A 115,343-nucleotide genomic window follows, 5' to 3' on the forward strand; every position below is an offset into this window, starting at 1 on the left:
CACCGGAGGAACGGAATATGCTGGTGCTGCGTGTTTTTGAGGAGCTGACCTTTCAGGAGATGGGACAGATTCTCGGCAGCAGTCCCAATGCGCTGCACAAGCGGATGGAGCGGATTAAGCGGAAGGTCAGGAATGCGATGAAGACAGAGGAGGAGATCTCTTGGAACGAGCCGGAATCCATAGCGGGCACCAAGATATAAAAGGAGCTGCAGTCCATGAGGAGCTGCTGCCTGGTATTAATGTGACAGATCAGGTCATGACACGTATCCGGGAAATGGAGCCGGTACGGAGACGCAGCGGAATCCGGTTTGCCGGCAAAACAGCTGCAACCTCAGGAATGCTTGTTGTAACGCTGCTGATTGCAGCATCAGCATATGCAGCATCGGAGTATATTCAGGTCCGCAATAAGGCGGGCGAGGTTAAGATACAGCATTTTGTAAACACAGAAACAGAAGAGGAGCGGTTAGCGAAGGGGGTATCCTCTTACTACAAGTATGAGCAGAAGCTGATGAATTTTGCTAAGCCGGGTGAGCAGGTTGCTTATTTTGTTAGAGGAGAGCCAGTCTCGGAGGGTACAGGAAGCAGGCTGCAGTTGGCATATAAGGAGGAGCGGATCACTGAGTATTCTGCATTCCTTAATCAGATGAAGGCTAAGAGCTCACCTTTGGTTCTGCCGGAGACAGCCGGAGGGTATGATCTTAAATACGGGGTAGTACAGCCGCTATATCCAACCGTGGACGCAAGAAATAACGACCCGGCCTATCAGCAGACATTGAGTGAAATGACCGGAGAAGCCCAGAAGGATAAGACGCGTAATTTATTCATGAAGGTGATACCTTGGACCGAAACCGGAGCGCTGAGTGCACAATATATGAAGGGCGGGGCATTCATCAATCTCTCGGCTTTTATGATGAACGGCGGCAACATGACGGTTCCTCAGAAGCCTGCGGATAAAGCGGAGAAAATCAAAGTAGAGGGCAGGGAAGTCATCTACAATTATATTGATTACCAGCCGAAGTCGTTTTTTTACCTGACATGGTACAATGAGCCGAAGGACGCCTATATTCAGCTGAATTCCTGGGGCGACCGGGTGCTGACGAAGGAAAAGTTGCTTGAGCTGGCCGGGGAACTGATTAAGGGCGGGTTGTAAGCGGGAGAGTTGAACGGCTTGTAGAGCTGTAACATAAATAGGGTGAGGGTAACCCGGTTCCGCTTGCAGCGGGCCGGGTTATTTGAATTCAGCGCCCGCCTGATGGATACAGCGGGTACAAGAGGTGGGGAGGATGCGGCTAATGAAAGGGAAGGCCGGAGGGGACTCCCCGGGATTGGCTGCTGGCGGGTGGAACGGGTGAAATGAGTGGTTAGAATGAGGCGGTTTAAAGGGGAAAATCCCTTTCAGTGGGCACGTGGCAGATGGAATGGGGCAGTTTAAAGGGAAAAATCCCATTAAATAGGCTCGTAACGGTTGGAATGGAGTAGTTTAAAGGGAAAAATCCCTTTAAATAGGCTCGTGTCGGTTGGAATGGAGTAGTTTAAAGGGAAAAATCCCTTTCAATGGGCACGTGTCGGGTGGAATGGGACAGTTTAAAGGGAAAAATCCCTTTCAATGGGCACGTAGCGGTTGGAATAGGGCAGTTTAAAGGGAAAAATCCCTTTCAATGGGCACGTAGCGTTTGGAATGGGGCAGTTTAAAGGGAAAAATCCCTTTCAATGGGCACGTGTCGGATGGGATAGGGTAGTTCAAAGGGAAAAATCCCATTAAATGGGCACGTGTCGGTTGGAATGGAGTAGTTTAAAGGGAAAAATCCCTTTAAATAGGCACGTGTCGGTTGGAATGGAGTAGTTTAAAGGGAAAAATCCCTTTAAATAGGCTCGTAACGGTTGGAATGGGGCAGTTCAAAGGGAAAAATCCCTTTAAATGGGTACGTGTCGGGTGGAATGAGGCAGTTTAAAGGGAAAAATCCCATTGAGTTGGCTGTTGGCGGGAAAGTGACGATGAGTAGAAAGGGAGGCAGGAACATTGGATGTTCCTGCCTCCCCTTGTGGTAGAATGTATAGCTGCCGGTCTGTTCAGAGGACGTTTAGTTGATATGAACAAACACGGTATTCCGGCATCCCGCCCTGAAACCTCCGTTGCTGCTGGAGGCTTATCCTTCCAGCAGCAGCGCCTCGGGATCTTCCAGCAGCTCCTTAACCTTGACGAGAAAGCTTACTGCCTCCGAGCCGTCTACGATCCGGTGATCGTAGGACAGGGCGATGTACATCATCGGCCGGTTGACGGTGGTTTCTTCGTCCAGAGCGATCGGACGCAGCTGGATCTTATGCATGCCGAGAATGCCGACCTGCGGAGTATTCAGGATTGGCGTGGAGAGCAGAGAGCCGAACACGCCGCCGTTGGTAATTGTAAAGGTGCCGCCCTGCAGCTCCTGCAGGCTGAGCGTGTTGGCACGGGCCTTGGAGGCCAGCCCGAGAATCTGGCGCTCAATTTCCGGGAAGCTGAGCCGGTCCGCATCGCGGACAACAGGGACGACCAGGCCTTCCTTGGCGGAAACAGCGATGCCGATGTCATAGTATTTCTTGATCAGCAGCTCTTCGCCGTCAATCTCTGCATTCAGCAGAGGATAGGTCTTGAGTGCGCCGATCACGGCCTTGGTGAAGAAGGACATGAAGCCGAGTCCGACATCATGCTTCTCTTTGAAGGCATCCTTCCGCCGCTTGCGGATGTCGAGGATTGCCGACATGTCCACCTCGTTGAAGGTGGTCAGCATCGCCGCCGTCTGCTGCGCCTCGACCAGGCGGCTGGCAATGGTCAGCCGCCTGCGCGACATGCGCTTGCGCTCTACGGCTTTGCCGTCCTGCGGCGCTGCATTAGCCGCAGCGGGCTTGTTCGCCGCAGCCGGCGCGGTCTGCGGCGCCGGTGCCGCTGGCGCAGCGGCCGCCTGGCCGGCTGCGCCGTGGCCGTTCACATCGGCCTGGGCAATCCGGCCGATGGGGTCGCGGGCAGTGACCTCGCCGAGGTCGATGCCCCGCTCCCGCGCAAGCTTGCGCGCCCCCGGCGTAGCCAGGGCCGCAGTGCTGCCGGCCGCGCCTTCGGGAGCGGCCGGAGCCGGTGCAGCGGCAGCGGGTGCCTCCGCTGCCGGAGATGCAGCAGCAGGCGCAGCGCTGCTGCCCCCTTGTGCGCTGCCGCCAGCGCTGCTATCCGCAGCCGCGCCACCTCCAGCAGCCGCGCCGGCACTGCCGATCACGCCGATCGCTTCGCCGACGGCGACATTCTCGCCCGCCTGGCGGAGGATGGCGGAGATCACGCCATCCTCCTCGGCGCTGATCTCCAGGTTCACCTTGTCGGTCTCAAGCTCAGCCAGCACATCCCCCTGGCCGACAGTGTCCCCTTCTTTTACCAGCCACTTGTAGATCGTTCCTTCGGAAATGGACTCGCCCAGATCGGGTACTTTAATTTCGGACACAGGCCGTTACCTCCCTAAACTTCATAGTTTACGTTATGATGACACCGTCCTCCGGTCAGGAGGACGGTACAGGCGCTTGTACTTGCGAGTTCAATTTCAGGGCTTCTGTAACTATGCGGCGCTGCTCGAAGGTATGGACATCCGCATATCCGCTGGCCGTGCTGGACCGTTCCGGACGGCCGATATACCGTACGCTGACCTGCTGCGGAGAGATATCCCGCAGCCGGGATTCGGCATAGCTCCAGCCGCCCATGTTTTTGGGCTCCTCTTGTACCCATACAATCTCCTGCAGAGCACTCAGGCTGTTCAGATGTGCCGCCAGCTCGGCCTGCGGGAACGGATAAAGCTGCTCCAGCCGGAGAATATGCAGCCAGGACCAGTCGCGGCCGCCTGCTGCTTCGAGCTCGGTCTGCAGGTCGATAGCCACCTTGCCGCTGCAGATAACCAGACGCGTAACCTCAGCCGGCTTGCTGCCCAGCAGCGGCTCAGGAAGCACAGCCTGGAAGCTGCCGGAGGCAAGCTCCGTTCCCGGGGATGTGCTGCGCGTGTTGCGGATCAGGCTCTTCGGAGCCATGATGACCAGCGGACGGGCGTCCGGCTGCCCGCACAGGGCGGCCTGGCGGCGCAGCAGATGGAAATACTGCGCGGCGCTGGTCAGGTTCGCTACCGTCCAGTTCTCTTCAGCAGAGAGCTGCAGGTACCGCTCCAGCCGGGCGCTGGAATGCTCCGGCCCCTGGCCTTCGTAGCCGTGCGGAAGCAGGATCGCGAGATTGCTGCGCTGTGTCCATTTGGCCCGCCCGGCGGAGATGAACTGGTCAATGATAACCTGGGCGGCATTGGCGAAATCGCCGTATTGGGCTTCCCAGATTACAAAGGTATCGGGCGCAAAAACATTATAGCCGTACTCATATCCAAGCACCGAGGCTTCTGATAGGGGACTGTTGTAAACCCCGAAGGAAGCGCGGGAGGAGCTGAGCTGATGCAGCGGTGAATGAAGAGCTCCGGTCTCGCTGTCATGCAGCACCAGATGGCGGTGGGCAAAGGTGCCGCGCTGCGAATCCTGTCCGCTGAGGCGGATCGGAGTACCGTCCTTCAGGATCGTCCCGAAGGCCAGCGTCTCGGCCAGAGCCCAGTCGACCCGTTCCCCGTCCTTCAGCGCATCCTTGCGGCGCTGGAGAATCCGCGCAAGCTTCGGATATACCTTGAAGCCTGCAGGTGCAGTCAGCAGCTCGCTGTTGATCTCCTGCAGGGTGCCGAGCGGAACGGCTGTAGAGCGCGGAGCTTTGGATTCTGCTTCAAGCACCACCGATGTTTTGGAGTCGCCATTCTTATGCTTGCCGGCCTTCATGGCTTCAAAGGCAGCCTGCAGTACGCCTTCCGAGTCGGCACTCATCCGTTTTACATCTTCCGCTGTAAGAATCCGTTCACTCTGCAGCCGTTCGGCATACAGCCTGTAGACCGTCGGATGATTGCGGACTTTACCATAGACAACCGGCTGGGTTGTCTCGGGATCATCCATTTCATTATGTCCGTGGCGGCGGTAGCCGATCAGGTCAATTACAAAATCCTTTTTGAACTGATTGCGGTAGCTGCTGGCCAGACGGACGGCTGAGATGCAGGCTTCCGGATCATCGGCATTAACGTGCACAATCGGGATTTCATAGCCCTTGGCCAGGTCACTGGCATAATGGGTGGAGCGTGAATCCTCACTCTCCGTAGTGAAGCCGATGCGGTTATTGACGATAATATGCACTGTACCGCCGTTCTGATAACCCTTCAGTTTGCCGATATTAAGGGTTTCCGCGACAATGCCCTCACCGGGAAATGCGGCATCGCCGTGCATCAGCACGGCCATAGCCTTGCTGGTATCCAGCTTAGGCAATCCCGGAGTGCTCCGGTCCTCCTGAGCTGCGCGGGTAAAGCCCTCGACTACCGGGTTAACGAATTCCAGATGGCTCGGGTTGTTGGCCAGTGTAATCCGGGTGCGTACCGTTTCCCCATGCCGCACAGCCCGGTCTGCGCCGAGATGGTATTTGACATCCCCGGTCCAGCCGTAATTGATCCCCATGGAGCCTTCGGAAGGGAACAGCTCTTTATTAGGAGAATGATGGAACTCTGAGAAAATAATATCATAAGGCTTACCCAGAATGTGAGCCAGTACATTAAGCCGTCCGCGGTGAGCCATACCCATGAGAATATGCTCGGCACCGTCGTGTGCGGCAGCACGTACAATCTCATCCAGCATCGGCACGAGCGCATCGTTGCCTTCAAGGCTAAAACGCTTCTGGCCGACAAAGGTTTTGTGCAGGAAGGTCTCGAACTGCTCCACCTGAATCAGCCGGTTCAGCAGCTCCTTGCGCTCTTCGTTATTCAGCGGAGCCGGGGAACTCAGTGACTCAGCCTGGCTGTTCAGCCAGCGCAGCTCCTTCTCATCATGCACATGCCCGAATTCGTAAGCGATGGTCTGAGTATAAGCCTGCAGCATCCGCTGTACCGCATCCCAGGCAGTTTTGACGTCTGCGGGCGCATTCTCCCAGATGAGCGAGGCGGGCATAGCTGTGAGATCTTCACGGGTGAGATCATAAGTCCGGAAGTCCAGCCACTGGGCCATCGGGTTCTCTCCGCGGTCAAGCGGGTCGATATTGGCGGCGCGGTGGCCATGTATACGAATATTAGCGATCAGTTTGGAGGCTCTTACAGCCTTCCGCAGCCATTCGGCATCTCCTGTTACAGCGGGCGGCGGAGCCTGCTCGGGTAACGGTGTCATCGGTGGAGGCCCGTTAGTAGTAAAAAGATCGCGGTAATTAGGTTCTACTGAAGAAGGATCCTTGATAAATTGTTCGTACTTGTCTTGAATATAGCCCAGATTCGGTCCGTGATAACTGCTCCAAACGGATTCATTATAGGGTCCTTTGGCTGCCATGAATACATCCTCCTAACGGATGAACCCCACATGCGCCAGAAAAACACCAGCGGCTGGTGGGGCTGATATGTTTGCGGTTACATTGCACCTCTATTGTGCTACTTTAGAGCGTGCTAATCAATTCATACTTTGTGCTGTACCGTTCGCAAAACGGTATGATTCAGGCGGGAATTCATCCAGAACCACTATAAATGCAAACAGCTGATTGGAGTGATGGGAACGGGGTGAAAGAAGTCTATTTCTTTTCTGGGAGAATGGTCCGGAAGCTTCAAAAGATTCAGGGCATAGCGCACAGTTTTCATATAGTTTAATCAAAATACTACAAAATGAATCGTTAATTCCGAAGATATTCCCTTAAAATATTTCCAATAATCGACACACTTTGTTAGATGGATGCTATATAATGTTATTGCAGATAGCGGTTTCATACATCTATAAGCTGGTATTAGCCAGATCCTTTCTTGTAAAGGGTCCAGTAAAGGGTAAACCTGGACGAAAGACAGGGGCACAAAGTCTCGGATCTAATGTAGAAATACTATGATGGCCGGACTGCCTGGGGACGTATAATCTTAGGAGGAGATTTCTTGGATAAGTCCAACCAGGGCAATGACAGAGAATTACAGACGGGTGATCTGGATCTGGAATGGGTGTATTTGATGATGGCGGCCAGACAGGCCGGCCTCAAGGCGGAGGAGATCCGCCGGTTTTTGAGTGAAAGGGCTTTGCAGGCGATGTAATACAGAGGGTCATCCGGATGTTACATACAGAGAAGGGCACAGCGAAAGCGGCTGTGCCCTTTTTTGAATAATCAGAATGCCGGGGTCCCCGCAAAGTAACTGCGTCAGCTTCCATGTTAAGGCCCCACCTGGTGGGGTTATTTTGGCATGTCAGAAAGAATATAGTGGGGTTGCTTTGAATGTCAGGGGATAACATCAGCCTAATCCTTCTGCTCCAGCCGCCATTTCTGATAGTCGAGGAACTCTTTGAATTCCCGCTTGCTTATCCCTGAAGCCATAGCTTCCTGTGCCAGGCGCAACCATTCACCGTCGAGTGAGTGCTCCTGCGCTTCCAGCGGCTCCCCGTACAGCAGGATATGAATAGATACCTGTAGCGCATCGGCCATTTTCTCAATGAATTGAATAGAGGGATTGGACTGAATATTTCGTTCTACATTGCTAAGGTATGATTTCGCTACGTCCGCCTTATCCGCCAGTTCGGATAATGACAGGCCCTTCTCCAGGCGGAGCTGATGAATGCGATTTCCTAAATGTTCCGGCACAGTTAAACGCCCCTCCGCACTTTTTGTTAACAGTATAGCAAATAACCCTACAACGGACAAAGCACTACCTGAATCAATGTATGAATCCCGTTCAGAATGTTTTCATTATTGTTCACCTCACTTTAACTCCCCGAAGCAGCTTCACTATACCCGTTGAAAAAATTCGAAATCCCTAAGACTGTTCTCTAAAAAGTACGAAAACATGAGCGAATCAGCGTATAAAGGAGAAAACGACCGCCAAAAACGTTCTTTATAACGAATTTGCTTAAAAATGAGGGTTTAAATTATGCAGGAACATGACATATACTTATGCCAAGGTTCTTTATAACGAACAGTATATGTTCTTCATAAAGATCAAATGACTGATAGACGAACTAGTCTGCATGCTATGTGCGGCTACTAAAGGAGAGGCTCCTGTGAGGCTTTCACGAACTTCGCGTAAGAAAAATAACCGCCGGTTAATCCTTCCGCAGCTTGCGGGAATTGTAGTGATCTCAGTCTATGGCATCGGTCAGATCACTTCACCGACCTATGCGCTTATAACCGGCAGTGCAGCGGCAGAATCGGGTATTACAAGCGCCTTTGTTTTTCCGGTAACCGTGGACCAATTAGCAAATCAGGCCAGTGAAGCGATGAACCGGGCTGTTCTGAAGCGTGAGGCGGCCAAAGGGGTGTTCGCAGACATCGCGGATACGAATGCGGATTCCGAAGCGGCAGAAGGACAAATGAGCGGCATACAGGAGGCTGCTGAACAAGCACGCGGAGCTGCCGCGTCTGCAGCTGAACTGCTGGCGCAGCTCGAAGCCTACTCCCTGCGTTCACAGCAGGATCTTGCACAGCAGAGAGAGGAGATAAGGCTCCGGCTGGATTCCTTTGCTGTTACCTTTGAACAGCTGGAGGCGGCTCAGCAAACGGATACTTCTGTATTCGAGCAGCTGCTGGCTCAGGCTAATCTCACCATAGTCGAATTTCAGGAGATGGTCCGCAGGCTTGCTTCAACTGTACGGGTAGATACCTATGTTCAGGCAGCCTACCAGCAGGCGATGACAGCGGCCTCACAAGCCGGAACTTATGCTGATGAAACTTCACAGCTGTATACCCAGGCAGCGGACGCACTACAGGAGCTAAAAGCTGCCGAAGAGAAAGCCAAACTCGAAGCAGAGGAGAAAGCCAAACTCGAAGCAGAGGAGAAGGCGAAACTCGAAGCAGAGGAGAAGGCGAAACTCGAAGCAGAGGTGAAGGCGAAACTCGAAGCGGAAGATACAGCTAAGCCCGATACCGGAGAAGAGCAGGCTAAGCCTGAGGCTGAGGAAGCGGCCAATCCCGGGGTGAGCGCACCGGCTGATCCCGACGCACCTGTGACGGAGACGAATGCTGACGGCATAACCGTAAAAATAGGACAAAACAAAACGGATTTCAAATAAGGAGATGCCTGAAGTGATTCTCAAATGGACCCGCAATATACTCATGTATGTTTTGATGGCGCTGTTTCTGGTCGTGCTGATATCAGCGGTAACCAGCAGAATGAACGGCGGAACACCCAAGATTCTGGGCAAGGAAATTCTGACTGTCCTATCCGGTTCGATGGAACCAGGAATTAAGACCGGGGCTATCATTGCAGTTAATCCGGTGAGGGATCAAGCCGGGCAGACCGCCTTTCAGCCGGGGGATGTTATTACCTACCAAGCTTTGGATGGATCAGGCAGCCTGATCACTCACCGGATTGTAAGCATCAGCGGCACCGGGGCTGAGCTTGCCTATATCACCAAAGGCGATAATAACGACGCACAGGACCCTTCGCCGATTCCCGCAGGAAATGTAGTTGCAAGCTATGCCGACTTCACGGTTCCATGGGCCGGGTTTTTGATGAACTGGGTGAAATCGACCGCCGGCATCATTATTGTGATCCTGATTCCCGGTGTTTATCTGGTGATCTCATCGATTGTAACGATGTTTAAAGCGATTATGCGGATGGATGACGATTCTGCAGAGCCGCAGGCGGCAGCCGGTGACTCACCGCCGGTAACGAACGGTTGATGCTTCCTTTCAACGCGCTCATGCGGTTAGGGAAGATTCAATAAATATTCTATTATATTCTCCATGCATGGAGACCAGGAGGAGACAAATTACAATGGCTAACCTTAAAAAGACAATGGCAATGGCAATGGCGACTACTGCACTGGGGGCTACTTTAATTGCCGGAGGGTCCTTCGCGATCTTTACGAGTTCGGTACAAAACACAGGCAATACCTTTGCCGCAGGCACGCTCAAGATCGGACTGGATAAAGAGGATACGGATACTCCATACGCCAAGTATTTTAATCTGACCAACTGGGCTCCGGGCGACTCCAGCATTCAGCCTGTAGTAGTAAGCAATGAAGGTACGCTAGAGCTGCGTTACGACCTGGCACTGGCTGTCGGCGGCGATCTGGGCGGCGGTACCCATCCGGTCACCATTAAGGTGTACTCGGATGCTGCCGGAACTATAGCGCTTACCGCGACGGACCGTGTGCTGGCTGTCGGCGCTTCTGAGACCCTTTATGTCAAAGTGGAGTTCCCGAAAGATGCCGGCAATGAATATCAGGGCAAATCCGGAACAGCCAGCATTAAGGTGGACGCAGAGCAGACTAAGAATAATTAACAGCCGGACCGGTCTGTCATAGCGGCTTTATATTCATACAAAAATTTAAAGGGGGGATGCCCCCCTTTTCCTAAGGAGAGCTTATTATCATGATGAAAAAGAAAAAACTGCTCATTACCGCACTGTCATCCGTAGTCCTGCTCTGTGCCGCAATCGGCGGGGGAACCTATGCCCTGTTTACCAGCTCTGCCCAAAATACAGGCAGCACCTTTGCTTCCGGCACCTTGTCTCTCACTACCCACCGCAATGACGTTCCGGTAGAAGGGCCGATGTTCTATACTAACGACTCTGATGCAGGCCGTATGGGTACCGGGCTGTGGGCACCGAAGGATACACATACCCGTGCGATGCTGATTAAAAACACCGGAACACTGGATGCGAAATTGACTGATCTTGTGGCACTGCCGGAAGGAACATCCGATCAGCAGGCTGCTGCGCTCGCTTTTGGCGAGCAGGCGGTAGTAACCGTAGCTGCACTGGCAACGCCGGGCGGTGTTACGCTTAATGCTGATGCGCTCAATCAAGTGAACGAGGCTGCGGATCAGTTATTCAAAACTCTGATTAACGGCCCAAGCTTCACCAAAGCGATGGCGCGCAGCGGACAGGAGGCATTTGCAATTGCCAGAGAAGCCGTGCTTGACTGGACTTATCGTGTGAATAACAACGGGCAGACGGTGGAGGTCAGTGTATCGGATGCTTATGTGGGCTCGCTTAAGGACCTGTATAACGGAGGCGCAGGGCGTGATGCCAACCTTCCGAATCTGATTCTTCCGGCTAAAAAAACCATGCACCTTGCTTATAATGTAACTTTTGTTGATGATACCGGCCTTGCCTTCGACAACGATGCCATTCAGGGTAAGTCCGTAAACTTCACCTTCAAGAATACGTTTGAGCAGGTCAAAAATAACTGATATAGGCATAACCGCAAAAGAGCGTCACCTCCGGCCTGATCAACCGGAGGTGACGCTCTTCATGCTGCTGCCGGGTGTATTCCATTAGCGCCTAAGGCAGCTTCTCCCCCCGCGAGCTTATATACAGCTCATACCATTCCTTGCGGGACAGCTCCACCTTATCGGCTCCGGCGCAGGCGGCGATCCGCCGGGGATTCACGGTGCCGATTACCGGCTGGATCGCTGCCGGATGGTTCATCAGCCAGGATAATACTATAGCTTCAGGAGTGGTGCTCTTCTGTTCAGCAAGCGAGCTGACTATAGCGGCCGTATTCACTACGCTCTCCGGCTGGCCTTCAAGCGAACGGCCGCTGAAGCTGCCCTGAGCAAGCGGTCCCCAGGCCTGCAGCTGGATATTCTCCATGCGGCAGTATTCAACCGTGCCTTCAGGGAAGGTGATGTCCTTCCAGGGCTCGCGGTTCACGCTGATCATGGCATCAAGCCAGCTGATTTTGGCCAGGCTCATATGCAGCTGGTTCACAATAAACGGCTCGTCGCAATAGTGCTGCAGCAGCCTGATCTGGGCGGCGCTCATGTTGGAGACGCCGAAGTGGCGGACCTTACCCGACTGTTTGAGCTGATGCAGGGCCCCTGCAATCTCCTCCGGGTCCATCAGCGGGTCGGGCCGGTGCAGCAGCAGGATATCAAGATAGTCTGTGCCGAGGCGGGCTAAGGTGCCGTCAACACTCCTCAGGATGTGCTCTCCCGAGATATCAAACGTATTGCTGGTGTCTCCCGGCTCAATCAGCTTAATACCGCATTTGGACTGGATAATCATCTCCTCGCGGAGCCCGGGCCGGTCCTTGAAGATCTGGCCGAACACCTTCTCCGCTTTACCGCGGGTATAGATATCCGCATGGTCAAAAAAGTTGATGCCGATTGCCAGTGCGGCTTCAACCGCCTCGTGTCCCTGCCGGATATTATCCGCAGTCAGCGGCTCATGATCCCAGCCTCCCCCGAGGCCCATACAGCCCAGGGCAATCCGGCTGGCAGGGATTCCCCGTGTGTTAAGTGGCAGCGTTTTCAGCAAAACCTATCCCTCCGTCACAATGGAATAACAGCTCAGGGATATTGTACACCCTCAGAAGCCGGTATGGTACTTTTTGTCACTGGAGGAGCGGTGCTTCGTACCTTCCTTATCCTTCTCCTCCTGTTTCTCCAGCGTCAGGTCCTCTACCGGAATAGGATCAACATGCTGCTCGCTCTCATGCAGATCGAACAGGCTTGGCTTGTCTGTCGGGTACTGCTCAGGGTGATCACGCTCGTCTCCCTGCAGCCTGCGCTGCTTCAGTGACTCTTTTTCCGTGTCCATATGAAATCCCTCGCTCTCTTAAAGAATAGTTTGCACGTTAATACACCGTTTCAGGTGTTACTAAACAGCAAAGAGGCCCCTCTTAGGGCCCCTTTGACCATACTTATCTATAGTGACAACGGTGTGCCGAAATCGTTAAGCTTGCGTGCCGTAACATCCGCGTACAGCCGTTTCAGCCATTTCAGCTCGGTAAGGCTGTGTTCGTACCGGCCGTACATCAGGTGCAGTGCCGAGCGGGGAACAACAGAAATATGCTCCTCGTAGACCTGATAAGCATAATTGACCTGATGCTCAATCTCACGGATACGTTCCTCCAGCACCTTTTCCACCTTATCCTGGTCAATATACCGCGACAGCGCCAGAGCCATGTAGAGAGGGTGGTAGACCAGCTCGACCTTCTTGATCTGCTGCAGGATCAGCTGCTCGAACAGGGCTTTACCTTTACCGTTGATCCGGTAAATGGTTTTGTCCGGGCGGTCATTGCTGCGGATCGTTTCCCCGGCTTCGATATACTCCTCCTGCGCCAGCCTGTCGACAGCATAGTAGAGTGAGCCCATCTGCAGCTTCATCATCTGGTCGTACATGCGCTCCTTCATAATGAGTGTAATCTCATAAGGATGCATGTCTTTTTCCTGCAGCAGGCCGAGAATTACCATTTTCATCGACATTGCGGGTTACCCCCGGTTGCCGGAGGGCTGAGCTGTCTTCGGCTTAAGTGTAAGCCGGTCCTTAGGCATCAGGATGACAAACACTACCCCGAGCACTGCTGGAATCAGCGCCCACATAAAGGTACGGGAGATGGAATCGGACAGTGAGCCGGTAATCTTGCCCAGTACGTCAGCGGGAATATTGGCCCGGGCCTCCGGAGTCAGCGCTGCCTGCGGACTACCGAAGGAGGCAGCCTGTTCACTGTTGCCGAAAGCGCTGCTCAGGCCGTTCGTGAAGCTGTTGCGCTGAATAATCCCGAAGATTGTAATCCCGAGCGTCATGCCGAGTGAACGCATGAAGGTGCTGGTGGAGGTCGCAGAGCCGCGCTGCCGGATGTCAAAATGATGGATCGAAGACATGCTGAGCACCGAGAAGGAGAAGCCGACGCCGAAGCCGGTCAGCAGCATAAAGAGATTCAGCATCAGCCGCGAGGTTTCCGGTGACAACGTGCTCAGGCAGAATACCCCTGCCAGGAAGCACACTGCTGAGAGCAGCATAATGTTGCGGAAGCTGGTCTTGGTAGTGAGCAGCCCGCCGATCTGGCTTCCGAGCACGGTGCCGATCATCATCGGCATCAGGATCAGCCCTGAGTTGGTAGCCGAGCCGCCGTTAACACCCTGCACGAAGATTGGGATGTAGACTGTAGCCACAATAAAGGTGGAGCCGTAGAACAGACCGATCAGGCTGCTGGTTGCAAATAACCGTTTGCCGAACATCGCGAATGAAATTACGGGCTCTGATGCCGATCGTTCGATAAAGATGAAGGCAATCAGCAGCACGGCAAAGCCGGCGAACAAGCCGAGAATGGTAGCGGAATCCCAGGTATACTGGTTGCCGCCAAGCTCAAGGGCGAACATCAGGCAGATGATCGAGCCGACAAGCGTAAAAGCGCCGCCCCAGTCAATCCGCTGCTTGGCATGAGAGATGGATTCTTTATAAGACGTCATGATCAGGATAAAGGCGACGATGCCAATCGGCAGGTTGATGTAGAATACCCACTGCCAGCTGAGATAATCGGTAATGTACGCGCCCAGAAGCGGCCCGATGACGCTGGAGATGCCGAAGACGGCGCCGAAGAGTCCGGTCAGCTTACCTCTTTTTTCAGGCGGATAAATATCGAACACAATGGTGAAGGCGATCGGCATCAGTGCACCGCCGCCAATCCCCTGAATGGCCCGGTAAATACTGAGCTGTGTAATGCTGGCTGCCGTTCCGCACAGGGCAGAACCTGCCAGGAACACGATAAGGCCGAAGATGAAGAACCGTTTGCGGCCGTACATATCCGACAGCTTGCCGAAAATCGGCGTGCCGGCCATGACCATAACCATATATGCGGAGGTGACCCAGACAATTTTGTCGAGACCGCCAAGCTCGGATACGATGGTGCCCATAGCTGAAGCTACAATGGTATTATCCATTGCGGACATCAGAATACCCAGCAGCAGGCCGACAACCACGAGCTTTAAATTACTTTCTTTAGTATGCATGCTTCGCAGACTCCTTTTCACGTTCATTCTAGAAACAGACCTTATTATATTCAAATTTGAATAGGGTAGCAACAATTATTTTTCGGCATTCAGTAGAAAGTATGGGCGTAACTGAGGGGATGTATGCGAACAAGGGGAGAGGGAAAGCCACAGCTGCTCATAAAAAAGAGCCGGCCGGCGGACAGCGGCGATCTACATCACCGCACTTCCGTGCCGGGGCTCTCTGGTCTCTAAATATTGGATGAAAATCTCCGTAAGCTCCGGATCGAACTGGCTTCCGGCACAGGCACGCAGCTCAATGACCGCTTCATCGAAGGATTTGGTCGGCTGGTACGGGCGTTCGGTGGTCATGGCATCGAAGGAGTCAATTATCGTAAGCATCCGGCAGAGGCGGGGGATTTCCTCACCCTTGAAGCCGTACGGATAACCTTTGCCGTCGTAGCGTTCATGATGCAGTTCAATATAAGGAGCGAGCTCCTTGAACTTGTCGTTGGTCAGCGCCATTTTTTTGCCCCAGGTGACATGCCACTTTACCATTTCCCATTCCTCGGGGGCGAGCTTGTCTGTTTTGTTCAGGATGCTCCAGGGTATCTCCAGCTTGCCGATGTCGTGAATCAGCGCCCCCAGAGTGAAATTTCGTTTGGATATGGCATCCATGTCCAGAATTTCGCTCATATCCATTGCATAACGGAAGACGCGTTTGGAATGGCGGAACGTCTCCATATCCTTGTACATGAACAGGTTAAGCTGCTGCTCGATATCCCGCACATCCTGGCTAAAGTCCAGCTCCTGCTCCAGCGGGGAATGCATTCCGTACGTGTGGACGGTATTTTTGCCCTGGCGTTTGGAGTAGTAGAGTGCCTGATCGGCATGGTCGACGAGCTGGGACTTATCATGGATGTCGCTGCTGCTGGCGGCAACCCCGGCCGAGAAGGCAAGGCAGCCGAGCGGGAAGATTTCAACACCTTCAAAGCGGCTGTTGTTGAGCTTTATACGCAGCTGGTCAATATAGGTCCGGGCCTCCTGGCTGTCATAGCCGGGCATCAGCAGGGTGAATTCTTCGCCGCCGTACCTCGCAGCGATCGTGCCTGATTTCCGGGACTCTGTCTTAAGCAGCTCCCCGACAAAGGAGATCAGCTTGTCCCCCTGAAGGTGGCCAAAGTGATCGTTATATTTTTTGAAGTCGTCAAGATCAATCATAGCAAGCGATAAGGGCGTGCCTGAGGACCGTGATTTCTGAATTTCCTGTTCGAGAACTTCCTCAAAGTAGCTATGGTTGAACAGTCCTGTCCGCTGGTCGGTATTGGCTCTTTCCTCAATGCTGCGGTACATGGCAAACAGCTTCTTGAAGGATTGGCAGAGCAGCACCGCCAGGGCCATGAAGAGCAGCAGCCCGAGAATCTGATTGTGATAGACGAGCACCGTCAACACGAGGGAAAGCACTAAAGTACACAGATAAACGAACATCGCATCTTTAATCATGCCTTTGATGGTTTCGTAAAGCGTAGCCCGGTACAAAATGTAATAATATAAAACAACCATCAGGGTATTAGTGGAAAAATAAACGGCCAATACAATAAGATAAGTGAATAGCTGAGTATTTACAAGCGGTCCGGGGTTTCCTCCAAGGTAATGAAAGCAGGCGCCTGATGCAATGATCATAGTGGAGTAGATAAAAAAATTAGTCAGATGCTTCCACCAGCGTGTGCTGCGATCTATGACAGCAAAAAATATACAGTTCAGCAGCAGGACAGTCAGTGTAAATCCCGGCCCGAATATGAAGATGCAAGCCAGATACACCGATGAATCCATCGACTGCTCATTGCCTTCCGGCGGAAGCTGGATCATGAAGAAGTTAAGAATAAGGCAGGCGCTGGTCATCGCATAAACCCAGACCCAGGTGGAGGTGGAGTAGTGGAGGAACTCAAAGCGGTTACTATATGAAAACAGTCCCATGCCGATCAGGCATACGGACAGTGCATACATGTGGCCTGAATCCAGCGTTGCAACAAAAGATTTAAGTTTAGACATGAGGACCCCTCTTTACATTATCAGAATATTCCTTTGTACATAATAATGGTTTTAGGAATAATTGAATAGCCGTAATGTAAAGAAACAGGCGGAAGGTCCCACCTGTTTCGTTGCAGATCATATTATAGTCCGCCAATCTTGAAGCCTGAAGTCAGAGCGACAACAACAGACGCTACGATAATAGCATTGATCGCCAGACGGGAATATTTAATGCCTTCCACTTTCTTTTTCACAGAAGAATCCTCCCTTCATATAATCAGTTAGCGGCTTATCCCTGCATATCAGGCTGCGTATTCCGGGTTGTGGCGGCAGGTGTCATAATGTGAAGGATGAACAGGAAGATTCCGAAATTCATTACTACGTCACCAATACTGATAGCCTGCGTACGCGGATAAGGGCTGGACAGGGGGATAATGTCACCCAGAAAGGCCAGGCGGGTCGAAGCATCAAGCAGGTAGTGCTTGGTAACTGCATCGCCGCTTTTGAGCATCTCCAGATAGATCGGGTCCAGAACGGACGCCGCCTCGTAGGATACCGGCATTCTTCCTCCGTTGACAAGCATAACCAGAAAGTTCAGGAATACGCCTATCATAATCAGCCAGAATCCTTTGTTGTGCCGGTTCAACCATAAAAAAATCAGCCCTACCACATACACAGCGATATAGATATATCCGCTGGCTGCGGCAACAGTGGACGAGCGCTCCTGCATATAAAACATCAAAAATTGGAATACCAGCAGCAGCGGGAAGATCCAGCCTGACTTAAGCCGGATGTTGCTGAACTGGACAAGGCCGTGCTTAAGTCCGCCCCGGAATAAGCCGGCAATGAAACCGATAATAATGCCATCGTAAACCATTAAAGCTTACCTGCCTCTGATTCAGAATAAAAAAATATGTAAATATTGGCTTCTTCATGGGTATTCGCTGTCATTTGAACAAAATCCTTTTTTACTGCATAAATAATTTTCTCGACATACCCACGGGGGGTATGTTAAGCTTGGTTTGCAGCCAGGATACAGGGAGGTATGTTAGATGGCACCAAAGGAAGAGAAGCAGACTCCTGCAGCCTGCGACAGCAGCTGTCATGCTCCGGGTGTGCGCAAGAGCCACCATTCCGAGGAATTTAAGAACGGACTGGCTACCCGGCTTAACCGGATAGAAGGACAGATCCGCGGGATTAAAGGCATGATTGAGCGCGATACGTACTGCGATGACGTGCTTAACCAGCTGGCAGCTGTTCAGGCTGCGCTCGGCGGAGTCGGTAAGCTGCTGCTGGAAGGCCATATGCGCAGCTGTATCGTGGAGCGGATTGAGGCCGGAGAGCATGAGGTTATCGACGAGCTGCTGATTACGGTCAACAAGCTCATGAAATAGGGCATTACAGGTTAATCGCCACAACAACATTTTATAGGAGGGTTTACCATGTCAAACGTAACTTTAACGGTTGAGGGAATGTCCTGCGGACACTGTGTCAGTGCTGTAGAGAAAGCGGTAAGCGGCGTAGGCGCTGCTGCCAAGGTAGATCTGCAGGCCAAGAAAGTGGCTGTGGAGTATGACGAGAGTAAAGTAAGCCTTAATGTTATTAAAGAAGCCATCGAGGATCAGGGATACGACGTGGTGTAAGCCGGATTCCGGCAATAAAGGCCTGGAGCCGGGACCCGTTACGGGGTCCGGTGGCATCCATGCCTTTTATTTTTCTCAGAACGATACCCCAATGGGGTATATGGAGGTGTTTGGCCAATGGAAAAGAGTGCAGAAGCGGGCCGGCAGCAGGCTACGCTGCAGGTTACAGGCATGACCTGCTCCGCCTGTGCAGCCCGGATTGAGAAGGGGCTGTCGCGGATGGAGGGGGTATCGCAGGTTAATGTAAACCTTGCACTGGAGCAGGCGACAGTGGGGTTTGATCCTGCAGTTGCCGGATTGCCGCAGATTGAAGAGAAGATCCGTTCGCTCGGTTACGATACGCTTAAGGAATCGGCGGATTTCGATATTACAGGTATGACCTGCGCCGCCTGCTCGGCACGGATCGAGAAGGTGCTCGGCCGGATGCCGGGCATTGCGTCGGTGAATGTGAATCTGGCGCTGGAGACGGCACATGTTGAATATACACCGGGTAATGTCAGCACGGCCGATATTATGGAGAAGGTCAGCAGCATCGGCTATAAGGCGTCGCTGAAGCAGGACCGCAAGGAAACAGCGGACCAGCGGGGGCAGGAGATTATACGCAAGCGGAATAAATGGATCATTTCGGCGGTTCTTTCCTTTCCGCTGCTGTGGGCAATGGCGGGCCATTTCTCCTTCACTGCCTGGATTCCGGCGCCGGACCTGCTGATGAACCCCTGGTTCCAGCTTGTGCTGGCGACCCCTGTCCAGTTCCTTATCGGCTGGCAGTTTTATGTGAGCGCCTATAAGGCGCTGAAGAACGGCAGTGCCAATATGGACGTCCTGGTTGTGCTTGGTACCTCGGCGGCCTATTTTTACAGTCTGTATCTGACCATAGACTCTCTTGGCATGAGCGGGATGAACCATTCGGTCGACATGTATTATGAAACGAGCGCAGTCCTGATCACCCTTATACTGGTAGGTAAATGGTTTGAGGCGCTTGCCAAGGGCCGTTCCTCGGATGCCATCCGCAGCCTGATGGGGCTGCAGGCCAAGACCGCGCTGGTTATCCGCGGCGGTGAAGAGATCAGCATCTCTATAGAAGAGGTTATTCCCGGGGATATTGTCATGGTGAAGCCGGGTACGAAGATACCGGTTGACGGGCAGGTTCTGGAAGGTTTGTCTTCTGTGGATGAGTCGATGCTGACAGGGGAGAGCATCCCGGTGGAGAAGAAGCCGGGTGACCCTGTAATCGGGGCTACAGTTAACAAAAACGGAATGCTCAAGATAGAAGCCCGTAAGGTAGGACGCGATACCGCCCTGGCGCAGATCATCCGCGTGGTAGAGGAGGCACAGGGCTCGAAAGCGCCGATTCAGCGGATTGCCGATGTAATTTCCGGTATTTTTGTGCCCATCGTGGTCGGTATAGCTGTAGTAACCTTCTTCATCTGGTACCTCTGGGGGGCACCCGGACAATTTGCCGATGCACTGGAAAAAGCCATTGCCGTGCTCGTCATCGCCTGCCCCTGTGCGCTTGGCCTGGCGACGCCGACCTCGATTATGGCCGGCTCGGGCCGGGCTGCCGAATTCGGAATTCTGTTTAAGGGCGGAGAGCATCTTGAAGCGGCCAGGGACATCCGGATTGTTGTGCTGGATAAGACCGGTACGGTGACCAGCGGCAAGCCGGTGCTGACGGATATCCTGACCACTACCGGAATTCCCGCGCACGGCAAGGAGCTGGCGGAGAACCGGCTGCTGGCGGTTACTGCGGCAGCAGAGAAGCTATCGGAGCATCCGCTCGCTGAGGCTATTGTGGCCGGCGCTGCTGTACGCGGGCTTGCACTCCCGGCGGCAGAGCAGTTCCAGGCCGTACCGGGCAGGGGTATCTCAGCGGCAGTTGACGGAGCGGCAGTGCTGGTGGGTACCCGGCGGATGATGGAGGAGAGCGGCGCAGATCCCGGCCCGTGGGCTCCGCTGATGAAGAAGCTGGAGCAGGAAGGCAAGACCGCGATGCTGGTGTCTGTGGACGGAAGCATCGCCGGTATTGTGGCTGTTGCCGATACCATTAAAGAGACCTCGAAGGCAGCGGTAGCCAGACTGCATGAGATGGGCATTGAGGTAGTGATGATAACGGGTGACAATAAGCTGACCGCAGAAGCTATTGCCCAGCAGGCCGGAATCCACACCGTGCTGGCAGAGGTGCTGCCCGAAGGTAAGGCGGATGAAATCCGCAGGCTGCAGAGCGGCGGAGTGAAGGTGGCAATGGTCGGCGACGGAATCAATGACGCGCCGGCGCTGGCTACCGCCGATACCGGAATGGCAATCGGCACCGGTACGGACATTGCCATGGAAGCGGCAGACATTACGCTTATGCGCGGTGATCTGATGAGCATCCCTGATGCTATTCTGATGAGCCGCAAAACCCTGCGTAATATCAAGCAGAATTTGTTCTGGGCGCTCGCTTACAATACAATTGGGATACCGATAGCCGCACTGGGCTTTCTGGCACCGTGGCTCGCAGGAGCCGCGATGGCCTTCAGCTCCGTGTCGGTTGTACTCAATGCGCTGCGGCTGCAGCGGGTGAAGCTGTAGCCGGCGGCAGGAATAAGGAGCGATTTAACCATGAGTGATGAACAAAAGGCTGCGGCAGGCAGTCCGGATAACGAGACCCTATCGCTGTTAATGAAGCATGCCTCGGTACGCCAGTACCTGGACACTCCTGTAACTGATGAGCAGCTTGCCGCCATTATCGGCGCGGCGCAGATGGCCTCCACCTCCAGCAATGTGCAGGCTTACAGCGTCATAGCTGTGACTGATGCTGCGCTTAAGGCCCAGCTCTCCGCCTATTCCGGCAATCAGGCTTATATTGAACAGTGCCCCGTGTTTCTGGTGTGGTGTGCCGATCTCTACCGGCTGAAGGAGACAGTCCGCCCGCATCTGGGCGATGCAGAAACCTATGAGGATACAACAGAGAACCTGATTGTCGCCACCGTTGACGTTGCTTTGGCTGCACAGAACGCAGCGGTTGCTGCAGAGTCCTTGGGGCTTGGGGTCGTCTACATCGGCGGCATCCGCAACAACGGCGCCGCTGTATCCGAGCTGCTCGGCCTGCCAGAACTGGTCTATCCGGTATTCGGCATGTGCCTCGGTACCCCGGCCGGTGAATCCGGTCTGCGTCCGCGCCTGCCGCTGTCCGCGGTACTGCACTACAACGGCTACGACAAAGAAACAACGGCGTCGCAGGTTGAAATCTACGACAAGGTAAGCAGTGACTACATGCATAAACGGACCGGCGGACAGAGCAGCGCCCCGTGGTCAGCTATGATGGCCAAGCGGCTCGCTGAGCCTGCGCGTCTGCACCTGAAGGATTTTCTGCAGGAGAAGGGCTTTATGAAGCGTTAATTGATACCGGATTAAATAAGCATGGTGTACCGGCGGTGCCGGGGGCCATGCTTATTCTTATCTTACTTTTTCAGAAAGAACGGAGGGTTCTTGTTGATCGAAGTGATACAGGACCATCATAAGCATGGGCATGGCAACAATCAGCGTTACTGAACGCATATCCCGCAGTCAGCCGCACAATCCGCGTGTAAGCATGAACACTACTCCTCAAAGGACAGATTAACCGGCTCATCTAACAGATCCTGCGTGTAATTCAGGTTTGTCACCGCGATGCTGCCATCCACTTCCTCGAACCTAAGCTCATCCACCCATACGCGGCCGCATCCGGAAAGAATGACCCCGAAGGATACAACGGCACTGTTGTCCGGCACGTCCAGAACAATGGCATAATGGTTCCATTCGCTATCCCCGGTTACCGGCCGGTTGCTCATATTGTCAAACTGCACAATGTCTCCAAGATTATTATCTATTCTCATCCAAAAGCCGCTAAAGCCGCTGACCCCGGCTGTTTTCAGGAACCCGGACAGCTTGATCCGCTTGCCTAGATGCTTATCTGCCTTGAACTGCTGCATCATGGTGGCGAATTCATCCACCCCTTCAACGGTTACCGATTTCAGAAGCCCGGAGGCTTTTCCCTTATGAAACGTCTTGCGGTCCAGTTCCATTGAATAATTGAACGGATGACTTCCGCTGAGAAACCACCCCTTAATTGCTTCTTCCTGCTTCATTTTTGTTTCCTCCTTTTGCCGGGTTAGGCTGCCGATAATTGCCCGGTATTGTCCGGGCGGCAGGTGATAATACTTTTTAAAAGCGCGTGTGAACGATTCCTGGGTTTCGAACCGGTAATGGACGGCGATGTCGATGATTTTTTTGTCGGTGTACAGCAAGAGGTTGGCGGCGTTGGCAATTCTCCGGTAGCGGATATATTCGGATAAGGTCACGCCTACTTCCTTTTGAAAAATCCGGTGATAATGATATTTGGAAAATCCGATAAACTGCGCGATACGTTCCAGCGGAAGTTCTTCATGCAGGCTGGTCTCGATGTATTCGATTGTCTTTTGGATCATAGCAGTGTAACTCAGTGTCTCACCCCCTCTGTGTAAAAGATTATCAGAATCCGGCCGCGCGTTTTTGATATTTATTGCTTTCTTTCTTTGATAGTGAGAACAGTCTGCTCGGCTGATAGCCCAAAAAAGCCCCGCTGTCCTGCTGGGGCAGGTGGCGGGGCTTGGGGTATACAAGCGTGTATTGTCGCAGCGGTGCAGCCGGATCGCTGTCCTTCTGCTATGTCCTGCTCTTTGCCTGCTCCTCGCGCATCCACTGTGACAGCTGGCGTTTGAGCTGCAGGAACTCCGGTGTGTCGGTGATTTCATCACGGCGCGGCCGGGGAAAAGGCACGTCTACCGTGTGGAGGATGGAGCCGGGACGGCCGGAGAAGACGTAGATCCGGCTCGACAGCAGCAGCGCCTCCTCAATGTTGTGGGTGATGAACAGCACGGAGCGGCGGTTCTCCTCCCACAGCTCCAGCAGCCAGCGCTGCATGTCACTGCGCGTCAGCGCATCCAGCGCGCTGAACGGCTCATCCAGCAGCATCAGCTCCTGCGGCGCCAGCAGGGCGCGCAGGAAGGCGGCCCGCTGCTGCATGCCGCCGGACAGCATGTGCGGATAAGCACGCTCGAAGCCGCCCAGCCCGACCTTGTCCAGCCAGCGGCGGGCGTTCTCCCGTGCGGCGGCCTGCGGCTCGCCCTTCAGCTCGCCGGCGAGCAGGACGTTGTCCAGGGTGCTGCGCCATGGGAACAGCGCAGGCTGCTGCGGCATATAGCTAATCTCGCCGCGCTGCCCGGTCACGGCGCTGCCGTTCATGCGGACTGTTCCGGTATCCGGCGTCTCAAGGCCGCCGATGATATGGAACAGGGTGCTTTTGCCGCAGCCGGACGGGCCGAGGATCGAGACGAACTCCTGCGGCTCGACCGTCAGGGACACTTCGTTCAGTACGCGGGTCTCCTTGCGGCCGCGTCTGAACGTTTTGGAGACGCCGCGGACCTCGAGCGCCGGCGGCAGGCCCTGTGCAGCTGCGCCGGGTGCTGTACCGGCGGTATTTAATGCCGGTGCCGAGGAGGCGGCGGTTGCCGGTGCTAAAGAGCTCGTGGCGATTTCAGTTGCTAGCGCCGACGAGGTAGTGGTTGCCGGTGCTAAAGAGCTCGTGGCGTTTACAGTAGCTGGCGCCGAGGAGGCAGCGGTTTCCCGTACTGTCGGGCCGGCAGCATCCGTCGCCCCCGTGCCCCGGGGGAGCGGTTTCCCGGGAGATGCTCCTTTATGTGATGAGTGAGGCATGTAGAAATCCCTCCTTCCTGGGGTGGAGTCCGCATACAGCGGCGGTGTAGCCTATATTTATGGATAACCAAGGATTAACTTAATAGCTAGTGGGAAAAAGTCCACCTAATCGTACAATATTCGTCTAACATCGGCAATTAGGTGGAAAAAGGCAGCTTGATCTCGCCCGAAATGCTGCTGTTAGGCCGAAAGGGTATAATTAGCCGGCAAAAATCCAACTAAACCCGCCCCAGGCCCTGACCGAAGCAAATTAACAGGCGAAAATCCACCTAATTCTGCCGAAGACCAGCCGCAACTGTCCTCATTCCGATTCCCGCGGCTTCCAGCGCACCAGCCACCGCTCGATTATAGCGATGATTGCGAACAGCACCAGACTCAGTAATACGATAATAGTGATAGCGACAAAGAGATTAGCTGTACGGTAGGCTGACTTTTGGAGCAGCATGTAGTAGCCCAGTCCTTTGTCCGCGCCGATCCATTCCGCGACAATTACGCCCATTACGGCATAGGTGGCGGAGATTTTCAGGCCGGAGAACAGGGCGGGCAGGGAGCCGGGCAGCTCCAGCTTGGTGAAGATCTGCCACTTGCTTGCACCGGCCATCTTCATATAATTCATCATCGTCCGGTCACTCTGCGCAAGGCCGCCCATGGCAGCAACGGCGACAGGGAAGAAGCAGACGAGTATGATCAGCATAATCTTCGGCAGCAGGTCAAAGCCGAACCAGATAACAAGCAGCGGTGCGAGCGCAATGGAGGGCACATTCTGGCTGAGGATCAGCAGCGGATAGATGGCCCGTTTCAGCCAGGGCACCAGATGCAGCAGCAGCGCTACGATCAGTCCGACCCCTGCGCCGATCGGAAAGCCGATCAGGGTCAGGCGCAGCGTCGCGGCCGTGTGCGACCAGAGACTGGCGGCATTATCTGCGGAAGCACGGGCGACCGCGCCCGGACCCGGCAGAAAAAACGGATCGATGGTAAATAACGATACCGCAGCCTGCCAGATCCCCAGAAACAATATGACCGCCACTAAGGGCGGCCATATTTGCCTGAAGGCTGATCTCACCGGTATTTCTCCGTCAGCTTGTCCATGCTGATGCCATTCGGGTTATGGGCGATTTTAATCTGGGAGATGATGCTTGGGCTGCCTGCAGCTACGAGCGCTTCGTGCATCTGACGGACCACCTCGAGCAGCTCGGTAATTTCACCCTCCATCGTTGTTTCCAGCGGATTTACCTGATGCTTCACGCCGGATTTCTGAATGACTTCGATTGCTGTATCTACATAAGGGATGGAGTCCTCGCCGTTCGGTGTTTTAGGGATAACCTGAATGCTAAGCAGTGTGTTTGCCACAATAATCAATCCTCTCAATATAATGTATTGGATATCAGCCAGCTCTCAATATGAACTTACTCCGCCGGCAAAAACGCATTAGTGAACGTAGCCTCTACATCAAGCTGCTGGTCCAGCAGCTTCAGGCCATACATCCAGTCGGCGTAATTCTGCCAGATTTCAGCCTTCTGCTCACCCCAGCGGGCAGCGTCATCCTTGTACTTGGGACTGAGCCATTTCTGGCTGGCCTGGACAAGCTCCGGATCAAGATCCGGCACGGCCTTGATCAGAATATCGGCTGCCGCCTCCGGCTGGTCAATCGCGTACTGGTACCCTTTCGACGTCGCTTTGAGGAAGGCCTTCACCAGCTCAGGGCGCTCGGCAATTTCCTTCTCGCTGGTCGTCAGGATCGGCGTGTAGTAATCAAGCTGCGGCGCGTAATCCTTGAGATAGAGCATATCGAGCGGCTCGCCGCGCAGCTCGGCCTCAATCCCGGTCCAGGCGTAGAAGATCCAGGCGAAATCAATGTCGCGCTTCACAGCCGTGAAATAATCAGCTTCGCCGATATTCACCAGCTTGACCTTCTTCACGTCCCCGCCCTCAGGGTCCATGATGGCTTTCATGGCTGCTTCCTCAGCCGGCGAGCCCCAGCCGCCGTAGGTTTTGCCTTCAAAATCTTTAGGAGATGTTATGTTACGGTCCTTCGGTGCAGCGAATCCGGAAGTATTATGCTGAATGATGGCGGCAACGGATACTAGCGGCACGTTCTGCAGGCGGGCCAGCGTCAGTGCTTCCTGGGCGCTGATCCCGAAGGCCGCCTCGCCCGAAAGCACCATCGTATCGGCTCCGGCTGCGCCCGGCTGGACAATCTCTACATCAAGGCCTTCTTCCTCGTAATACCCCAGCTCCTTGGCCGCATACAGCCCGGTATGATTCGTGTTCGGCGTCCAATCCAGTGCGACCTTAATCTTGGTAAGCTCAGCCGGTACATCCGCAGCTGTTCCGGCAGAAGCTTCCGGAGAAGCGTTTCCCCCGGCTGTTTTCCCCCCGTTATCTCCGTTTGCCCCGTTGCTGCCGCATCCGGCAATGGCCAGAGCCAGCATGCAGGTCAGGCTGAGCATTAAGCTTTTTTTGACTCCCATTTCCCTTTATTCACTCCTTCCAGCAATCCCTAGTCTTCTCTTTTCTAAATCTGATATGCAAAAAAAGCGCCCCGATTCATCGGGACGCCAGTCAGTTGCGCAAGGCTGCAGGCTCCGGCCTCAGGGGGCCGGGAAGCAATTAAAGATTCCTACGCTGGCATTATCCAGATCAGGTATAAGGGTCAGTATCTTATGGGATACAATCTCAGCCGGCCAATTCCAGCACCCCTGGTTCTATGAAGTTATCGGGTATTGCTTATTCTACGCTGTATTATAGACGCACCGCCTGGGGTTGTCCAGTAGCAATCTCCCTATTCCTTGGAGTAATACCGCTTCCTGCGGCGGCTGCGGATGCTGCTCCGCAGCTCTTTCAGTGTCATGAAAATGCTGACTGAAATTCCTGTGAACGTGACGAACAGCGCGAGATATTCAAAAGGCGAGTATTCCAGCAGCTTGCTCCAGTCAATCGGAGCCTTCAAGTCCTCAATGACCTGGTTCATCCCGTAAATCCCGCTGACCACCGTAAATATAGTAAGGATCATGAGCAGCGTATCCCGGCGTTTAGCCTGGAATTTATCCTGATACTGGAACAGGTCGTCCAGGGTCATCTTCACTTCACCGAATAAGGCGTCATTGCCGTAGACCTTCCGCAGCTGGAAAAAAATCTCCCGGCCCTGCGACTGCGAAATCAGCTCGATAAAATAGAATTTGGCCGAAAACTTATTGATCAGAAAGATCAGATTCTCAATTTCATCATAGTCGCGGTCAATGCGCAGGCGGGAATGCAGATTGGACAGCTTCAGCAGCACGATTTTGTGAAAAAGGCTCAGCAGCAGCCCGTAGTAATACTCCCCGTACATCTGGTTAGCCAGCTGGACGGCAATCTCCGGCTTAGCCTTGCTCAGACAGCAAAAGGTCTGCTCATTGGTCATGTAACAGGTATCCGGACCCCAGCGGTTATAGGAATGCTCCCTGCAATAGTCTGCTATATAGTCCGGATTGCTGGCACTCATATAAGGCTGGCCGTTTTCGTCCAGACCATCCAGCTGGGAGGCGCGGAATTTCAGCTCCATTCCGATTTCTTCCTCCTCCCCGCGCTCCAAACCGTAAAATCCCTGTACCATCATCCGCTCATCAACAAAGAAGGGCAGGGTTTCGAAATAAGCGCCGTCCAGCTCTGACTGGTCCAAAAACGGCTTCAGGGTAGGCACCAGGTAATCAAATACAAAATCCTCGACCTCATCATAGGAGCTGTCACCGTAATGAACGGAGGTCCCCTTATCCTGCAGGTTGGCGTCCTCCAGCGTGCGGAACCGGTCTGCGAATTCCAGGGCCACACTGAAAGGCAGCGTATCCTCCTCAATGCGGACCCTTATGGTCACAAAGCCCAGCTGAAACGGGCAGAGGAACATATCGGTCGACAGCACCCGGAAGGCGATGGAGCGGCCGGGCATTTCCAGACTGCAGGGGAGGTCGTGTGCCTTGGAGAAGCGCCGGAAGGAGTCCTTATCCTTTTCCCGCGGAAACAGCACATGGGCTGCGAAGGGGAGGTAGCTGCGCTCCATTTTTTCATGTGACACGCAGTATCCTTCTCCGTAATAAGCATCCTCAAGCTCCTTGTTGTCCAGAAAAAAGCGTGTGAAGCCGTCCTGCTTAAGCTGCCGGATCAGCTTGTCATCCTCACCGTTTTTAATGGAGAAAGGAAAAATAAACTGCAGCAGTACAGTATGTAACATCGGTTCGGAAGCTTCAGCCTCAAGCCTATTCATAAGCAGGTTCCACCTTATTTATCAGAATATCGCCATGTGTAGTATTACCCTAACTTGCAGACAGCCACGCTAAGCGGAACCGGTACAGCGGTGTCCGTTCATCGCTTTGTCCCGGATTCAATGTCATTGAAGGGGGTACACTATAATAAGCACGATTAATTGTATGATAAATCCAAACTGTGAATGCGGATATATAAATGTATATCTGCGTGATTTCTGAAAGGAGCTATTTCGTCCATGAATAACAATGAGCTGGAGCAGACTATCATCAAGGCGCTGGATGACAACAAGTTCGGGTCCTTCGGCACGATCGAGGCCGGCAACAAACCTAAGGTGCGTTATATGGCGGTATTTCATGACGGACTGAATATTTATCTGGCTACCAATCGCACAACACATAAGGTGGAGGAGCTAAAGGATAATCCGAATGCTTTTCTGCTGCTTGGATATGAGCAGGGCGGCGGCAAGGATGTGCTGGAGATCGAAGCCAGGGTTGATGTCAGCAAGGACGACGGCCTGCGCTCCAAAATCTGGAACAAGTCGCTGGAGGAATGGTTCAAGGGACCAGAGGACCCGGATTATGTAGTGCTTGAGCTGAAGCCGACACGGATTGAGTATATGGGTAAAAATAAAGAGCACGGCGTCTGGCAGCCCTCCGTTTCGGCAGGAAGATAACAGCTGGCGGGAGAGTTTCATTAGCAGCTCGAAGAATACAGCCACCTGCGGACTCCGGTTCAGCGGGTGGCTTTTTAGCGGTGAATAGCATGTGTCTGCAAGCGTTAGTTAAGGATGTCATTTTGTGGCGCCACATGGCTGGAAATTGGTAAATCATGATATAATGGCTTCACTAAAGGTTCGACATTTGATGCGAGGGAGGATGTCTATGAACTGTAGGGACTGCTCTGCAATAGAGCCTGTGGAGGATGAAGGGGAAATCCGGTTTAAGCCGTGTACCTTTGTACTTGCCTCCGCGTTAAGAGCTTCAGGAGTAGAGTTTACAGGAGTGAAGAATACGGGAATGATCAAGTATGCTTCCAGAGAAGCGCTTTTTGAGCTGCTGAAGCTGCTGGAATTGCTGCAAAAGCAAGCCGGTACTTCCCTGATGCTGTGCATCAGCGGCAGGTCAGACAGGATGACGGCAGAGCGCTGGGTTTCCCTGGAGCAGTTAGAAATAAGATTTGCCAATGACAATCTTATTTCCATCATTTCAAACCATGATTTTACCAGCCACATGCAGCCTATTGTCAACTTTGCCGAAGAGATTGTCGGCTTTGAGCTGCTGCTGCGGCCGCTGCCTGAGGGGAGCGCATTCCAGCCCTACGAGCTGTTTGAGATTGCCCGCCAAACCGGCTTTCATTCTTTCTTAGACCGTGCTGCCCGGATCTCAGCGATTGAGACCAGTGCGAGACTGCTGCCCAGAGGCATCAAGCGTTTCGTTAATTTTTTGCCCTCATCTATTTATAATCCCAATTTTTGTCTTACCCATACCTTTGAAACGATTGCCAGGCTGAATCAGGACCCGGAGGACTTCGTGTTCGAGGTGGTCGAGACAGAGAAAATCAGCAACATGAATCATCTACAGGCGATTTTTGCCGAATACCGTAGACAGGGAATGAGGGTTGCGCTGGATGATGTCGGCGCAGGCTACTCGACTGTGGAGGTTATGTCCAGCCTCCAGCCGGATTATGTGAAGATTGACCGCAATCTGATCAGCTACTGTGATCAGGATGAACGCAAGCAGAATACGATTCGCGATATCCTGAGCCGTGCCGGATCCTTCGGGGCCAGCGTGCTGGCTGAAGGCATAGAACGGCGCGAGGAGTTCCAGTATTGCCGGGATATCGGCATTGAGCTTGCCCAGGGCTATCTCTTCGGCAAACCGCTGGACAAGCCGCCGGCCGACTTCGGATTCAGCGCATAACCATACGATGTACATATTCCCCGGAGCAAACGCGGTCTATCCGCCGGCCCGGGGATTATTTACGAACTTAGAATGTTTCGCAAAAAGAAATGGAGGTACTATGAGCATTACACTGCTGTATGTGGAAGATGACCGGGATATCGGTAACGCGGTGTCAGCAGATTTACGGGAAAGAAAGTATGCGGTCCGCTGGCTGGAGAGCGGCGAGGGTGCTGTAGAGGCGGCAGCAGGCTGCCAGCTGGCTGTTCTGGATGTCATGCTGCCCGGGCTTGACGGCTTCACCGTAGGTCAACGGCTGAAGCGGGCCTATCCTAACTTGCCGGTTCTGATGTTGTCCGCCCGCACCTCCATAGACGACAAGCTGCAGGGTCTGGAGTTCGCGGATGACTATTTGACGAAGCCGTTCCATCCCGATGAGCTGGCTGCCAGGATTGAAGTTCTTTTACGGCGCACCGGCGCTGCCGAGCCGGCAGCGCTTGCCCTTAAGCATCTTATTGTTTATGAGGGCAACAATGTTATTCAAGAGGCTGCAACGGGCCGGGAAATTCTGCTCACCGGCAAGCAGTTTCAGATTTTTACCTTTTTGCTGCGCCATCTCGGGCAGATTCTGACCAAAGAACAGATCTATGAAGCTGTCTGGGGCGAGGCATATATTGAAGGGGATAAGACATTGATGGTACATATCCGCTATCTGCGTGAGAAGCTGGAGCTTAATCCGGCTGCCCCGGAGATCATTGAGACGGTCCGGGGGATCGGTTACCGGGTGAGGGCATGAGCAGCAGGCAAAAGGAGCAGAACGGGCGCCGGCAGTCCCTGCTCTCAAGGTATCTCCTGATCATCATGGGTGCCCTGCTGTTTATTCCTGTCGGCATTCCGCTTACCTTTGCGGGCTATAACCTGTTCAGTATCTCGGCAGCCGATAAGCCGCCGGAGGAATATGAGCTGTATTCCAACATCAGTGTCCTGGAGAAGCAATGGCATCAGGAGGCGCTGGAGCTTTCCGGTCAGACGGCGGAAGCGGTTGACCGCCGGCTTAAGGAGTTAAGCGGCAGCTATCCGCTGGCCGCAGTGTTCTGGGTGGACAGTCAGGGACAGACCCGGTTCATTCATTCCCCGGATGATCCTCAGCTTCAGGAACAGCTGGGTACGGACAGGATCCCTGCGCAGTGGAATGCGCCTGAAGCCATCGCCTTCATGAAGGAGGCGGCGATGCGGCAGCCGCTGGCCATTGTCGCTTTTGTCGGCGACCGTGCGGATGCGGGTGAAGGCTTCATGGTGATGCAGATCCCGGCTGAGATTACTGAAGCCTATCGTTTTCAGAGTCTGGGTTCGTGGTATATCCTGTTTCTGCTGATCTTTTTCGGACTGTTCGCTGCGGCCTCCTGGCTGTTCTTCACCAGAATCCGCAAGCGTCTGCTGCGGCTGCAGACAGCGATGAGCTTCACAGGGGGTGCCGGCATTCCCCAGCCTATCGAACCCGGCAAAGCCGATGAAATAGGCCGGCTGGAGGAAGCCTTCAATTACATGGTAGCGGAGCTTTCGGCCAGCCGCCGCCGTGAGGCGGAGGAAGAAGGGCTGCGCAAGCAGCTGGTGGCCAATCTGTCGCATGATCTGCGGACCCCGCTGACCGTAATACGCAGCCATCTCCATGTCCTGGGTAAAGAAGAAATGTCACAGCGCGGGCGGGAATCCATTGCGCTGATGGATGAACGGATGGAAGGCCTCAGCGGCCTGATTGATAATCTGCTGTCTTTCAACCTGCTCAGCAGCGGCCGGATGACGCTTAAGGCAGAACGTAAGGATGTGCTGCGGATTGTGCGGGAAAGCGCAGCGGCCTGGTATCCGCTATGGGAGAAAGAAGGCTTTGAGGTGGAAATTGAACTGGAGGAGGAGCCGGTGTACCGGAATGTTGATGAGAGCTGGTTCCGGCGGATTCTCGATAACCTCTTCCAGAACATTGTGCGTCACGCGGGCAGCGGGCGATATGTAGGAGTCCGTTCAGAAATACGCGATGGCACTGCCGTGATCATCATTTCGGACAGGGGGAAGGGGATGGACAGCACATCCGAAGCGTCTGGTGCAGGACTCGGCTTGTCAATCGTCGGTTTACTGCTCCAGCCTATGGGACTTGCCTGGGAGACGGACAGCTCCCCGGAGGGGACTTCAGTTATACTCTATCTGCCGCAGGAGCGAAATTTAAACAAAATTTAAACTTGCTGCTGCTGCGGCTTTAACCTTGGGGCATTATGCTGAATACCGAGGTGAACGACTAATGAAATCAACAGTTATCAGAACAAACGGCTTGAGAAAAGTATACCGCGGCCGGGCCGCCGTGGAGCATCTGGATCTGAACATCGGCCAGGGGGAAATCTACGGCTTTCTGGGCCCTAACGGCGCAGGCAAAACAACAACCATCCGCATGCTGCTGGGCCTGATCCAGCCCACTTCCGGCGAAATTCAAATATTCGGCAAGGAGCTGCGGAAGCATAAGCTGCAAATTCTTCGCCGGGTGGGCTCGCTTGTAGAGTCGCCGTCCTACTACGGGCATCTGAGTGCTGCTGACAATCTGGAGGCCATCCGCCGGATACTGGATGTGCCTAAGGCCCGGATTGCCGAGGTACTGGATATTGTCTCGCTGACCGGCGAAGAGAAGCGGCCGGTCAAGGGCTTCTCGCTCGGCATGAAGCAGCGGCTCGGTATAGCTGCCGCGCTGCTGGGCAGCCCGGAGCTGCTTATTCTGGACGAGCCGACGAACGGGCTTGATCCTTCCGGGATTCAGGAGATCCGCTCGCTGATCAAGCGGCTTCCGGCTGAATATGGTATTACGGTCCTCGTCTCCAGCCATTTGCTTAGCGAGATTGAACAAATGGCTGATACCGTCGGCATTATCCGCCAGGGCACCATGATCTATCAGGACACCATCGCCCATCTGCAGGAGCAGGCAGCAGGTGAGCTGCGGCTGGCCGTCTCTGAGCCGGAGGCTGCGCTGGAGCTATCATCGCTACGTGGCTGCGGCGGCTCACTGCAGGAGAGCAGGGTCGTTCTGCCCCGGATGAGTGATGCACGGGTGGCGCTGCTGGTCAGGGAGCTGGTGGAGAACGGGCATGCTGTCTACCGGGTAGAGGAACACCGTCAGTCACTGGAGCAGTTCTTCCTGCAGGTTATTGAGGGAGGCGTATCATGATGTGGCGGGCGCTCTCGGCCGATTGGCTCAAAATCCGCGGCAAAGGCCTATGGTTTCTGGTCTTTCTGGGGCCGCTGGGGCTTACGGCGATGCAGGGGCTGAATTTCGGGCTCCGTTATGATTATCTCAAGGGGCAGTACCAGGCTGATTTATGGGGCGGGCTGCTCAGCAATATAGCCGGCTTCGTCCCGATTGCCCTTTACCTGGGCGGAACACTGGTCTGCTCCCTGATTGCAAATGTCGAGCATCAGATGAGCTCATGGAAGCAGCTGCTGGCACTGCCGGTCTCGCGGACCGCCGTATATATGGCTAAACTGCTGCTCTGCCTGCTGCTGCTGGTCTGCTCCTGTCTGCTGCTGTCCGCAGGTACGCTGGCTCTGGGTCTGCTGCTTGGCTTCGGCATCCAGACTATCCCCTATGCAGACATCCTGAGGCTGGGCTTTGCCTCCTATGCCGGGGCACTCCCGATAATTGCCCTGCAGCTGTGGCTCTCTTTATCCAGCCGCAATCAGACCTTTCCGGTGGCAGCGGGAATTACGCTGTCACTGCTAAGCCTCTTTTCCATGTATCTGTCTGAATGGATGCCGCTTAACTGGCCTGCTCTTGCCTGGGAAGCAGAGTCACCCTGGCTGTTCATCGCATCGGGCCTGCTGCTCGGCCTGCTGATGATCCTGCCGGGAGCCGTTCATTTCGCGCGAAAGGATGTGGATTGAACATGCGGAGCTTTATAAGAATTCTCTCGGCGGAGAGACTGAAGCTGTCGAGGTCCTTTATCTGGCTGCTGGTGGGCATCAGCCCCTTAGTAGCATTGCCGGTAGGAGCGCTGGCTGATATCCGGCAGGACGGGGAGCCGGTCTCCTGGCAGGTGCTGCTGAATGTCATGTCAATGATGCATGCCCTATTATTTCTTCCAGTGCTCACAGGCCTCTTTGCGGCACTCATCTGCCGGGCCGAGCACAGCGACGGAGGCTGGAAGATGCTGCTGTCTCTTCCTGTAACAAGGACAGCAGTTTATGTTGCCAAGTTCACCATTATTATGGCACTGCTGGCTTGCGTCCAGCTGGTCTTTTTTATTGCCTTGCTTAGTATCGGCCTGTACCGCGGAGCGGAGGGCGCTGTTCCCTGGCCGCTGCTAATCTCAAGCCTGCTGGGCGGCTGGTTCGCCTGTCTGCCCCTTGCGGCACTGCAGCTTGGCGTATCCCAGGGGTGGAGCAGCTTCGGCGCACCGCTGGCGCTCAACGTAAGCCTGACCCTCCCCAATATTCTGGTAGTCAATTCGGCTACATACGGGCCTTATTATCCATGGGCCCAGCCGCTGCTGGCCATGTCCCCTTTCGGAGGCGAGAGCTTCGGGGCGTTCGTTCTTCCAGCGCAGACGCTGATGCTGGTAGTATCCGTCAGCCTGATTGTATTTTTGGGCGGCGGTCTGCTATATTTCCAGCGTAAGGCGGTTTGAAACGCCGCTCCGCCCAGCCTTCTCCATGGACATTCCCTGACATTTTTTCTATAATTAATCGTAGAGAATCTGATTAAGGACCGGCAAGACCGGAGAAAGCTAACTAGGAGGGCGGAAGCATGGAACCGGCAGCACTTGAAGAATGCGACAACACATGCAATGGCTCGGAGCCGGAGACAGCGGCGCTCACAATGCCTGACCGGGGAACCACGGATAAAATGGCCGAGATGTTCAAGGCACTTGGCGATCCTACCAGGGTGCGGATGATCTACGCCTTATCGCAGCGGGAGCTGTGCGTACACGATCTGTCCTCCATTCTGGATATGGGGCAGTCGGCGGTCTCCCATCAGCTCCGTTATTTGCGCAACCTGCGGATTGTAAAACGCCGCAAAGAAGGCAAGACCGTATTTTATTCGCTGAACGACGCGCATGTCGAGCAGATTTTTCTGCAGACGCATGAGCATATCCGGCACGAATAGATCGGCTGAACACAAACAACCGTCCTTGGGTCACTTGGCCCCGGGACGGTTGTTTGTGCATATTATGAGTCATCCCCGCTGCAGTTCAGGCTACACCGGCAAATCTCCGTGCTGCATTGCAGAATTCTCCACCTGCAGCGTAATATGCCGGATGCTGAACTCCTGCTCAATCAGTCTTACAGCCTGCTGCAGAATATCCTGATGGCTGCGGTGCTCCTCTATCAGCAGGTGACCGCTCAGCGTATTCAGGCCTGAGGTGATGCTCCAGATATGAAGATCATGAACCTCTATAACCCCATCAAGGGTAAGGAGTGCGGCACGGACTGCATCAGTATTCACGGAATCGGGAGCGCCTTCCATCAGAATGTGAAAGGCCTGCTTCACCACGCCCCAGGCGCTGCGCAGAATCAGCAGGGCAACGACCACACTAATGATAGGATCGGCGAGATACCAGGAGAACAGGGACATGATCAGTCCGGCCAGCAAGGCGCCGACAGAGCCGAGGGCGTCACTGACGATATGCAGATAGGCGCTGCGGATATTGATGTTCTCATGGCCTTTGCTTTTACGCATCAGCGACCATGCACTGACCAGATTTGCGAGCAGGCCGACTGCGGCGATAATCATCATGGTCCCGCTGGCTACTTCCGGAGGCGATCCGATACGCTTGAAGGCTTCCCACATAATGAATCCGGCGATGACAAACAGTGTAATGCCGTTGAACAGGGCAGCCATAATCTCAAACCGGTAGAACCCGTAGGTATTCTTGGCCGAGGCCGGTCTGACAGCAAAAATCATAGCAACCAGGCTTAAAGCCAGCGAAGCGGTATCGCTGAGCATATGCCCGGAGTCAGACAGCAGCGCCAGACTGTTGGTAATCAATCCTCCGAAAAATTCCAGAATCATAATCCCGCCGGTAATAATTAGTGCGGTCAGCAGGCCTTTGCGGTCTGCCGGGGCGTGGGAATGGGCGTGTCCGTGAGAGTGGTCGTGAGGATGCCCGTGACTATGATCATGAGATTCAGTATGGCCTGTATGGCCGTGATCGTGGAGGTGCTGATTCATAAGTAAACCCCTTTCTTCTCAAACATATGAATAACTGCTCATATGTTAATATTATTCCTGCCAGGGCATAATTGCAAGAATAGTTTTCATTAGCATGCCGCAAATATGAAAAAAAACCCTTTTTATATTCCAAAATGTGGGTCTATGGGCTTATTTTTAATGCTATATATAATGGAAAATGTCTGTTCTTGCCGATATAACAGTATAGATTTACAGCAAATGGAAGCTGATAATTAATACTGCTGGGAGGACTAAAGGTGGAAAAAGAAGTGAAGCTTTGGACAAAAATGAAAATGAAAGCAAAAACGCAGAAAACAGCCTCGATGCAGCGGAAATGGTCTCTGATTATTTTGGCCATATCGATCATACCGTTACTCGGGTCTACCCTCTTTTTTACAGCCTATTTCGGCGGGGTGACCAAAGAGGACAGTGAAGCGAACGCGAAGACGATTCTGGAAATGAACACCTCCCGTCTTAATGAATGGCTGATGTCCAAAACCTCAGCGGTGCAGGAGCTGGCTGCGCAGCATCCCGAATTCGATACTTCAAATCCGGATACCATTTTCCCGGCCATTAAGGTGATTGAGGATAGTGACAGGCAGTCTGAGGGCTACAGCGTAATTAATAAGGACGGGCTGCTGACCAATATGCTGGGTCTGACAGCCGAGATGGGGACAGCGGACTATTTTCTGAAGGCAAAAGAGACCCTGCAGCCGGCTGTGGCGGATATGAGCTACCTTGAGCCCCTAAGCAAGTATGTTATTTCAATAGTGGTTCCGGTTACCGGAGCAGACAAGCAGTTCGCCGGTGCCATAGCGTTCTCGGTTACACCCGAAGTGATGATTGAGATGAGCAAGGATATTAAGGTTGCTGACAGCGGATATGGATATGTTGTATCTGGTGACGGAACCTATTATGCCCACTATGATTCGCAGCGTATCGGAAAAAATATTGCGGAATACGCCGGCGGAGCAGAAATGAAGGCAGCACTCAAACGAATTCTGGCCGGGCAAAGCGGCTCCGAAACCTACAAAGGCGAAGACGGCAGCCAGGTCATTACTTATTTCCAGAACGTTCCGGGGACCGGCTGGAAGCTGATGATTAACGTGCCCGAAAGTGAAATCTATGCCAAGGTGAAATCAGCACAGATGATTGCCGTTATCTTCCTGGTAGTTGTAATTCTGGCTGTTGTATTGCTGGCGCTTTATTTGACAAAACGGATGGTTAAACCGGTGACTGCAATCTCCCAAGTAGTGAAAAAGGTTGCAGAGGGACACTTAAGCGAAAGGGTGGCTGTCACCTCAAACGATGAAATCGGCGAGATGAGCAAGGGCATTAACGAGATGATTGAATCTCTGTCCGGTATTGTCGGCATGATTGACGCAGCAGTGGCTGAGGTTGCGGTCTCGTCCAAGGGCCTGCTGAAATATGCCAATGATTCATCCAACACCTCCGCAGAGATTGCCGAAGTTATCAGGGAAGTAGCACACGGGATGGAAGAGCAGTTCAAGGGCTCGGAGCAGTCTGCGCGGGCTACGGAAGAGATGGCGATCGGCCTGCAGCGGATTGCTGAATCCTCGGTTAATGTATCTGACCAGGCGGAGAGCGTGAACAGTGAGGTGGAACAGGGTTATCTGGGTATTCAATCGACACTTGAACAGATGAAGGTAATCAGTGCTGCTGCCGGCCAGACCTCGGAGCTGATTGCAACCCTCACAGAGCAGTCGGGGCAGATCGGACAGATTGTGGATGTCATTTCTGAAATATCCAATCAGACCGGGCTGCTGTCGCTGAACGCCTCCATCGAGGCCGCAAGAGCGGGCGAACACGGGCGCGGCTTCGGCGTGGTTGCAAATGAAGTGAAAAAGCTGGCCGAGCGTACCAATACGTCGATCGTGCATATTGTTGAGCTCATCCGGCAGATTCAGTCTTCCACGGCAAATGCCGCAGCGTCCATGGACAAGAGCATTACAGAAATTGGTGACGGAATGGACAAGATGAACCACGTAGGAGCTTCCTTTGAGCATATTAGGTCCTCCATGCGCGAGGTTTCCCTGCAGATCCAGGATGTATCGGCTATTAACGAAGAGATGTCAGCAGGCACGGAAGAGATCACGGCATCTGTTACGGATATGCTGACCATTGCCAAGGCTTCCGCAGAGAACGCGGAGCTGGTAGCTGAGGCTTCTGTAGAGCAGAAAGAGCTGATGGGTAAGGTGGTGTCTGAGGCGGAGGCCCTCACAGCCATGATGGCTGAGCTGAAGGAAGAAGTCGGCAGATACCGTTAAGCTGATCTTATAAAAAGAACCCCCTCGCCATAGCGCAGTGCTATGAATAGAGGGGGTTCTTGCTGTTGCCGGGCAGAGTCTATACGGTCTCCTCCAGCTGCAGGCTGTCGATACCGGCCCGGATAATGCCGCAGGAGGAGCTGAATCTGGCAGCTTCCTGCTCATTGAGATTCAGCTCAAGCAGCTCCTGGATACCGCCGCCGCTGATAATGGCCGGCACGCCGGCACAGACCCCGGTCTGGCCGTACTCACCGTCAAGGATAGCGGAGACGGCAATGATTTTGTGCTCGTCATTGAGGATGGAGCGGGTGATGTAAGCCAGCGCACTGCCGATTCCGAAATGGGTCGAGCCCTTACGGGTGAAGATTACCCAGCCGGCATCCTTCGTCTTACGGGCAAGATCATCGAGATCAAGCCCGCTGAACCGTTCGCGGTGCTGCTCCATAATCTGCAGCAGCGGCTTGCCGCCGATCGTAACATGCGACCAGGCGACGAACTGGGATTCACCGTGCTCACCGAGCGCATAGCCGTTGACGCTGCGCGGATCGATGGAGAACACCTCGGAGAGCAGTGTCTTCAGGCGGGAGGAGTCGATGGAGGTGCCGGTTCCGATAATGCGGTGGCGCGGCAGCCCGGAAATTTTCCATACCATATATGTGACGATATCAACCGGATTGGCAGCAACTACAAAAATTCCGTCAAACCCGCCGGCCATAATCTCGGTGACAATCTCTCTGGTGATAACAGCGGCGGCATCCAGCACATCAAGTCTTGTCTGTCCGGGCTTGGGATTAGCACCTGCTGTGAGGATGACGACATCCATGCTGCCGCAGTCGCCGGCTGTACCGGCATAGACCTTGGTTCTGGTTCCTGTGAAATCCATGCAGTGCGAGAGGTCAAGCGCCTGTGCCATGGCACGGTCATAGGTGCGGTCGACCATCATGATCTCATCGCATATCGCCTGATTGACCATGGAATAGGCACAGCTGGAGCCTACATTGCCGGAGCCGACGATTGCCACTTTTCTTGATTTTGTTTTCAATTGCCTTGTCCCCACTCTCTAAAAGTAATACCCGGTCCCCGCCTGTGGAAGCCGGAGGTTAAGTATGTTTTTATTTTACCTGATCTCATCGCAAGTTACCTGACATCAAGTTGAAAAATCCGGGCGGTTGTATATTACTATTGTATGCGTGAGCTGCAGATAAGGGATAAAAGTTGACAAACCTGCAGTAAATTATCTTCCTGCTTCACCGCTGGCGCTGCAAGGTCCTCTATAACCTAAAAAAGCATTCCCCGTCCCGGAAGGGGAAAGGAATGCTCTGGCGTGCATCGGCACGGCTGTAATAAACAGATAGTACAGCCTTAACTCCGCGGCTGCGGGATGCGTGCCTGCGGCGGAGACATTAGGGTATAACGCTTATACATGAACAGCCGCCAGTGGAGGATCATCCCGAAGGCCAGAATAAAGAACAGGCCGCCGGACTGCGGAACGGATATATACCGGTTGATGAACTCATGAAGCACGGTGCGCACAAGCAGCAGGCCGAGCAGAATAAAAGCAAAGCTCTTGGAACGCTGGGCGTAGATCAGGCCGTCCCGCTCTTCAAATTTGGTGCTGCGTATCAGCGGATATGCGAAAATGAACCAGCCGACCAGAAAGGCAAGCACGGCCCACCACCAGGGAAAACGGACCTCAGGCACCACGAACATGGCGAAGCCCGTTGACATGCCCAGCGGCGGAATCCATATTTTGCGGATAGTCACCGGACGTGCACTTGCCTTCATGCGGATAAAAATAACCATCAGCGCCATAAACACTGCTCCCAGGGTAGAGCCTATATGCAGAAGCGAAGGGTTAATATTGCCCATAATCCACGTTCCTCTCTGTGATTTGTGTCACTTATTTCTTCATTATAGCAGAAAAACTTTTGTAAACAGAATGTGCCGCAGAGTCTATTCCGCAGGAGCCGATTGTCTGTAAGAATATACAAAGAACCCGCAGGGGCTGCCCCCGCGGGTTCTTGTCCAAGTATGTGTCCTGGCAGATACCAGGCCATGCTTCATTCAGCTTAAGAACGGCTGCGTCCGCCGACCGAACGAAGGATCAGGCTGACGATGAAGATCAGCAGAATCGCACCGATAAGGGACGGGAAGACGTAGAAGTCACTGATTTTAGGACCCCAGCTGCCCAGCAGCATGCCGCCAAGCCATGAACCAAGGATACCGGCAATTATGTTACCGATAATGCCTCCCGGAATGTCTCTACCCATAATCAGTCCTGCCAGCCATCCGATTACGCCGCCTACAATAAGCATCCATAGTAAACTCATTTTGCTTCAGCTCCTTTAAGTTTGTGTTAACTTCGATGTCTACTATTAACCTCAAGCAATGCGTTTAAACCATGTGGATAATATTGTATTAACTAGTCTGAGCGGTATCTTAGTATGCCCCGGAAAAGGGTGTTTAACACAGGCTGTGTAAGGGGTATATAACCATGTTATGCTGATATAACAGGAATAGAAGCAGGGGCGGAATCCGCTGCAGAGGGTATATAATAAGTGAATAAGTGCAAATAATAAGCTGCTGCTTACCGCAAAGGAGATACGGCCATGAAACAGCCTGATGAAGTGTTATTTTATATCGGTACTTATAATAGCAAAGAAAAAGAAGCTATTCTGCTGGGAGCCCTGAATGAGGATACAGGAGAGATGCGGGTGCTGGGCGGGCAAAAAGGGATTGAGAATCCGTCTTTTCTGGCGCTGAACGGAAAGGGGACTGTACTGTATGCTGTAAGCGAGCAGGATGAGGGTGAGGTTCATGCTTTTGCTGTTGAAGCCGGCACAGGAGCACTGCAGCCGCTGGGCGGCAAAGGCACAGACGGCGGTGCACCCTGCTATGTGTCAGTCTCTCCGCAGGATGACTACATATTCGTTGCTAATTACAGCGGCGGCAATGTGAATGCCTTCCCGGTGAATGCCGACGGTTCTCTCGGGAACATGTCAGGCCAGGTGAAGCATCAAGGATCAGGCATACGCCAGGACCGGCAGGATGCACCTCATACGCATTCCGTCCTTCCTGACAGCACCGGCGGACGGGTGCTGGTATGTGATCTCGGAATAGACCAAGTGCTGATCTACCGGCTTGAGGACGGCAAGCTGGTGACACACCGTGAGGTTGACCTGCCGCCGGGCTCAGGACCTCGCCATCTGGCGGTTCATCCGTCGAAGCAGTGGATTTATCTGATTAATGAGCTGAACAGTACTATTACGGTTTTTGCGAACAATGAGCAGCAGGGTGAGCTGAAGCTTCTGCAGAGCATCAGCGCACTGCCGGAGAGTTATACTGCCGGCAGTGATGATACTGCTGCAGATATTCATGTGTCACCCTGCGGACGCTTCCTGTATGCATCCAACCGCGGGCACGACAGCATCGCTTTATTCTATATAGATACAGCTACGGGATTGCTGAAGCCGGGCGACTGGGTGAAGTCAGGCGGACGTACGCCCCGCAATTTCGCCATCATCGGCGGCATGCTGCTCGCCGCCAATCAGGACAGCGGCAATATTGTCTCTTTCCGGATTGATAATGACAGCGGGCGCCTGATACCTACGGGAAATGAGCTGGAAGCAGCTTCACCGGTCTGCATAATTCCTCTGCCGCAATAAAAGAAGGGCCTCACTGCAAAATAGCTGCACGGGAGGCCCTTGAGTATTTCTTTTATGAATAAGAGCAGACTAATGTAATCCGCCGGGGCCTTCATGCCCGGTATAGAAGCCGATATCATCCAGCATAATCCGGTCGCCTTCTTCCTGCAGGTAGAAGGTAATCTCGGTCAGCTCCTCCGTATTAAGGGAGGGTTCTTCTGTCAGAAAGCTCTCAAAAGGCAGCTCGTAGGTCTGGAATACCGCTTCCGACAGGTCGCCGTATTTGCCGTCGCTGATCCTCCCCTCCAGCCAGGGGCTGAGGGTGAATTCTGTCTGCGGGAGCGGCAGAATGTCCATCACTTCATCCAGCGGCAGGCGGGCGCTGACATCATTGCTGTCGGTCAGCTCAACCTCGACATCAGGTGCCGGGGCAGCGGCTTCAGCGATGAGCGGTTCTGCATCTTCTTCTGCTGGATTGTCGCCATTCCGGTTTGCCATAGAGAAGGTCAATCCGCCTGCCCCCGATCCTGCAAGCTCCGAGACAACGCTGTCTTTAAGCGAGATGCTGTAAGAGCCGGCTTCCTCCGCTCCGGCATCATGCGCAAGCACAAGGCCATAGGTTGCTTTGCTCTTGGATTCCCGGTCCTTGGCGGTTTCTTCAGTCCAGCTTAGGCCGTCCACCGACGCTGTTCCGCCGGCTGCCGTATTTTTGTTACGGTCCTCGTCGAAATTCGCTACAGGGATGTAGTCTCCGCTCTGGAAGCGGCTGTAATAAGCCGTATCCGGCAGCCACTGCAGTCCGCTGCGGTAATCGCGGAATAAGTCGCGGTATACGCTCTGTCCATGCAGGGTAGTCTCAAGAAATGCAGATACGTACGCCTTGGCAATCTGCCGCTGCTGTTCCCCGTCCATAATCTGCGCCCGGCTTAAGAACAGGCCGGCCGGCAGGGTCTGGTCGTATAACCCCCAGTCGGTATTGAACTGGCTGTGGTTGGCATCGGCGATATAGAGCGAGCTTTTGAAGGCTGGCGAGCCGCTGGAGTAGCTGGATCGTATATATTGCCGGTCACCGTAGAAATCATGCACGTCTCCGTCCCGCGCGCCCTGCAGTGTCAGATAGCTGACATCCTTCAGCCGGGCCTGCTGGTCATCGATGGCTTTATCGGTCGGAGCCAGGGCAATAACGGAGGAGATGGTGAACTGGTCTGTGACCGCCAGGACAGGATCATCCTTGAACCAGCGCGAGGCATCAGCAGCCATTGCAACTGCCTGGCCGCCGCGGCTGTGACCCAGCAGTGCGGTTTTGGTATAATCGACCTTCTGATAGAAGGGATTCCCCGGCTGCTCCGCATAATCCCCGATTTGCTCCAGATGCTTCAGAATCATCCAGGTCCTCACCTTGAAGTCATTATCCGGAATGCCGGACCAGGCTGAATAGTTCAGGAAATTCTCATCCAGCGATACCGCTGTGAAGCCCCGGCTGGCAAGCAGCTCACCCAGGTAGGCGTATCCTTCTTCCGAATAATCCTCCATCATATGATTGCCGTGAACCATCAGCACCAGCGGAAACGGGCCTTCGCCTTCAGGCATCCATACCTGGGCATTGAGCGGTAGGGCAGTGTAATCAAATCCCCAGAAAATCGTGCGCAGCTTGGGCCAGCTCTTAATGTAAGAAGAGGCATCGGCAGAACCGGATGTTAAGGGCACCTCGGCGCCATATCCGGAGCGGTGCAGGTCTTTCCCGCTGCCGTAAGTAAAGTGCGTGAAGCTGTAGATCCCCGGTGCTGCAGGGTCTGCTGCGTCAATCGGAGTTACATCTCCGGCCGCAGCCGTAATGCTGTCCTCGGCAGGCTCTTTGAGTCCTGCACCGTACAGCGGAAGCGGAACCAGCAGAATAACCGCGGCCAGCACAATACCCGGGACAGTCCGCCTGCTGCGCAGCAGGCCTGCCGATATACCCGCCGCTGCTCCAATCAGGGCAGCAATAGCGGCAATGACTGCCGCTGCTTCAATTGCGAGGCCTCCAAAGTACAGGATGAGCAGCACGGCTGCGAAGGAGCTTAGAAAAGTGCCGGCAAACAGCTTCGGAAAACGCAGGCCGGTCAGTGCCAGCAGCAGAGCCAGAAGATTACCGGCGAGTGCCAGCACCAGCGTTCCGGCTCCTGCAGCCAGCATAATATCGGCCGGCTTTCCCATGCCGGTCGGAATACCAAGCACAGCAATAATGAAGGCGAGTGTGCATATGATCCAGGGACCGGCCAGCGCGGTCCGCCATAAGGCTGTATCATGCGCATAGGTTAACCCGATGCGTCTGCCTGTTTCACTGAATATGCGTCTGATCAGCCGCGGCCGCTGTGGCCGCTGGAGCTCCGGAGCATACTCCAAATCCATTCCCATGTTTTTATCCCCCATAAGATGTAGCAATAATATTACTTTACAGCTTTTACAGCTTTAATAACAAGCGGGTCTTGCAGGGACGGCCGCCATTTGCTTCCGCGGAAAGAGCAGAATACAAGCTTGAAGCCATTTTGAAAAAAAGATTTGACAGGATGCGGAGTTTTCAGTATTATGTGTCTAAACCTACTAAACGGGTAGGAATAATTAAATAAATGTTCTTACCGTACAGACGGAGGAGCGCCCGCTTAAAGCAAGCAGACACGTGTCTACATGACCGGTTTGACCTGCCATATGTGGGCTTTCCTGCGTCTTTTTTTCTACTATCATGAATTTCAGAGGCATCTCTAATATTAACAAACATGGGGGAGTGGTTGGAAATGAAGAAAGGGATCAAGAAGGGGCTTCTCGCCGGATTTACATTACTGCTGACGGCAGGGCTCACTGCTTGCGGAAGCAACGGTAACACGGGCAACAGTGCAAATTCAGCGGCAGGTACGCCAGAGGCAACCAATGCCGGAACGAATGCGGCGGCTACAGCCGAGGCGACCAAGGCGCCGGCTAAAGATCCGGTGGAGCTGCTGAATGTCTCCTATGACCCGACACGCGAGCTGTATGAGAACTATAACAAGGCTTTTGCTGCTTATTGGGAGCAGGAAACCGGCCAGAAGGTAACCGTTAAACAGTCTCATGGCGGTTCCGGGGCGCAGAGCCGGGCAGTACTTGAGGGGCTTGAGGCAGACGTGGTAACACTGGCCCTTGGTTATGATATTGATGCGCTTGCCGATAAAGGCCTGATCAGTTCAGACTGGGGAAGCCAATTCGAGCATAATAGCTCGCCGTATACCTCAACCATCGTGTTCCTGGTGCGCAAAGGCAATCCGAAAGGCATCAAGGACTGGCCGGATCTGTTAAAAGAAGGCGTAGAGGTCATCACTCCGAACCCGAAGACCTCCGGCGGAGCACGCTGGAACTATCTGGCGGCATGGGGCTACGCGCTTGACCATAACAATAACGATGAAGCCAAGGCGCAGGAATTCGTCCAGGAGCTGTTCAAGCATGTGCCGGTACTGGATACCGGGGCGCGCGGAAGTACAACGACATTTGTTGAACGCGGCATCGGTGATGTGCTGCTGGCCTGGGAGAACGAAGCCTATCTGTCCATCAAGGAGCTGGGGCCGGATAAGTTCGAAATTGTGAACCCGTCCGTAAGCATTCTGGCTGAGCCGCCGGTGGCGATCGTGGATAAAACGGTTGATAAGCGGGGTACCCGTGAGGTTGCTGAAGCTTACCTGGACTATCTCTACACCGAGGAAGGGCAAAAAATCGCGGCTGAGAACTACTACCGTCCGACCCTGGAGAGCGTGAAGGAGCAGTTCAAGGACCAGTTCCCTGAGATTAAGCTGTTCACCCTGGCCGAGAAGTTCGGTACCTGGAAAGAGACACAGGAGAAGCATTTCAATGACGGCGGAATCTTTGACAAGATTTATGTACCGGGAAGCTGATAAATAAGATACTGAACACAATAACCGGATGCCTCAGCCAAAGAGCTGGGGCATTCATGAATGTACGGGCCCGGGGGAGCCTGCTCCGTCAGGGAAGCTGATCGGCGGATGAGCCGAAGGCAGGAAAGGAAAGGTGTATAGATGAATGTCATTTCTACGGCTGCGGCACGGCGCAAGGTGCTTCCGGGCTTCGGCATTACAATGGGTTACACTGTACTGTACCTGAGTCTGGTAGTGCTGCTGCCGCTATCGGCGCTGCTCATTAATTCAACAGGGCTGAGCTGGGCCAAGTTCTGGGATGTTGCCACAGACCCCCGGGTACTGGCTTCCTACCGGATCAGTATCGGTACCGCTGCCGCTGCCGCCTTGGCGAATGCTTTTTTTGGCCTGCTGATGGCCTGGGTGCTGGTGCGTTATGAATTTCCCGGCAAAAGAATATTCGATGCGCTCATTGATCTCCCGTTTGCGCTGCCGACTGCGGTTGCCGGTGTTTCATTGACCGCGCTTTATTCCCAGAACGGCTGGATCGGTTCACTATTTGCACCCTATGGATTCAGAATTGCCTTCACTCCGCTTGGAATCACGCTGGCGCTGATGTTCATCGGGATTCCCTTTGTCGTGCGGACCGTACAGCCGGTGCTTGAGGATCTGGACCGGGATATGGAGGAGGCTGCAGCTACGCTGGGCGCTGGACGCGGCCGGACTTTTCTGCGTATCATTCTGCCTGAGGTGTTCCCGGCACTGCTTACCGGCTTCGCGCTGGCATTTGCCCGGGGGATCGGTGAATTCGGCTCAGTCGTCTTTATCTCCGGCAATATGCCGATGCGGACAGAGATTGCTCCGCTGCTGATTATGTCCAAGCTGGAGCAGTTCGACTATGCCGGAGCGACGGCGGTGGCACTGCTGCTGCTGCTGATTTCCTTCCTAATGCTGCTGGTCATTAACCTGCTTCAACGCTGGGCCCGCAAAACTTCACGTTAGAGAAAAGGGAGGAATAAACATGGCAGGAACTGTGCCCATGCATAACACGAAGCCGAGAGGCAGTACTGCTTCATCCGCAACAAATGAATCCTCTGCAGTCAGGTGGGTATTAATTGGAGCTGCCATGCTGGTAATGCTCTGGCTGATTGCCCTGCCGCTGATCGTTGTGCTGACAGAGGCGCTGAAGCGGGGCTGGGACGTCTACTGGGCTGCGCTCTCCGACCCCGATGCGGCTTCAGCACTGAGGCTGACGTTGCTGGTAGCAGCAATTACCGTTCCGCTGAATACCATTTTTGGCGTAGTAGCCGCCTGGGCAGTGACCAAATTCCGTTTTCGCGGTAAAGGCTTTCTGATTACGCTGATTGACCTGCCGTTTGCCGTATCGCCGGTCATTGGCGGGCTGATCTTTGTCCTTGTGTTCGGCTCCAGCGGCTGGTTTGGCTCCTGGCTGAGCGATAATGACATCAAGATCGTCTTTGCCCTGCCCGGCATCGTGCTGGCGACCCTTTTTGTAACCTTCCCGTTTGTGGCGCGTGAGCTGATTCCGCTGATGGAGGACCAGGGCACGCAGGAGGAGGAAGCGGCGATTACGCTGGGGGCAAAGGGCTGGCAGGTCTTTTTCCGCGTTACTCTGCCTAATATTAAATGGGGCCTGCTCTACGGCATCATTCTCTGCAACGCGCGGGCTATGGGCGAATTCGGAGCAGTCTCCGTAGTATCCGGGCGTATCCGCGGAGAGACGAACACACTGCCGCTGCATGTTGAGATTCTGTATAACGAATATCAGTTCTCCGCTTCGTTCGCGGTTGCTTCGCTGCTGCTCATATTGGCTTTGGTCACAATGATCATTAAAAGCTGGCTGCTGCGCAAAAATGCTCATTGACAGCGGTTTTGGTTCCGTGCTAAGTTAAAGCTCAGTATACAAGTTGGAAATGACGGGATTTAGGCGGAGATAACCCCCTGTCCGGGGAAAGGGAGGCTGGAAAATGGCTAAGCCACTGAAGGTGGATGAGTTATGGCTATCACGAATATCAGAACTGCTGGACAATATGGAATTCGGCTCACTGCATATCGTAGTGCACGAAGGGCAGATTGTTCAGATGGAGCGTACGGAGCGCAAGCGTTTCGAGAACAGCTCAGCAAATCCGCGTTACAGTGGGGAAACCGGAAGCCGGCGCACCGATGCCCGTTCGGCGGGACGGGGATAGAAGAAGCGGGTCAGTACTCATCCTATATACATTTGAGCTTGAGAACAGAACAGAGCAGCGTCTCCTTCCATTTGAGGGAGATACGCTGCTCTGTTTTTTGTAAGGGACAGATTACAGATTTAATTAATAACGCGGTCTCTGGCGGTTAGCCGAGATACCTTCAAACAGCAGGACAATAGCGGTTACGGCGTGCATGATCCAGCCTACAAACGGAATGAGGGCGACTACCGAAGTGACAATCCCGATCACGTTCCCGATGTACGGACCGCGTTCCTTCAGCAGAATGACGACGGCAGCTGCATGGAGCAGGAAGGCAACTCCGAGCGGCAGCCAGGCATTGGCGACAACAAAGGTGCCTCCGATAAACGGAATGGCCAAAAATGCCTCATACGCAAAAGTTCCCCATTTAAACAGCTTTCCCAGTGATGACATAACGGTTCACCGATCCTTTTTAAAAGTTATTATGGTGCCTGATTCTGTTACTATTAATTACCCTTCTTCGCGGACTGAGAATAGGCTGTGATGTCTGTGGCGGAATTCTTTTATAGCATACGTCGCAATCTGCGATTCGTTTCAAAATGCCTTACGGGCTTATCCGCCCGCCCTTGATTGCTGTTCCTGCTGTCGTATATATTGGTTAGAGTAAAAAGGAGTCTGACAGCAGGCTCCGGACAGAGGATGAGAGGAGATTGATTAGCATGAACCATAGCTCAAAACCGGAGATTCGTCATGAGCTGCCTCAGGCAGAGCAGTATCTGGCGCTGCGGGTAGAGGCCGGACTGAGTCCGATGAGCATTGCGGGGGCGGAGGCCGGGCTTCCGCGTTCCTGCTTTGCTGTTACTGTATATGACGGGGAACAGCTTGTCGGAATGGGGCGGGTGATCGGGGACGGAGGCTGTTTCTTTCAGGTGACCGACATTGCGGTTAAGCCCTCTTATCAGGGCCGGGGATTGGGTAAGGCTATCGTGCGGGAAATCCGGGGATTTCTGGATACCGTGCCCCAGCCCTCCTATGTCAGCCTGATTGCTGACGGTGAGGCGGCCGGGCTCTATGCGCAGTTCGGATTCGTTCCGGTTATGCCGGAATCACAAGGGATGTTTTTGCGGCGGTAAGCGGAATGAAAAACAAGAAAAAAAGCAATAAAAGATATAGGCAACAGGCAGCCGCCGCAGTTATAGGATTCTTCAGAGTAAATAACAGGCAGGCTGGCGGAAGGTGAGGGAATAAGATGGATGTAGTGGTAATCGGAGCATCAGGAACGATTGGAAAAGCAATTGTACAGGAGGCATTAAAAAGAAAGCATGAAGTAACCGCAGCCGTCCGCAGCACGGAGACTGTTATGCTTGAGCATGAACGCCTGAAGGTAGTTCAGGTGGACGCGCTTGATGCGGCATCCGTTGCCGCGGCGGTAGCCGGCCACGGGGAGATTATCAGCGCTTACGGGCCGGACCCGGGCCGGGAGGATGATCTGCTCAGAGCAGCAGATTCGCTGATCGGCGGTCTCCGGCAGTCGGGTGTGGAGCGCCTGATTATTGTAGGCGGTGCCGGCAGCCTGAAGACAGAATCCGGCGAGTGGCTGATGGATACGGCGGACTTTCCGGAGGAGCTCCGCCCGCTGGCGGCAGCCCATGCGCACGCGTATGAGGTTTACAGAAGCTCATCGCTGGATTATACCTATATCAGCCCTCCGGCCGCCGTCATTGCCGGCCGCCGGACCGGCATGTTCCGGATCGGCCTCGACCGGCTGATTACGGACGAGAACGGGGAGAGCAGCATCAGTGTAGAGGATCTGGCGGTAGCGGTCGTTGATGAGCTGGAGGAAGGCAACTTCAGTCGGGAACGGTTTACTGTAGCCTATTAACGGACATAGAAGCGTTGCAGGGCTGCAGCAGCAGTTGCAGTTCTGATCCGGGCCATAGGGGATTATTTCCAGGCGGAGAGGGGTAAGACTTATTGCATATGATGCTGTGAGTCTTGCCTTTTTTTTGTATGCCTGCGTGGTGCGGTCCGGCCGGGAGATGCGGCATCCATACCGGCTTTTGGATTAATACAGTGATTAGCCGGGAGTGCTGCCGGTGCCGGTAAACAGGGCAGGAATACCTTTGTAAGGAGCGGCTGTTGCCGGATGGCGGAGGAGAGCGGCGGGGCTGGAAGGAAAAGGAGGGCTGGTTTGCGGGTGAATGATGCGGTTCTGCGCTAATTTATGTAGAGTGAGCCTAAAAATCTGAGCTGCTGAATTCAATTCAAAAATTTCAAGTTCAAGCAATATAGTTGGATTTTCAGCAGCTAATCCCTTGTCTTGTTACCTCTTTCGGCAATTAGGCGGAAAAAGGCAGACTAATTCAGGCTAAAACTCGTCTGTGGAGCTAATTTGAAACCATTAGGCGGACTTTTTCCAACTAATGTCTTGAGAAGAAAGCTTATGCGGGAAATAGGTGGAGAATTTCCATTTAAGTAGCATTCAAGTAGCATTCAAGTAGAGTAAAGCTACTTATATTAGATCGGGCAGCGGCCGCAAGTCTAAGCCTTCTCTGATGTTACGGCCTGGTGATGTTCATCATTTGAAGCTGAAAGGAGCTGGAACATATTATGGATTTGGTTACTGCAGAGGAGATGCGGCGGTTGGACCGTATGACGATAGAGAAGCTCGGTATTCCGGCAATTGCGCTGATGGAGAATGCCGGACGGGCGATTGCCGAGGAGGTAATTGCCTTCTGCCGGAGCAGGCAGTACAGCTGCGGGCCCGGATGGTACGGCGGCAGAGCGGACGGGTACGGGCAGAGCATGGAGAGTGACATTGTATGCAGGACCGGCGGCTACGGGAGGAGCACTATTGATGGTGAGCCGAACCTTGGTCCGGCGGGTAACGGTGTTGGCGGTATTGAAGCCAGTGCCGCCTATGTTAACGGCGGCTGGAACGCAGGCGCCGGCGGAAGCGTGAATGCAGGCGTTGGCGGAAGCGGAGGCGCAGGTGTTGGCGGAAGCTGGAATGCAGGTGTTGGAGGAAGCGGGAATGCAGGTATTGGCGGAAGCTGGAATGCAGGCGTTGGCGGAAGCGTGAATGCAGGTGTTGGCGGAAGCGTGAATGCAGGCGTTGGCGTAAGCGGGAATGCAGGTGTTGGCGTAAGCTGGAATGCAGGTGTTGGAGGAAGCTGGGATGCAGGTGTTGGAGGAAGCGGAAGCGGCGGTGCGCAGCCGCCGCGTGATTTCCGGGTCAGCGGAGACCGGGCGCTGACCCTGGACACTGCCGCCGCCGAGCATTGGCTGATCCTCGCCGGCAAAGGCAACAACGGCGGCGACGGCCTCGCCGCCGCCCGGCACCTGCGTGAGGCGGGCATCGCCGTCACGCTGGTCTACGCGGCCGCGCCGGAGACGCTGGCCGGTGAAGCCGCCATGCAGCGGAGCGCTGCTGCGGCGCTGGGGATTCCGGCCGCTGTGCACGGCCGGGACGCCATCGACTTTGCCGGGTGCACCGGCATCGTCGATGCACTGCTCGGCACCGGAAGCGCGGGAGCGCCGCGCGGTGCCTATGCGGCCCTGATTGCCGCGGCGAACGCCAGCGGCAAGCCGGTGGTGTCCGCGGACATCCCCAGCGGGCTGGACGCGGACACGGGGGAGCTGCATGAGCCGTGCATTCATGCAGCGGTGACGGTCTGCCTCGCGCTGCTCAAGCGCGGGCTGGTGCAGTATCCCGGCGCGGAGGCGGCCGGGAGGGTCGTGGTCCGCTCCATCGGCATCCCTGCCGCTCTGGCCCGTGAGGCCGGGGTACAGGCCAGCCTGCTGACCCCGGAAGTGCTGCAGACACGTCTCGGTATCGACGTGTCGCGCCGCCGCTCGCCCGAAGGGCACAAGGGCACCTACGGCCATGTCCTGCTGGCGGCAGGAAGCTTGTCCATGAGCGGCGCCGGGCTGCTCGCGGCACGGGCCGCGCTGCGGGCAGGCTGCGGTCTGGTGACCTGGGCGCTGCCCGCGGCGCTGATGCCGTATGTAATCGGTGCCGCCCCGGAGATCATGCTGGCTGCCGCCGGCGGCGGCGAGGACGGCACCTGGAATGCGGGAACGGCTGCCGAGGTGCTGCGGCTTAGCAGTAAGCGTGATGTAGTCGCCGCAGGACCCGGACTGGGCCGGTTTACCGGAGACAAGGAGTGGCTCCGCATGCTGTGGGAGGGAGTCCAAAGCCCGCTGGTGCTGGATGCGGATGCCCTTAACATCCTGGCTGAATGTGATTATACAGGGTGGACCGGCCCGGTGCGGCCGGTTATTCTGACCCCTCATCCGGGGGAAATGGCCCGGCTCGCGGGCGTATCCACGGCGGAGGTCCAGCGTGACCGGATCGGTCTTGCCCGGAATTATGCTGTAAAGCACGGCGTAATCCTTGTCCTTAAGGGTTCACACACTGTAATTGCTTCACCTCAAGGGGAGATCTATGTTAACGCCACAGGCCATCCCGGGATGGGCACGGGCGGAGCGGGCGATGTGCTGACAGGAATGATAGCCGGCCTGCTCGCCCAGAGTCTGGATGCCGTTCAGGCGGCAGCCTTCGGGGTGTATCTGCACGGGCTGGCCGGCGAGCGGGCGGCCGGCGCACGGAATCATCCTTCGGCACTGGTCGCCGGAGATATTATTGAGGCGCTATAGTAGCCGCGCTGTAACTCATGTGCAAGCAGACCATAATTCGTGCCTAGAACCCCCGCCCATAACCTGTTCATATTACGCTCAGCCGGCTTATCTCCGGTACTGACAGCCGGGGGTTCAGCCTAATATATTGTGCCTATAACAAAACAAGACACAGCAGCGGAACGAACAGGGCGAACACGGGCAGCAGCAGCGGGTACCGCTCGCCGGCCAGCTGGGCTAGCCTGAACAGCAGCAGGATGACGATTCCGTAGAGGCCGCAGGTCTGCGTGTCTCCTCCCTGCTCGGAGGCCAGCCACAGGCCGGCGCCGAATCCGGCGGCTGCATATAGTACAAGCGACGGTCCGAGTCTGGAAGAACGGAACATGGACAGCAGGGCGTCTGCAATCAGCGCAGCAGGCAGACCGTAAGCATACACGGCATATGGCACTGAAACCGGCCAGCCTTCCGGCACTCCGTTATGATGCGGCAGTCCAAGCAGCACAAGCGACACAAGCATAAAGGTCAGGCCGGCGGCAGACAGCTTGGACAGGGCGTACAAGCCTGCCTTCAGCCTCACGGAGGGCAGATCATACTCTTTGATTTTGTTCATCTGAAAACGTCCTTTCGGGTTTGAGGATCAGCCTGTGACCATATCTCCTCCATTAACATGGATGCAGGTGCCTGTGACGTAGGCGGAGTCCGGGCTGGCCAGATAGACATAAGCGCCTGCGAGCTCATAGGGCTGTGCAGCCCGCCCGAGCGGGGTATCCGTCCCGAACACGCTGACTTCGGCTGCGGAGTAGCTGGAAGGGATAAGCGGGGTCCACACCGGACCTGGAGCGACACTGTTGACACGGATTCCGGTATCGGCGAGCGACAGGGCAAGAGAGCGGGTGAAGGAGACGACAGCACCCTTCGTTGAGGAATAATCAATCAGCTCCTTATTGCCCTGGTAAGCGGTAATGGAGGCGGTATTGATGATGGAGGAGCCTTTTTTCAGATGAGGAAGTGCAGCCTGGCTCATGAAAAAGTACGGGAAAATGTTAGTCTGAAAGGTCTGGTACAGCTGCTCCTCCGTAATATCCAGCAGGCTGCGCTGCGGATACTGCACTGCAAGATTGTTGACCAGAATATCGAGTCTGCCGAAGGTCTGTACAGTCTGCTCCACCGCCTGGAAGCTGTTTTTCCTGTACCGCAGATCCGTCTCGATCCGCAGGCAGCGCCGGCCGAGCTGTTCTATCCGCCGGGCAGTGTCTGCGGCATCTGAAGCTTCATAGAGATAAGCAATGGCCACATCTGCGCCTTCCTTGGCAAAGGCGATAGCCGCCGCCCTGCCGATCCCGCTGTCTCCGCCGCTGATCAGGGCAACCCTGCCCCTCAGTCTGCCGCTGCCGCAGATTTCCCGATCTTCGCTGATCGGAAGGGGGTTCATCAGGCTTTCCAGTCCGGGCTGGCGGTCTTGATGCTGAGGGGGGAAGGCTATTTTTTGAATGCGGCATACCGTCTGTTCCCCGTAGAAGGGATAAGTTGGATTCATCGCTCGGTACTCCTCCTTGCATGCTGTCTGTTTTGTATATTTCTATGCATCCGCCCAGAAAAGGGTGCGCTTCCGCGGCATGAGCCGGGAGAGCGGCCGGCGGTTAGGCTGTTGCTGTAACTGAATTAATCCATAGAGGGGCGGAAAAAGAGTATGCGTTACCGCGCAATGATAGCAGAGGATTATGACGCAGCCGGCAGGCTGTGGGAAAATACGGCCGGTATGGGTCTTAGCAGCGCCGATTCCAGGGAAGGAATCCTGCAATTTCTCGGGCGGAATCCGGGATTGAGCCAGGTATGCGAGGCGGAAGACGGCACGCTGGCCGGTACCGTATTGTGCGGCCATGACGGCCGCAGAGGATATATGTATCATGTTGCTGTAAGTGCAGCATGCCGCGGGAAGGGGGCCGGCCGTGAAATGGTGTCGCGTGCGCTTTCAGCACTTCGTGATGCCGGTATAGCGAAATGCCATCTAATGGTAATTGAGGGGAATGGACTGGGACGCAGCTTCTGGTCGGGAACCGGCTGGGAGGAACGGGACGGCATTGTGCTTTTTTCGCAAAATACATAATCTGTTGCTTTCTGTTGAAGAGGCAGCCATTAGATAACAATGAATGTAATAGTGTAGGTTCGGCATTCGTGCAGTATAATGTATAGGCAATTAATATAGCTAAATTTGATAGCGGGTGATCAGAGCAATGCGCTTCAAGGATGTATTCTCAATAATCGGCCCGGCGATGGTCGGACCTTCGAGCTCCCATACAGCCGGTGCCGCGCGGATTGGCCGTGCTGCCCGTCAGGTGCTGGGCGAGATGCCGCGTGAGGCGGAGGTTATTTTCTTCGGCTCATTTGCCGCCACTTATCAGGGGCACGGGACGGACCGGGCTATTGCCGGCGGACTGCTGGATTTTGCCACGGATGACCACAGGCTGCCGGATTCGGTCGAACTGGCCGCTGAAGCGGGGATGGACATTTCCTTCCGGCAGGGAACAGGCCTGTTCCCCCATCCGAACACGGTCAGGCTCCGTCTTGTCGGCCGGGACACCGGTACGGAACTGACGCTGACAGGGATTTCAATCGGCGGCGGAAATATTGAAATTGTGGATATCGACGGCTTCGGAGTCAAGCTGACGGGGATGTATCCAACCGTGCTGATTAATCATATGGATTATCTCGGCGTGCTGGCCAGTGTTACGGACGTCATGCGCAGAGGACAGTTTAATATCGGTCATATGTCGCTTGACCGCAAAAACCGCAGCGGTGCAGCGCTCACCGTGCTGGAGCTGGATGAGCCGGCGACGGGGGAACTGCTGCAGGAGCTGCAGGCCCTCGCAGCCGTCAAATCGGTCAAAGTGGTGGACTTGAACGGAGTTAAGCAAGAACAGAAAGGGAAGGAAAGCACAACATGAATTTTCAAACACTGAGCCAGCTGGCTGTATTATGTGAGGAACGGGGACTCGGCATAGGCGCGCTGATGCTGGAGGAGCAGAGCGGGGAATCGGGGCGTCCGCAGAGCCAGGAATTTGCTACGATGAAGGAGTATTACGGGGTCATGAAAGAAGCGGTACAACGCGGAATGACTCAGGATACGACCTCGCGCAGCGGTCTGACAGGCCTCGATGCCCAGCGGGTGGGCGCGTATAACACAGCGGCTGAGCCGTTACTGGGCGGACCGGCCGGGCAGGCAATGGCCTATGCACTGGCGGTATCGGAAGTGAATGCCTCCATGGGACGGATTATTGCTACACCGACGGCAGGCTCCTGCGGGATTATTCCGGGAGTCTTTCTCAGCTGCCAGGAGCGTTTTGGCTGGGATGATGATTATATGGTTTCAGGGCTGTTCGCGGCAGGGGCAATCGGCTATGTGATTGCTAATAACTCCTTTGTGTCCGGTGCGGAGGGCGGCTGCCAGGCTGAGGTTGGTTCAGCAATCGGTATGGCTGCAGGAGCACTTACGGAGCTGCGCGGCGGAACACCGGTCCAGGCGGTTCATGCCGTAGGACTGGCGCTCAAAAATACGCTCGGCCTGATCTGTGATCCGGTAGGCGGGCTTGTCGAGATTCCCTGCATTGTGCGTAACGGCTTCGGGGCTGTCACTGCACTGGCTGCAGCGGATATGGCGCTGGCAGGCGTGCGCAGCGTGATTCCTTCTGACGAAGTAATCAAGGTGATGCTTGAGGTCGGCTCAGCCATGCCGGAGAAGCACCGTGAGACTGCCGGGGGCGGACTGGCCCAGACGCCGACCGGCCGGCAGATTATGAAGGATCTAAGAAATAAGAAGGGCTGAGCGCCCGGACTTGCTGCATATAACGGTTAGCTGTTATAGAGGCTTACAGCATGCGGAAACGCTCCAGCTGCTCCCACATCCCCTCCCGCCGGAGAATTTCCGGCTGCTTCGGTCCGAGAAGATCGAAGTGGGGGAAGGGGCGGCGGTTATGGATATATTGCGCGGGAAGGCCGTTCTGCTCGCACCAGCGGCGGAGGCGGGGGAGGTCGCTGCAGCCTACCTTGGTTACGGTGGTAATACCGGGAAACCGGGGATCGATCCAGTAATGGGTGAGAAAAGCGATCTCCCCCCGCTGGACCGCCGCTTTCCACTGGTTCAGTTCTTCTCTGTTGATTCCGAAGGCCATAGCTGTCTCCTCCATATCCTTGGCGGTAAGTCCGGCTTCATCGCGGACTATGCTGATGTAATTATGTAGAGCTATTATCTAGGTTGTCGCTGAAAATATTAAGTGGAAAATCGGCACCTATTGTCAGGTTAAAGCTTGGCTAGAGAAAAATAGTTAGAAAAAGGACATCTAATTCTGCTGTTTTGGCCCATAATAGGATTAATGGTCTGAAATAGGTGACATTTTTCTAACTAATGAGCAAAAATATCGGAAAATGTTAGAATTAGTTGCCGAAAATCCAACTAGTCAGATAGAGCCCCAATTCACAGCCTGGCTTCACGGCAACTTACGAAAGGAGGCTTATGATGAACGGACAGGTTAGAGCGGACATCCGTCCCGGACTTGAGGTGGATATTGTGCTGAAGCAGGATCAGGCTACAGGCAAGCTCACACATGGTACGGTAAAAGATATATTAACCAATTCACCGCGTCACCCGCATGGTATTAAGGTGCGGCTGGCTGACGGGCAGGTCGGGCGGGTCAAAAAGATCACAGGCTGAGGATGCAGTCCTACATTGCAAGGCTGCAGACAGCTGGTTTATGATCAACAGGCTCCAAGTATGCCCGCACATCTTAATAAGCGTTGCATTTAGCACCTGCTGTATCCTGCAGTGCCCTCGGGCACGGCAGGATACAGCGGGTGCTTTTTTATTGCACGGCCGGTCCCTGGGCTTGGCAGCTTGTCTTGCCCCGGCACGCCGCCCGGTCTCGCCCGTCTGTCGTCCCGGACTCCACTTCAGCCCCGCATAAATTCCTCCACATCCTTGTCCGCCTTGGTCTGATTGCACAGATTGCAGGCGCAGACGCAGTTGTCCGGAGTCGTATGGCCGCCCTTGGCGCGCGGCAGCAGATGATCAATGGTGTCCCCGTACAGGCCGCAGAAATGACAGGTGTAATTGTCTCTGGTCAGGATCAGCCTGCGGAAATCCTTGTTGCTGTACAGGCGGCGGATGGTACGGCGGTTGACCACAACAGCAGCATGCTCGCGGACGAGCGTAACGGCCAGTTCCAGGTCAATCTCCTGGTGCCAGCGCCGCCCTTTGTCACTGTGGCCGCGCATCAGAATCATCCCCTTGTATGAAGGGATAAGTGCAGAATAATCCTCGGGCTCCGGCTTCGGCCATCCTGTCACTGGAGGCTTACGCCGCTGCTCGCCTGCCCGCGGCCGCGGGCGGGCGCGTTCCCCTGCAGATGCAGCTGGGGATTTGCCGTCCTTGGCGCGCTCCGGACGGGAATGCGGCTGCGGTTTTGGCTGGGCAGTCTTGGGCCCGTGCTGCGCAGCTCCGCCTCCAGGCGCAGCCTTGGCGGTGGGCCGAACGGCAGAGTCTGAATGTTGTGCCGTACGGCTTGCAGAAACAGCTTCAGCCGCCTGCCTCACAGTTGACACAGCAGCCGCGTGGCCTGCCGGCGCCGTTTTCTTAGCCGCCGCTGAGGCAGCAGATACTGCCGGTGCAGGCTTCTCCGGCAGCCCGCCGGCTGGGGTGCTGCCGCGGATTTTACGGCAATCCCGGCATGCGCCGCGGCGGGATTGGCCTTTGGAGCGTTTGCCCGTCCGTCTGCGGAATTCGGAGAGCGGCTTATGCTGCCGGCAATAGGCACATTGCTTGGATAGAGGCTGATTGGTATCGGTCATAGGTATATTAGGAGAGACGCTCTGTCCGCGTCTGTCCGCTCCATTTATTTTTTAAAAGATAATGTGTAGCTCCAGTATAACGTAAAGTGCGCCTATTCACACGGAAGGCGGAAACAGCGTAACTTTCCTGGATTTGTGATATCTGTCTCGGCACTATTGAGGAAAAAGATGTAAAATCTACTTAAAATGCGGAAATGGGGAAGCGGATAATGAATCAGACGAACAAGAGGCCGGGCGCCGTTATTGTGCTATATGTGCTGCAGGCTTTTCTGGGAATCGGGGCGGTCGGGGGCGGATTGATGCTGCTGATTGATCCAAGCGGTGAAATGATGGGGATGCCGGTCTCTGTGCTGGAAAGATCGCCTTTTGACAGCTTTATGATTCCAGGCCTGCTGCTGCTGCTCATCTTTGGGATTCTGCCGCTCATCGTGCTCTACGGACTGGTGAAAAAGCCGGACTGGGAGCGGTACGCAGGGCTTGGCCCGTTCAAGGAGCTGCATCCTGCCTGGACTTTTTCCCTCTACATCGGCTTCGGGCAGATTATCTGGATTCTGGTGCAGACGTACATGATGAATGCAGTCTCTGTAGTTCATGTGTTCTACACCTGCCTGGGCCTGCTTATTCTGGCCGTTACGCTTCTGCCTCCGGTACAAAAATATTTTATGCTGGACGGCTCTGCCGAAAGAAGTTAGAATGGCAGTGAACAAAAAAGGGCTTTCATAAAACCCTGGAGGTGAACCGGATTGACTACCATTTACGATATCGCCAAAAAAACCGGTTACTCTCCGACTACGGTATCGAAGGCGTTCAATAACTATTCCGATGTGCGTGCGAAGACCCGTGAGGAAATTTTGCGGACCGCCCGGGAGATGGGCTATCTGCCGAATGCGCATGCCCGCACACTGACCACCAAGAAGTCATGGACGCTCGGCGTGCTGTTTGTGGAGGGGACGGGAGCAGGCATCCGCCATCCGTTCTTCGGTGCGGTTATTGAGAGCTTCAAGCAGGTAGCAGTAGCGAAGGGCTATGCCCTGATGTTCATCTCGAAGGATGTCGGCGGCAAGCAGAGCGGATATCTGGAGAATTGCCGGATCCATGGCGTGGACGGTGTTGTTGTGTTCCTCTCGGATTATGAGGATCCTTATTTCCTGGAGCTTCTGGAGAGCAATATTCCTACGGTGATCCTGGACTATGAGACCCCGCAGTCTCACACTGTCTGTTCGGATAACACAGCTGGAGCCATGCTGGCGGTGGACTATCTTACTTCCCTCGGGCATAGCAGGATCGCCCATATCTCCGGCGGAGTGAATACGGTTCCCGGCAATCAGCGCCAGGAGGGCTATCTTGCGGCAATGAAGCGTCACGGGCATGAGCTGCGGGACGAATACATTGTCGAAGGTGAATATTATGTGCTGGAGAACGGCTATTCCGCTATGCAGAAGCTGCTGGCACTGCCTGAGCGGCCCACCGCTGTTTTTGCTTCCGGTGACATGCTGGCGCTCGGGGCGATGACGGCGGCTAAGGACAGCGGCTTGTCTGTACCGGGTGACATTTCGGTTATGGGGTATGACGATATCGAGCTTGCCCGTTACGTGACGCCTGCATTGACAACGGTCAGACAGGATACGGCGAGTCTGGGAATCCGTGCCGCAGAAATTCTGCTGGCATCGGTTGACCGCAAGGGGAACGGAATGGAGGCCATCGTGCTGCCCGTGGAAGTGGTTGTGCGGGAATCCTGTGCGCCGCCTGGTGAGTAATACAGCGTTTCACCGGGGCGCATATTTTTTTCGCAACAATCGAAACCGGTTTCGATTTTATGGAGGTTGTATTTGATATTTTATTTAAGGAGATGGGTTCAGATGGTAACTGTACAAACGGTATTGACGGCAAAAGAAACCGGGGAGCGCCTAAGCCGGCGGGAAGCTCTGGTATTCGGCCAGAAGGACAGCGGGCAGACAGCGGATATACAGCTTCAACCGGAGCAGGAGTTTCAAAGCATCATTGGTTTTGGCGGCGCTTTCACTGAGGCTGCAGCCTATACGCTGTCGCGGATGAGCCCGGCCAGACGGGCGGAGGTGATCCGCAGCTATTTTCACCCGGAGGAGGGCCTGGGCTACAGCATGGGGCGTGTGCATATTCACAGCTGTGATTTTGCGCTCGGCAATTATACGTATGTGCAGGATCAGGATACGGAGCTGGCTACGTTCGATATAACCCATGACCACCAGTGGGTGCTGCCGCTGATTAAGGATGCGATGGAGGTAAAAGGAGGCCCCTTTACGATGCTGGCTTCCCCCTGGAGCCCGCCGGCCTGGATGAAAACAAATGGAGAGATGAACAACGGCGGTTCGCTGAAGCCGGAATATGCCGCTGTCTGGGCGCGTTATTACACGAAATTTATTGAGGCCTACCGCAATGAGGGCATTCCGGTCTGGGCTGTATCGGTACAGAATGAGCCGGCGGCGGTGCAGACCTGGGATTCCTGTGTGTACAGTGCTGAGGAGGAACGGGATTTTGTCAAAAACCATCTCGGGCCTGCTCTGCACGAAGCCGGTATGGACGATGTAAACATCGTAATCTGGGATCACAACCGGGATATTATGATCGAGCGGGTCACCCCTATTTTGTCAGATCCGGAAGCGGCGAAGTATGTGTGGGGGACGGGCATCCACTGGTACGGCGGCGAGGAGTTCGATAAGGTGGCGAAGGTGCATGAGCTTTTCCCGGATAAGCATGTGCTGTTCACGGAGGGCTGCCAGGAGGGCGGCGTGCGTCTGGGGGAATGGTTCACCGGGGAGCGCTACGGGCGGAATATGATCGGCGATCTGAACGCGTGGACGGAAGGCTATCTGGACTGGAATCTGGTGCTTGATGAGACCGGCGGGCCGAACCATGTGGGCAATTTCTGCGATGCTCCTATTATCGCCGACACGGTTACGGATGAGCTTCATTACAACAGCTCGTATTATTACATCGGCCACTTTAGCAAGTATATCGCTCCCGGCGCTGTGCGGATCGGCCTGGAATCTGCGATTGACGGCATCCTGTCCACAGCATTCCGCAATCCTGACGGCAGCATCGCCGTTGTACTGATGAACGAGAGTGATGAAGCGCGCAGTGTAACGCTTGGTCTTGGCAGTGAGCTGGCCGTTTGCCAGCTGCCGCCGCATTCTATTGCTACGCATGTGATTTCGTAAGGTGCACATCCAAAATTCAGGAGGTTATGATATGAGCCGTTATTATTTTGATTCAGGCCGATTTGTAATGGAGCAGTTTCATGAAAATAAACCGTTTGCCAGCTTCCTGCCGGGACTGGCCGGGCTAAAGGGCATCCCGATGTGGACGTTCTATGTGAACCGCGGGCAGGGGGTATGCGGCTTCGGGGTACGCGACAAAAACTCGCCGATCATGGAGTTCTCCCCGGCCAGCATCTCCTACAAGAACGTGGCATCGTCCGGGTTCCGCACCTTTATTAAGCTGGGGGAGCGTGCAGAGATTTATGAGCCGTTCCAGTCCTCGCATCCGGACCCGGCGGTGAAGCGGAGGATGACGATCCTGCCGAACGGGCTGACGATTGAGGAAGAGCATACCGGACATGGACTGAAAACGACGGTTCATTATTTTAATCTGCCGAACGATGATTATGCGGCGCTGGTGCGGCGGGTGGAGATCGAGAATACAGGCGGTGCGGAGCTGTCTCTGGAGCTGCTGGACGGTCTGCCGGAGATCCTTCCTTACGGATCGGCGAACAGCGCCTACAAGGAAATGGGCAATCTGCTGCGCAGCTGGATGGAGGTCTACAATCTGGAGCATGGCATTCCATTCTATAAGCTGCGTTCCAGCACCAACGATAGTGCGGAGGTCAGCGAAATTCAGAACGGCCATTTCTACCTGTCTTTTACAGCAGAGGGGGAGCAGCTGCGGCCGGTTGTTGATTTTGAGGTGATTTTCGGGGCGAATACATCGCTTGCTTACCCGGACCGCTTCGCCGGTCTTGCGCTTGATGATCTGCTTGCACAGCCGCAATATCCGGTGAATAAGGTTCCCTGCGGCTTCAGCGGTGTTCAGCGGACACTGGCTCCCGGCGGTAAGCTGACACTGAACACGATTATCGGGCATGTCAGTGACATCGAGCTAATCAACCGCAAGGCCGGCCGGCTCTGCCGCGATGAATATATCACCGGCAAAATGCTGGAAGCGGCCGAGCTTACCGAGAACCTGACAGCGGACATTGCAACACGCACTTCTTCTGCTATTTTTGACGCATACTGCCGCCAGTCCTATCTCGATAATTTTCTGCGGGGCGGATATCCGTTTATTTTTGACAATGGAAAAGACGGCTTTGTCGTGCATCTGTATTCACGCAAGCACGGTGATATGGAGCGGGATTATAACTTTTTCTCGCTTGCTCCCGAGTACTATTCGCAGGGCAACGGGAACTTCCGCGATATGAACCAGAACCGGCGGAATGATGTGTTTTTCCATCCGCAGGTCGGCAGCTTTAACATCAAAATGTTCTACAGCCTGATCCAGGCGGACGGCTATAATCCGCTCAGCGTGCAGGGAACCAGCTTCGAGGTGCTGCCTGAGCATGCTGCGCAGCTTAAAGAGTGGGTGGAGAGCTCTGCGGCGGATCATCAGGCTGAGCTTGCAGCGCTGTGTCTAGGTAAATTCACACCAGGCCAGCTGATTAATTACATCGCGGATCATCAGGTGCAGCTCAAGGCGGATGAGCAGGAATTCCTCAGCGGTGTGCTGGCCCTGTCCCGGCAAAATATCGAGGCCGCCTTCGGTGAAGGCTTCTGGAGCGACCACTGGACGTACAATCTGGATCTGGTTGAAGGCTATCTGGAGGTATTCCCGGATAAGCTGGCAGAGCTGCTGTTCGGTGACGAGTCCTATACGTTCTATGACAGCCCTGCCTATGTGCTTCCGCGCAGCGAGAAGTATGTGATCAGCGGCGGGAAGGTGCGGCAATACGGCGCACTGCTCGAGGATGAGGAGAAGCTGCACCGGCTGCACCGCAAGGCCGGCGATACCCAGTGGCTGCGCACGGAAGGCGGCACCGGGGAAATCTACCGTACCAGCCTGTTCGTCAAAATGCTCTCGCTGGCGCTGAACAAATTCGCTACGCTGGACCCGTACGGCATGGGCGTGGAGATGGAGGGCAACAAGCCGGGCTGGAATGATGCGATGAACGGCCTGCCGGGCCTGTTCGGCTCCGGGATGAGCGAGACTTTTGAACTCAAGCGGATGCTGGTGTTTATGCTGGAGGCGCTGGAGAGCGTAGGAGTGCCGGAAGTAGAGGCCGCGCGGGAGCTGGCAGGGGCACGGGAGCTGGAGGCGGTGCAGGGATTGCAGGAGCAAGGCGCATTAGGAACGCAAGGGTTGCAGGAAACGCTGGATACGCTGGAGTTGCAGGGATGGCAGGAAGTGCAAGGAGTACAAGGATCACATGGGGCGCAGGAGCTGCTAACGGGCTTGGGGGCTGCTGGCGGTATAGTATCGCTGCCCGTAGAAATCGCGCTGCTGCTGGAACGGGTGCTGGGGGCAGTAACTAAGCTGTTGGCCGGCGGGCTGGATGAGTTCGGCTATTGGGACACCGTTGCTTCAGCACGCGAGACTTACCGGGAAAGCATCCGCTTCGGCATTAACGGAGAGCAGGCGGAGGTAAGTCTGGCTGTAATCAGTGAAGCGCTGGGTACATTCCTGGATAAAGTGGATGCAGGGATTGAGCGGGCGGTATCGCTGGGCGGCGGACTGGCGCCGACTTATTTCCGCTTTGAGGCGGTGCGCTACCAGCCGGTAACCGATGAAGCGGGCAAGCCGGTGATCAGCGGCTATGGTCTGCCGAAGGCTGTAGTAGAGGAGTTCGAGGCGTCAGCACTCCCTTATTTCCTGGAAGGCCCGGCCCGCTGGCTCAAGACGCTGGACAGCCGGGAGCAGGCCAAAGAGATATACAGCAGGGTTAAAGGCAGCGGCCTGTTCGATCCGGTAACCTCAATGTACCGGACATCGGCATCGCTTGAGGCGGAATCACATGAGATCGGACGCATCCGGGCCTTCACTCCGGGCTGGCAGGAGCGGGAGTCGAATTTCCTGCACATGTCCTACAAGTATCTGCTGGCGCTCCTGAAAGGGGGGCTGTATGAGGAGTTCTACAGTGAGATGCGAACCTCCCTGATCCCGTTCCTTGACCCGGCAGTATACGGCCGCAGCACGCTGGAGAATTCCTCCTTTATCAGCACAGGCGGCAATCCGGACCCGCTGACTCATGGCCGCGGCTTTGTAGCCAGACTTAGCGGCTCGACCGCAGAGTTCCTGAGTATGTGGAGAACCATGATGGCGGGCAGCCGTATGTTTGCGTATGAGGACGGCGAGCTGACGCTGGAGCTGGCACCGGCCTTGCCGGGCTGGCTGTTTAATGAGCTGGATGAGCTGATGTTTACCTTCCTGGGAGGGACGGAAGTGACCTACCATAACCCGCGCCGGGCCGATACTTATGGCGCAGAGCGGGCGGTCATCGGGCAGCTTACGCTGACCTACAGCGACGGAAGCAGCCGTCAGGCTGACGGGGCGCTGCTGCGCGGTGCGGAGGCCGAGGCCCTGCGCCGGGGTGAGATCACCGCAATCCGGGCGGAGCTGGTGTAAGATGCTGGAGGGGGGCCGCTGAGGCCTCCCTTTTGTTACTGCTCAGGCGGCCGGGGAGGCGAAATCGCCCCTGAATTCCGCCGCGAGCGTGCCTGGTGCCTAGATCAAAGGGAAAAATCCCTTTGATCTAGCCGCTAGTCGCAGCCGCGAGCTAAATAGAGGGAAAACTCCCACTATTGCAGCCCAAAGCAGCCCAATTAGCACGGAATAGAGGGAAAACTCCCACTATTGCAGCCCAAAGCAGCCCAATTAGCACGCAATAGAGGGAAAACTCCCACTATTGCAGCCCAAAGCAGCCCAATTAGCACGGAATAGAGGGAAAACTCCCACTATTGCAGCCCAAAGCAGCCCAATTAGCACGCAATAGAGGGAAAACTCCCACTATTGCAGCCCAAAGCAGCCCAATTGCACGCAATAGAGGGAAAACTCCCACTAACTCAGCCAGAAGTGGCTCAATCGCCCACGAGTAGAGGGAAAACTCCCACTAAATGAGAAGTAGACGGTTGGTTAGCGAATGGACAAAGGCCCCCTTACTCAGCGGCTAGCGATCGAATGGATCGAATCGCCATTCCCCCATCCGAAATTTGCGACCCCAAACCGGAAATTCGCTACCTTCCCCCTCCAGGTGAATGCGGTTACAATAAGCACATAGAGCAACACAAGCTTTTCACCACATTACAGAAATAGATTTAGCTTGGAGGTCCATACGATGGAGAATAAAACAAGCGGCGGGGTTAGCCGGATGAAAAAGCAGCCCGTTCCGGCTCTAATCGAAACCGGTTCAGGTTACAAAAAATCACTTTGGAAAAGGTTCCTGGCCCAGAAGCATCTGCAGACCATGGCGCTGCTCGGCGTGGCCTGGATGATTATTTTTAACTACATTCCGATGTACGGGATGATCATCGCCTTTAAGGAGTACAACATTGTCAAGTCGATTGCCGAGGCCCCGTGGGTGGGACTTCAGCATTTCCGGGAATTGTACGAGGATGAGGATCTGAGGTATGTCATCAAGAATACACTCGGCATCAGCTTAATCAAGCTGCTGATCGGGTTCCCGCTTCCCATCATATTTGCCCTGTTTCTTAATGAGGTGCGTTCGATCCGCTACAAAAAAGCGATTCAGACCATCTCCTACCTGCCGCACTTTCTCTCCTGGGTCGTGCTGGGCGGCATTCTGGCAACGTGGCTTGCAGATGTTGGCATCATCAACAATATTCTGCTGGCACTGAATCTGATCGACAAACCGATTTCTTACCTGGCGGAACCAAGCTACTTCTGGACCATCGTTATTTCCTCGGATATCTGGAAAGAGCTCGGCTGGTCAGCGATTATATATCTGGCGGCCATCGCCGGGGTATCCCCGGAAATGTATGAAGCTGCTACCATCGACGGCGCCGGACGTTTTCAGAAGATGTGGTATGTCACGCTGCCGGCGATCCGCGGAACGATCAGCATCCTGTTCATCCTGGCGGTCAGCGGCGTGCTCAACTCCAATTTTGACCAGATTCTGGTGCTGCGCAACTCCCTTAACGACAGTGCCAGTAATGTAATCGATTATTACATCTACTATACAGGGATCGTCACCAGCCGCTTCTCCTATTCTATGGCGGTCACGTTGGTCAAAGCAGTCATTGCGCTGATTCTGCTGCTGATTGCCAACCAGGTAACCAAAAAAATCAACGATACGTCGCTGTTCTAGAAGAAGGAGGATCTAAACCATGTTTTCTCTCAAACGCAAAACGATGGGCGAAGCCATCTTTGATATCGCCAACAATCTGGTGATGCTGTGTATCTGCTTCGTTACCTTATATCCAATCTGGTATGTACTGGTTAACGCTTTTAACGACGGAACCGATGCGATGATGGGCGGGATTTACTGGTGGCCCCGGATGTTCAGCCTGGAAAACTTCGAAGCGGTATTCGCCAGCTCGGGCATTATGATGGCTATGGGTATTACGGTAGCGAAGACACTAATAGGTGTTATTCTCCATGTGTTCTTCACGGCAATGGTAGCCTATGCGCTGTCCCGCAAAGGTCTGATCGGCGGCAAGCTCTACATCCTGCTGGGTACAATCACTCTGTTCTTTAACGGCGGACTCATTCCGACCTTCCTGCTGAACCGGGATCTGCATCTGCTCGATAACTTTCTGGTCTATATTATTCCGGTCCTGTTCAGCTTCTTTGATCTTATTATCTTTATGACCTTCTTCCGGGAGATTCCGGAAGGGCTCGAAGAGGCGGCGTGGATCGACGGTGCGAATGACTGGTCGATTCTCCTGCGGGTGGTGCTGCCGGTATCCATGCCGGTTATTGCAACGATCGCGCTGTTCCACGGTGTGTATCAATGGAATGACTATTTTACCGGGATTATTTATATCAATAACCCGGACCTGCAGCCGATTCAGACCTTCCTGTTCCGTGTAGTCGCCCAGTCCAGCTCCAGCCAGATGATGGTAGCCATACAGGGCAGCACGGTGACGAAGAGCGTAACCTCGCAGTCCGTTAAGCTGGCTACGATGGTAGTAACAACGCTGCCGATTGTCTTCGTCTATCCGTTCCTGCAGCGTTACTTTGTAAAAGGCATGATGATCGGTTCGATCAAGGGCTGATCAGCAGCCTTGTAAAATCAGGTAACTCCTCCAGAGCCTGCGCCGAGCAGCTTCCGGGGTTGAGCTTATAAATGATTTCATAACATTTTAGAAAAGGGGTAAATAAGCATGGGCATGAAACGCAAGCCGAAATCAATGGTGCTGCTGCTCTTGGGTCTGATGCTCGCGATGTCGGCGTCAGGCTGCTCAGGCAACAACAATGCGGGAGGCAATGTAGGCGCAAATAAGGAGAACACCAATACGGCGGCGGCAACAACCGAAGCTTCAGCTGAACCAACGGCTGCTGCACCATCGGGAGATGAGCCGGGCTGGAAAAGCGATACTTCACCAATCACCTTTGACTGGTATCTGAACTTCTCCTGGTTTGCCAATAAATGGGGTGTAGATCCTACTTCCCAATATGTAACGAAAAAGACAGGCGTGGATATTAACTTTATTATTCCGGCCGGTAACGAAAATGAAAAGCTGAACACGATGATTGCTTCCGGCCAGTTGCCTGACTTCATTACGCTGGGCTTCTGGGAAGACGGCATTAAGAAAATGATTGAGGGCGAGCTGGTCCTTCCGCTCAACGAGCTGGCAGATCAATATGATCCTTACTTCTACAAGGTTTCCGATAAAGATAAGCTGGGCTGGTATACCCAGGAGGACGGCAATGTGTACGGCTATCCGAACTCTTCCTCTTCACCGGCTGACTATGAAAAATACGGCGAAAACTACGTATCCAACCAGACCTTTGCTGTCCGCAAGGATATCTACGAAGCCATCGGCAGCCCGGATATGCGTACACCGGAAGGCTTCCTGAACGCCCTCAAAATGGCCCAGGAGAAATTCCCTGAAGTGAACGGCCAGCCGCTGATTCCACTCGGCTTGCACGAATTCACTGAGAACGGCAACGACTCTCTGGAAGGCTACCTGCAGAACTTCCTGGCGATTCCTTGGGAAAAGGACGGTAAGGTGTATGAGCGCGAAACCGATCCTGAGTATGTCCGCTGGATGAAGACACTCCGTCAAGCCAATCAGGACGGACTGCTGGCTAAAGATATTTTCATCGACAAACGTGCACAAATGGAAGAAAAAATTGCGCAGGGACGCTACTTTGCAATGCTGTATCAACGTACAGACTTCGGTACCCAGCTCAGCACCATTTACCAGAAGAATCCTGAGCAAACCTATATTGCTGTAGACGGACCTTCCAATGCGGCTCTTGACCAGCATACCTTGAACGGCCCTGGTATCTCAGGCTGGACGGTAACCCTGATCTCCAAAAATGTTAAAGACAAAGAACGCGCAATCAAATTCCTCAGCTACCTGAACAGTGAGGAAGGAAATAAAGATTTGTACCTGGGTGAAAAAGGTGTCAGCTATGATACAATTGACGGGAAAGACCAGTTCCTGCCTGATGTGTTTGCTCTGATGAACAGCGACCGTTCGGCGTTCGACAAACAAATCGGTTCTTCCTTCACCTTCTGGATGATGCAGAATACGAATATTACGGATCAATGGGCACCTAAATCGGTAGAGCCGTTCAAGCAATTGGAAGACTGGACCCGCGGTAAAGCAATCAACACCTCCGAGTTCCAGCTGATCGATCCTACCGGCAACTCGCCTGAAGGAATCATCGCTACCAAGCTGAAACAGCTCCGCGGCAAAACGATGCCGAAGCTGCTCATGGCTTCTTCTGAAGCAGAATTCGACGAGATCTGGAACGATTACCTCGCGAAGAAAGAGAAGGACGGCTTCGCAACCTTCGATGCTTACAGACAGGCCAAGTATCAGGAGAACAAAAAGAAACTCGGAATGGAATAGGATAGATAAGACCCAATTGCCCGCTGACCGCGGGCTTTTGGGTTGTTTGCTTCTATGTGCAGAGATGATGAGATAACGGGAGAGTGCGTATGCATAAAGGAATCGGCTCGCTTTGGAATTCTTTCAACTACTGGTGGGGGCGCAGGTCGCTGCAGAGCCGTCTGGTTGCTGCGTATATTTTTATCATCCTTGGTCCCAGTCTGCTGGTGTCCATCTATTCATTTCGGACGATTAATAATACGTATGTCCGTGATGCCGTGGATAAAAACAATTACCTGCTGCAAATGGAAAAGCTGCACATCGAAAATCAGATTGAAGTGATGGAGCGTGCGGCCCAAATCGCTTATTCAGACCAGGCAGTGAAAAGCTATCTGTCTAATGAGAGCGCTTTAACACTGGATGAGCTTGTCGATTTTAATATCTCTACCTTTAAAAATTTGAACCGTATCCAGTTGAATAACCCGGGGATTGAACATCTGCGGCTGTACTCTAATAACAAGAGTATGTATGAGATTTGGCCGATTATTTTGCGTGAAGAGCGGGTGTATAATGAATCCTGGTATCAGGAAGCGTTGAAGCTGGACGAAAGAGAGCTATGGGTATTTCAGAATGATGATCCTGATGTCATGCAGCGCAATGTCAACTTACTGACTGAAGGACAGCCAAAGGTTTCACTGCTGCGGGCTATAAGCATTCCGGCCGGTCATCACGTGGGGATGATTCAGGTTGATATGATGCTGAACAGCTTCACGCCCAAAACCTATACAGAAGTACGGGACAATCAGTCCCAGATGTTCATAGCCGATTCCGGGATGCGTCTGTTTACGCGCAAGGATCATTCTTTTACAGATAGCTATAAGCTGATGGAGAATGCGATAGCAGAGCGGCTGCAGGGCTATGGGGAAACAGGTGAGTGGGATATGAACTACAAGGAAAACGGAAGCTCCTTCCTTCTTATTCATACTCCGCTTGAGCGGATCGGCGCTTCGCTGATCAATGTGGTCTCGATGGAGGATGTGATGAAGCATATCTCCCAGACCCGCAATCTGCTGATCGGCGCCAATATCGGATTCATTTTTCTGGTTACGTTGATTGCCTATGTCATGAACGCCTTCATTCTCAAAAAGCTGCGGCTGCTGACAGAAACGATGAAAAAGGTCCGCAGAGGAGAAACGTACACCGGGCTTGCAATCCGCGGAGGCGGAGAGGTCGGGGAGCTTGCGCATCATTTTAACAAGCTGATGAACACCATTAATACGCTGGTGGCCCAGGCTGTCCATAAGGAGGCACTTACAAAGGAAGCCGAATTGCGCACGCTGCACAATCAGATTGATGCCCACTTCCTCTACAACACGCTGGAAAATATTAAGATGCTGGCGGAGATTGAGGATCAGCGGACGATCTCAGATGCCTTGACCTGGCTGGGCGGCATGATGCGCTACAACTTCAAATGGACAGGCGAATATGTGAAGCTGCGGGATGAAATCCGCCATATCCAGAATTATATTGAGATAATGAATATCCGGTTTGAACACCCCATCCATCTGGAGTTGAATATAGATCAGGTTTATATGGAAGTCGAAGTGCTGAAAATGTCGCTGCAGCCGATTGTCGAGAACAGTGTGAAGCATGCCTGGAATACCGGCGGGGCTGAGCCGGAGGGCCGCAGCATACGTATTGATGTGACGGAATCGGAGGGAGAGCTCTTTATCCTGATTGGCGATAACGGCTGCGGGCTGTCGCCGGAGCGGCTGTCCGCCCTGCATGAGAGCATTTATGCCAAAGAAGAGCAGAGCACAGAGTTTTCCGGTGCGGGAACCTCAGGCTATAAAGCCGGAGGCATCGGCCTCAGAAATGTGCATCAGCGGCTGCAGCTGTACTACGGCGGGGCTTACGGGCTGGAGCTGCAAAGTGAGCCGGGAAAGTGGACCACGGTATTCATGACGCTGCCTAAAGTACTTTTGACGGGGGATACAAGATGATGAAGAAGCTGCTGATTGTAGATGACGAGAAAATGATCCGCCAGGGTCTTAAGGCGATGATTGAACGGGAATATCCGGGAGGGTACCTGATTGAGCTGGCAGGTAACGGCCAGGATGCGCTGGATCTGTTCAGACAGGGAGCCGCTGACATCATTATTACCGATATCCGTATGCCGGTGATGGACGGTATCACGCTGCTGGAGCATTTATCGGCAGAAGCGCTGCCGGACCAGCGGCCGGCTGTGGTCATCTTGAGCGGCCATGATGATTTTGAATATGCCAAAAGCGCAATCCGCCACAAGGTGAAGGACTATCTGCTGAAGCCGATCCGCCGCGAGGAGCTGTTCGGTATCCTGGAGCAGATTCAGCAGGAGCGGCAGGTTCAGGAATCCGGCGCAAGCCGGCAGGCGCTGGAGACCGAGGGCTACCGCAAGGAGCTGCGTAACGCCCGCCTCGAACGGCTGCTGCAGCAGCAGGATGTAGAGCCTGCTCCCGAGCAGCTGGAGGAGCTGGGCCGGCTGCAGCTTCCGTATACGGTAGGCGTCGTGAACTACTACTATAATGATGGAACTCGGATGAAGCCCGGTGAGGTACAGGGGCTGCTTGAACGGCTGGCCGGACCGCTGGAGCAGCAGTTCAGCGAGCTTGTGACGGACTGGGAAGGGAAGCTGGTATTGGCTGCAGGGAGCGCTGAACCGTTCCTGAATCTTTACAGACTCGCTGAAGCGAAGGAAATTAAAGGGCTGCTGATGGGAGTGGGCGAGGTAACGGAAAGTGCGGGAGATTTTCAGAAATGCTATAAGCAGGCCTGCCGAGCGCTGCAGTATACTTTTCTGACTCCTCAGTCGGGCTATATGGATTACGGAAGCATCCGTTCTGAACGGCGCAGCTTTCCTTTGCCGGACGAGGAGCTGCGCAAGCTGCTGAATATGCTGGGAACCGAGCGGGAGAAGGAAATTAAGAGCGTGCTGGGGAGTGTTTTTCAGACGGAGCATCTGCAGCATCTGGATCTGGCTTATGTGGAAAATATGGCCCGCAGCATTAACGAACGTGTGCTGGATGAGGTGTTCCGGATGCACGGGGAGGCCTCTGTTGAGGTGCTGAAGCTGTACCGCACAGTGGGCAATCTGTATCATTACCGCCATTTCCATGACTATTACCGTGCGCTGGAGCATTTACTGCTCAGTGTGAACGATTATATTATAGGAATACGTTCTGCACATACCGAGCATGCCGATATGGAAGCCGCGCTGGCTTATATTGAGGAGCATTATGCGCGTCCGCTGAATATGGCGATGGTCAGCAATCATGTGTCGCTCAGCTATTCTTATTTCAGTGAGGCCTTTAAGGCCTATACCGGCGAGAGCTTTGTCATTTATCTCAAAAAAGTGCGTATCCGTCATGCTAAGGAGCTGCTGTCAGGCAGCCGTATGCTGAAGCTGTCCGGAGTATCGGAGGCCGTCGGATTTGAGAACAGCAAGCAGTTTACCCGTGTATTCAAGGAGCTGGAGGGCATCTCTCCCGGTGAGTACCGGATCAAGCTGCTGGGTACAGGCGGTGTCCGGCCGGAGGATAAGGAATTTTATTAAGGAATGGGCGTCTGGAGGCAATATAGAAATGGAAGAAATTCAAGGTAATCTGATTACAGTAGAGACGCTTGCGGCCGATTTCCGTAGTCTGGGTGTACAGGAGGGCATGACTCTGCTGCTACACTCCTCCTTCAAGTCACTGGGCCAGTGGGTGGCCGGCGGTCCGGTGGCTGTTATTCTTGCTTTGGAGGAGGTGCTTGGGGCGGAGGGGACACTTGTTATGCCGTCGCAGTCCTCCGACCAGACCGATCCTTCCGGCTGGAGCAGGCCTCCTGTGCCGGAGGCCTGGTGGCAGACGATCCGGGAGCAGATGCCGGCCTATGATCCGGACCTGACCCCGCTGCGGGGGATGGGCGTTATCCCGGATACGTTCCGCAAGCAGCGCGGGGTTAAGCGGAGCAGTCATCCGATCGATTCCTTTGTAGCCTGGGGGAAGCACAGGGATATCATCATTGACGGACACGGGCTGAATTTTGCCTTCGGTGAGCAGTCTCCGCTGGCCCGGATCTATGATCTGCACGGGAGCGTGCTGCTGCTGGGTGTAGACAGCCTGAATAATACCTCCCTGCATTTATCGGAATACCGGGCAGAGTATGCCGGGAAGCAGGAGGCCAACCCCGGCACTCCGATGCTGGTTGACGGGAGCAGGCAGTGGGTGCAGTTCAAGGACCTGAACTGGGATTCGGAGGATTTTGCGGCGCTTGGCGGGGATTTCGGCCGGGAGACGGGCCTGATCCGGCACGGACGCGTGGCAGCATCAGCCGCTCAGCTGATGCCGCAGCGGGAGCTGGTGGATTACGGGGTGAAGTGGCTGGAGCGGAACCGGAAGTAGGCGGCGGAGCAGCTGGGCAGAAGGGCATCAGGGCACCGATCGGATAGCGGGAGGTTTGACCGCTGGCGGGACTAGTGACCGGCGGACACGTACGTTGGGATTCGTGATAAGTAATTAGGTAGTATAGGAAGTCCAAACATTCTCAGGAGTCACGGTTAATCCCAAAGCAGCAATATTATTAGTTCAATTTATATAGTTTGATCTATATTGCTCAAGGCAGGTTAAAGGAGGAGTTACATATGGCAACAACTACGGTCTATTTAACCCGGCACGGCCAGACAGAATGGAATGTGCAGCAGCGGATGCAGGGACATCAGGACTCGCCGCTTACTCCGCTTGGGGTACAGCAGGCGGAGTGGCTTGGCAAGGGGCTGCGGGAGGTGCCGCTGGATGCGGTGTATGCCAGCTCCAGCCCGCGGACGCTGCGGACCGCGGAGATTATTCTGGGGGAACGCGGGATTCCCGTAACTGCCTGCGACGAATTCAAGGAGCTGTGTATGGGGGGCTGGGAAGGCTGTGAATCTCCGGCACTCAAGCTGGCTGAGCCGGAGCAGTTCCGCTATTTCTGGGAAGACCCGGAGCAGTTCGGTGTTGAGGGCAGTGAGACATTCGTAAAGGTGCAGGAGCGGGCGCTGAACAAGCTGCTGGAGCTTGTGAGCCGTCATGAGGGCGAGACGCTGCTTATAGTGACCCACACGGTAGTCATTAAGGTGCTGATGGCACACTTTGAAGCCCGGCCGATGAACAAGCTGTGGGATCTGCCTTACATTCATCCGACCTGCCTGTGCCGGATCGACATCAAGGATGGCGTGCCGGAGATCCTGCTGCATGGGGATATCAGCCATTATGAGTCGCCTGATGCTGTTGTGGAGTCGTAGGGAAGAAGGCTGCAGCTCCGTTACTTATTTAGGTTCGCCGGTGCAGCATAGAGCTCGAAAATCGGGCTCACCAGCAATTAATTGGATATATGCAGCCTAATTTCATCATATCTGAGGGATCCTAAGGATTAGTTGGACAAACGACACCTATTTCGGCTGAATTCGCCCTCTGAGTACGGCAACGGCAGAATTAAGCAGCCTTTTTCCACCTATTACCTTCATTCAGGGGAGTTGGCGGGTAAATAGATGACGAAAATCCACCTAATCCATTCAGCAAGACTGGGAGTCAGCCTGTCCGGGTGATACTGCGCAGGGGAGCTGAAGAATATTTACAAGCTATATAAACAGGCAGTGCCCGTTATAACGGCACTGCCTGTTTATGCTGCTTATTTGGCATGCTGCACCATCGGAACTGCAGGAATATTCCTCCTAGCAGCAAGCTGTGTCAGGTCACCGTCCAGTGCCTTCAGACCCGGCAGAAGCGCCGCCAGTCCGGCGCAGATTACCGGCAGCAGCCCCGCTGCCACGAACAGCGCCGGCACGCCGTAGAATTCGGCAACCGCCCCGCCGGCAAAAGCGCCAAGCGGCTGCAGGCCGCCGCCGATCAGGAAGCGGATGGAATTGACCCGGCCCTGATGGCTGCCGGGGACCAGCTGTCCGTGCAGCGCGGAGCTCAAAGAGCCGAAGAACGGGCCGAAGACACCGGCCGTGAATGCGGCGGCCAGGGCAAGCGGATAGCTTGGAACCAGTCCCCACAGAGCAGTGACCAGCCCGATTCCGATCAGGCTTCCGAGCATAAAGGGTCTTCTGTGTGTAATCTCTCCGATCAGCGAGACGATACTGATGCCGGTGAGATAGCCAAGTGCAGAGGCTGTAGTCAGTGAGCCCAGTGCGGCCGCATCACGGTGCAGCACCTCCCGGACATAGGGGACCATCATGGTCCAGACGGCAAAGGAGCTGAGATTGCTGACCGAAACCAGCAACATAATGATCAGCATCGCCGGGAATTGCTTATAGAAGCTGAATCCTTCAGCGATTTCTCCAAGGTAACCCCGGAGCGAGAAGCGTCTCTTTGCTTCCCGGGGCCTCGCCAGCTTCGGCAGGCTAAGCAGTGTAGCAATAGCTGCCGCATAGCACAGCGCATTAATGCCCAGTGCCGGCAACGCTCCGCTGGCTGCGGTCAGTACCCCGGCCAGCGCCGGTCCTAGCAGGGCGGCTGCACCCTTGAAGCCTTCAATGACGGCGAAGGCGCGCATCAGCTTGCGGTCACCGGCTACGCCGGGAACGACGGCTACTGCCGTGGGCAGGAAGAGCGCGGAGCAGGCGCCGCTAAGTGCAGCAGCAGCGAACAGATGCCAGAGCTGCAGCTGGCCCAGGAGGCCCATGCCGAGCGGCAGAATAATCGCCAGCAAGCGGATAGAGCCGAGGCAGGCCAGCAGGCGTACGCGGTTCAGCCGGTCGGAGAGCGGTGAGCCCAGCAGGCGGATCAGCACCTCGGGAATACCGGAGGCAAGCACGAGTGCGCCCATAGCCAGCTTGGAGCCGGTCAGCTCATAGACCAGCCATTCCATTGCCAGGAGCCCGAAGGTATCGCCGAAGGTGCTAAATGATATTGTAGCCAAAAGCCCGTAATAGCTGTTTTTTTGCTTGAACATGCGTAATCCCGCCTTTTGTTGATCCGGATCAGCTCTCCAGATAGGTTCCGATTTGCTGCGGCAGGCTCTGCAGCGCCTCCAGCCGCAGGCTGTAGGAGGTGCTCTTGCCGCTGACGTGGGCGATGACCAGTCCGGCGGCGCGCAGGGCGATCAGATGGTAATGGATCGTACTTTTGGACAGACCCACGTGCTTCACAATTTCAGTAAAGCTCAGCTGTCTGCCGGTAAGCAGCCGGAGAATATACAGCCGCGTCTCGTCAGACAGCGCCCGGGTCAGCCGCAGAAGCGCCGCCGCCGGACGTCCCTCCTCCGGAGGAAGGACATCACAGGTGTAGCTGGTGAATACATACTCGTCATAGAAGGCACTTGTCACAAGCGGCCGGGCATGATATTGGGGGATAAGAATGACCCGCTTCAGCTGCTCTGCCGGATACAGGCGCATACCGGCGGTTGCCTGTTCATAGACCTCCATGTCATTCCCGCCGCTGAGCTTCTCTCTACGGCTGTCTGCTTCGCTCTGCAGTCCCGTTAGTATCTGCGGGTCGATTCCGCCGAAATAACCGTCATCCCATACGCGCAGCATTTCCGCCGCGCTGCTGCGCAGCTCAGGCAGGTTAGCGGGGACGGATTGGCCGAAACGCCCGGACAGCTCATACAGATCTCCTGTAGTCATGCCTTCGAACCAGCTTAAAAACCCGCTGACCGTCCGCTCACCCGGACAGCTCCAGATGTACGGGTTCAAATTGAAATCCCCGGCCAGGCCGATTACCTCCCGCATCTTCTGGAGCTGTACCGGAGCGAACCGGTCCTGTACTTCACGGACCCATAGCTTGCCTGCGTCCATCGCATTATGGTTCTGCTTGTAAAGAAAAGCGTTCAGGCTGGCGATACATTCATACATAGGAGCAAAATCAACTTCAACCGTATAGCTCATGAGGTTCCTCTTTTCAACAGTCAGTTATCCATCTGTTCGAAATTAGTTCTATAAATATAGAACTTGTTATTTGTTTTAGTATATGCGAACTTATTTGGTTTTTCAAGTAACAATAATGTGCTAGCGCAACATAATTTAAATCCAAATTTTATTACACATGTCACAAAACGCGTTATTTTCAGTTATATAGGCATAGAGAGGGGAGGAGCTTATGAAGGAGCCGGCACATACCGGGAGAAGCCTGCGGGAAGAGGAGGAGCTTACAGTTATCGTGGGGCAAGTCCAGCAAGGCGCTGTGCAGGCTTACAGCCTCATTATCGAGCATTTCCAGCGTCCGATTTATTTGTACTGCTACTACCTGCTGGGCAGCCGGGGAGAGGCGGAGGATGCCGCGCAGGATATTTTTCTTAAAGCAATGGAGCATATCGGCGGCTTCAGGCAGACGGTATCCTTTTCCGCATGGCTGTACAGAATCGCAAGGAACCATTGTACGGACCTGCTTAAAAAGCGGAGCAAGGGCTTCAGGCTGTTCGCTATGTACAGGCAGCAGGCTGAGACAGAGGGGAGCGGACCGGCACTTACAGACAGGGTTCATGAGCTGCTGACCCTGCTGACCGCTGAGGAACGGCAGATCCTGCTGCTGAGGGCGCTTGAAAATTACAATTTCGAACAGATTGCCGTTGTTGTAGGCATGAATCCGGCCAGAGTGCGCAAGAAATATGAGCGCCTGCGGGACAAGCTTGGCCGGCAGAAAACGAAAGGAGAGATCAGGCTTGGGGAACCGCACAGCGATAGAGGATGAACAAGTGGGACGGCTTGAACAAATGATCAGGGATACTCCTGCGGAGGTCGATTTGACCCGTCGTATTATGGAGCGCTATGAACAGAAGCGGAGCCAAGTGAGCCGGGAGGCGGGCTCGGGGCGGAGGAGATGGCATAAGGCAGCTGCAGCGGTGGCGGCGGCTGTTCTTATCATAACTGGTGTTGCCGGAACCGGCCTGATCTCTCCGGCAGCAGCGGAAGCCCTGAGGCAGATTCCCGGAATGAAGCGGGTATTTCAGCTGGCAGGGGATCTCGGACTGCGGGCTGCGGATGAACAGGGCCTCTACAGCGAGCCGGGGGTAAGCGTTACACATGGCGGAATTACGGTGGGGGCAACGGCGGTAACCTTTGACGGCACCCGGGTATCCGTCGGTATTGAACGTGAAGCAGTGGAAGCCGGTGCATCTGTACAGGCGCAGTCTCTGCAGGAGGCTATGACGGATGTTGAGCTGTCAATTAACGGGCAGCCGCTGAATGAATACGCTCCTGCTGGCAGCAGCATCGGGCCGTTTCTTTTCCCTGTACCGGACAGTGATAAGCTGGTGCTGGAGTTTTCGGATCTGCACAATCAGGGAGGCCAGGTGTTTCCGGAGCAGTTCGGGCTCGGCTTACACTTTAAAATTGCGGGGATAGAGGAGCCGTTCCTGCTTGATAAACCGGTGGAGCTGAACACCCGGGATAATCTGGTGCTCACGCCTTCGGTTGTACGGAATAACGGGAATGTTAAGATACAGCTGGACAAGATCGAGCTGACACCGGTGACAACCAATATCACGACCCGGCTGGAGCTGGACGGGATGACGATATCCGATATGCATAGCAGCGGCAGCAGTATCGGCTTCGACTTGTTTGATGACCAGGGGAACAAGCTTCAGATGCTGTCAGGAAACGGGACGAGCGCTACGGGCAGCAGTGTGCTGGTCCAGGATTCGAGGTTTGCACCATTGGCGTCTGTACCGAAGTCTATAACCATTAAGCCGTATCATTATGTATACAAAGAGAACAGCATGAGCGAATTTCAGCTTGATGCAGAAGGGCATGTGATGGTGGAATATATCTCCGGGCTGGAAATGACTATACCGGTGGCGGAAGCCGGACAGTGATTCAGATATAGAAATAAGATGCTGTATTCACGTGAAAAAGAGGCGGCTCCTGCCGGATGATATACATCCGGGGGAACCGCCTCTTTTAATTACATTGAGCAGGGGGGACTGTCAATCCCTATGCCTTTAGTTGATAAATCCAAGTGCCTTCAAGGTCTTCTCCAGCATAGTGGCAGCTTCCGCGCGGGTAGCTGATTTCTGCGGAGCGAACGATCCGTCCGGCTGTCCCTGAATGATACCTTCAGCAGCAATCTCTGCTACTGCGGTCTGGGACCAGGCTGGAAGGGAAGCGGCATCGCTGAATTTGGCCAGCACTGCAGGGTCACTGCTCAGTGTCTTGCCGGTGTATTTCATGGCTTTGGACAGGATTGCCGCCATTTCCTGGCGGGTGATCGGGCTATTTGGCTTGAAGCTGCCGTCTGTATAGCCGGTGATCAGCCCCGCAGCAGCAGCGGTGTGTACAGCATCCGCATACCATGCACCTGCATTGACATCACTGAAGCTAGTGCCGCTGCTGCTTACTGTTGCCAGACCGAGCGAGCGGGTAATCAGGGCAGCGAATTCTGCACGGGTCACCGCTTGGGAAGGTGAGAAGGCAGTATCGCTTGTTCCGGTGATGATCAGCTTGGACGCGAGCAGTTCAATAGCCGCTTTGGCCCAATGGCTGGTAATATCGCCGAAGGTCTTGCTTGACTGGACAACAGTGTAATAGCTGTTGCTGTTACGTTTGATGGTAACTGCGGTAGTTCCGTCAGCCTGGGTAGTGAATACGGAAGGCACGAACGAGAGCTTGCCGGTTACCGGATCAAAGGAGACAGCAGTTGCATTGTCAGGATTCACTGTTTGTGTTGCCTTAATAGTACGGCTTACGTAGGTGCTGCCGAAGCTGTTCAGAGGTACGCTGTTATTACCGGCCTGAGCGGAAATGGAGAACTCAATTACCGGTGCTGCCAGGGTAACCGAACCTGCTTGTGCAGCTAATGCCTGATTCACACTGCCCAGCACAGTGGTGCTGGCCGGCAGAATGGATACAGTGATCGTAAAGTTACTTGTACCGAGCTGTGCGGCAAGTGCTGTTCCATTTACAACACTGAGCGGAAGCGAGTAAGAGGTTCCGTCGGTTGTGTTAAAGGTAAGCACCGCTGCCGGATTGGCCGCAGCCTGCTGAATCAGCACGCTGGCCGGCAGTACAGCCTGTGCTCCGCCGGTTGTAGAAGTCAGCGGGATAACCAGCTCATTGCTGCCGGCAGGCAGCGCGGCGAACTGGGCAGTCAGCGTCTCAGCTGTAAGGGTTGTTACCTGCGGTGCAGCCGTTGGTGCTGGTGTTGCTGTCGCAGTTGGTGCCGGTGTTACCACGGGTCCGCCGCCATTCGAAGGGTTGCCCGGAGTTGGTGTAGGTGTAGGCGTTGCACCCTTCAAATCCTTGATGCGTCCTTCTGTAGCATTGTTTACTGTTCCAACCTGTGCCAGATAATCTGTAAAGACTTCATAGTCCGGCAGATACAGCTCGTAATAACGTCCGTCTGCCTTAGCGGCTGCCAGGGAACGGTAGAAGTCGCCGCCGCCTGCCATGAAGGAGTTGGTAGACAGGATGTAGTAAGCCTTAGGATCAATGGCAGTGTAGCTGCCGTCAGCCTGCTTGATCTCTACAGAGACGATGCGCTCGCCGGCCTGTTCAACCACATTGGTTGTCGGGTTAATGATTTCCGCCTTTTTGGTGGAATCGTAGCTGTAACGCATGCCTGAGACTTGAGCGAAGCGGCCCTGGTCACTTTCCAGTCCGCTGACGCCGTTCTCCAGGGCAGCGATAATTTCCTGCCCGGTTACCTTCAGGGCAACCAGACTGTTGGAGAATGGCATTACCGTCAGCACTTCGCCGAGGGTGATGTCGCCTTGATCAATACCGGCGCGGATACCGCCGCCGTTCTGAATGGCTACGTAGCCCTTGATCGCGGATTGCTCTGCTTCAGGAATCAGCTTGCTTACCAGCTCTTTGGCCTTGACGTTGATACCGTCGGCAATCAGGTTCCCGAGGTTGGTCTCTTCATTACGGACCACACGGGTCAGCTTGCCGTTGATCATCCGGTCGTAGACCAGCGGAACGTCGGTTTTGCCGACTACAGTCTGACGGATAGCAGCCAGCTCAGCATCGTATTTAACGAGCATCGCTTTGGCAGTAGCATCCTCAGCATATTTTGTCGTATCGATCAGCTTGCCGTTATATGTTGTAATTACGCCTTCGTCGTCGAAGTTGACATCAAGCGCGCCGAGGTACGTGCCGTATTCACCGGTCTGTACGATCAGGGTCGGCTCAGTGTCAGCGTTGAAGACAACCGGAGCATCCAGCTTGGTGTGGGTGTGTCCGCCGACGATAACGTCGATGCCGGCAACCTCAACAGCCAGCTTCTGGTCTACATTGTAGCCCAGGTGAGAGACAGCAATGATTTTGTTGATGCCCAGAGCCTGCAGAGCTTTGACTGTGTTCTCGGCGCTGGTCTTGTAATCCTTGAAGGCGATGTTGTCGCCCGGTGAGGAGAGACCGACAGTATCCTCAGTCGTCAGGCCGAAGATCCCGATTTTCTCACCGTATACTTCTTTAATAACGGATGGATAGATGTGGCCGTTCTCTACCGGAGTAGCAGAATCTGAACCGCCAACCTTGTCTACAAAAATATCCTTCAGCTCATTGTTCTTGGTAATATAGTCGATGTTTGAGCTGATGAACGGGAACTCTGCTTTGTCGATGAAGGCTCTGAGCGCCGGCAGTCCCTTATCGAACTCATGGTTTCCGAAGGTCATGGCATCGTAGCCGATGTAGTTCATGAACTCCAGATCGGCAAGCCCTTCGAACTTGGTGAAGTAGAGCGTGCCGGAGAATACATCGCCTGCATCAAGCAGGATAGAGTTGCCGGTACGTTCCTGTTTGATAGCCGTCACACGCTTAACGACTGTCTCCAGATGGCTGTGCGTGTCATTTGTATGCAGTACTCTTAGAGAGAAGTCCTTATCAGGAGCAGCACCCTTCAGATCTGTAATGCGTCCTTCTGTACCAATGTTCACTGTCTTCAGTTGTGCCAGATAGTCTGTGAAGACTTCATAGTCCGGCAGATACAGCTCGTAATAACGTCCGTCTGCCTTAGCGGCTGCCAGGGAACGGTAGAAGTCGCCGCCGCCTGCCATGAAGGAGTTGGTAGACAGGATGTAGTAAGCCTTAGGATCAATGGCAGTGTAGCTGCCGTCAGCCTGCTTGATCTCTACAGAGACGATGCGCTCGCCGGCCTGTTCAACCACATTGGTTGTCGGGTTAATGATTTCCGCCTTTTTGGTGGAATCGTAGCTGTAACGCATGCCTGAGACTTGAGCGAAGCGGCCCTGGTCACTTTCCAGTCCGCTGACGCCGTTCTCCAGGGCAGCGATAATTTCCTGCCCGGTTACCTTCAGGGCAACCAGACTGTTGGAGAATGGCATTACCGTCAGCACTTCACCGAGGGTGATGTCGCCTTGATCAATACCGGCGCGGATACCGCCGCCGTTCTGAATGGCTACGTAGCCCTTGATCGCGGATTGCTCTGCTTCAGGAATCAGCTTGCTTACCAGCTCTTTGGCCTTGACGTTGATACCGTCGGCAATCAGGTTCCCGAGGTTGGTCTCTTCATTACGGACCACACGGGTCAGCTTGCCGTTGATCATCCGGTCGTAGACCAGCGGAACATCGGTTTTGCCGACTACAGTCTGACGGATGGCCGCCAGCTCAGCATCGTATTTAACGAGCATCGCTTTGGCAGTAGCATCCTCAGCATATTTTGTCGTATCGATCAGCTTGCCGTTATATGTTGTAATTACGCCTTCGTCGTCGAAGTTGACATCAAGCGCGCCGAGGTACGTGCCGTATTCACCGGTCTGTACGATCAGGGTCGGCTCAGTGTCAGCGTTGAAGACAACCGGAGCATCCAGCTTGGTGTGGGTGTGTCCGCCGACGATAACGTCGATGCCGGCAACCTCAACAGCCAGCTTCTGGTCTACATTGTAGCCCAGGTGAGAGACAGCAATGATTTTGTTGATGCCCAGAGCCTGCAGAGCTTTGACTGTGTTCTCGGCGCTGGTCTTGTAATCCTTGAAGGCGATGTTGTCGCCCGGTGAGGAGAGACCGACAGTATCCTCAGTCGTCAGGCCGAAGATCCCGATTTTCTCACCGTATACTTCTTTAATAACGGATGGATAGATGTGGCCGTTCTCTACCGGAGTAGCAGAATCTGAACCGCCAACCTTGTCTACAAAAATATCCTTCAGCTCATTGTTCTTGGTAATATAGTCGATGTTTGAGCTGATGAACGGGAACTCTGCTTTGTCGATGAAGGCTCTGAGCGCCGGCAGTCCCTTATCGAACTCATGGTTTCCGAAGGTCATGGCATCGTAGCCGATGTAGTTCATGAACTCCAGATCGGCAAGCCCTTCGAACTTGGTGAAGTAGAGCGTGCCGGAGAATACATCGCCTGCATCAAGCAGGATAGAGTTGCCGGTACGTTCCTGTTTGATAGCCGTCATACGCTTAACGACTGTCTCCAGATGGCTGTGCGTGTCGTTCGTGTGCAGGACTCTCAGGGAGAAGTCTGCATTCAGGTCGATCTGTGCCAGGACAGGATCATGATCGGACACTCTTCCGCGGTCTGCCGGGAAGTCAGCATTGAGATGAACAACATCAATTTCGGAGGATGCTGTCAGGTTTTTGCTTACCAGAATATGATCAAGCACCTGTGAGTTGCCGTCGTACGTATAAGTGTAGCGTTCGTTCAGCGGCAGCTTGTCGATCAGGTTATCAAGCTCAGTTCCTTTAAGAATGGTTGCTGTCTGGGTGAACTGGAAGTCATTAAGATCACCAAGCGCAACGATGTTCGCCTCAGGGTTGGCTGTAAGTACCTGCTTAACAAAACCGTTTACTACTGCAGCGATTTTGTGGCGCTGGGTCTCACTTGAAAGCACAGGAGGCTGTACATTTCCGAAAGGACCGTTATCACCTGATTTGGAGTTGAAGTGATTAGCAATTACAATCACTTTTTCGCCGTTAAATTCAAACTGGGCCGCAAGCGGTTTGCGCGAGCTGGCAAAAGCAGTGTTAGTAGGGTCGATTCTGCCTGGATTGTAGCTCAGCTCATCCGCAGCTGCGTCGTAGCTGACAGCCTGGGTAGCAGAGCCTTTTTGACTGTTAATACTGTCTGACAGTTGTACTCTTGCTGTATTATAGAGGAAGCCGACACGGATATTTCCGCCCGGCGCTCCGCCGTCCGCGTTATTTACCGGAGCAATATCAACATAAGTGTACAGCGGGCCTCCAGCTGCCTGAATAGCCTGAATCAGCTCGGCGGCACTGGCCTCCACAATACCGTTATTGCCTTCCCCGTCGCTGTCCTGCATTTCAACAACGCCGATGATATCCGGTTTTTTCAAATTCGTAGTGATGGAATCGGCCAGCTTCTGAATCTTTGCTGCTCCTACACCCGGATAGTAGTTCTCGATGTTGTAAGAAGCAATCAGCAATTTGTCCGCATTCACAGTGATCGTTGAGGTTTCTTGCTTGAATGTGCTAGGCGTAATGCCCGGCAGGCTTCCGTTGTCTGGAATAACCTTGTAATTGCCGTTGTTGTAGCCGATAACACCTGTAACATTACCGTTAAACTTGTCACCTGTACCAACTTGCTGTCCAGGATCGCCATAAGCAATCAGGAGGCGCTGGGGATTAAGGTTGTCTGATCCCTTCAGGACAAGTCCTCCGGCAGGTGTAACTACATCCTGCGTTGTGTTCTCTACTCTTACAGGAATGTTGTACAGCATTGAATTACCGCCGCCGCTTGTCCAGTAAGGACTGATAATAGTCGGGCTTGGCAGGGTAACCCGCATGCCTTCAAGTGATTCGTAGAAATCTGCAGCATCTTCAGAAGGCTGGAATACAGTCAGTCCGTCATTGTCGATGATGGAGTCCGGAATAACCCGTCCGCCTTTGCCCAGTACGACTGGTGCCGGCAGTTCTACGTCCTTGGCAATCGTTGTGATGGAGCTGAGTGTAATCTGGGTGGAAGTCAGGTTGCTGCTGCTTCCTTCGTTATATTCGGAGACAAGCCCTGTAACTGCCACATGATCGCCGATTGCAGGCTTCAGGCTGGCATTAGTGCTGTATACGAAAATCCCTTCCGAGGTATTGATGTTATCATCAGGTTTAGGGTCCTGGATGAAAAAGCCCTTATAATTGCCGTTTGCAAATGTATATCCAAGCTCTGTAACGATACCCTCTACATCCGTAACCGTCTGTCCGGCAAAGCTGGAGGTATGGGATTCGCCCTGAATGTCATGGATACGCGGCTGTCCTGCAGCTTTGTATTCAAAGGTGTATACTTTGCTGGTCTGGCCGTTCAGTACAGCAACAGCCTTAATTACAATGTCTTTGTCGACGGTGACAGGTGCTGTATAGAGTGTGCTTGCCGCCGTCGGCGTTGCACCGTCAATGGTATAGTGTACTGTTGCTCCGGCAGTAGGGCTGGAGAGCGTTACTTGTCCGCCGATAATGATCGGACCCGCACCCGGGCTGGCAATGACGGAGAACAGCTCCTCTACCAGGCTTTCTGCACCAAGCGGAATGAACTGATAGGTTGTATTGTACTGCTCAATTACACCTGTAATCTGATCGAAGTGTTTACCCACAGCAAGCTGGGAAAGTCCGGAGTAGATAGTGAATGTCTGATTGCCTTGGCTGGCAATGACAGTACTTCCGTCTTTGCTGTCGATGGTTACATCCTTGAGCGTAACAAGCTGTGCTTCATGAGCTTCACCGTTAGCTGTTGAAAGATCGGCAGCAGTAATCACCTTGGGAGCCGGAACGCCTGCGTTCTCAGCAGTCACCTTATAAGTGAGGCCGGTAACCGGCTTGAGCTCCTGCAGATTGCTGTAAATATCCATGGCTCCTTGAACCTCTACACGGTCACCGACCTGTGCAAATGCCGGGAACCCGTAAAGCACGATAGCTGCCGTGTCATCCTGAATGAACGTTTTCGCACCGTCGATGCGTGTTACAACGCCTTCAGTCCATACATTATCGCCTTTTTCAGCAGGTCTTACTGCGGAGACATTCTGTTTTGTCAGGATAGAATAGTCAAAAGTCGACACCGTGCTGTACACATTATCCGCGACAGAGGCATACGCCTTAATTGTCGTCGGCGCGTTCAGCTGGATAGGTCCGCTGTACGGCGTGTATGCGGCTGAAGCGCCGTCTATGTAAACTGCGGCATAGACTGATGCGCCTACTGTAGCTGTATTAAGGGTAATTGCTGTACCCTGCGGCCACGCACCCGATGCCGGTGCAGCGGTTACAGCCTCAACAGCCTGCTTAATACCGTAGCTGCTGTTGCGCGGGTCTGGGGTTTGAACTACGAAGTCGTTAGCATTGTTGTCTGTGTCTAGGCCGCGGCTGTCAGCCGGAGCGCCTTCGGCAGCTTTACGGATAGCTGCCAGCGTAGCACTGATTACGCCGGTAGGACCACTGCCTTCATATGCAGTAGCAGCTCCCGCACCTACCATATCAACGCTTACTTCTGCGTTGTTTACTAGATCAACCTTACCGCCGGCTGCTCCCATTGCTATGTTTCCTGTTGCATCCGGAGCCGGCAGTTCCTTGGTGCCGCCGGCACCTGCTGCCTGTTGAATCAGGAAGTACCCGTTAGCTGGAATCGTTCCCTGCAATTCGGTGATGTTTTTCGTTGTAGCAAGATCGCCGCTTGCACCGGCACTGGCATACCTCACCTTCCATCCGTCAAGGCTCACTGCCTTGTCAGTAGGATTATATAATTCAATAAAATCATTCTTGAGTTCTGCGCCGCTGTTGCCTCCGCCGCCATAAACCTGTGAGATTACAATATTACTGTTATCTGTTGCTGCCTGTGCAACTTGTCCGGCAGGCACTACGATACCGATCATCATCAGCATTGCCAGTCCTGCGGACAGCCATTTCTGCATCCTGTGAGAAATAACCATTATTCTAAACCCACTTCCTCTCAAACTATGATTTACAACCTAGTAAGTGTAACATCCATTTGTAAAATGAAAGGTTGTCTCACATGAATATATATTAATTTTATATTAAATAAAATTAAAAGGCGGAAAGTTTATACAATACGCACAAAAACACAGGGAAATCTAGTGATAATCCATAAACAATCAAGCAGGTTCCTAGCCTGCTGTAAATAAAATCAAAGATTATGTAAAACTAATGTTAGCTGTGCGTGAAATATATGTAAAAGTGAAGAGGGGGCAGTTAAAAGGAGAAAAAAGCGGGAAGCAGAAAAGCAGCAGGGAAACGTCACGGTGAACGTTCTCTGCTGCTTTTCATCGAGGCAACCGAAGTAAATGTGTTATGCGAATGCTTCTATTAGAAGGCTATAAATAGAAGGCTATAAAGGGTAAGGCTATAAGCAGCTCATTAAGTTTGCCGTGAACGACTTTATGCCTGCCGTACTTCCAGCCGTTCCAGCCCGTTCATATACTTCCGCAGCGCCACCGGAATATAGACCGACCCGTCCTCCTGCTGGTGGTTCTCCAGCAGCGGTATAAGTATCCGCGGCGTGGCCACTGCGGTATTGTTCAGCGTATGGCAGTATTGCAGCCGGCCGTGCTCGTCACGGTAGCGGATGTTCGAGCGCCGGGCCTGGAATTCATGCAGGTTCGAGGCTGAGTGGGTCTCGCCGAAGGCATCCCGGCTGGGCATCCAGGTCTCCACATCATATTGCTTATGCGTCTTCAGCGACATGTCGCCGCTGCAGACCGCAACGATGCGGTAAGGCAGCTCCAGCAGCTGCAGGATATGCTCTGCATTGGCCAGAATCTCCTGCAGCATCTGCTCCGAGTCTTCCGGGTTATTGCGGCAGAATACAACCTGCTCAATCTTCGAGAACTGGTGCACCCGGTACAGGCCGCGCACATCGCGTCCCGCCGAGCCGACCTCGCGGCGGAAGCAGGCCGACATTCCGGCCAGCCGCAGGGGTTCGTCCAGCTCCACGATCTCATCGCTGTACAGCGAGACCAGCGATACCTCCGAAGTGCCGGCGAGCCAGCGGTTTTCCCCGTTCAGCTCGTAGGTCTGATCCCGTCCGCCGGGGAAAAACCCCGTCCGCTCCAGCGCCTCCGGACGGACAAGTACCGGCACATCCATCGCCATGAAGCCGCGCTGCCCCAGTACATCCAGTGCCAGCCGCTGTACGGCGAGATGGAGATCGAGCCCCGCGCCCTTCAGTACATAGCTGCGCGGGCCGCCGGCTTTGACGCCGCGCGGGATGTCGAGGATGCCGTGCAGCTCGCCAAGCTCCACATGATCGCGCGGGGCGAAGCCGAACTCCGGCAGCGTTCCGCTGCGCTGGAGCTCAACATTCTCGCTGTCGTCCTTACCAATTGGCGTGTCGGCCGATACGGGATTGGGGACGAGCAGCTGCAGTTCACCGCAGCGGCGCTCGGCCTCTGCCAGATCGGCCTCCAGCGTGCCGAGCAAGGCATTAAGCGCCCGTACCTGCTCCTTGGCCTGCTCACCGGCGACAGGATCACCCTGGCGCAGCAGCTGTTCGATCTCCTTGGTCAGCGTGTTGCGTTCCGCACGATGCTGCTCGGTATCGCGGCGCAGCACCCGCCGTTTGCCGTCCCATTCCAGCAGCTCATCCAGTGGGAAATCGACTCTTTTCCACAGTGCCGTATTTCTCACAAGCTCTTGATTTTCCTTGATCCAGTTCATGTCCAGCATACCGCATTCGCTCCTTTTGTCTTAAAAAAATGCAAAAAACGCCCTCATCCATGGGACGAGGAGCGTCAGCTCGCGGTGCCACCCAGGTTGACCGAACTTGCAGAAATACAGGCTTGCAGGAGGTTCGGTCCTCTTTGGTCTTCGCGGTAACGGGCGAAACCCGGTGAACTTAGGGAACAAGGAAAATGCTCCGGTCGCAGACGCCTCACGGTTGGATGCCGGTCATTGGCAGGGTTGCAATATAGGTTTGCCGCTCATTATATCCCAACAAGCCGGCATGCGCAAGCAATGGAATGAAAAACGGGCTTATCAACGCATATTTTGAGGTTTGACAATATTCCGTCCTTTTTGATAGGATTATTTATAATTTAAAGTATTTTAGACCGCGCTGAGCGGCATATTCTCTTAATTAACAATAGCGGAAGAGGTGTAAATGTGGCCAAAATAGTTGTAATTAACGGAACGCCATCCCTGGTATCGCGGATTAACGCGGTTATCGAATACGCAGAGGCGGACCTGCACGGGCGCGGTTTTGAAGTAGAACGGATTAATGTAGCCGAGCTTCCGGCAGAGGACCTGATTCATACCAAGTTCGAGAGCGAAGCTATTGTAAAAGCTAACGGGCTCGTAGCAGAGGCTGATGCCGTAATTGTTGTAAGTCCGGTATATAAAGCTTCCTATACAGGCGTGCTGAAAACCTTCCTTGATCTGGTTCCGCAAAAGGGCCTTGCCGGCAAAATCGTGCTGCCGCTCTTCATGGGCGGCAGCCTGGCGCATCTGCTGGCGATCGACTATTCGCTGAAGCCTGTACTGTCTGTGCTGGGTGCACGGCATATTCTGGGCGGCGTGTATGCCGTCGATTCCCAGGCCGTGCGCAACGACCAGGGAGTTGTCGAGCTGGCTGACGAGCTTAAGCTGCGCCTGAACAGCGTGCTGGAGGAGCTGGCGGAAGAGACTGCGGCGAAGGCTGCGCGTAAAGCTGCAGAGTAACCCTTACGCTTAGCTGGCAGGAGATAGCTCAACAATCATAAAAGCCCCGTGCTGCCGGAGATCCGGTGGTACGGGGCTTAAATATATGTAGTGCGGGACAGAGCCGAGAGAGGTGAATACGGCTTTTCCAGGCGGTGAATTTGGATGCGCCGATCAACCTAAGTGGAATTTCTCCATTTAATTCTTGGGCCAACCGCAGGATTGAAAGGTTAGTGGGAAAAACTCCACTTAAATGTAGCGTATTTGCCACCAATAGGAGATTTGATCCGAAATAGATGGAGTTTTTCCAACTAATCCTAGTAAATTATATAAAATGATTGATTTAAATGGAGAAAATCAACCTAATCTCTTAATTCCTTAACCAGGTCTACCCGTTCCGGCAGAATGTTCACAACCTGTAACCGATTACCTATCACCTATAGCCTGCAATCCCTGATGGCTCTGCTAACAACAATAGATCAAAGCACCGCCGGCTGCCAATCGACAACCCCGCTGCCGGTCAGACTGGCCGGTATATCAATAATCCGCTGGTTGCTGCTGCCCCGGTAGGGAAGCGTGGTGTCCTTGAGCTCTTCAACGAACCGGCCGTCAATTACCACCTGGCACATGGCCAGCAGGTTCCATTCCGGTGAGCCCGGCACAGCGGTCAGCTCTTCGTACGTGTAGCCGGTATAAACCCATACCGGGAAGTCCGGCAGCACGGCACGAAGCTCATGGAGGAAGCCGCAGGCCTCATCCGCCGAGAAAAAAGGATCGCCGCCTGCCAGCGTCAGCCCGTCCAGCAGCGGATTGGCAGCCATTTCGGCAATAATCTCGCGTTGCCGCTCCAGCGTGAAGGGCTCGCCGAAATTGAAGTTCCAGGTCTTTGGATTGAAGCAGCCGGGACAGCGGTGGCGGCAGCCGCTTATAAAGATAACCGCCCGCATGCCTTCCCCTTCATTTATAGACTCCGGATAGTAACCGCAGATATTCATAGGTGCTTGATGCGGTCTCTCACTTCAGCCTGCTTGGCGGCATTGAAGCGGGTCTGGTAGTCGCCGGTCAGATATCCGGTTACCCGGCGCAGCCGGCGGATATGCACGTCATGCTCATGGGCGTCGCAGGAAGGGCAGTTCGTGCCGATAACCCCTTCATAGCCGCAGCCGGAGCAACGGTCAATCGGGTGGTTGATGCTGAAATAGCTGATCTGCTGCTCGAGCGCGTACTTAATGATTTTTACAAAAGCCGCCGGATTGCTCCGCGCATTACCGTTCAGCTCTACATAGGAGATTGCGCCGGCGTTGCAGTATTCATGGAACGGGGCTTCCAGACTGATCTTCTGGGCTGCGCCAAGCTCATGATATACAGGGATGTGGAACGAGTTCGTATAATACTCACGGTCTGTTACGCCCGGAATCGAGCCCAGTACCTTGCGGTCCACCTTGGTGAACTTGCCGGACAGGCCTTCAGCCGGTGTAGCAAACAGCGTAATATTCAGATCCAGCTCTTCGCTCTTACGGTCGCAGTATTCCCGCATGTGTCGGACGATGGCCACTGCTTTGGCGTGAACCTCCATGTCCTCGCCGTGGTGCTTGCCGTACATTGCCTTCATGCATTCTGCCATCCCGATGAAGCCGAGGGAGAGGCTGCCGTGCTTGAGCAGATCGCCCACAATATCCTCGGGAGCGAGTGCCTCGCCGCCTTCCCATACGCCCTCACGCATCATAAAGTCAGAGGCTTTGGCCTTCTGGGCTGCCTGGATACGGAAACGGTGCAGCAGGCCTTCCAGCGCAATATCCATATAGTGGTTGAGGTCATCGTAAAAGCCTTCTTCATCAGCCGCCAGCCGGCGTCCTGTAACAGTGCCGTGGGCAAGCCCGAGACGGACCAGGTTCAATGTGTTAAAGGACAGGTTGCCTTTGCCGGAGCAGTGATTGCGTCCAAAACGGTCGCCGAGCACACGTGTGCGGCAGCCCATTGTTGCGAATTCCGTATCCGGATCAGACGGATCATAATACTGCAGATTGAGCGGCGCATCCAGGTTGGCAAAGTTCGGATACAGTCTGCGCGCCGAGCATTCAGCCGCCTTCAGGAACAGTTCATAGTTCGGATCGCCCTGCTGCTGGTTAACACCCTGCTTGCATTTGAAAATCTGAATCGGGAATACCGGCGTCTCACCGCTGCCCAGGCCGTTCATCGTTGCGGTCAGGAGGGAGCTGATAACCAGCTGTCCTTCCGGTGAAGTGCAGGTACCATAGTTAATGCTTGTAAAAGGAATCTGTCCGCCCGAACGGCTGGACATTGTATTCAGGTTATGAATCATGCTCTCAGCAGCCTGCAGAGTTTCGCTCTCAGTCTCTTTCTGTGCGAAGCGGAAGGAGCGCGGATACTGCTCAGCCAGATCACTGCGGCTCATCGTGATGTCGCCGGCAATTTCACTTGCTTCGCCCTCTTCAAAGTAGCCGAGGCCCTTGCGGAACAGCTTGGCGAAGGATTTGGTCACATAAGGCGCGAGATCAAAATCAAGCTTGTTGGCCGATACGCCGCCATACTGGGCGTTCTGCTGAGACTGGAAAATAATCGCCACCAGCGACATTGCCGTCATAATCGAGTTCGGCGGGCGGACACTGCCGTTGCCGGTGTTGAAGCCTTCACGCAGCAGCCGTTCGAACGGAATAAAGATACAGTTGGTTGTTCCGATAGCGTATTGGTCCAGATCGTGGACATATACCACATTATCAAGAGTGGCCTGTACGAGCTGCGGCGGCATAGTGAAATTGCGGGCGTACCACTTGGAATATTCACTGCCGAATTTACTCATTTTACCGGAAAAGCTTTCCCCGTTCAGGTTGGCGTTCTCACGCAGCATATCCAGATCGGCGCTGTCAATAATATCCCGGCCTAAATGTATTAATTCATTCAGAAGAACCTCCTGTGCAGCTTGTCCGCTATTGTACCGTTTCTCCAGCAGCGTCATATGTAACTCTCTCCTCTCGGTATGGTTGTCCATTAAATCTATTTCATCCATAATCTGTTGTTGTCTGTCTGATCCCAGTAAAAAGGCACCTCCCGCCTTAAAGGCGGAAAATGCCCGGATGCGTTGTAAATACCCGGATGAGCGGATATTTGCCAGTGGTCTGGGTGTAAAGAGACAAGGGCATGAGGTCACCCTCTTGTCTTAAGCAGAAGCCGATACCTGAGGGCAATAGGGACTATCGTCCTCAGGTATCGGCAGCCTGATGTCCCTGTTATCAGGGGAGGCTGATTCTGCTGCTGCAGGCCGCATTCGGGCACCTCTCCTGTTCCTCGCAGGGGTACATAACGGTGCCCGGAAACAGGCAGGTCTCCTGGCTCCTGGTGCACCCAGAGGCTCCTTCCCGGGGGCTTGTCCGCCCTCCAGTGGCCTATGCCAAGGATGTGCCTGACAGGGAGTGTTCTCCCGGCCGGCATCCGGTTACAGTGGCGGGACCGCTGCGGATTTGCACCGCGCTTCCCTATTAAGCTCCTACTCTCTTAACAAGAGTAAAGCACCTGCTTCCACTATATTTGGTTGATGTTATTAAAAATACCCCAATATATTGTGTTTGTAAACCATTTTTTACAAAGCCGCGCGGGGAGCGGCTTCCGCCCGCTTACTCACAGCTGATCCACAACTAGTCCACAGGTAATCCACAGCCAAAGCCTGATATGAGGGGAAGAGGATTCATAAATTGTCCGAAAAGCTGCCACAAAGACTCCATAAATTTAGTGATTCTGACACTAGATTTATAGAAGGAAGCTTGTGAACGGTATGGGGCTTATATAGATGAAGAATGATGAATTTTTTGTGGCTAAATTTGTGGGGGAAGAGCGGAGTTGCTACAATGAAGGTGGTTTAAGAAATGAATCTCAGGAGGAATCTAACGATGGCAATCGGCGAAGTTACAGTCATTCCGATCGGCACAGGCAGCACCAGCCTTAGCAGCTATGTAGCTGATATGCAGCGTGTGCTGCAGACGGTGGAGGGGATTACGTTTGAGCTGACCTCCATGGGAACGATTATCGAGGGCCCGGTATCCAGGATTTTGGCGGCTGTAGAGGCGCTGCATGAGTCTCCGTTCAATGCCGGAGCACAGCGCGTATCAACGGCGCTCAAGATCGACGACCGCCGTGACAAGCCCTCCACGAGCCGCAGCAAGCTGCAGTCGGTCGAGAGCAAGCTGCAGGAAGAGTAGAGCCTTGGGTAACAGTATAAAAGGGTATTGGCGATTTTGACCAAAAGATGTATAATATTTTTGTTTCTGACGGGTATCTCAAGCTTCAGGCTGGTGTAGCTCAGGGGTAGAGCAACGCACTCGTAATGCGTAGGCCGGGGGTTCAATTCCCTTCACCAGCATGTTTACGAATCCAATCATGGCGCGGTTTCCGGGGTTTTCGGAGGCCGCGCCTTTTTTCATTATATCGCCTGTCTTCTACCATTCTTTTACCCTTTAGTTGAGTAAAGTGGGATTTTCGGTCGTTATCGCGACTTCTTTACGTGTTCCAAAGATGGAATCCCTGATACCTCGGAGCAATGCTTCCTGCAGATTGGGGAGAATATGTGAATAAGTATCCAGTGTGATATTTATTGATGAATGGCCTAATCTTTCCTGAACTATTTTTGGATGTACACCCGCTTTAAGGAGCAGGGTTGCATGAGTATGCCTTAGATCATGGAAGCGAATTTTAGGGAATGTAGGGTGCCCCTTCCTTATCTTATTGAGTATCCGGTAAAAGTATCTCATCAGAAGACGAGGGCCCACTTGAGTTCCAACGCTTGTCTGAACGATGAGACCAGAACCTTATAAAACTCGTTATTCGGAATTTCTTTGGCACGAATTTCTTTTTGCCTTATCAGTAGGTGCACCGTATCCTCGAATAATGCAACAGGACGTTCACTACCGTCACTCTCAGTGTTGTCCAATGAATAACCATCCTCATCCAGTGTGTATGCAGTGCGAACGGATATGAGGTCTCTAGGATGGATGCTAATTTGGTTTATGTTATTTTTATGTAAAATGTGGTGTAAACATCCAATATGCTGCAAAAATGCCCTTCACTACTAAGTAGTCAGCGGTATGGTGTTTTAGTTTTAGAAATTTAAAGTTGGTACATTACATAAAATGGAGAAGGTATTATATTAGAAATATATGGATTGTTACATATACAAATATGATTAAAGGGATGGTAAAATGTACACCTTTGCTGCAATAATTGATTCAAAGCTTAGATTTGGAACTTCCAATTTCATTACTTTAAACATTTATGAGGAGGAAAGTGCGAGGTTTAGAGGAGCGTTGTTAGCACTATTTGGAGCCCCCCTTTATAAGACGACAGATATAGATGATGCATATTGTTATATAATCCAAGTCACGGATGGAGCATTAAATAATTGGATATTTACCGCCTATGAGGGACCAAGTGGGCCGGCCATTGGCTACAAAGGAATACCAGATAAGAAAGTTGAACTTGCTGCGAATGCGCTCTTAGACGAATTAGATAAAATAGTCCCTCACGATTTTGTAGAGAAACTTATGGGTGAAGACTTTGGAACCACCGTAATTTATGGTTGTAAAGACGGGCAATGCTTTTATAAAGAATCAGGTGTTTCTGCATTAGTAGAGATTTAGAATTAGATGGAAGTTTATGAATAACCAATATAAAGTCCTTGGAGTGATACAGACTTCTTGGCGGCAGCCTTAGCTCAGTACAAAGTTTCAGTTTGGTTTCGGCTTGATCCTAATCCAATCGGGCATCTAATAGATTATGGTGGAATCGTCTTAGGATATACACCGGATTCAATCAAGATTGCCGGTGGACGATTCTTCCGGGAGAAATTTGAATTTAGAACATATATAAAATAACCCATCGATCATTTTGCCCGATGGGTTATTTTATGTGCAATTTGAACAATATTATTGATCTTAAGGTTTGCGTCTCCAGTGTACAATAGTTTGAATAATTACAGAAAGAACAAGCACTAATAAGAGCACATTGGTAAAAAATAATGTTGAATTCAAGTTATTTAGACTTTTAGTAGTCTCGTTGTTAATATGAACTATTGTTGAATTGAGATTGCTTACTTGACTCCCAACATTATTTATCGGTTGAACTAAATCGTCTGAATTCACTCTTTATTCCTCCATTCAAATTTTTTTATATCTAATTATGTGCTTATATTTTTTTTCACATTATTTTTCGCATACAACATTTTTATTTAATGGTATATAGATTGAACTAAAAATCTTTACGCCCGAACCAGTAGCCGATCAATCAATTCAAGAGGACTCTCATTGACTCGTTTCATGAAAGCTGCGACATGAGTACGGATGACGTAAAACTTATGAAAAAAGACATTGTTTACGACATCTTGTTTTAGCCATTTCCACAATCCTTCGACAGGATTAAGTTCAGGGCTGTACTTGGGTAGAAAAACAAGCTGAAGTCTTGGATTTTCTCGCAGGAACGGCTGAATTGCATCCGCATGATGAGTGCGGGCATTGTCTAACACCATGACAAGTTTGCCTTTCGAGTAGTTCTCTAGAATATCTACTAAAAATCGCTGGAAGGCGGCTGTATCAAACTTTTCCTCTTCTCGATGGGTCACGTGGCCCGTCTCGTAGTCGATAGCAGCAAACAGTTTTGCTCCTTTATGCTCGCCATGAGTTAGAATTTTGCGTTGTTGTCCTTTGGGAAACCAGTTGTACTGCAAAGCCAAATAGGCTCTTATCATGGATTCATCTTCAAATAAAAGATGGTCGATTTCTCCTTGGTTTAATTGCTCTTTGAGCTCCGGTAAAGTGACCTCGCGAAATTGTTTCTGTTCCTCTTTGTTGGCTCGTACCAGAGTGTAGGTAGCTTTTGTGTAGCTAAAGCCAAGCCGATTTAGCATTTTAGAGATCCCTTTTAGGGTATAGTTCTCACCGAACTCGCGAAGAATCCATGCACGTATGATTCTTAACGTCCAAGTGTATTTCGCTTCAAATCCAACATCTACCGGTCTTTGCTTGGCAATGGTTTCTTTCAACCGCTCTTCTTGTTTGTCAGAAAGTTTTCGGATACCTCCGGGATACTCACCAAATTCAAGACCTTCTAGTCCCTGCTTGCGATAAGCGTTGCAATACCCGCTAATAGCAGGAAATGACCTACCCAAAATGTTTGCAATTTCGGTTAAAGTCCGGCCTTCCAAATGCAGCCGGACAGCCAAATATCTTTCGTACATGCGTGTGCTTTCCGTTTCTTTCATCGCCATTGTCAGCTTTTCGATCTCTTCTTCATGTGTCACTTTGATCCCCGCCCTTTTCGGTTCATTACTATCTTTTACCCAATTAGGCGGTTCTCAATTTTATGAGTTCAATCTATATAGTATTTACTTTGTCATTTGGTAATTAAACAATTCATAGGATAAACCCGCAGGGCTTATACGAGGCCATTGAAAAAGTCAGCTCTCACGAAAGAAAGGTACAACCTCCTCCAACATTTGGAGGAGGTTGTACCTTTTTTAACGAATAACGAAAGGCGGGTGGAAACGTATGATTCGGCAACAACAAACCTTGGTTTTGAGCCCATACGCGGCACTGTATGACATTGTTGCACCGCAGGATAATATGCTTCGACAAATTAATGAAATGGTGGCCTTTACTTTCATATTCGAGGAACTCCAAGATAAGTACTGCCTGGATAACGGCCGCAATGCGATCGATCCCATCCGCATGTTCAAATACTTGTTGCTCAAAGCCATTTTTAAGTTGTCTGACGTGGATATTGTTGAGTGTTCTCGATACGACCTGTCTTTCAAGTTCTTTGTGGATATGGCGCCAGAAGATCCGGTCATTGAATCAAGCTCGCTGACTAAATTTCGAAAACTGCGCCTAAAAGATATGAATCTGCTGGATCTGCTCATCAGCAAGACGGTGACATTGACCGTGGAAAAGGATATTTTGAAAAGCACTTCCATCATCGTGGACGCAACCCATACGAAAGCACACTATGACCAAAAGTCGCCTCGGGAAATTCTGCAGGATCGTGCCCGTAAGCTGAGAAAAGCCGTCTATGCAACGGATGAATCGCTAAAAACCCGTATGCCGGCTAAGAATGAGAACGATGTGCTGGGGGACGAAATTGCTTACTGCAATAAACTCATCTCATTCATCGAAACGCAATCGTGAGTCGCACAAGTGCCAAGGATTACGGAACCGTTGAATCTGCTTAAAGAGACCGTTGAAGATGACGTAGAACAACTGCGCATCTCGCAGGATCAAGATGCGCGTGTCGTTACAAAATCGAAGCCAAGAATAGTGAACTAAAACACCGGCACGGGTATGATGTAGCCACATCCTCGTGTCTGCTTGGTATGCAGTTACAAGGTGCAATGGCCATATTCGCGGTGAATCTAAAACGTATATTGAAAATTGTAGAGTAGGAAACTTGGAGCAATACAATTAGATAGGTGTAAAAATGAAGACATCCACTCCAATATTTGGTATCGGATGTCTTCATTCTCAACTGAACTTGCAAGTAGAGCCAAAAACAGAGGTTCTTCAGTGGCCTCGCTTATTTTTGGCGGGTCTTTTGCTCTTGTGTAATCCAGGTATTCTCATCGTCGTTTATGCCTCTAGTCGCTTGCCATCAATAACCTACGTCTCTCTATTAGGCGAGAGAATAACGGTGCATTAAAATCATTAATTAAGAAGAGAAAAAGCAGTGAAAGTTTATCTCACTGCTTTTATCCTAGTTATTATAATATTTATTTAGAACTAATAGGCTTTAATAATAAAACTGTTTTCCCATTCCCATAAATCACCAACAAATGTGCTGATTGTGAGACTTAAAACTCCAATGTTAATACTAGGGGTTATTAAGGTCCATGGGTGTGTATATTTGGTTGACCATTTACCAGTAGTATTTACATTTGTAACCGGTATTCTTACAATGTCTGCCATATATCCCTTGGATTCACTAAAAACGCCTGTCGGTTGAGTGAATGAGCCTATCCTCCCTGAGACGGTACCTCCAGTACTAAACTCTAGGGTTTTATTACCCCAGGAATTTATAACGTACCAGCTGTAAGCGCCACTATGTCCAACACTAGTAGTGTGTGACTGCCAAGCATGTGCTATTTTATCGGTGAATTTTTGAGAGACACTTTGATTAAAGGACCAGTTGTCCTCGTATGCGTAAGTGAACTCTGCTGCATTAGGCGATTTCCCCATATACATCAAAGAACTGTATCCATTAAATGAGCCAGACCCATCTGATCCCATCGCAAATGGTGTTACATTATTGCTTTTATCGGATTCCAAATTGAGTTTTTTCATTTCTGTTTGTTTTAATTCCTCAATTTTTTCCTTATTAAAATCAGTCACCAAGTGCTTTTTTCCATCCGAAGTTTGAAAATATCTCTTTAGATTAGAAGTTTCTACATCAACCGAAATTCCACCTTGAGAGACGAGAAACTCTTTTTGACTGCGAAGCATATCATTAATGCGCTCTTCACTGATATTCATCTGTAGCAAAATACTATTCAACTGATCATCAGTAAGATTCTGCGAATTTTCGACTGGAACAACTCTTCCATCTACCCGCTTCTCGATTATAACGTTAGTATCAAGTTTTATTGTTTTATCGATTTGATCTTCTTTCAATTCTATATTATTTGCATTAGCAACCGGGGAGACTAGAATCAATGAAAAGATTGTTAACCCTAAAGTTTTGAAAAGTTTAATAATGATTCACTCCTGAATTTTATTTGGAAAACTATGATATAATATTTGGTAATCGCCTTCTTTTTGAATTATTTGGTATATTGTAAATGGAGGTAATGATGAAAAGTAATAAAAAGATTATCTTAATATTTATTCTTATTATTATGTCTATAACTTACTATTTTTTTGTGTTTTCAAGCATTGGTTCTTTTGGAAGAATAGAAAGGAAAATATCTACGGACAATCATTTTTATATTGAAGTTCAATTTGAAGATGGCTCATTTAGAGATATTAGTGTACCTGAAATCGTCTGGCCTTTTTTAAAGGAAAAAAGATCGTATTTTATGGACTATAGATATAATTTCCTACGCAAATATTACTTAGTGAAAATTAAAGAGGAACAGATATAAAAGGTTTTAAAAGTAAAGATCAGTCTAAACTAACGGTGTCGTAAGAAATTTAACTAGCTGAAAGCTAGAAGCTAATTTAAATAGCATTTATATTGGCAAATAAAAAAGCCCCAGTATGGCTGGGGCTACAATGACTAATCTTCTAACCAATCTTCTAACGGCAACCCAAATCTAGAAACCTCTTTATCCCCTGTCTTCTACCCTTTATTCGAGTAAAGTGTTTTCTAGAGCCTTAACCTTCAAGCCCTTGCCCGCCGCCCTATCCTCCGCCAAGCAAACGATGAATTCGTGCCGCCAGCTTTTGACCGGCGTTGGCTTCCGTAAGCGTGAGATCCCAGAATACCGCATTGGTTCGAAGGTCGGCAGCAGCATTGAGGACGGAAATGGTCAGCTCCTGCTTGTCTCCAAGCGGTACATGGAAGGATAGCGGCTGATTCTCACCGGGTACGATATTCATATCTATGGAGTAAACCTCTTCTCCGTCGGTGCTGATAATAACGCGGCTGCTTCCGCTGCTTGCCGCATATATAACGTCGTCAGGGACGGTTACATTACCAGATAACTCCTTGAACTGTCCATCAAGGCGCAGTGAGAACTCATGGTTTCTTGGATTATCACGACTGTAAAGATTGATCGCCGGTTCAATCTGCTCCTGCGCTGCGGTGAAACCGTTGAGTCTTGATTCCCACCGCACTTCTCCATGCTCAAGGGGGAGTTGGTCCAGTGCCTTGATCTCACCGCGTCCATGATCCAGATAATGATTGAGACCACTCACAGCGGAGTAGACGGCCACAGTCAGGACTGCTCCGGAGAACAGGAGCTTGAGTAAACCTCTTGGCGTCGTACGGTCGCGGCGTATCAGCCGCTGAGCACCGTAGCCGACAGTCGCACCCAGCGTATTAATGACGATATCGTTAATATCGAACGCGCCCAGATACGTTACCATCTGGATCAGCTCAACCCCGGTAATGGCTGCTAAGAAGACCAAGAGGAACGGCAGGAACCGGCAGCGGATCAGTAGTGGAACCACTAGTCCGAATGGTACGAATGCCAGATAGTTCCCCAGGTTGAAGACCCACAGATTCGCATAACCTCCCTCCGGAAACCTCAGCGGAATCCCGTCAAATACCAAATCATACCGCAAGCCCGTCTCTGGCAGAGCCGATGAGCGGTTGAAGCCGGCAAATAAGAAAAATAGAGTAAGGCCTGTATATAGCCCAAATCCGATCCAAGCGGCAGTCCTCGGTTTCCCTTGAAACATGATGTATGACCTCTCTTTATCATTCAATTTAATATTGTCGCACCCGTAGTAATGTGCAGGCCGGGTTCAGTTCCCTTCATCAGCAGGTATTTATACAGGGAAGGTCACATGCGCCGATCCCAGCCTCGAAATCTGTGAGAACAAAATAGCCATCTCCGCCGGAGATAAGTCGAAATTCCGTTGAATCCAGAATTGCATTGTCCCCACATAGGCTGAAGCAAGATACGCAAATAAGTACTGTTGTTTCACGGGAATATCTGCGGGTTTGATCTGTTGATGATTTACGCGATAGGCATTAATAAACTGCTGATTAATCAGCTCTGTCATTTGAAGGGAAAGATTGGTGTCGCCCCCAAAGCCCAGGAATATCTTGAAAAAATGCTTATGCTCAAGGACATACTCGAATGGACGTACATAACCTGAGGGCGGGTCAATAAAGGGCTCTCTGGTTTCACGGGTGCCGCCAAGCTTCTTTATAATGCTCTCGTATTGTTCCAGAACCTCATTTTTATACTGCTCATAAAAATCATGAATGTCCTGATAGTGCAAATAAAAGGTCCCTCTGTTTAATCCGGCTGTTTCCGTCAGCTCTTTAACTGTAATGGCTTCAAGCGGTTTTTCTGACGCCAGATCAAGCATAACTTTTCTTAAAAGAGTCCGGGTCCTTAGAATCCGGCGGTCTGTTTTATCGTTCACTGCGAGATCCTCTCCTAAATAAATAGTAGCTTTACTAAACATTCTGCAGCTTGCCGTTGATTAATGAACATAACGATGATCTGTGATCATCGATTTTGGGGTTGTTCTGATTATAATCAGCAGGTAAAAGTTAATCAACACGATGTTTAGTAAAAGGAGAACTGATATGAATAGTCAGTACAAACAAAAACAAAACGTGATGTCTCAACGGAGGCCGTTCATACTGATGCTTATGGCTATTATTCCCGGAATGATGATGGTGATGATAGACAGCACCGCCATGAATGTAGCCATCCCCAGCCTGGCTAAGGCTTTTGGAGTTTCTTTTGACACCTTGCAATGGGTAATTACGGGCTATATGTTAGCCATGTCGGTTACGATTCCGCTCGCAGGATGGTTCTCGGACAGATTCGGTTCAGCCAAGGCTTATATCATTACCATTATCATGTTTGTTATTGGATCATTGCTGTGTGCGCTGGCCCAGAATTCCTTGCAGTTAACGATTTGCCGGATCGTTCAAGGGCTTGGCGGGGGAATGGTTCAGCCGATAGGGATGGCTATGATTTTTCGACTTGCACCGGAGAATAAGAAGGGACAGGTCATGGGGATGCTGGGTATCCCGATGCTGCTGGCACCGGCCTCCGGGCCGATTCTATCCGGCTGGCTGTTAGAGTCCATAGGCTGGCAATGGATATTTCTCATTAATCTTCCTTTAGGGATGATTACTGTTTATTTGGGAGCACGTTATTTGCTTAAGACGAATGCACTGCAGCCACCTAAATCCTCGTACGATAAGAAGTCGCTGGATGTCGTTGGTTTTTTTCTGGCCCCTGTAGCTTTTGTTTTACTCGCTTTAAGCATGAATGTGGATGCTTCACCAGGGTTTCTATGGTTATTGAGGGCGGTCAGTATCATATTGCTAATCTGGTTGTGGTTTCATGAGACAAGACATCCGCAGCCTATTCTAGCTCTTCAGGCGTTCAGAACGGTTAGCTTTCGAAGAGGAATATTTGTAAGCTGGATTCAATATGCGGCGCTTAACGGATCTCTGGTATTTATCCCGCAGTACCTTCAGCATTTTAAAGGGTACAGTCCGTTTCAGGCAGGTCTGGTTATGAGTATGCTGGCTATCACATCCGGACTGCTTATGCCGGTTGGCGGAAGGCTGTTTGATAAAGTGGGTATACGCCCGCTTGCCGGCTTGGGTTTAGGGACGATCTCTCTGGCTTTATTGCTGCTGTCACAGTTAGGCCAGAACGTAGGAGGAGGGCTGATTGGTGGAATGGTGGGGCTGCTCGGAATCGGAATGGGACTGTGTATGATGTCTCTGAATACCTACATCCTGCAATCCGCTCCGCCGGAGCTAATCAGCCGTGTTACACCCTTGACCTCTGCAAGCTCCAATCTGGTAATTCCTATTGCTATTGCTGGTTTGAGTAACTTCCTGGCCCTCCGGGCTAACGCGCGGATAACGGTGGCAGGCGGCAATGCATCTCTGGCAGAAATGCAGGGGTACTCGGATACCTTCCTGCTGGCGGCTTGCCTTGCTTTAGCAGGTGCCTTGTTCAGTCTGCGGCTGGGGTCAAAACGTCATTCGTAGTATCCGGTAAAATTTTTCAGTCGGTACCCAATGATGATCATTGTATAGTTGCAGTTTATACAACTAAATGCAGCGAAATTGAGCAGTTGTTTTAGATAAGTGTACTTTGTGCAATTAAAAGTGGCCGTGAAGGCTAAAATGAGCTTTTTTCAAACTTTTAGTTGTATGAAATGCAGTTAAGCACCGTATTAGCGTGAAAACAGGCATTTTAGTTGTACAAAGTGCAGTTAAGCTAGGAGGTTGGGGTACCAACGGGCATTAGCTTACACGAAAAAACCGCCGGGAATCCCCGGCGGCATTAAACAGGGGCGCTAGCGCCCCTGTTTGCTGTTCACAATTTCAATATTGCTGTACTTTGCTGCTTAGAAACTAAAGTCCTCATCACGCAGCGGCTCCACGTTCAGCGCACGGACGTAGCCGTTGCCTTTTTTGGAGAAAAAGTCATGCTGCTTGGTGTGGGTGCTGATCCCGTTCTGGACGATCGGGTTGATCTCTTCCTCATCGAACAGCGGGTCGTGGCCCAGGTTCATCATCGCCTTGTTGGCGTTGTAGCGCAGGAACGTCTTCACTTCCTCCACAAGCCCGATTGGCGCGTAGATCTGCTCGGTATACTGCTCCTCGTTCGCATGCAGCAGGCGCAGCAGCCCAACAAGTGTCTGGTACACGTCACGCTGGTCGTCCTCGGACAGCTCTTCAAAAATCTCCTGCGCCAGCACGCCGACATAAACGCCGTGGATGCTCTCGTCGCGCAGGATCAGGTCGATGATTTCGCCGCTGCAGGTCATTTTGCCCTGGCCGGCCAGGTAGAGCGGGTAGAAGAAGCCGCTATAGAACAGGTAGCTCTCCAGCAGGACGGAAGCCGCCATCGCCAGATAGAGATCCTTGGGTGTTTCGATTTTTTTGTAATATTCGGAGATGGTCTGGGCTTTGAACTGCAGGAACGTGTTGTCCTCCACCCAGCGGAAGATCCCGTCGATCTCCTCAGTGGAAGCCAGTGTCGTAAAAATACTGCTGTAGGACTTCGCATGAATCTGCTCCATCATCCCCATGAAGCCGAGCACCGCCTTGCGCTGCAAGCCGTCCACATGCTCCATGATCTGCGGCATCCCAACGCCGCCTTGCACGGTGTCGAGCAGGGTCAGCCCGCCCAGCACCTTCATATAAGAGTCCTTTTCGGTGTCGCTCAGCGTCAGCCAGGACATTTTGTCATCGGATAATGGAATTTCGTCGTCGGTCCAGAACTGCATAATATTCTGGTTCCAGAACATCAGCGAGAAGTCGTCGTCGGGACGGTTCCAGTTCACGGCTTGAATTGCGCTCATAATGGTCTAATCTCCCTTTCTGTAGCCGTACGGCCCTTTAAATCGAGCAGGTCAGGCATTCCTCGACGGACAGCTTTTTGGTGCGTGTGTAATACAGCGACTTCAGGCCTTTGTGTGCCGCATACAGGTAGCAGCGGGCCAGCTCACGGGTCGTTACATCACTGTTCACGTGCAGGACGGTCGAGATACCCTGATCGATATGGGGCTGGATTTCCGCAATCAGATCAATCACCTTGAACTGGTCCATCTGATAAGCGGATTTATAGAAGAACACATTGTCCGGCTGCAGATAAGGCATCGGATAATAGGTGGTCGAGTTAGCATAGGTACGGGTCTCGATCTGCTCTACAATCGGCATTACGCTGGATGTAGCATTCTGGATATACGAGATGCTCGCAGTCGGTGCAATCGCCAGACGGTAGGCATGGTACAGGCCGTTTTTCTTAACAGCTTCGCGCAGCTGCTCCCAGTCTTCCTGAGTGGGAATGTAGATGCCTGCGAACAGCTCCTGCACTCTTGCGGTAACCGGCTGGTAATTAGTAGACACGTAACGGTCAAAATAAACACCCGTCGCGTAATCAGACTCCGCATATCCGTAGAAGGTTTCGCCGGTTTCAGCGGCGATTTCCATACTCTTTTCAATCGAGTGGTAGTTCATTGTCATGAAGAATGTACGTGCAAAGTCGCGGGCCTGCTCACTTTCATAAGCAATCTTGTTCTTGGCAAGGTAACCGTGCAGGTTCATGACACCAAGGCCGACGGAGTGCATCTCCTTGTTCGCTTTGGCTACGCCCGGAGCATTGGAGATCGTGGTCATGTCGCTGACCGCAGTCAGGGCGAGCATGCCCTCGTGGACGGATTCACGGATTTTGCCGTGCTGCATCACATTCACGATGTTCAGGGAAGCCAGATTGCAGCTGATATCGCGGCGGATCGCATCTTCCTGGCCGTAGTCGTTAATTTCGGAAGTCTCCTGCAGCTGGAAAATCTCGGTGCACAGGTTGGACATTTTGACCTGGCCGACATTTTTCAGGGCGTGGGCGCTATTGGCATTGCTCTTGTTCATCATATATGGATAGCCCGATTCGAGCTGGATCATGGCAATTTTGGTCAGCATGTCGCGTGCGCTCATGGCAATCTTTTTCTTCACGCGCGGATCAGCGAGCAGGGTGTCGTACATCTCGTCGAGGTCCATGTCGTCCAGATGAGTGCCGTAGGCCTGGAAAACAGTGTAAGGTGCGAATACATGCAGCGGCTGATTATCCTGCGCCAGCTTGTAGAAGCGGTTCGGCACGATCAGACCGATGGACAACGTCTTCAGGCGTGTCCGCTCGTCGGCATTGATCTTTTTGCTGTCGAGGAATTCAAGCACGTCCCAGCCGAAAATATTGTAGTATGCCGCACCGGAGCCCTTGCGCTGGCCCATCTGGTCAGCATAGGAGAACCCGTCTTCCATCAGCTTCAGAACAGGCATGATGCCTTTGGCTGCATCCTCAACGCCTTTGATGGTCTCGCCGCGCGCGCGCAGCTTGGACAGATTAACAGCAACACCGCCGCCGATTTTGGACAGCTGCATGCAGGTATTCAGCACATAGTTAATCGAATTGAGCGAGTCGTCCATCTCCAGCAGGAAGCAGGAAACCATCTCGCCGCGGCGGCTTTTACCGGCATTGAGGAAGGTCGGGGTGGCCGGCTGCAGGCGCTGCTCCATCATGGAACGGGCCAGGGTGCGGGCAGTCTCGACGTTTCCGCGTCCCAGGTGCAGGGCTACTACCGCTACACGGTCCGGATAATGCTCGAGGTACTGCTTGCGGTCATTGGTTTTGACGGCATAGTCTGTATAGAACTTGGAAGCCGCCATATATGAAGGGAAACGGAAATCATATTCATGGGCGATCCGGTAGACATCCTCCATCTCAGCTGCGCTGTAACGGTCATACAGGTCCTCGTAATAGTCGTTGGCAATCATATAATCAATCTTGGCTTTGGTGCTTGTAAAGGTTAAGCTGCGGCGCTCCACATCACGCATGAACTCCGCTACAGCCTCCTGGTCTTTATCGAGCTGGAAAAATCCGGTCTCGTCTCTCTTCATCAACATGTTATTCAATTCAATATGCCGCAACCCGGTTCACCTCCTGTTTAATTCGCTCCACATCGCCGAATGTTCCTGACAGCTCGAACTTGCCGACTACCGGCACATTATACCGCTCTGCAATCAGGTCTGCGCTGTGGGCGTACAGCTCACCCCAGTTTTTGTTGCCGCTCGCGGCAATGCCTTTCAGCCTGGAATGGTTCTTCTCCAAAAAAGAAGACACCTTCTCGGGGATCTGCCCAAATCCGGTGGTGTATGTAACAAGCACGTAAGGCTCGTCGATCGTCATATGCTCTTCGATTTGTACAGCAGGCAGCTTCAGCTTGTTGATAAACCGTCTGACGTTGCCGGTTTTGGAATCGTAAGCAATCAGCATAGTCGCTCTAACCTCCTATAACAGTGGTTCTATTTAACCTTTGATAATGGTATTCTGGCAATCCGCCAGATATATGAGTTTAACTACTATATACACTACATTTAGGGGACTTCAATCATTTTACTACCATATGTTGAAAAGTCAATAGATCAGGAGGCCCTTGGCAGCCCCCTGAAAGCCCTTCAGAAACGGTAAGGCCAGGCCCCGTCTGCGATCTGATCTCTAAAATTTTATTCTATTTTTTAATAGTGTCCGGGTAGCCGCCCGGAAAGTGCCTCTGCAATCCCTTGTCCAAAAATCCATGCCGTTTCCGGCCTCTGTCTATGGTGCATGGAATGAAAAGCTTTCATAATAACGAAAGAAACGGTGGCAGTAATGAAAGAATGAAAGGATGAAGGCCTGATGTTTGAGGTGCAAGAGCTGGACTGGCAGGGACGCCGGCTGACGGTATTCCTGCCCCCTTCCTATGCATTATCCCAAAAACAATATCCTGTTGTGTACCTGCATGACGGTGCGACACTAATGATGAATAACCTGAATTATATGTACAGGCTGTTTCGCGAGGGGCTGCTGGCCGAGCTGATCGTTATCGGGATCAGCAGTTCTTCCCGAAATGATGATTATACACCCTGGCCGGAGTCTGCTGCAACAGAGGGAAGGGCGGATTTTGGCGGCAGAGGACCTGCCTATCTCAATGAAATCGCTGACAGCATTAAGCCTTACATTGATTCCATCCTGCGGACGGCTCCTGAACCGGAATCCACCGGAATGATCGGATATTCGCTGGGCGGGCTGGTGACGCTGCTGGCCGCTTACCGCCGTCCCGATGCCTTCGGGCGGTTCGGCATGCTGTCTCCCTCCATCTGGTATGAAGGGATGCTGGCGTATACGGAAGCTAACCCGCTGCCGGACAACGGACAGAAGCTGTATTTATCTGTGGGCAACCGTGAAGGGGTATACAAACAGAATATTCAGCGGCATGCCGTTACCTGCACGCTTCAAGCATACCGGAACCTGCGCGGACAGCTGGCTGATGAGCAGCGGCTGCGCCTCTCGCTTACAGACGGGGCGGCCCATGATTTAGCCTCTATGTCCGCACAGTTCCCTGAAGCGCTGCTGTGGCTGTTCGGGGCGGCTGAAGGACAGCAGACAGGGGCGGAGGTGAAGCGGGCTGAGATGGAAGCGGAGCTGTTATCACCGGTCAGTGCCTGCATGCTGCCCGGAACCGAGATGTGGGATATGACTTCGCTCTACAACGGATTAACATACCGGATATTTGTCCATCTTCCGCTGAAGCCTGCACCGCCGGAGGGATATCCGGTGCTGTACACCGTTGACGGCAACGCGTACTTTGCTTCGCTCAATGATGCCATGCGTCTGCAGACCCGGCACCCGCGGGGGCTGCCGTCCGGCATGATCGTCTCAATCGGTTATCCGGCAGACGGGCCGTTTGTGTCCGAGCGTCGCTTCAGGGACCTGACTGTGCCGGATGTTCAGCAGGGTCTGCGTCCGGACGGCTCGCCCTGGCCGGTTAACGGCGGGGCGGATGCTTTTCTTGACTTCATTGAGCAGGAGCTAATGCCGCTGATCGGGCGCAGATACAATGTGGACCACTCCAGAGCTGCGCTCTTCGGGCATTCCCTGGGCGGCTTCTTTACCCTGTATACGCTGATCCGCCGCGGCGGGCTGTTCAGCACTTATATCGCAGGCAGCCCGTCCCTCTGGTGGAAAGGCAAGGTGCTGTTTGATATGCTGCCTGAGCTGGAGGAGAAGCTGCGTAACGGGGAGCTTGCCTGCTCGCTGATGATTGGCATCGGCTCGGAGGAGGACGGTATGCTTGAGAATGCCAGAGCATTCTATGAGCGTCTGGTCCCATTTGCCGGCAGCGGGTTCAGCCGGCTGGCCTATAATGAATTCCAGGGCGAAGGGCATATGTCTGTGCTGCAGCCGCTGTTCAGTCCGATGCTGCGTTTTATTTTTGCGCCGGAAGGTGCCAAGCTCTGTATCTGAGAGCCTGCGGATAACAGTCCGATTTGACAAATCATCAGGATGCTTTATATTAGTAAGGGAGCAAGGAACCGTACTCATATTAACGCAGGCCGTAATTACAACAATTGATGCAGCGCGGTGTTCCGGATTTTTCCGGATGCTGCGCTTTTCTTCTATATATAGGAGAAAAAATAATGCCGGAAAAAATGGTATGTAACAGGTGCCCTGAGGGTATCTTCTAAGTATAGATCAGAGGTCGGGAAGGAGCGTATGCATAGGAAATGGGCAGTGTTCTTATTGCGTGGCTTTGTATGCTGTGTTTATTTTTTACATTTAATGATAAAGTAAGCCGGAAAATTTTTTATCCCGTAGCGCTGGTCGTTGTATTTGGCACTTTGGGCTATTGGACAGTTTTAATGTAACTTTTAGGTTCCTATCAGCTTATTTTCAGGTAGATCGTTTATATTGAATAAACCAGACACCCCCCAGTGTTATATGGTACCCTACAGGTCTTGCCAACTCCCATGGCAAGGCTTTTTGTTTTATTTTTTTAAAAGGAAAATAATGTGACATAATTCACAATAAAAAATCCGGAATTGATTTATATTAAATTTGTAATACTAAAGTTGAAAATAATTTATGCCGAAAAGAGGAGTATGAAAATGAATCATGAAGGTAATCTCCGCCGTGGTCTGGTGTTCGGCCTGTTTTTAAGTGTTCCGCTCTGGATGTCAATGATCGGCTGGCTGCAGCTGCTTTAATATAATAAAAAATGCTTGGGATGAACTGTCAGCGGGTAACCGGCCGGCAGTTTTTTTTCGTCTGATGAGATATATTATGCCTTTTATGAATCAGACAAGCATACAATACGATATAAATGGAATTCCGGGAGGGTTATTATTAATTAAAAATTTAAGTAGTTCGAATATACTAAATTACATTATTTAGATACTTAAATTTTAAACGATGAAAAACGAGTATTCCGGAGTATAAGAGAGGATTGGCTGACAATTAATAGAATGACATGGATCATAGGCTGGAAAACAGCTCTGAAAGCCTTTCCGTTCAGAAATTTCGATTATTATGGAAAAATATTATAAGGAATAGATTGACAATAATGCGGATCAGGGAATACACTTAGTTTAGTGCTAAAGTAACAAATGTCATAGACTACTTACTCTATTTCAACTACATACTTTCTCATGTATAATCGCAAACCGCCCGAAAGTGCGGGACGCAAAGCCAGGAGTCTACAGCCTTTGAGAGAGGGCTACGATCGTCCGGCCGCCGTGAAGCTTGACTTCCTGGCGGCTTTTTTTGTTCATTTTTTTAGGTGAAGGTGCTGCTATAGCCGGGGTTTATACCGCATCTTACGGGGGGAATTAATAATGAATCGTAAATCTGTATTCAAGTTATCTTTTGCAGTGGCTATGTCTGCAGTTCTGCTGGTCAGCGGCTGGCTGGCTTCCGCCGGACAAGGTAAGGTAAGGGCTGACAGTACTCCCCTTCCTGGCATTGCGGGTAAGTACAATGTGTTTATTCTCGGTGATCTTAAAGGCTACCACAGTGATTCGGAAGGCAGAATGGCTGCCGGCGGTCATATCACCCTTACCCAGGGCGGATATTCGGTAGGCCATAGTCTGAGTGCAGCAGAAATCTCAGAAATGGATTCGCTGGTGGCAGGCGGCAATCTGAGCTATGACATGGGGGAAGTTAACGGTAGTGCCGTGTACGGCGGTACTTACTCAGGCTCCGGCAAACCGCGGGGCGGGACGGGGACGCTAAGGCAGGAGGCGAATGTAATTAATTTTGCTTCAGAGTTTGCCCTGCTCCGCACTAAGTCCCTGCAGCTTGCAGCTTTGACTGTGAACGGCAAAACAGAAGACAACTACGGAAATATTAAACTGACCGGTACCGATCCCGTGCTGAATGTATTCTCAGTATCAGGAAGTACGCTTACGGGTGCTAATGAGCTGCGGATTACCGCACCGGAGGGATCTACCGCAATCGTTAATATTGACGGAGCCTCAGTCACGTTCAAGAACGGAAACGGGCTGACTGGCGTGAGTCAGAATAAAGTGCTCTATAACTTCCCGCAGGCGACAGCCTTGCGGATGGAAAGCATCGGTATCATGGGGACCGTACTGGCCCCGAATGCAGCAATTACGTTTAACAACGGGCAGATCAACGGCAGTATGATCGGAGCCTCCCTGGAAGGAAGCGGAGAGTTCCACCATAAGCCATACACCGGCCGCGACAACGGAACTACGCCTACAGCGACTCCGTCGCCGACACCAGTGCCGACAGCAACGCCGACACCAGTGCCGACAGCAACGCCAACACCAGTACCGACAGCAACGCCGACACCAGTGCCGACAGCAACGCCGACACCAGTGCCGACAGCAACGCCGACACCAGTGCCGACGGCAACGCCAACACCAGTGCCGACAGCAACGCCGACACCAGTGCCGACAGCAACGCCAACACCAGTACCGACAGCAACGCCGACACCAGTGCCGACGGCAACGCCAACACCAGTGCCGACGACGACGCCAACGCCGACAGTAGCACCGACGCCAACGCCGACAGCGGCACCAACGCCAACGCCGACAGCAGCACCGACGCCAACGCCGACAGCGGCACCGACGCCAACGCCGACAGCAGCACCAACGTCAACGCCGACAGCAGTGCCAACGCCAACGCCGACAGCAGCACCGACGCCAACGCCGACAGCAGCACCGACGCCAACGCCGACAGCAGCACCAACGCCAACGCCGACAGCAGCACCGACGCCAACGCCGACAGCAGCGCCAACGCCAACGCCGACAGCAGCACCGACGCCAACGCCGACAGCAGCACCGACGCCGACGCCGACAGCAGCACCGACGGCAACGCCAACAACGGCACCAACAACAGCACCAACAACAGCACCAACAACGGCACCAACAACAGTGCCAACAGCAGCACCAACAACGGCACCAACAACGGCACCAACAGCAGCACCAACAACGGCACCAACAGCAGCACCAACAACGGCACCAACAGCAGCGCCAACAAGCGCTGTAACGCCTGGTCCTACAGTGCCGGCAACGGCATCACCCACCAGTGTAGTTTCTATTCCGGGCGGAACTCCATCCACCCCGACCAGTCCGACGGTCATCGGGACGATTGTGACGGATGATGAACTGGAAATTGAAGATAATCCTGTGCCGCTTGGTCCCGGCGCGAGTGCAACTGCTGCCGCAGGCGGAATAATCGTACCACAAGCAACGCCGAAGCCGAGTCCGACAGCCGGACCGGGGCCGGAGGATGAAATTATCCTTGATGATGAAATACCGCTGGGTAGTGTTACTGATCCCGGCATTACAGAAGCAGCAGCCGCTACATTGCCGCAGACCGGGGAATCCAGTCCGGCACCCTATTACATTACAGGTATGACGCTGGCTGCCCTGGGGCTTCTGCTAAGCAGAACCAGAACCGGCAAGCGTAAAAGCTAACACGGTAAGACTCCGGCGGATGAAAGGGTAAGTCCGCCGGTTTATCTTAAAGGCTGCTGCCGGAAGATACTGCTCCGGGCAGCCTTTTTTTTTCTGCTGTTAAGCAGAAAGATTGTTGCAGATAAACGGATGACTGAACATAAAGGAGATCATTCTATGTGGTTGATAGTAATAGCGGCAGTCCTTGTTATCGCTGCAGCTGCACTAAGCTATGCAGGCTTTTTTTTCTACGGGGTGGCGATCAAGCGTGCACCGAAGGCGTTTTTGGTTAGCAGTCCGGATCTGAAGGTTGACCCGCCTGTTGCCGGTGCCTCCTGGGGAGAAGGGGCTGAATGGGTTGCGCGCCAGCATTTCCGGGAAGTGAAGCTGTTTTCAGAGGATGGCCTGGATCTGAAGGGGTATTTTCTGGCGTCTGAGCAGGCTGCCGGCCGTACTGCTGTTATTGCCCACGGCTATTCCGGAAAAGGAAAGGATATGGGGGCAATAGCGAAAATGTATTATGAGCATCTGGGCTATAATGTTCTGCTTCCCGATGCGAGAGGCCACGGGCAGAGTGCGGGAGATTATATCGGCTTCGGCTGGCCTGAGCGCCATGATATGGTGAAATGGATTGAATGGGTGCTGGAAGAGACGGGGCAGCAGGCGCAAATTACGCTGCATGGGGTTTCTATGGGCGGGGCAACCGTACTGATGACTGCGGGGGAACGGCTTCCGGTGCAGGTCAAAGCGATCGTGGAGGACTGCGGCTACAGTTCGGTCCGAGCCCAGCTGTCCTACCAGCTCCGGCGTATGTACCGTTTACCGGCTTTTCCGTTCGTACAGTGCGCGAGTCTGGTTACCCGGATAAAAGCAGGTTATTTCTTCGGGGAAGCCTCTGCGCTTAAGCAGGTGCGAAAAGCCAAGGTGCCGATTTTGTTTATCCATGGGGATGCTGACAAGTTCGTACCGTTCTTTATGATGGAGGAGTTATATGAGGCCTGCAGCGCCCCGAAAGAGAAGCTGATTGTACACGGGGCGGGACATGGGCTGGCCTATGACACGGATAAGGCGGGCTATGTTGCAAAGGTAAGCGGTTTTGTTGAGCGGTATGTACATGATGCACGGGAATAGTCCCGGAAAAGTAGACGTGCCCGGTATCCGCATGCTGCGGCTACCGGGCACTAATATGTTCCACACATAGCTGTGCTTATCTGCAACGGATAAGCATCCAGTCTATGTCTTATAGGTATATTCATCCCCCGCCGTCCGTGAGTGACGGGTGTCGTAATTCCTTGTTATTTCCAGCAGCCGTATGGCGAGATAATCCTTCCAAAACGATAAGAGCCCTACCTCTCTCTTATCCTTGCGGCTCCGAGGCCGCGCCAGTGTGAATCGGAATGCTATATTCGAATTTAATCTCATAAAAAGGAAGAGTCATGCAAGAAAACGTAAGAATTTGTGTCCAAATTGCCGATAAAAAGAAAGAAGTAAAGCTATCGGCCTGACATCTTCTTGATGGGGATATCTATACACCTAAACAAATATTCCTTTATTATATCGCAGTATATCCAAAAATGCAAATATATATATAGGGACTGGGTAAGACCGGGGATGGGAGTGCTAATGAATATATACGGGGCATTTTTAAAAAAGCAGATCGGCAATTACTTATTTGGCTCCGTTGTTGCGGTCTTGGCGGTTGGAAGCCTGATATTGCTCTCTTCACTGGAGATCAGTATGGAGGAGTACGGCCGGCTGTTAATTGTACTGCTGCTCTCATTTGCAATTATGGCCATTACGGAGATCAGTGTATTTGTCAGGCATATCAAGCCGATCCGT

At 53.0% G+C, this 115,343-nt stretch carries 92 protein-coding genes, 1 tRNA gene, 1 pseudogene and 4 riboswitches (2 of these 98 running past the window's edge); of the genes and pseudogenes, 55 read left to right on the top strand and 39 right to left on the bottom strand.

The features are described from left to right. Both R70331_RS01605 and R70331_RS01610 read left to right on the top strand, forming a co-directional pair. A protein-coding gene (locus R70331_RS01605) for an RNA polymerase sigma factor (RefSeq protein ID WP_042172285.1) crosses the window boundary here: on the top strand, window positions 1–200 show its final stretch. It extends 412 nt beyond the left edge of the window; the window shows 200 of its 612 coding nt (coding positions 413–612); its start codon lies off the left edge, out of view; it ends in the stop codon at window positions 198–200. After that, a complete protein-coding gene (locus tag R70331_RS01610; protein ID WP_042172288.1) occupies window positions 161–1,150 on the top strand; it encodes a hypothetical protein in 990 nt (329 codons plus the stop codon). The genes R70331_RS01605 and R70331_RS01610 overlap by 40 nt, the downstream gene beginning before the upstream one ends. 997 nt (window positions 1,151–2,147) lie before the next feature. On the opposite strand, the gene odhB is transcribed toward R70331_RS01610, so the two are convergent. Beyond that, window positions 2,148–3,464 (bottom strand): 2-oxoglutarate dehydrogenase complex dihydrolipoyllysine-residue succinyltransferase, encoded by a 1,317-nt coding sequence (odhB, locus tag R70331_RS01615; RefSeq protein ID WP_042172291.1) that lies wholly within the window; start codon window positions 3,462–3,464, stop codon window positions 2,148–2,150. A gap of 55 nt (window positions 3,465–3,519) precedes the next feature. Then, window positions 3,520–6,387, bottom strand: a complete 2,868-nt coding sequence (locus R70331_RS01620) for a 2-oxoglutarate dehydrogenase E1 component (protein ID WP_042172294.1) — start codon at window positions 6,385–6,387, stop codon at window positions 3,520–3,522. Between the two features lie 471 nt (window positions 6,388–6,858). Continuing rightward, a riboswitch (cyclic di-GMP riboswitch) is annotated at window positions 6,859–6,944 on the top strand. Between the two features lie 27 nt (window positions 6,945–6,971). Between R70331_RS01620 and R70331_RS30890 the strand changes: the two genes are divergently transcribed. Then, complete coding sequence (locus tag R70331_RS30890; protein WP_081947430.1) at window positions 6,972–7,124, top strand: anti-repressor SinI family protein; 153 nt, start codon at window positions 6,972–6,974, stop codon at window positions 7,122–7,124. Window positions 7,125–7,324: 200 nt separating this feature from the next. Here R70331_RS30890 and R70331_RS01625 read toward each other — a convergent pair whose 3' ends face one another. Next, on the bottom strand, window positions 7,325–7,666 hold the full coding sequence (locus R70331_RS01625; RefSeq protein ID WP_042172297.1) for a helix-turn-helix domain-containing protein: 342 nt from the start codon (window positions 7,664–7,666) through the stop codon (window positions 7,325–7,327). 416 nt (window positions 7,667–8,082) lie between these two features. Here R70331_RS01625 and R70331_RS31390 point away from each other — a divergent pair, with 416 nt between their 5' ends. The 4 genes from R70331_RS31390 to R70331_RS01645 all read left to right on the top strand — a co-directional run bounded on the left by R70331_RS31390 (window position 8,083) and on the right by R70331_RS01645 (window position 11,218). Then, a complete protein-coding gene (locus R70331_RS31390) occupies window positions 8,083–9,090 on the top strand; it encodes a hypothetical protein (RefSeq protein WP_042172301.1) in 1,008 nt (335 codons plus the stop codon). A gap of 13 nt (window positions 9,091–9,103) precedes the next feature. Next, window positions 9,104–9,703: a signal peptidase I SipW gene (gene sipW / locus R70331_RS01635; protein WP_052418877.1), complete on the top strand. Its 600-nt coding sequence runs from the start codon at window positions 9,104–9,106 to the stop codon at window positions 9,701–9,703. A 94-nt stretch (window positions 9,704–9,797) separates the two neighbouring features. After that, the gene (locus tag R70331_RS30230) at window positions 9,798–10,307 is read left to right on the top strand and encodes a TasA family protein (protein WP_052418878.1); all 510 of its coding nucleotides are present in this window, start codon (window positions 9,798–9,800) and stop codon (window positions 10,305–10,307) included. A gap of 89 nt (window positions 10,308–10,396) precedes the next feature. Continuing rightward, the gene (locus tag R70331_RS01645; RefSeq protein WP_042172304.1) at window positions 10,397–11,218 is read left to right on the top strand and encodes a TasA family protein; all 822 of its coding nucleotides are present in this window, start codon (window positions 10,397–10,399) and stop codon (window positions 11,216–11,218) included. A 91-nt stretch (window positions 11,219–11,309) separates the two neighbouring features. Here the strand turns inward: R70331_RS01645 and R70331_RS01650 are convergent, their stop codons facing one another. The 6 genes from R70331_RS01650 to R70331_RS01675 form a co-directional block, all read right to left on the bottom strand. Next, entirely contained in the window at window positions 11,310–12,287 is a 978-nt protein-coding gene (locus R70331_RS01650; protein WP_042172305.1) for an aldo/keto reductase, read from the bottom strand. 51 nt (window positions 12,288–12,338) lie between these two features. Then, window positions 12,339–12,569, bottom strand: coding sequence for a hypothetical protein (locus R70331_RS01655; RefSeq protein ID WP_042172306.1), 231 nt, complete (start codon window positions 12,567–12,569; stop codon window positions 12,339–12,341). Window positions 12,570–12,676: 107 nt separating this feature from the next. After that, the gene (locus R70331_RS01660; RefSeq protein ID WP_042172308.1) at window positions 12,677–13,237 is read right to left on the bottom strand and encodes a PadR family transcriptional regulator; all 561 of its coding nucleotides are present in this window, start codon (window positions 13,235–13,237) and stop codon (window positions 12,677–12,679) included. 6 nt (window positions 13,238–13,243) lie between these two features. Next, window positions 13,244–14,764 (bottom strand): MDR family MFS transporter, encoded by a 1,521-nt coding sequence (locus R70331_RS01665; protein WP_042172310.1) that lies wholly within the window; start codon window positions 14,762–14,764, stop codon window positions 13,244–13,246. 192 nt (window positions 14,765–14,956) lie between these two features. Continuing rightward, window positions 14,957–16,795 carry a bifunctional diguanylate cyclase/phosphohydrolase gene (locus R70331_RS01670; protein ID WP_042172312.1) on the bottom strand — a complete coding sequence of 613 codons (1,839 nt, stop codon included), beginning with the start codon at window positions 16,793–16,795 and terminating at the stop codon, window positions 14,957–14,959. A 268-nt stretch (window positions 16,796–17,063) separates the two neighbouring features. Further along, window positions 17,064–17,651, bottom strand: coding sequence for a DUF5317 domain-containing protein (locus tag R70331_RS01675; protein ID WP_042172314.1), 588 nt, complete (start codon window positions 17,649–17,651; stop codon window positions 17,064–17,066). Between the two features lie 175 nt (window positions 17,652–17,826). On the opposite strand from R70331_RS01675, the gene R70331_RS01680 reads away from it, so the two are divergent. The 4 genes from R70331_RS01680 (at window position 17,827) to nfsA (ending at window position 21,798) form a co-directional block, all read left to right on the top strand. Beyond that, a complete protein-coding gene (locus R70331_RS01680) occupies window positions 17,827–18,168 on the top strand; it encodes a metal-sensitive transcriptional regulator (RefSeq protein WP_042172316.1) in 342 nt (113 codons plus the stop codon). 48 nt (window positions 18,169–18,216) lie between these two features. Further along, window positions 18,217–18,417 carry a copper ion binding protein gene (locus R70331_RS01685; protein WP_042172318.1) on the top strand — a complete coding sequence of 67 codons (201 nt, stop codon included), beginning with the start codon at window positions 18,217–18,219 and terminating at the stop codon, window positions 18,415–18,417. A 117-nt stretch (window positions 18,418–18,534) separates the two neighbouring features. Then, window positions 18,535–20,988: a heavy metal translocating P-type ATPase gene (locus R70331_RS01690; RefSeq protein ID WP_042172320.1), complete on the top strand. Its 2,454-nt coding sequence runs from the start codon at window positions 18,535–18,537 to the stop codon at window positions 20,986–20,988. A 30-nt stretch (window positions 20,989–21,018) separates the two neighbouring features. Further along, window positions 21,019–21,798: an oxygen-insensitive NADPH nitroreductase gene (gene nfsA / locus R70331_RS01695; protein ID WP_042172322.1), complete on the top strand. Its 780-nt coding sequence runs from the start codon at window positions 21,019–21,021 to the stop codon at window positions 21,796–21,798. A gap of 200 nt (window positions 21,799–21,998) precedes the next feature. Here nfsA and R70331_RS01700 read toward each other — a convergent pair whose 3' ends face one another. The 6 genes from R70331_RS01700 to R70331_RS01725 all read right to left on the bottom strand — a co-directional run bounded on the left by R70331_RS01700 (window position 21,999) and on the right by R70331_RS01725 (window position 28,372). After that, the gene (locus tag R70331_RS01700) at window positions 21,999–22,880 is read right to left on the bottom strand and encodes a helix-turn-helix transcriptional regulator (protein ID WP_156131223.1); all 882 of its coding nucleotides are present in this window, start codon (window positions 22,878–22,880) and stop codon (window positions 21,999–22,001) included. 202 nt (window positions 22,881–23,082) lie between these two features. Then, window positions 23,083–24,132 (bottom strand): ABC transporter ATP-binding protein, encoded by a 1,050-nt coding sequence (locus R70331_RS01705; protein ID WP_081947432.1) that lies wholly within the window; start codon window positions 24,130–24,132, stop codon window positions 23,083–23,085. A 301-nt stretch (window positions 24,133–24,433) separates the two neighbouring features. Then, the gene (locus tag R70331_RS01710) at window positions 24,434–25,195 is read right to left on the bottom strand and encodes an ABC transporter permease (RefSeq protein ID WP_042172325.1); all 762 of its coding nucleotides are present in this window, start codon (window positions 25,193–25,195) and stop codon (window positions 24,434–24,436) included. Next, window positions 25,192–25,482, bottom strand: a complete 291-nt coding sequence (locus R70331_RS01715; protein WP_042172327.1) for a thiamine-binding protein — start codon at window positions 25,480–25,482, stop codon at window positions 25,192–25,194. The genes R70331_RS01710 and R70331_RS01715 overlap by 4 nt, the downstream gene beginning before the upstream one ends. A 56-nt stretch (window positions 25,483–25,538) precedes the next feature. Beyond that, window positions 25,539–26,603: an ABC transporter substrate-binding protein gene (locus tag R70331_RS01720; protein ID WP_042172329.1), complete on the bottom strand. Its 1,065-nt coding sequence runs from the start codon at window positions 26,601–26,603 to the stop codon at window positions 25,539–25,541. Between the two features lie 129 nt (window positions 26,604–26,732). Next, window positions 26,733–26,843, bottom strand: a riboswitch (TPP riboswitch). 71 nt (window positions 26,844–26,914) lie between these two features. Beyond that, window positions 26,915–28,372, bottom strand: coding sequence for a hypothetical protein (locus R70331_RS01725; RefSeq protein ID WP_042172331.1), 1,458 nt, complete (start codon window positions 28,370–28,372; stop codon window positions 26,915–26,917). A gap of 237 nt (window positions 28,373–28,609) precedes the next feature. On the opposite strand from R70331_RS01725, the gene R70331_RS01730 reads away from it, so the two are divergent. The 8 genes from R70331_RS01730 to R70331_RS01765 all read left to right on the top strand — a co-directional run bounded on the left by R70331_RS01730 (window position 28,610) and on the right by R70331_RS01765 (window position 35,412). Beyond that, window positions 28,610–29,047, top strand: coding sequence for a pyridoxamine 5'-phosphate oxidase family protein (locus R70331_RS01730; protein WP_042172334.1), 438 nt, complete (start codon window positions 28,610–28,612; stop codon window positions 29,045–29,047). Window positions 29,048–29,255: 208 nt separating this feature from the next. After that, a complete protein-coding gene (locus R70331_RS01735) occupies window positions 29,256–30,293 on the top strand; it encodes an EAL domain-containing protein (RefSeq protein ID WP_042172335.1) in 1,038 nt (345 codons plus the stop codon). Between the two features lie 100 nt (window positions 30,294–30,393). After that, window positions 30,394–31,068, top strand: a complete 675-nt coding sequence (locus R70331_RS01740; RefSeq protein WP_042172337.1) for a response regulator transcription factor — start codon at window positions 30,394–30,396, stop codon at window positions 31,066–31,068. Next, a complete protein-coding gene (locus R70331_RS01745; RefSeq protein WP_042172339.1) occupies window positions 31,065–32,504 on the top strand; it encodes a sensor histidine kinase in 1,440 nt (479 codons plus the stop codon). Before R70331_RS01740 ends, R70331_RS01745 begins: the two co-directional genes overlap by 4 nt. Before the next feature lie 61 nt (window positions 32,505–32,565). Beyond that, window positions 32,566–33,477 carry an ABC transporter ATP-binding protein gene (locus R70331_RS01750; RefSeq protein ID WP_042172341.1) on the top strand — a complete coding sequence of 304 codons (912 nt, stop codon included), beginning with the start codon at window positions 32,566–32,568 and terminating at the stop codon, window positions 33,475–33,477. Continuing rightward, on the top strand, window positions 33,474–34,190 hold the full coding sequence (locus R70331_RS01755; RefSeq protein ID WP_042172343.1) for an ABC transporter permease: 717 nt from the start codon (window positions 33,474–33,476) through the stop codon (window positions 34,188–34,190). The genes R70331_RS01750 and R70331_RS01755 overlap by 4 nt, the downstream gene beginning before the upstream one ends. 2 nt (window positions 34,191–34,192) lie before the next feature. Then, a complete protein-coding gene (locus R70331_RS01760) occupies window positions 34,193–34,933 on the top strand; it encodes an ABC transporter permease (RefSeq protein WP_042172345.1) in 741 nt (246 codons plus the stop codon). Window positions 34,934–35,052: 119 nt separating this feature from the next. After that, on the top strand, window positions 35,053–35,412 hold the full coding sequence (locus tag R70331_RS01765; RefSeq protein WP_042172347.1) for an ArsR/SmtB family transcription factor: 360 nt from the start codon (window positions 35,053–35,055) through the stop codon (window positions 35,410–35,412). Between the two features lie 90 nt (window positions 35,413–35,502). Here R70331_RS01765 and R70331_RS01770 read toward each other — a convergent pair whose 3' ends face one another. Then, window positions 35,503–36,477, bottom strand: a complete 975-nt coding sequence (locus R70331_RS01770; RefSeq protein ID WP_042172349.1) for a cation diffusion facilitator family transporter — start codon at window positions 36,475–36,477, stop codon at window positions 35,503–35,505. Between the two features lie 257 nt (window positions 36,478–36,734). On the opposite strand from R70331_RS01770, the gene R70331_RS01775 reads away from it, so the two are divergent. After that, a complete protein-coding gene (locus tag R70331_RS01775) occupies window positions 36,735–38,765 on the top strand; it encodes a methyl-accepting chemotaxis protein (protein ID WP_231576386.1) in 2,031 nt (676 codons plus the stop codon). 79 nt (window positions 38,766–38,844) lie between these two features. On the opposite strand, the gene R70331_RS01780 is transcribed toward R70331_RS01775, so the two are convergent. The 3 genes from R70331_RS01780 to R70331_RS01790 all read right to left on the bottom strand — a co-directional run bounded on the left by R70331_RS01780 (window position 38,845) and on the right by R70331_RS01790 (window position 41,095). Beyond that, entirely contained in the window at window positions 38,845–39,807 is a 963-nt protein-coding gene (locus R70331_RS01780) for an L-lactate dehydrogenase (RefSeq protein ID WP_042172351.1), read from the bottom strand. A gap of 320 nt (window positions 39,808–40,127) precedes the next feature. Then, on the bottom strand, window positions 40,128–40,634 hold the full coding sequence (locus tag R70331_RS01785; RefSeq protein WP_042172353.1) for a CcdC family protein: 507 nt from the start codon (window positions 40,632–40,634) through the stop codon (window positions 40,128–40,130). 200 nt (window positions 40,635–40,834) lie between these two features. Continuing rightward, complete coding sequence (locus R70331_RS01790) at window positions 40,835–41,095, bottom strand: GlsB/YeaQ/YmgE family stress response membrane protein (protein WP_042172355.1); 261 nt, start codon at window positions 41,093–41,095, stop codon at window positions 40,835–40,837. A 279-nt stretch (window positions 41,096–41,374) separates the two neighbouring features. On the opposite strand from R70331_RS01790, the gene R70331_RS01795 reads away from it, so the two are divergent. Next, window positions 41,375–42,430, top strand: coding sequence for a lactonase family protein (locus R70331_RS01795; protein WP_042172358.1), 1,056 nt, complete (start codon window positions 41,375–41,377; stop codon window positions 42,428–42,430). 69 nt (window positions 42,431–42,499) lie between these two features. Here R70331_RS01795 and R70331_RS01800 read toward each other — a convergent pair whose 3' ends face one another. Beyond that, window positions 42,500–44,806: an alpha/beta hydrolase gene (locus tag R70331_RS01800; RefSeq protein ID WP_052418879.1), complete on the bottom strand. Its 2,307-nt coding sequence runs from the start codon at window positions 44,804–44,806 to the stop codon at window positions 42,500–42,502. Between the two features lie 377 nt (window positions 44,807–45,183). Between R70331_RS01800 and R70331_RS01805 the strand changes: the two genes are divergently transcribed. The 4 genes from R70331_RS01805 to R70331_RS01820 all read left to right on the top strand — a co-directional run bounded on the left by R70331_RS01805 (window position 45,184) and on the right by R70331_RS01820 (window position 48,497). Beyond that, entirely contained in the window at window positions 45,184–46,308 is a 1,125-nt protein-coding gene (locus tag R70331_RS01805) for a sulfate ABC transporter substrate-binding protein (RefSeq protein ID WP_042172359.1), read from the top strand. Between the two features lie 141 nt (window positions 46,309–46,449). Next, window positions 46,450–47,289 (top strand): sulfate ABC transporter permease subunit CysT, encoded by an 840-nt coding sequence (gene cysT, locus R70331_RS01810; RefSeq protein WP_042172361.1) that lies wholly within the window; start codon window positions 46,450–46,452, stop codon window positions 47,287–47,289. Window positions 47,290–47,308: 19 nt separating this feature from the next. Beyond that, entirely contained in the window at window positions 47,309–48,172 is an 864-nt protein-coding gene (cysW, locus tag R70331_RS01815) for a sulfate ABC transporter permease subunit CysW (protein WP_042172363.1), read from the top strand. Window positions 48,173–48,275: 103 nt separating this feature from the next. Next, complete coding sequence (locus R70331_RS01820) at window positions 48,276–48,497, top strand: YezD family protein (protein ID WP_042172365.1); 222 nt, start codon at window positions 48,276–48,278, stop codon at window positions 48,495–48,497. Window positions 48,498–48,620: 123 nt separating this feature from the next. On the opposite strand, the gene R70331_RS01825 is transcribed toward R70331_RS01820, so the two are convergent. Next, window positions 48,621–48,929, bottom strand: coding sequence for a hypothetical protein (locus tag R70331_RS01825; protein ID WP_042172368.1), 309 nt, complete (start codon window positions 48,927–48,929; stop codon window positions 48,621–48,623). Between the two features lie 266 nt (window positions 48,930–49,195). Here R70331_RS01825 and R70331_RS01830 point away from each other — a divergent pair, with 266 nt between their 5' ends. The 3 genes from R70331_RS01830 to R70331_RS01840 all read left to right on the top strand — a co-directional run bounded on the left by R70331_RS01830 (window position 49,196) and on the right by R70331_RS01840 (window position 53,135). Next, window positions 49,196–49,609 (top strand): GNAT family N-acetyltransferase, encoded by a 414-nt coding sequence (locus R70331_RS01830; RefSeq protein WP_042172370.1) that lies wholly within the window; start codon window positions 49,196–49,198, stop codon window positions 49,607–49,609. A gap of 116 nt (window positions 49,610–49,725) precedes the next feature. Then, on the top strand, window positions 49,726–50,358 hold the full coding sequence (locus tag R70331_RS01835; protein ID WP_042172372.1) for an NAD(P)-dependent oxidoreductase: 633 nt from the start codon (window positions 49,726–49,728) through the stop codon (window positions 50,356–50,358). Window positions 50,359–51,086: 728 nt separating this feature from the next. Further along, window positions 51,087–53,135: a bifunctional ADP-dependent NAD(P)H-hydrate dehydratase/NAD(P)H-hydrate epimerase gene (locus tag R70331_RS01840; protein WP_042172374.1), complete on the top strand. Its 2,049-nt coding sequence runs from the start codon at window positions 51,087–51,089 to the stop codon at window positions 53,133–53,135. A gap of 133 nt (window positions 53,136–53,268) precedes the next feature. Here the strand turns inward: R70331_RS01840 and R70331_RS01845 are convergent, their stop codons facing one another. Continuing rightward, window positions 53,269–53,724 (bottom strand): hypothetical protein, encoded by a 456-nt coding sequence (locus tag R70331_RS01845; RefSeq protein ID WP_042172376.1) that lies wholly within the window; start codon window positions 53,722–53,724, stop codon window positions 53,269–53,271. Between the two features lie 27 nt (window positions 53,725–53,751). After that, window positions 53,752–54,651, bottom strand: a complete 900-nt coding sequence (locus R70331_RS01850) for an SDR family oxidoreductase (protein ID WP_042172378.1) — start codon at window positions 54,649–54,651, stop codon at window positions 53,752–53,754. 153 nt (window positions 54,652–54,804) lie between these two features. Between R70331_RS01850 and R70331_RS01855 the strand changes: the two genes are divergently transcribed. The 3 genes from R70331_RS01855 (at window position 54,805) to sdaAA (ending at window position 56,937) form a co-directional block, all read left to right on the top strand. Then, the gene (locus R70331_RS01855; RefSeq protein WP_042172380.1) at window positions 54,805–55,221 is read left to right on the top strand and encodes a GNAT family N-acetyltransferase; all 417 of its coding nucleotides are present in this window, start codon (window positions 54,805–54,807) and stop codon (window positions 55,219–55,221) included. 127 nt (window positions 55,222–55,348) lie between these two features. Further along, window positions 55,349–56,059 carry an L-serine ammonia-lyase, iron-sulfur-dependent subunit beta gene (gene sdaAB, locus R70331_RS01860; protein ID WP_042172382.1) on the top strand — a complete coding sequence of 237 codons (711 nt, stop codon included), beginning with the start codon at window positions 55,349–55,351 and terminating at the stop codon, window positions 56,057–56,059. Then, window positions 56,056–56,937: an L-serine ammonia-lyase, iron-sulfur-dependent, subunit alpha gene (gene sdaAA / locus R70331_RS01865; protein WP_042172385.1), complete on the top strand. Its 882-nt coding sequence runs from the start codon at window positions 56,056–56,058 to the stop codon at window positions 56,935–56,937. The genes sdaAB and sdaAA overlap by 4 nt, the downstream gene beginning before the upstream one ends. A 43-nt stretch (window positions 56,938–56,980) precedes the next feature. Here the strand turns inward: sdaAA and R70331_RS01870 are convergent, their stop codons facing one another. Beyond that, window positions 56,981–57,283, bottom strand: a complete 303-nt coding sequence (locus R70331_RS01870) for a hypothetical protein (RefSeq protein ID WP_042172388.1) — start codon at window positions 57,281–57,283, stop codon at window positions 56,981–56,983. A 344-nt stretch (window positions 57,284–57,627) separates the two neighbouring features. Between R70331_RS01870 and R70331_RS01875 the strand changes: the two genes are divergently transcribed. Next, a complete protein-coding gene (locus tag R70331_RS01875; RefSeq protein WP_039869328.1) occupies window positions 57,628–57,822 on the top strand; it encodes a YwbE family protein in 195 nt (64 codons plus the stop codon). Between the two features lie 236 nt (window positions 57,823–58,058). On the opposite strand, the gene R70331_RS01880 is transcribed toward R70331_RS01875, so the two are convergent. Further along, complete coding sequence (locus R70331_RS01880) at window positions 58,059–58,955, bottom strand: HNH endonuclease (RefSeq protein WP_042172390.1); 897 nt, start codon at window positions 58,953–58,955, stop codon at window positions 58,059–58,061. Between the two features lie 209 nt (window positions 58,956–59,164). Between R70331_RS01880 and R70331_RS01885 the strand changes: the two genes are divergently transcribed. The 11 genes from R70331_RS01885 to R70331_RS01935 all read left to right on the top strand — a co-directional run bounded on the left by R70331_RS01885 (window position 59,165) and on the right by R70331_RS01935 (window position 75,305). Beyond that, window positions 59,165–59,647 (top strand): hypothetical protein, encoded by a 483-nt coding sequence (locus R70331_RS01885; RefSeq protein ID WP_231576387.1) that lies wholly within the window; start codon window positions 59,165–59,167, stop codon window positions 59,645–59,647. 51 nt (window positions 59,648–59,698) lie between these two features. Next, a complete protein-coding gene (locus tag R70331_RS01890; protein WP_042172395.1) occupies window positions 59,699–60,712 on the top strand; it encodes a LacI family DNA-binding transcriptional regulator in 1,014 nt (337 codons plus the stop codon). A gap of 102 nt (window positions 60,713–60,814) precedes the next feature. Beyond that, on the top strand, window positions 60,815–62,152 hold the full coding sequence (locus R70331_RS01895; protein ID WP_042172397.1) for a glycoside hydrolase family 30 protein: 1,338 nt from the start codon (window positions 60,815–60,817) through the stop codon (window positions 62,150–62,152). Window positions 62,153–62,183: 31 nt separating this feature from the next. Further along, window positions 62,184–65,606, top strand: a complete 3,423-nt coding sequence (locus R70331_RS31960) for a hypothetical protein (RefSeq protein WP_042172399.1) — start codon at window positions 62,184–62,186, stop codon at window positions 65,604–65,606. 709 nt (window positions 65,607–66,315) lie between these two features. Further along, window positions 66,316–67,305, top strand: a complete 990-nt coding sequence (locus R70331_RS01905) for an ABC transporter permease (RefSeq protein WP_039869336.1) — start codon at window positions 66,316–66,318, stop codon at window positions 67,303–67,305. 19 nt (window positions 67,306–67,324) lie between these two features. Beyond that, window positions 67,325–68,215 (top strand): carbohydrate ABC transporter permease, encoded by an 891-nt coding sequence (locus tag R70331_RS01910; protein ID WP_042172400.1) that lies wholly within the window; start codon window positions 67,325–67,327, stop codon window positions 68,213–68,215. Between the two features lie 108 nt (window positions 68,216–68,323). Continuing rightward, on the top strand, window positions 68,324–70,024 hold the full coding sequence (locus R70331_RS01915) for a type 2 periplasmic-binding domain-containing protein (protein ID WP_042172402.1): 1,701 nt from the start codon (window positions 68,324–68,326) through the stop codon (window positions 70,022–70,024). Window positions 70,025–70,113: 89 nt separating this feature from the next. After that, complete coding sequence (locus R70331_RS01920) at window positions 70,114–72,006, top strand: cache domain-containing sensor histidine kinase (protein ID WP_042172404.1); 1,893 nt, start codon at window positions 70,114–70,116, stop codon at window positions 72,004–72,006. Further along, on the top strand, window positions 72,003–73,595 hold the full coding sequence (locus R70331_RS01925) for a response regulator (protein WP_331281497.1): 1,593 nt from the start codon (window positions 72,003–72,005) through the stop codon (window positions 73,593–73,595). The genes R70331_RS01920 and R70331_RS01925 overlap by 4 nt, the downstream gene beginning before the upstream one ends. Before the next feature lie 28 nt (window positions 73,596–73,623). Continuing rightward, window positions 73,624–74,427: an AAC(3) family N-acetyltransferase gene (locus R70331_RS01930; RefSeq protein ID WP_042172406.1), complete on the top strand. Its 804-nt coding sequence runs from the start codon at window positions 73,624–73,626 to the stop codon at window positions 74,425–74,427. Window positions 74,428–74,666: 239 nt separating this feature from the next. Further along, window positions 74,667–75,305, top strand: a complete 639-nt coding sequence (locus R70331_RS01935) for a histidine phosphatase family protein (protein ID WP_042172408.1) — start codon at window positions 74,667–74,669, stop codon at window positions 75,303–75,305. A 386-nt stretch (window positions 75,306–75,691) separates the two neighbouring features. Here R70331_RS01935 and R70331_RS01940 read toward each other — a convergent pair whose 3' ends face one another. Next, window positions 75,692–76,960 carry an MFS transporter gene (locus R70331_RS01940; RefSeq protein WP_042172410.1) on the bottom strand — a complete coding sequence of 423 codons (1,269 nt, stop codon included), beginning with the start codon at window positions 76,958–76,960 and terminating at the stop codon, window positions 75,692–75,694. 28 nt (window positions 76,961–76,988) lie between these two features. After that, entirely contained in the window at window positions 76,989–77,894 is a 906-nt protein-coding gene (locus tag R70331_RS01945; protein ID WP_042172412.1) for an ArsR/SmtB family transcription factor, read from the bottom strand. A 211-nt stretch (window positions 77,895–78,105) separates the two neighbouring features. Between R70331_RS01945 and R70331_RS01950 the strand changes: the two genes are divergently transcribed. After that, window positions 78,106–78,696: an RNA polymerase sigma factor gene (locus tag R70331_RS01950; RefSeq protein WP_042172414.1), complete on the top strand. Its 591-nt coding sequence runs from the start codon at window positions 78,106–78,108 to the stop codon at window positions 78,694–78,696. Then, entirely contained in the window at window positions 78,668–79,819 is a 1,152-nt protein-coding gene (locus R70331_RS01955) for a DUF4179 domain-containing protein (protein ID WP_052418880.1), read from the top strand. The genes R70331_RS01950 and R70331_RS01955 overlap by 29 nt, the downstream gene beginning before the upstream one ends. Window positions 79,820–79,945: 126 nt before the next feature. Here the strand turns inward: R70331_RS01955 and R70331_RS30235 are convergent, their stop codons facing one another. Together R70331_RS30235 and serS are read right to left on the bottom strand one after the other, a co-directional pair. Beyond that, complete coding sequence (locus R70331_RS30235; RefSeq protein ID WP_052418881.1) at window positions 79,946–87,838, bottom strand: 5'-nucleotidase C-terminal domain-containing protein; 7,893 nt, start codon at window positions 87,836–87,838, stop codon at window positions 79,946–79,948. A 466-nt stretch (window positions 87,839–88,304) separates the two neighbouring features. Next, entirely contained in the window at window positions 88,305–89,591 is a 1,287-nt protein-coding gene (serS, locus tag R70331_RS01970) for a serine--tRNA ligase (protein ID WP_042172416.1), read from the bottom strand. 435 nt (window positions 89,592–90,026) lie between these two features. On the opposite strand from serS, the gene ssuE reads away from it, so the two are divergent. Further along, window positions 90,027–90,581 (top strand): NADPH-dependent FMN reductase, encoded by a 555-nt coding sequence (ssuE, locus tag R70331_RS01980; protein ID WP_042172419.1) that lies wholly within the window; start codon window positions 90,027–90,029, stop codon window positions 90,579–90,581. 458 nt (window positions 90,582–91,039) lie between these two features. On the opposite strand, the gene nrdG is transcribed toward ssuE, so the two are convergent. Further along, complete coding sequence (nrdG, locus tag R70331_RS01985; RefSeq protein WP_042172420.1) at window positions 91,040–91,555, bottom strand: anaerobic ribonucleoside-triphosphate reductase activating protein; 516 nt, start codon at window positions 91,553–91,555, stop codon at window positions 91,040–91,042. Beyond that, a complete protein-coding gene (locus R70331_RS01990; protein WP_042172422.1) occupies window positions 91,552–93,537 on the bottom strand; it encodes an anaerobic ribonucleoside triphosphate reductase in 1,986 nt (661 codons plus the stop codon). Before R70331_RS01990 ends, nrdG begins: the two co-directional genes overlap by 4 nt. A 343-nt stretch (window positions 93,538–93,880) precedes the next feature. Beyond that, a riboswitch (cobalamin riboswitch) is annotated at window positions 93,881–94,110 on the bottom strand. A 355-nt stretch (window positions 94,111–94,465) separates the two neighbouring features. Here R70331_RS01990 and R70331_RS01995 point away from each other — a divergent pair. Together R70331_RS01995 and R70331_RS02000 are read left to right on the top strand one after the other, a co-directional pair. Further along, window positions 94,466–94,774 carry an MTH1187 family thiamine-binding protein gene (locus R70331_RS01995; protein ID WP_042172424.1) on the top strand — a complete coding sequence of 103 codons (309 nt, stop codon included), beginning with the start codon at window positions 94,466–94,468 and terminating at the stop codon, window positions 94,772–94,774. 89 nt (window positions 94,775–94,863) lie between these two features. After that, a tRNA-Thr gene (locus R70331_RS02000) sits at window positions 94,864–94,935 on the top strand. A gap of 94 nt (window positions 94,936–95,029) precedes the next feature. Here R70331_RS02000 and R70331_RS30915 read toward each other — a convergent pair. After that, complete coding sequence (locus tag R70331_RS30915) at window positions 95,030–95,323, bottom strand: tyrosine-type recombinase/integrase (RefSeq protein ID WP_081947435.1); 294 nt, start codon at window positions 95,321–95,323, stop codon at window positions 95,030–95,032. 447 nt (window positions 95,324–95,770) lie between these two features. Here R70331_RS30915 and R70331_RS02010 point away from each other — a divergent pair, with 447 nt between their 5' ends. Further along, a complete protein-coding gene (locus R70331_RS02010) occupies window positions 95,771–96,208 on the top strand; it encodes a hypothetical protein (protein WP_052418882.1) in 438 nt (145 codons plus the stop codon). 617 nt (window positions 96,209–96,825) lie between these two features. Here R70331_RS02010 and R70331_RS02015 read toward each other — a convergent pair. After that, entirely contained in the window at window positions 96,826–97,869 is a 1,044-nt protein-coding gene (locus tag R70331_RS02015; protein ID WP_156131059.1) for an IS630 family transposase, read from the bottom strand. Window positions 97,870–98,110: 241 nt separating this feature from the next. Between R70331_RS02015 and R70331_RS02020 the strand changes: the two are divergent. Further along, a pseudogene (locus R70331_RS02020) lies at window positions 98,111–98,863 on the top strand (transposase); the annotation flags it as partial. Window positions 98,864–99,334: 471 nt separating this feature from the next. Here the strand turns inward: R70331_RS02020 and R70331_RS02025 are convergent. From R70331_RS02025 to R70331_RS02040, 3 genes are all read right to left on the bottom strand, one after another. Further along, complete coding sequence (locus tag R70331_RS02025) at window positions 99,335–100,222, bottom strand: hypothetical protein (protein WP_156131060.1); 888 nt, start codon at window positions 100,220–100,222, stop codon at window positions 99,335–99,337. 729 nt (window positions 100,223–100,951) lie between these two features. Then, a complete protein-coding gene (locus R70331_RS30240) occupies window positions 100,952–101,953 on the bottom strand; it encodes a VanZ family protein (RefSeq protein ID WP_052418883.1) in 1,002 nt (333 codons plus the stop codon). 90 nt (window positions 101,954–102,043) lie between these two features. Then, window positions 102,044–102,592 (bottom strand): TetR/AcrR family transcriptional regulator, encoded by a 549-nt coding sequence (locus R70331_RS02040; protein WP_231576388.1) that lies wholly within the window; start codon window positions 102,590–102,592, stop codon window positions 102,044–102,046. Window positions 102,593–102,815: 223 nt separating this feature from the next. Here R70331_RS02040 and R70331_RS02045 point away from each other — a divergent pair, with 223 nt between their 5' ends. Next, window positions 102,816–104,249 carry an MDR family MFS transporter gene (locus R70331_RS02045; protein ID WP_156131061.1) on the top strand — a complete coding sequence of 478 codons (1,434 nt, stop codon included), beginning with the start codon at window positions 102,816–102,818 and terminating at the stop codon, window positions 104,247–104,249. A 362-nt stretch (window positions 104,250–104,611) separates the two neighbouring features. On the opposite strand, the gene nrdF is transcribed toward R70331_RS02045, so the two are convergent. From nrdF to nrdI, 3 genes are read right to left on the bottom strand one after another with little or no spacing between them, the layout of a single operon-like run. After that, on the bottom strand, window positions 104,612–105,571 hold the full coding sequence (gene nrdF / locus R70331_RS02050) for a class 1b ribonucleoside-diphosphate reductase subunit beta (protein WP_042172438.1): 960 nt from the start codon (window positions 105,569–105,571) through the stop codon (window positions 104,612–104,614). 37 nt (window positions 105,572–105,608) lie between these two features. Then, on the bottom strand, window positions 105,609–107,693 hold the full coding sequence (nrdE, locus tag R70331_RS02055) for a class 1b ribonucleoside-diphosphate reductase subunit alpha (protein ID WP_042172441.1): 2,085 nt from the start codon (window positions 107,691–107,693) through the stop codon (window positions 105,609–105,611). Then, complete coding sequence (gene nrdI, locus R70331_RS02060; protein WP_042172443.1) at window positions 107,680–108,039, bottom strand: class Ib ribonucleoside-diphosphate reductase assembly flavoprotein NrdI; 360 nt, start codon at window positions 108,037–108,039, stop codon at window positions 107,680–107,682. Before nrdI ends, nrdE begins: the two co-directional genes overlap by 14 nt. Window positions 108,040–108,441: 402 nt before the next feature. Between nrdI and R70331_RS30245 the strand changes: the two genes are divergently transcribed. The 4 genes from R70331_RS30245 to R70331_RS02090 form a co-directional block, all read left to right on the top strand. Then, the gene (locus R70331_RS30245; protein ID WP_156131062.1) at window positions 108,442–110,049 is read left to right on the top strand and encodes an alpha/beta hydrolase; all 1,608 of its coding nucleotides are present in this window, start codon (window positions 108,442–108,444) and stop codon (window positions 110,047–110,049) included. Between the two features lie 1,180 nt (window positions 110,050–111,229). Next, a riboswitch (cyclic di-GMP riboswitch) is annotated at window positions 111,230–111,320 on the top strand. A 96-nt stretch (window positions 111,321–111,416) separates the two neighbouring features. Further along, on the top strand, window positions 111,417–113,525 hold the full coding sequence (locus tag R70331_RS30925; RefSeq protein WP_081947436.1) for a choice-of-anchor A family protein: 2,109 nt from the start codon (window positions 111,417–111,419) through the stop codon (window positions 113,523–113,525). Between the two features lie 156 nt (window positions 113,526–113,681). Next, window positions 113,682–114,635 carry an alpha/beta hydrolase gene (locus R70331_RS02085; protein ID WP_042172448.1) on the top strand — a complete coding sequence of 318 codons (954 nt, stop codon included), beginning with the start codon at window positions 113,682–113,684 and terminating at the stop codon, window positions 114,633–114,635. A 492-nt stretch (window positions 114,636–115,127) separates the two neighbouring features. Beyond that, on the top strand, window positions 115,128–115,343 hold the start of the coding sequence (locus R70331_RS02090; RefSeq protein WP_042172451.1) for an HD-GYP domain-containing protein. Its footprint extends 1,317 nt past the window's final position; the window shows 216 of its 1,533 coding nt (coding positions 1–216); the start codon lies at window positions 115,128–115,130; its stop codon lies off the right edge, out of view.

Origin of the sequence: Paenibacillus sp. FSL R7-0331 (assembly GCF_000758645.1) — a bacterium.
Taxonomy (GTDB): Bacteria; Bacillota; Bacilli; order Paenibacillales; family Paenibacillaceae; genus Paenibacillus_AQ; species Paenibacillus_AQ camerounensis.

Bases quoted from the DNA above. Each gene is read 5' to 3' on its own strand.
- R70331_RS01620 (WP_042172294.1), bottom strand. From the start codon at position 6,387: ATGGCAGCCAAAGGACCCTATAATGAATCCGTTTGGAGCAGTTATCAC.
- R70331_RS30230 (WP_052418878.1), top strand. From the start codon at position 9,798: ATGGCTAACCTTAAAAAGACAATGGCAATGGCAATGGCGACTACTGCA.
- R70331_RS01645 (WP_042172304.1), top strand. From the start codon at position 10,397: ATGATGAAAAAGAAAAAACTGCTCATTACCGCACTGTCATCCGTAGTC.
- R70331_RS01655 (WP_042172306.1), bottom strand. From the start codon at position 12,569: ATGGACACGGAAAAAGAGTCACTGAAGCAGCGCAGGCTGCAGGGAGAC.
- R70331_RS01660 (WP_042172308.1), bottom strand. From the start codon at position 13,237: ATGTCGATGAAAATGGTAATTCTCGGCCTGCTGCAGGAAAAAGACATG.
- R70331_RS01665 (WP_042172310.1), bottom strand. From the start codon at position 14,764: ATGCATACTAAAGAAAGTAATTTAAAGCTCGTGGTTGTCGGCCTGCTG.
- R70331_RS01670 (WP_042172312.1), bottom strand. From the start codon at position 16,795: ATGTCTAAACTTAAATCTTTTGTTGCAACGCTGGATTCAGGCCACATG.
- R70331_RS01675 (WP_042172314.1), bottom strand. From the start codon at position 17,651: ATGGTTTACGATGGCATTATTATCGGTTTCATTGCCGGCTTATTCCGG.
- R70331_RS01680 (WP_042172316.1), top strand. From the start codon at position 17,827: ATGGCACCAAAGGAAGAGAAGCAGACTCCTGCAGCCTGCGACAGCAGC.
- R70331_RS01685 (WP_042172318.1), top strand. From the start codon at position 18,217: ATGTCAAACGTAACTTTAACGGTTGAGGGAATGTCCTGCGGACACTGT.
- R70331_RS01690 (WP_042172320.1), top strand. From the start codon at position 18,535: ATGGAAAAGAGTGCAGAAGCGGGCCGGCAGCAGGCTACGCTGCAGGTT.
- nfsA (WP_042172322.1), top strand. From the start codon at position 21,019: ATGAGTGATGAACAAAAGGCTGCGGCAGGCAGTCCGGATAACGAGACC.
- R70331_RS01705 (WP_081947432.1), bottom strand. From the start codon at position 24,132: ATGCCTCACTCATCACATAAAGGAGCATCTCCCGGGAAACCGCTCCCC.
- R70331_RS01720 (WP_042172329.1), bottom strand. From the start codon at position 26,603: ATGGGAGTCAAAAAAAGCTTAATGCTCAGCCTGACCTGCATGCTGGCT.
- R70331_RS01725 (WP_042172331.1), bottom strand. From the start codon at position 28,372: ATGAATAGGCTTGAGGCTGAAGCTTCCGAACCGATGTTACATACTGTA.
- R70331_RS01730 (WP_042172334.1), top strand. From the start codon at position 28,610: ATGAATAACAATGAGCTGGAGCAGACTATCATCAAGGCGCTGGATGAC.
- R70331_RS01735 (WP_042172335.1), top strand. From the start codon at position 29,256: ATGAACTGTAGGGACTGCTCTGCAATAGAGCCTGTGGAGGATGAAGGG.
- R70331_RS01740 (WP_042172337.1), top strand. From the start codon at position 30,394: ATGAGCATTACACTGCTGTATGTGGAAGATGACCGGGATATCGGTAAC.
- R70331_RS01745 (WP_042172339.1), top strand. From the start codon at position 31,065: ATGAGCAGCAGGCAAAAGGAGCAGAACGGGCGCCGGCAGTCCCTGCTC.
- R70331_RS01750 (WP_042172341.1), top strand. From the start codon at position 32,566: ATGAAATCAACAGTTATCAGAACAAACGGCTTGAGAAAAGTATACCGC.
- R70331_RS01755 (WP_042172343.1), top strand. From the start codon at position 33,474: ATGATGTGGCGGGCGCTCTCGGCCGATTGGCTCAAAATCCGCGGCAAA.
- R70331_RS01760 (WP_042172345.1), top strand. From the start codon at position 34,193: ATGCGGAGCTTTATAAGAATTCTCTCGGCGGAGAGACTGAAGCTGTCG.
- R70331_RS01765 (WP_042172347.1), top strand. From the start codon at position 35,053: ATGGAACCGGCAGCACTTGAAGAATGCGACAACACATGCAATGGCTCG.
- R70331_RS01770 (WP_042172349.1), bottom strand. From the start codon at position 36,477: ATGAATCAGCACCTCCACGATCACGGCCATACAGGCCATACTGAATCT.
- R70331_RS01785 (WP_042172353.1), bottom strand. From the start codon at position 40,634: ATGGGCAATATTAACCCTTCGCTTCTGCATATAGGCTCTACCCTGGGA.
- R70331_RS01790 (WP_042172355.1), bottom strand. From the start codon at position 41,095: ATGAGTTTACTATGGATGCTTATTGTAGGCGGCGTAATCGGATGGCTG.
- R70331_RS01795 (WP_042172358.1), top strand. From the start codon at position 41,375: ATGAAACAGCCTGATGAAGTGTTATTTTATATCGGTACTTATAATAGC.
- R70331_RS01800 (WP_052418879.1), bottom strand. From the start codon at position 44,806: ATGGGAATGGATTTGGAGTATGCTCCGGAGCTCCAGCGGCCACAGCGG.
- R70331_RS01805 (WP_042172359.1), top strand. From the start codon at position 45,184: ATGAAGAAAGGGATCAAGAAGGGGCTTCTCGCCGGATTTACATTACTG.
- cysT (WP_042172361.1), top strand. From the start codon at position 46,450: ATGAATGTCATTTCTACGGCTGCGGCACGGCGCAAGGTGCTTCCGGGC.
- cysW (WP_042172363.1), top strand. From the start codon at position 47,309: ATGGCAGGAACTGTGCCCATGCATAACACGAAGCCGAGAGGCAGTACT.
- R70331_RS01820 (WP_042172365.1), top strand. From the start codon at position 48,276: ATGGCTAAGCCACTGAAGGTGGATGAGTTATGGCTATCACGAATATCA.
- R70331_RS01825 (WP_042172368.1), bottom strand. From the start codon at position 48,929: ATGTCATCACTGGGAAAGCTGTTTAAATGGGGAACTTTTGCGTATGAG.
- R70331_RS01830 (WP_042172370.1), top strand. From the start codon at position 49,196: ATGAACCATAGCTCAAAACCGGAGATTCGTCATGAGCTGCCTCAGGCA.
- R70331_RS01835 (WP_042172372.1), top strand. From the start codon at position 49,726: ATGGATGTAGTGGTAATCGGAGCATCAGGAACGATTGGAAAAGCAATT.
- R70331_RS01840 (WP_042172374.1), top strand. From the start codon at position 51,087: ATGGATTTGGTTACTGCAGAGGAGATGCGGCGGTTGGACCGTATGACG.
- R70331_RS01845 (WP_042172376.1), bottom strand. From the start codon at position 53,724: ATGAACAAAATCAAAGAGTATGATCTGCCCTCCGTGAGGCTGAAGGCA.
- R70331_RS01850 (WP_042172378.1), bottom strand. From the start codon at position 54,651: ATGAATCCAACTTATCCCTTCTACGGGGAACAGACGGTATGCCGCATT.
- R70331_RS01855 (WP_042172380.1), top strand. From the start codon at position 54,805: ATGCGTTACCGCGCAATGATAGCAGAGGATTATGACGCAGCCGGCAGG.
- sdaAB (WP_042172382.1), top strand. From the start codon at position 55,349: ATGCGCTTCAAGGATGTATTCTCAATAATCGGCCCGGCGATGGTCGGA.
- sdaAA (WP_042172385.1), top strand. From the start codon at position 56,056: ATGAATTTTCAAACACTGAGCCAGCTGGCTGTATTATGTGAGGAACGG.
- R70331_RS01870 (WP_042172388.1), bottom strand. From the start codon at position 57,283: ATGGCCTTCGGAATCAACAGAGAAGAACTGAACCAGTGGAAAGCGGCG.
- R70331_RS01875 (WP_039869328.1), top strand. From the start codon at position 57,628: ATGAACGGACAGGTTAGAGCGGACATCCGTCCCGGACTTGAGGTGGAT.
- R70331_RS01880 (WP_042172390.1), bottom strand. From the start codon at position 58,955: ATGACCGATACCAATCAGCCTCTATCCAAGCAATGTGCCTATTGCCGG.
- R70331_RS01885 (WP_231576387.1), top strand. From the start codon at position 59,165: ATGAATCAGACGAACAAGAGGCCGGGCGCCGTTATTGTGCTATATGTG.
- R70331_RS01895 (WP_042172397.1), top strand. From the start codon at position 60,815: ATGGTAACTGTACAAACGGTATTGACGGCAAAAGAAACCGGGGAGCGC.
- R70331_RS31960 (WP_042172399.1), top strand. From the start codon at position 62,184: ATGAGCCGTTATTATTTTGATTCAGGCCGATTTGTAATGGAGCAGTTT.
- R70331_RS01905 (WP_039869336.1), top strand. From the start codon at position 66,316: ATGGAGAATAAAACAAGCGGCGGGGTTAGCCGGATGAAAAAGCAGCCC.
- R70331_RS01910 (WP_042172400.1), top strand. From the start codon at position 67,325: ATGTTTTCTCTCAAACGCAAAACGATGGGCGAAGCCATCTTTGATATC.
- R70331_RS01915 (WP_042172402.1), top strand. From the start codon at position 68,324: ATGGGCATGAAACGCAAGCCGAAATCAATGGTGCTGCTGCTCTTGGGT.
- R70331_RS01920 (WP_042172404.1), top strand. From the start codon at position 70,114: ATGCATAAAGGAATCGGCTCGCTTTGGAATTCTTTCAACTACTGGTGG.
- R70331_RS01925 (WP_331281497.1), top strand. From the start codon at position 72,003: ATGATGAAGAAGCTGCTGATTGTAGATGACGAGAAAATGATCCGCCAG.
- R70331_RS01930 (WP_042172406.1), top strand. From the start codon at position 73,624: ATGGAAGAAATTCAAGGTAATCTGATTACAGTAGAGACGCTTGCGGCC.
- R70331_RS01935 (WP_042172408.1), top strand. From the start codon at position 74,667: ATGGCAACAACTACGGTCTATTTAACCCGGCACGGCCAGACAGAATGG.
- R70331_RS01940 (WP_042172410.1), bottom strand. From the start codon at position 76,960: ATGTTCAAGCAAAAAAACAGCTATTACGGGCTTTTGGCTACAATATCA.
- R70331_RS01945 (WP_042172412.1), bottom strand. From the start codon at position 77,894: ATGAGCTATACGGTTGAAGTTGATTTTGCTCCTATGTATGAATGTATC.
- R70331_RS01950 (WP_042172414.1), top strand. From the start codon at position 78,106: ATGAAGGAGCCGGCACATACCGGGAGAAGCCTGCGGGAAGAGGAGGAG.
- R70331_RS30235 (WP_052418881.1), bottom strand. From the start codon at position 87,838: ATGGTTATTTCTCACAGGATGCAGAAATGGCTGTCCGCAGGACTGGCA.
- serS (WP_042172416.1), bottom strand. From the start codon at position 89,591: ATGCTGGACATGAACTGGATCAAGGAAAATCAAGAGCTTGTGAGAAAT.
- nrdG (WP_042172420.1), bottom strand. From the start codon at position 91,555: ATGAATATCTGCGGTTACTATCCGGAGTCTATAAATGAAGGGGAAGGC.
- R70331_RS01990 (WP_042172422.1), bottom strand. From the start codon at position 93,537: ATGACGCTGCTGGAGAAACGGTACAATAGCGGACAAGCTGCACAGGAG.
- R70331_RS01995 (WP_042172424.1), top strand. From the start codon at position 94,466: ATGGCAATCGGCGAAGTTACAGTCATTCCGATCGGCACAGGCAGCACC.
- R70331_RS30915 (WP_081947435.1), bottom strand. From the start codon at position 95,323: ATGAGATACTTTTACCGGATACTCAATAAGATAAGGAAGGGGCACCCT.
- R70331_RS02010 (WP_052418882.1), top strand. From the start codon at position 95,771: ATGTACACCTTTGCTGCAATAATTGATTCAAAGCTTAGATTTGGAACT.
- R70331_RS30240 (WP_052418883.1), bottom strand. From the start codon at position 101,953: ATGTTTCAAGGGAAACCGAGGACTGCCGCTTGGATCGGATTTGGGCTA.
- R70331_RS02040 (WP_231576388.1), bottom strand. From the start codon at position 102,592: ATGCTTGATCTGGCGTCAGAAAAACCGCTTGAAGCCATTACAGTTAAA.
- R70331_RS02045 (WP_156131061.1), top strand. From the start codon at position 102,816: ATGAATAGTCAGTACAAACAAAAACAAAACGTGATGTCTCAACGGAGG.
- nrdF (WP_042172438.1), bottom strand. From the start codon at position 105,571: ATGAGCGCAATTCAAGCCGTGAACTGGAACCGTCCCGACGACGACTTC.
- nrdI (WP_042172443.1), bottom strand. From the start codon at position 108,039: ATGCTGATTGCTTACGATTCCAAAACCGGCAACGTCAGACGGTTTATC.
- R70331_RS30245 (WP_156131062.1), top strand. From the start codon at position 108,442: ATGTTTGAGGTGCAAGAGCTGGACTGGCAGGGACGCCGGCTGACGGTA.
- R70331_RS30925 (WP_081947436.1), top strand. From the start codon at position 111,417: ATGAATCGTAAATCTGTATTCAAGTTATCTTTTGCAGTGGCTATGTCT.
- R70331_RS02085 (WP_042172448.1), top strand. From the start codon at position 113,682: ATGTGGTTGATAGTAATAGCGGCAGTCCTTGTTATCGCTGCAGCTGCA.